The following is a 115,343-nucleotide window of genomic DNA, read 5'->3' as shown; positions in this document are numbered from 1 at the left end:
GCAGACCGCGGCATCGACCCCTGCCTTGAGCGCGCAAAGATAGGATAGGATGCCGCCCATGCAGTAGCCCATCGACGCCACTGGGCCCTGACACTCGGGGCGCTCGCGCAGCGCCTGGGTGGTGCTGGCCAGATCCTGTACGGCGACGTCGAAGTCGATCTGTTTCATCAGACCGAAGGCCTTCTGCATGTCATCGCCCTCATAGCTGAGCTCGACGCCCGGCTCCTGACGCCAGAATACGTCCGGCGCCAGCACCACGTAGCCGTCCAGCGCGTATTGTTCGGCGACGCTGCGAATATGTGCGTTGACGCCGAAGATTTCCTGAATCAGCACGATGCCGGGTCCCTTGCCACCCGGTGGCAGGGCCAAATAGCCCTTGAACGTCTGGTTATCGTGACTGGTGATATCGATCCATTGAGCAGACATGCGAACTCCTTGTGAGGGAAACACGAGCGGGATTGCCTCCACGCTCATCGCGGCAGTGGCCCCATTCTAGGTGGCGATTCCGGGCTCGTGCCAGTGATGATTGCCGGTGCGCCCTGCAAAGCCGGGCATGGCGTGCGGTGCGCTCCTCAGGAAAGGAGGGTGATCTAAACGGGAAAACCCGGGTACGGAATCAGCCTAAGATGATAAACATCGAGAGTGTTCTGGGCCCAGGAAACCGGGCAGCAATGAGGGCGTGGCAGATGTAAGGCATCATTCACAGCGGCAGGCGCCTATCGACGAATTATCGGCGAATGCAACGCAGAGACACGGCAAGCCTGGCTAGCGCAGCTGGCTATCCTTGCTGCCGCGGCGGTTGTAGCCGCTGAACTTCGCTTGCTGCTTGTCGCGCTCGTTCTGGCAGACGATGCACAGGCGAACCCCGGGGATCGCCTCGCGACGTGCCGGAGGGATCGGCTCCCCGCACTCTTCGCAGTGGCTCAGACTCTCACCGCGCGGTAACTGGCTGCGTGAGCGCCGCACGGCATCTTCGACCGTATCGTCGATCTGATCCTGTACGGCGCCGTCTCTCGACCATCCACCTGCCATGATATGCACTCCTTGAGCTCGGTGAGCCGGGATCGGGTCATTCATGAAGTGTAGAGCCCGGCTCAGCCATTGCCAGTATGACATCATTGCACGTGCGATGTGTGATCCAGCATCAACCGATGGCGGCGACACCGGCCTTGGCCACTTGGACGTCCTGCTCGGGCTTGACGCCGGAGATACCCACGCTGGCGATGACCTGGCCGTCGACGATGACCGGTACGCCACCCGACAGCAGCGCCTGCATCGGCGCGGTGACGAAGGCGGTGCGGCCGTTGTTGATCATGTCCTCGAAGGCCTGGGTCTCACGGCGACCGATGGCGGCGTTGCGCGCTTTCTCGCTGGCCACGCCGGCGGAAAACGGCGGCGCGCCATCCATGCGGCGCAGGCCGAGAAGGTGACCGCCATCGTCGGCGACGGCGATGGTCACCGCCCAACTGTTGGCCTCGGCTTCCTTCTGGGCCGCATCGAGGATGGCATTGATCTCGGTGAGGGTGAGGACGGATTTGGTCTGCATGGTGGTTCTCCTTTTGTGTCCTATTAGTTGACTAACAGCGTAACTGTTTGAATGAAAGGCGCTGTAAAGCATCGCGAGCGAACGCAGGTCGCGTGCGGCCGGAGCGGAGGAGCCGGAGCATACTTGATGCTATGTGAGGACTCCGAGCACCGCCCGCGCGCGAGATGCGCAGCGCAGCAGCTTTTCAGTGTTTTTCCAGGGTCTCGTCGACGATCTCGATCCAATGCCTGACCGGTGTGCGCCCGGCGCCGTTGAGATGCGTCTGGCAGCCGATGTTGGCGGTGACGATCAGCTCGGGATCGCCGGCTTCGAGATTGTCGAGCTTGTTATCGCGCAGTTGCTTTGACAGCTCGGGCTGGGTCACCGAGTAGGTGCCGGCGGAACCGCAGCAGAGATGCGCGTCGGCAACCGGCGTCAGGCTGAAGCCGAGGCGCGTGAGCACGCCTTCCACCGCGCCGCCGAGCTTCTGGGCGTGCTGCAGGGTGCAGGGGCAGTGAAACGCCAGCTTGCGATTCTCTTTCACCTTGAGCGCATCGAGCTCTTCCTCGCGCAGGATCTCTACCAGATCCTTGGCCAGAGCACTGACCCGCTTGGCCTTCTCGGCGTACTGCGGATCGTCGGCGAGCATCTCGGCATACTCCTTGACGAAGGCGCCGCAGCCGCTGGCGGTCTGCACGATGGCCTCGGCGCCGTTCTCGATCGCCGGCCACCAGGCGTCGATGTTGGCGCGCATGCGCGCACGGCCATCATCCTGGGCGTTGAGGTGGAAGTCGATGGCGCCGCAACAGCCCGCCTGAGGTGCCGGTGTCAGACCGATACCCAGCCGATCCAGCACTCGGGCGGTGGCGGCGTTGGTGTTGGGCGCCAGCCCCGGCTGCACGCAGCCTTCGAGAATCAGCATCTGCCGGGCGTGACGTTGAGGCGCGGGACGCACGCCGACGTTGACCGCCTTGGGCGGAATCTTGTCCTTGAACATGGCCGGCGCCAGCGGGCGGAAGGTCTGGCCCATGGCCAGCAGCGCCTGAAAACGCTTGGGGTCGACCAGCGCCTTGCGCAGGCCGTAGCGCAGCGCTCGGTCCTTGGCCGGGCGCCCCACGCGGCGTTCCACCTCGGCGCGGCCGATGTCGAGCAGCTTGTGGTACTCGACGCCGGAGGGGCAGGTGGTCTCGCAGTTGCGGCAGGTCAGGCAGCGATCGAGGTGCAGCTGGGTCTCCTGGGTGACCTGGTCGTCACCCTCGGGGCTCTCCAGCAGCTCTTTCATCAGATAGATACGTCCACGCGGCCCGTCGCGTTCATCGCCCAGCAACTGGTAGGTGGGGCAGGTGGCGTTGCAGAAACCGCAATGCACGCAGGTGCGCAGGATGCGGTCGGCCTCGCGGATATGCGGCTGGGCCAGGGCTTCTTGGGAAAAGTTCGTTTGCATGTCAGAGCTCCCCGTAGAGACGGCCGGGGTTGAAGATTCCCTTGGGATCGAGACTGGCCTTGAGATTGCGGTGGTACTTGACCAGTACCGGCGACAGTGGCGTAAACGGTGCCGCCGCGCCAGGGGTGTAGCAGGTAGCATGTCCGCCGGCGCGGGTTGCGGCCTCGCGTATGGTCTCGGCGGTGGCGTCGCTGCGCAACCAGCGCTGGGCGCCGCCCCAGTCGAGCAGCCAATCACCGTCGAGCTGAAGCTGGGGCGTGTTCATGGGCAGTGACAGGCGCCACAAGGGACGGGAATCGTCAGCGGAGAAGAAGGCCAATCGATGCTCGCGCAGCTCTGTCCAGAAACTGTCATCGAGCGTATCGCCCCCCAGCCTGTCTGCGGTGGCGGCTACCGAGCTGTTGCCACCTTCCAGGCGCAGGCACAGGGTGCCGTCGTGGTAGGCGGCGGCGGTCATCGGCAGCGGCTGGCGGCCCCATTCGGCGAGCTTGCCGAGTGCTTCCTCAAGCGGCATCTGCAGCGCCAGGCTGCGACGTGCGGCGGGCTTGGGAAGTACCTTGAGCGAGACCTCGGTAAGCACACCGAGCGTACCCTGGGCACCGGTCATCAGCCGCGAAAGGTCGTAACCGGCAACATTCTTCATGACCTCGCCGCCAAAGCGCAGCTGCTTGCCCTCGTGGTTGATCACGCGGGTGCCGAGCACGAAATCGCGCACGCTGCCGGCCCAGGGGCGGCGTGGCCCGGAGAGGCCGGTGGCGATCATGCCTCCAACAGTGGCCGAATCGCCGAAATGCGGCGGCTCGCAGCCGAGCTGCTGACCTTCGTCGGCCAGCGCCGCCTCGAAATCCCGTAGCGGGGTGCCGGTGCGCACGCTGATCACCAGCTCCACCGGGTCATAGTGCACGATACCGGTATGGCCCGATGTCGATAGCGTCCGGCCCTCCACCGGTCGGCCATAGAAGGCCTTGGTATCGCCGCCGACGATCTTCAACGGGGTGCCTTCGGCCGCGGCCTGGCGGACCTGCTCGCAGAGCGCCGCACTGTCGTCCTGCCCACGGCTGACCGGGATGTCGCGTTCGGCGTGGGCGGCGTAGTTGTCCTGTTCGTGTTGTTCCATCATTGAAACCTCAGAAACGCGGCAGCTCGGGATGCGGCAGCTCGTTGTTATGCACATGCATGGCGCCGAATTCGGCACAGCGGTTCAGCGTGGGAATGTTCTTGCCCGGATTGAGCAGACGCTTGCCGTCGAAGGCGGCCTTGACGGCGTGGAACGTGGTCAGCTCGTCGGACTGGAACTGCGAGCACATCTGGTTGATCTTCTCGCGGCCCACGCCGTGTTCGCCGGTGATGCTGCCGCCGGCTTCCACGCAGAGTTCGAGAATCTTACCGCCGACCTCTTCGGCCAGCTCCAGCTCGCCGGGCTGGTTGGCATCGAACAGGATCAGCGGATGCATGTTGCCATCGCCGGCATGGAATACGTTGGCCACCCGCAAACCGTGCCGCTCGGAGAGCTCGGCGATGCCTTTCAGCACGCGGGGCAGCTCGCGGCGCGGAATGGTGCCGTCCATGCAGTAGTAGTCCGGTGACATGCGTCCCACGGCGGGAAAGGCGTTCTTGCGCCCGGCCCAGAACTTGGCGCGCTCGGCATCGTCACGCGCCTGGGCGATATCGGTGGCGCCGGCCAGTTCGAGCACGCGACGCACCGTCTGGCAATCGTCGTCGACATCGGCTTCCACGCCGTCGAGCTCGCAGAGCAGGATTGCCTCGGCTTCGACCGGGTAGCCGGCACGGATGAAGTCCTCGGCGGCGCGAATGGCCAGTTTGTCCATCATCTCCAGGCCGCCGGGAATGATACCCGCGGCGATGATGTCGCCCACCGCCTTGCCGGCCTTCTCGACGTCATCGAAACTGGCCATCAGCACCTTGGCGCTCTCCGGCTTGGGCAGCAGCTTGACGGTGACCTCGGTGACCACGCCGAGCATGCCCTCGGAGCCGGTGAACAGCGCCAATAGGTCGAAGCCCGGCGCATCGAGGGATTCGGCGCCCAGCGTCATGCGCTCGCCCTCGATGGTGACGATCTCCACCTTGAGCACGTTGTGCACGGTCAGGCCGTACTTGAGACAGTGCACGCCACCGGCATTCTCGGCGACGTTACCACCGATCGAGCAGGCGATCTGCGAGGAGGGATCCGGCGCATAGTACAGCCCGTAAGGAGCCGCGGCCTCGGAGATCGCCAGGTTGCGCACGCCGGGTTGGACCCGGGCGATGCGCGCCTCGGGATCGACCTCGAGGATGCGCTTGAAGCGCGACATCACCAGCAGCACGCCACGCTCCAGCGGCAGGGCGCCGCCGGACAGGCCGGTACCGGCGCCGCGGGTCACCACCGGTACGCCCAGCTCAAAGCATTCGCGCATCAGGGCCTCGACCTGGTCGAGGGTTTCGGGTAGCGCGGCGAGCATTGGCAGTACACGGTAGGCGGCGAGACCGTCACACTCGAAGGGGCGCAGATCCTCCTCGCGGTACAGCAGGGTCAGGTCGGGGATCGCCTGTTCAAGTCGCGCCAGTACCGCGGCCTTGTCGACCGTCGGCAACTCACCATCGAGGCGCTCGTCAAAGAGGATATTCATGGCTGTTCCTCATCGTCACATCGGGGCTCGCGCGGCTTAAGAGATCGTGTAGTGCCGGCGGGCATCGCCCGTTAGTCTGCGTGTCTATTGCACGCTGTCTCGCAGGCCGGCTGGTCATACCAGTTGTTTGGAATGGTCTGGAGTCTAGCCCCGTATTGTCTTGAAACCCGGGGCGGATGCCTATTAGCCGAAAGGTTAAGACGAAAGGCTAAGTAGCGAGAATCTGGTCTGACCAGTAAGCTGGCGGAATTGCCGGCGGCAGTGCGGGGCGCCCGCACGGCGAGATTTCAACGGTTGTGCTGACGAGACAGGAGATGGGCATGTCTTCCCCTCAAGCGTCGCCGCGAATGCCGGATACGGTGGCGACGAAGATCGAAAAACTGATTCTCGACGGCGTGATCAAGCCGGGCCAGGCGTTGCCTTCGGAGCGGCGGTTGTGCGAGAAGCTAGGCGTGTCGCGTGCCTCGTTGCGTGAAGGGCTGCGTGTACTGCGCGGACGCGGCATCATCGATACCCAGCAGGGGCGCGGTTCCTTCGTGGCGCAGTTGCTGCCGTCACGTGACGACAGTCCCATGATGCATATGTTTCGCGACCATCCCCGGACTCTGTACGACCTGCTCGAGGTGCGCGCACTGCTCGAAGGCGAGTCCTCCCGGCTGGCGGCGCTGCGTGGCACGCCGGCAGACTTCGTGCTGATCACCCGGCGCTACGAGGAGCTCCTGGCTCTGATCGAGACCGACGACGAGGTCGATGTGCCCACCCTGGCGCGGCTCGACCACGCCTTTCATCTGGCAATCTGCGAGGCATCGCACAATCCGGTACTGGTGCACACCCTGCAAGGGCTGAGCGATCTGTGGCTGAGCTCGGTCTTCGCCTCGGTCAAGAATCTCTACCACCGGCCCGGGCCGCGCGCCCAGATCAACCATCAGCATGCGCGGTTGTATCGTGCGGTCATCGAGCGCAAGCCGGATCTGGCCTGGCAAGTCGCTCAGGAGCATCTGCATAGCGTGCGCGATAACCTGCGTGACATCGAGGCGGAGGATGAGCGCTTGGAGCGCGCCGCCATGCGCCTCGAGGGCTGGGCCTGACTGAATAGCGTAATGGCTTTCCATCGCTGTTGGCCGATTCGGCTCCCCTTATTGCTCCTCTTCAGCAGGCAACCAAAAAGCTCTCCGTAGACAACGAAAAACCCCGCTCCTGAGACCGGGGTTCGTTCATACCTATAGCGCGGGGCGAATCAGCCGCCCATCAACGGGTCGGTGAGGTCGAGGACATAGAAGGCCAGCAGCGCGATGATCCCGGCAAAGACGAGATAGTACAGCGTCGGCAGGATGGTCTTGCGCAGCGTGGTGCCCTCACGGCCCAGCAATCCCACGGTAGCCGATGCCGCCACCACGTTGTGGATGGCAATCATGTTACCGGCGGCAGCGCCTACCGCCTGCAACGCCACCATCATCGCGGTGGACAGTCCCAGTGCCTGGGCGACATTGAACTGGAAGTCGGCCAGCATCAGGTTGGATACCGTGTTGGAGCCGGCGATGAAGGCTCCCAGCGCACCGACGGCCGGCGCAAAGAAGGGATAAACACCGCCGACGCTGTCGGCCACCAGTCGCGCCATCGCCACCGGCATGGACACCAGATCCGAACCGTTGACGCCGGAATTGATCAGGATGCGCACCATGGGAATGGTGAAGATCAGCACGAAACCGGCGCCCAGGATCGTCTTGGTGGATTCGGAGAACGCCGCGGCCACTTCACCGCCGCGCATGCGGTGCATGAAGATGGTGATCAGGACCACGAACAGGATGATGCCCCCTGGCAGGTACAGCGGCTGAATGCTGCCCGAAACGCCGGCTTCGCCGAGAATGTCGCTCCAGCCGAAGCTCAGCGATGTCAGGAAGTCCTTGATCGGCGCCACGGTGCGTGAAATCACCAGGAATATCGCCAGCAGCACATAGGGTACCCAGCCCATGAAAACCGAGATCGGAGTCTTGCCGGCCACGTCGTCGAGCTTGATCTGGATCTTGCCGATCCATTCGTCGGGCCAGGAGGTGCTTTCCGGGAAGTCCCAAGTGTCCTTGGGCAGCAGGAAGCCCTTGCGTGCCGCGGGCACGACGATGGCCAGGCCCACCAGGGCGCCGATCATCGAGGGAAATTCCGGCCCCAGCAATATGCCGGCCGCCATGTAGGGAACGACGAAACTGATGCCGGTGAAGATGGCGAAGGGCGCGATCGACAGACCTTCGGTCCAGGAGCGGTTCTTGCCGAAGAAGCGCACCATGATGATGACCATGATCAATGGCATCAGAATGCCGATGATGCCGTGAATGATCGCCACTTCAGAAGTGATCAGGCGGAAGAAGGTCTCCCAACTGGAGCCGCTGGCGGCGAGTTGCTCACTGATCTGTGCCTTGTTGATGCCTCCGGTGACGCCCACCACGATGGGGGTTCCTACCGCACCAAACGAGACCGGAGTGGACTGGATCATCATGCCCACCACCACGGCGGCCAGCGCCGGGAAGCCCAGTGCCACCATCAGCGGCGCTGCCACGGCCGCCGGCGTACCGAAACCCGAAGCACCCTCGATGAAACAGCCGAACAGCCAGGCGACGATCAGCGCCTGAACCCGGCGATCGGGGCTGATGCCAGAGAACCCGTTGCGGATGGCGGTGATGCCACCGGAGTGCTTGAGTGTGTTGAGCAGCAGGATGGCGCCGAAGATGATCCATAGAATGGAAACGGTGAGGATCAGGCCCTGCAGCGTGGAAGCGATGACCCGGTTAAACGACATGTCCCAGGCGAAGAGCGCGACCAGCGCCGCCACCAGAAAAACCACCGGCATGGCGGTTCTGGCGGGTATTCGAAACCCGATCAACATCACGCCCGCCAGCACTAGCGGCAGAAAGGCGAGCAGTGAAAGGAGCGTTTGGTTCATGATTAAGAGTCCCTGATTTGTCTTTCTTATCCAGCCTGGGAGACCCAGCCTGGTGAAAAGGGGGCGCTCTCCTGACGAGAGAGGCCCGGCTGCGACCCACGATTTTCGTCATTGTTGCGGGGGAGAGCCCTCTTTGACGGTGTCGAGCGAACGATAAACGCGAATCGGACGTTAGCCAATCCTGGCTAATTGGTATGACCAGTAGGAGTTGCGAGAAATATTGTCGAGTTCATGTGTTTGAAAATAAATGATTTTTTGGGAAAATAGCTAACGTTTAAGGCCAGTTTAAGTGTCACGAATCGTGTCTTTTCTTCGACTAATAGATAAGCTCTTTGAGGTGATCCGGCAGAGGCAAGCGCGCACCATGCAAGGAGTTTCTTCTGTCGATGATTTTTCATGCGGTCGGCGACATCTACGCGACCGTTCACAACAGCATGAGGAGGTTACATGGCGCGTATAATGTATGACCTATGTGGGCGCGACGAGCGTCTACGGTTCTCGCCTTACTGCTGGAGAGTGCGCATGGCCCTGGCGCATAAGGGATTGGAATGTGAGTTCCGCCCGTGGTATTTCACCGACAAGGAGGCCATCGCCTTTTCCGAGCAGGGCAAGGTGCCGGTGTTCATCGACGGCGAACAGCAGGTCACGGACAGTTTCGAGATATTTCGCTATCTCGACCGCACCTACCCCGACAAGCCGCTGCTAGGCGGCGCAGAAGCCCAGGAGCGGGCGCGCTTCTTCAAGTTCTATAGCGAGCGCAGCTTGGCACCCGGCATGCTGCGTACCGTAATTATGGATCTGCTTAACGCCGTGCATCCCAAGGATCAGGATTATTTCCGCAGCTCGCGGGAAAAGGCCCTGGGCCGAACCCTTGAAGAATTCCACGCTCCGAGCAAGGGGCTGACGCTGCTCGATCAGGCACTGGAACCCATGCGCGGTCGTCTTTCCGAGGCCGATTTCATGGATGGCGATGCCCCGGCCGCGGCCGATTATCTGCTGTTCGGGCATTTCATGTGGGCGCGTACGGTTTCGACCGCCGATCTAGTGTCGAATGCCGATCCTGTCTATGCCTGGCTGGAGCGCATGCTGGAACTGCACGGTGGGGTCGGGCGCAATGCGACGCGTATCGTCGACATCGAGGGCGCCTACAGTTAAATCACCTCGTTAACGGCAACTCTGCTCCGGCAGGCTGGCGGGGAACGAGGTGCCTGCCGTATTGTCGGGATCAAGTTCTGTCTGAAGAATTCACGAGCGATATACTCAGGCGAGGCAGAAATCAGTGAGGAGGCGGAATTTACAAGCCGTGAATGAACATTTGGCACTGACGTTTAATGCCGTATGGGTGAACGCAGATATTTTTCAGGCAGAGCGTAGGAGTAAGTGACTTTTATTGGCAACAGGAGGTTGGCATGATCGATCTGTATTATTGGACGACGCCCAATGGTCACAAGATTACGCTGTTTCTCGAAGAGGCCGGGGTGGACTATCGTCTCCATCCAGTCAATATCGGCAAGGGCGAGCAGTTTAGCCCCGAGTTTCTGGAAATCGCTCCTAACAACCGAATACCGGCCATCGTCGATCGTGCGCCTGCGGATGAAGGGCAGCCACTATCGTTGTTCGAATCGGGCGCGATCCTGGAATACCTTGCCGACAAGACTGGCAAGTTCCTGCCCAGGTCCGGGCGCGAGCGCTATGTCGTGCTGCAGTGGTTGCATTGGCAGATGGGTGGGCTCGGGCCGATGGCCGGTCAGAACCATCACTTTCGCAACTATGCACCCAAGAAAATCGAGTACGCCATCGAGCGCTATATCAAGGAAACCGCGCGGCTTTACGGTGTGCTCGACAAGCAGCTGGCGGATCATGAGTACGTGGCGGGCGATGACTATTCGATTGCCGACATGGCGATCTGGCCATGGATCAAGCCCTATGCCAACCAGGGTCAGGATATCGAGGACTTTCCCAGCTTGCAGCGCTGGTTCGAGCAGGTCGGCAAGCGCAAGGCCGTGCAGCGTGCCTATGCCCAGGCCGAAGAGATCAATCCGCAGGGCGGCGTGCAGATGGACGAAGAGGCGCGCAGGCACCTGTTCGGTTAGACGCAAAGCCACCTATCTTACTTCTGCAGCAACCCACGCCCGGCCAACGCCGGGCGTAGTGTTTATATGGACAGCACCGAAGCGATTGGTATGAAGCTTACCGTTAGCGGTGCCTGGCCGAGCAGGCTAGCCTCAGCTTCGCTAACTGTCCTCTTCCGGTAACGCATAGGCGATCACATAGTCGCCAATCGGGGTCTCCATGAAGTGGTGGCCGCCAGGCGCAATCACCATGTATTGGCGACCATTGGCTTCGTAGGTCATGGGGGTCGCCTGACCCCCAGCGGGCAGCGCATCCTCCCAGACGACTTCGCCGGTTTCGATGTCGATGGCGCGAATCAGATCGTCGGTCGCCGCGGCGATGAAGATCAATCCGCCCGCCGTGAGCAGCGGTCCTCCGTTGTTGGGCGTGCCGATCGTCAACGGCAGATAGGTGGGAATGCCGAATGGCCCGTTCTTGCGGGCCTCGCCCAGCGGCCGGTCCCAGAGCGTTTTACCCGTGGCGAGATCGATGGCGCGAATACCACCGTAGCGAGGCGCGGTGCAGGGCATGCCGGTGACCGGCGCCCGCCAGCCGGCATTGACGTCGATGGCATACGGTGCGCCGATCTGCGGATCACCGGCGCCTTCGGCAGGGCCTTGTGAATCGCTTTCATCTTCCCCAGCGTAGATAGGTTGTAGGTTACGCTCCTCGGCTTCCTCGCGTGTCACCAGGCGGTTGAAGTTGGGAATGTCGTTGTAGTTGGCGACGAGAATGCCGCGCTCCGTGTCCACCGCGACGCTGCCCCAGTCGTTGCCCCCGTTATAACCGGGATACTGGATATAGCGTTGATCCACGGTCGGGGGAGTGTAGATACCCGCGTAGGCGGCACGACGGAACTGGATACGGCACCACAGCTGATCAATGGGGGTCATGCCCCACATGTCTTTCTCGGTGAGAACGGGGAAAGCGAGAGTATGGTATCTGGACGTCGGTTGGGTGGGAGAGAGCCGCTCCGGTTCCACTCCGCCGCTGGGCACTTCCACTTCCTCCACGGGAAATAGTGACTCCCCCGTTTCGCGGTTGAGCACGTAGATGTCACCCTGCTTGGTGGGCAGGATAAGCGCGGGAACCGTGCCGTCCCCCTGCGGGAAATCAACCAGTGTCGGTTGCGCACCGAGATCGTAATCCCATACATCGTAGTGGACGGTCTGGAAGTGCCAGACCGGATCGCCAGTATTGATATCGATGGCCACCAACGAGGTGGAATACTCGTTTTCTGCCTCGCTGCGGTTGCCGCCCCAATAATCCACCGAGGAGTTACCCAGCGGCAGGTAGACGTAGCCCAGCTCCTCGTCGGAGGCGGCGGTGGTCCACATATTGGGGGTACCCCGGGTGTAGGTTTCCCCCTCCGGTGGGAGGCCGTCGAGTTCCGGCTTGCCCATGTCCCAGGCCCATTCCAGCTCGCCGGTGACAGCATCGAAGCCACGGATCACGCCCGAGGGAGCGTCCTCCGCCTGGCCATCCTTGACCTGGGCTCCCGTCACCAGTACACCCTGAACGATGACCGGGGGGGCCGTGACCGAATACCAGCCGGGTACCTTCTCGCCGATGCCTTCCCAAAGATCGACCATACCGTTCTCGCCGAAATCGGGACACAGCTCGCCGGTCTTGGCATCGACCGCGATCAGCCGGGCGTCCAGCGTGCCCTCGATGATGCGCGTCGCGCAGAGCTGGTCGTCAGAGGCGTCCGGAACTTCGTAGTAGGTGACACCGCGGCAGCTGGCGCTGTAGGGAACCGCCTCGTCAGACACCTGCGGATCGTAACGCCACTGCTCTTCACCGCTCCGCGCATCGAGAGAGATCATGATGTTCTTGGCCGAACAGACGTAAAGGCTGTCACCGACCTTCAGCGGGGTATTTTCCGGAGCGTACTTGTTTTCCTCCTTTTCCTCTTCGCTATCGGGCATGTCGCCGGTGCGATACTGCCAGGCGACTTCCAGTCGACCGACATTGTCGCGGTTGATCTGATTCAATGGCGAATAGCGTGTGGCTTCGCTGCTTCGGCCCCAGGCCGGCCAGTCCTCGCGTGCCGGTGCATCGCTGGGTTGCGGCCTGGAGGGCAGTGGTGGGCCTTGAGAGGCAGCACTGCTCTCAGAGTCGTTCGATCCTGTGGAGGCGCTTGCCGGGGCATCCTGAGCGGCGGTTTCGCTCTCCTCCTGGGCGATGGCATGCGTGGCCAAGGCAAGGCTGGTGATCAGCGCCAGCGTGCTCAATCGGGTGGGCATGTTTGCACTCCTCATTCATGGACCTGACGATATTTCAGAGTGGGCAACAGCAGCAGCAGGATGATGCCGAGCACGATATAGCCAAATACCCGGGGTAGTAGCCCCCACATGTCGAGGCCGACCTCCCAGAATGCCCACACCAGCGTGCCGAGGAATACCGCGAGGTAGAGCCAGGCGCCCGTCAGCGAATCCCTGGCCAGCATGGCGCCTGAGAATATCAGACCGATACCTGCGATCAGGTAGTACCAGGACCCCTCCAGGGTCACCAGCCACGCCCCCCCGGCGGCCAGAATGAGACCCAGCACGACGAGTACGACAGCGAAAACGAGCAGGATCCACCCGCCTGTACCACGGGTCGGTTTCGTGGAAACCATACCGAGTCCCTCCGATAGGCTGAACAAAGTGAGGCAGCGAGTCTTTCAGGGCAGTAGCCAATACCGATTATCGAAAGCCTTGTGAGGTCCGGCTCGAACGGATCGCACCTCTACAGGAAGCAAAGTTTAATTAAGCCATTCTGTAAAGAAAAACTATGGCTACTATTGCCTAACACTATGAGCGTGGAGAGATCGGCTCGGAAACGTGGCGCTGGTCTGGCTGGGCAGAACCGGTAAAGAAAGGCAATTGCATCGGGAGGTTCGATAAAAGTCGGCGCTTTAGCGGGGCAGAACCGGGAGGACCGGTTTGAGAAGAGGCGGCCGCCGCCCCGTTACAGGGCGAAGCGGCGCTGAACTACTGTCGTAGTGTGGCCGAAATACGCCCGGCGTCGAGGGCTTCTCCGTCATCTGGCATCGCCTGTTGCCCCTCCCGCCACGGATGCGTCGATAGGATGACCTTCCATCCCTCACCATTGCGCTGGGCGTAGCTGATCTCCAGTCCGGTGCGCAGACGTAGTGCTTCTGTATCGAGCGACGCCGGCTCGGCGAACGGGTCGTGCGCGTCCGGCAGGGCGGGGCGAGGCACGATGGACATGGCGTGACCGCCCCACTGCAGCCAGCGTGGCAGGCCGTCGGATCCCAACTGGATGCACTCCTCGCCCTGATACGCCGTTTGCCGTTCCCAGCGCTCGAGATAATGACCTCGGGGATGGCGCTCCTCCAGCGTGCCATCGTCCAGCCAGGTCATCTCGCCGAGGTCTTTCTCCAGCCCCGGACGCAGGTCGAGCAGGCGATGCCAGGTACACAAGCGCTCTTCGACCCGGGTGACTCCGGCAAAGGCGGTCTGACTCGCCAGCCACACGAGTCGATCGCGGTCGCAGTCGTCAAGCGACGTGACGCCGGCGAAATCGGGGCGATCCGCCGGCACGCGCAGATCGGCGTGCCAGCACGCCGTCTGCAGCCAGATCACCCGGGTCGTGCGATCCTCTACAGGACGACCTCCGTCTCCTGCGCCGACATAGAGCGTGCGTTGCCACACGCCGCGGTAAGCGAGAGGCACGCCGGTGGGTAAGCTCATGCCCGCTCCTTGCCGGTGTCCTTGTGACGCGCATGCTGGCCCAGCGTGGCGGTATCTCTCGCCCCTTCGGGTAACTGGATCTCACCGCTGGACAGACGCTTCTGCAGATAGGCGAAGGTGTGGATGGTCTGGGCGTAGAGATGATCGCCGGCCTTGAGCGGGGCGTAGCGTGCCCCGCCGTCGCGCTCGACGAGCTGCGGTAGCGGCGCCACGCTGGTGGCGTAGTCGCAGGCGAAGAACAGCGGGAACGAATAGCGCTCCTCCTTGACCTTGCGCACCCGATGCGAGGTGGCGACGAATTCGCCGTTGGTCCAGATTTCCAGCATGTCGCCGATGTTGATCACCAGGGCGTCGTCGCGGTAGGGCACGTCGATCCACTCGCCCTGACCATTCATGACCTCGAGCCCCGGCGCCGTGGGCAACAGCAGTGTGAAACACTCGTAGTCGGTATGCGCGCCGATGCCCTGCGCGTCCTTGGCCTCGGGGTCGAACGGATAGTGGATCAGGCGCAACTGGCTGGGCGGCCTGGTCACGTCCCTGAGGAAGTGCTCCTCGGGCAGCCCCAGGGCCAGGGCGAAACCGCGCATCAGGGCGCGGCCCACCTCGTAGGTAGCCTGGTAGTAGGCGTAGATCTGTTCGCGGAAACCGGGCAGCTCGGGCCATACGTTGGGCCCCAGCATGGGGGTGCCGGCAGTCACCGCGGGATCGTCGGCAGGCAGCTCGAAGGCCAGATCGAAGGCCTCCTTGAGATCGCGCTTGCCCTTTTCGGGCATCTCTTCGCCTTCGGGAACGTAGCCACGATGGCGTGTGGTGCCGTTGCCCGCGGACAGGCCTATGTAGTGGCGCATCTTGTCTTCGTGCGGTTGTTCGAAGAATCGTTGGGTCTGCTCCAGAAGTTCTTGGCGCAGCTCGTCGCTGATGCCGTGACCGACGATATGGAAGAAGCCGACGTTGCGTGCTGCGTCGCCGAGCCGTTCGGCAACGGCCTGGCGTTGCGCGGCATTGTCGCTTAACAGCCCGCTGATATTGATCACCGGCAATGACTGGAAATTGCCGGGCTGGCGCTGTGTACTGTTCTTCATGAGTTTTCTCCCTGCTGGCTGGAAACCCAGCCTCTCCAACCCCCGAAGTGGGTGACATCCTCGGCCTTGCCGTCGCGCTCGAGCGCGCCAGCCGCGCAGATGAAGCCGCACTTCCATTCGCCGCTTTCCAGCTCGACTTGTCCCAACCCCAGCGGGGCGGGAATGCCGGCGAGGAAACTGCCGACGGTGTCGATGGGCAGGCGCCACACTTCTACTTCGATAGCCGCGCCGTCGGCATCGTCGCGAACCATTGCCGGGCGTGCCGGTGGGCCGCCGGCCAGGGCGTAGAGTCGGTAGTTCGGGCTGCTATGGGTGCTGGCGACACACACGCCACCGCGATGGGTGAGCTGATGATTGAGTGGCAGGCCCGCAAGGTGTGCTCCACACACCACCAGTTCCAGCGTGCCGTCCTTCGCCGGTGGCAGTGCCGATAGTTGAGGACGGGCGACGCCGGTAGCGCCCAGCGGCAGTTGAAGTTGGCGCTCCAACGCCTGGCCGAGGCTCAGCAGCGTCAGATCGGCGAAAGCCGGGCCGAACAGCGTGACGCCGAACGGCAGCCCGGCACCGGTGAAGCCGGTGGGCACGGCCAGGGCGCTGTAGTCGAGCAGGTTCATGAAGTTGGTCCAGATGCCCAGTCGCGAATTGACGGCAATGGGCTCTGCGGCCACCTCGGCCTTGGTGGGGTGGTCAACCGTGGTTGGCGTAAGCATCACGTCGACCTGGGCGAGAAGGGCATCGGCCTGGCGCTTGAACTCGGCCAGCTTGTAGCGTGCATCGAAGGCGCCCACCGCCCGCGGCGTACCGCCGCCCTCGATGACCTGGCGCGTCACCGGGTGCAGCGCATCGGGCTGGCTTTCGAGCAAGTCACGCACGGCGTGGTAGCGCTCGGCGACCCATGGCCCTTCGTAAAGCAGGCGCGCCGCGGCCAGTAGCGGCGTACAATCGAGCTCGACCTTTACCCCGCCCAGCGCCTCGAGATCACTGATGGCTTGGCGCACGCCGGCACTGTAGGCCTCGTCGGTATGCCACTGCGACTCGGGAGGTACGCCGAAGCGAAAGCGCGTTGATATCTCGCCATAGACCTGGCCGGCCACGGCGAAATCGTGACGCCGCGACCAGGCGCAATCGGAATCGTACTGGCCGGCGACGTCGAGCACGGTGGCGGCATCGTCGGTGCTCAGCGCGAAGATACTGATGGTGTCCAGTGTGGCGCAGGCTGGGACCACACCGGCGGTGCTCAGCAGGCCCAGCGTCGGCTTGACGCCGAACAGATTGTTGAAGCACGCCGGCACGCGTCCGGAGCCGGCGGTATCGGTGCCCAGCGCGAAGCTGACCTGGCCCTGGGCGGCGGTTACGGCCGAGCCACTGCTCGAGCCGCCGGGAATGCGCTCGCCGTCGAAGGCGTTGTCGGGCACACCGTAGATGTCCGGGGCGCGCTCGCCGACCAGCCCGGTGGCGAACTGGTCGAGGTTGGTCTTGCCCATGGGAATGGCGCCGGCCTCGATCAACTGGCGCACCACGAAGGCGGACTCATTCGGCGTATAGGCGTAGGCCGGACAACCCGCCGTGGTGGGGACGTGGGCGAGATCGATGTTGTCCTTGATCGCGAACGGGATGCCGTAGAGCGGCAGCGCCTGCGGGTCGGCGCTATCGAGTCGTGCCAAGTAGGGTTCGAGCTGCTCGCGGGACAGCCGCGTGATCCAGGCGGGATCAAAGCCGCGCGCCTCGGCATCGGCCAGCAGCGTGTCGATCAGTTCGCGCGGGGTCAGCTCATTGGCACGATAGCGGGCCAGCAGGGAGGTAATCGTCATGTCGGTGGCGTTCATGCGGACGTCTCCAGATTCGAGGTCTGTTCGAGGATCACGATCGGCTGGCCGGGGGCCACGGCGGCGCCTTCGGCCAGCGGCAGGCGCGTGACCCGGCCCGCCTGCTGGGCAAGGATCTCGACTTCCATCTTCATCGACTCGACCAGCGCCACGACCTGGCCGGCCTCGACGGGCTCGCCCTCGGTCACCGTCAGCTTCCACAGGCTGCCGGTGACCGGGCTGTCGATGCCCAGTTCGTCGCTGGCGAGTTCCGTGGCCTCGATGGCTTCGGGAGTCTGGTCCTCGAAGGTGAACTGGCCGTTGGCGCGCCAGTCGGTCATTTCCTGCTGGAAGGCGGTGTCGCGGCGTTGGCGAAATTCGCGGATCCGTTCGGCACGGGCGTCGATGTCGGCCTGGTAGTCGGCCAGCCGGAAGCGCGTGGTCTCGACCTGGAGCGGATAGCGTCCATGGGGAAAATCGCGACGGATCTGCATCAGCTCGTCGTGGCTGACCTCGAAGAAGCGCAACTGATCGAAGAAGCGCAGCAGCCAGGGATTGTCGAAGTAGTCGGTCCGACGGTAGCGGTTCCACATCTGCAGGGTGCGGCCAACGAACTGGTAGCCGCCGGGGCCCTCCATGCCGTAGACGCAGAGGTAGGCGCCGCCGATGCCCACCGAGTTCTCGGCGGTCCAGGTGCGGGCCGGGTTGTATTTGGTGGTGACCAGCCGCTGGGTCGGGTCGAGCGGCGTGGCCACCGGCGCGCCGAGGTAGACGTCGCCCAGCCCCATCACCAGGTAGCGGGCGTTGAAGACGATATCGCGGACCTGCTCGATGGCGTCGAGCCCGTTGATGCGACGGATGAACTCCAGGTTGCTGGGGCACCAGGGGGCGTCCGGCCGCACCGAGCGCTGATACTTGTCGATGGCTTCCTGGCAGGCCGGATCGTCCCAGGAGAGCGGCAGGTGCACGGTGCGCGCCTCGACTTCCAGCGACTCGACGTCACGCAGTTCGCGCTCGGCGCGCTCCAGGTGGGCGAGCAGCGCGTCGAGGACAAGCTCGTTGGGCTCATAGTGGATCTGCAGCGAACGGATGCCCGGCGTCAGCTCGCGCAGGCCGGGGAGGGTGTTGTTCTGCAGCCATAGCATCCAGGCGTGGGCACGAAAGCGCAGCGCGATATCCAACTCCATGGCACCGAACTCGACGAGCAGAAAGTCGTCGCCGGCGCGGCGGTAGACGATGCGCTCGCCGGCGGTGTCGGCCGACACGTCGCGCAGGATGGGGCTGCCGCGATTCTCCTCGAACGCCATGGCCGGCTGCTCGCTCAGGGAGTCGAGCTGGGTCTGCTGGCGTGCTTCGAGCTGGCGGGCAGTGGCGAGATCCACCGGCACGAAGCGGATGCGGTCGCCGGCGGTAAGCTGGCCCAGTTTCCAGCGCTCGGCGCGCACCACCGTGGCCGGGCACACGAAGCCGCCCAGCGAGGGGCCGTCAGGGCCGAGAATCACCGGCATGTCGCCGGTGAAGTCGATGGTGCCGAAGGCGTAGGCGTTGTCGTGGATGTTCGACGGATGCAGGCCGGCCTCGCCGCCATCGGCGCGGGCCCACTCGGGGCGTGGGCCGATCAGACGCACACCGGTGCGACTGGAGTTGTAGTGCACTTCCCACTCGTGGGCGAAGAAGGTATCGATATCGCGCTCGGTGAAGAAGTCCGGAGCACCATGCGGGCCGTAGAGTACGGCGATCTGCCAGACATGATCATCCTCGCCGCCGAGCTTGGGCCTGAGCGCCTCGGGCAGGACGCGTGATGCGGTGGCGTCGAGTGCGGGCAGGGCGAGCATGTCGCCGGTGCGCAGGGCGCGCCCGCCATGGCCGCCGAACTGGCCCAGCGTGAAGGTGGCCCTGGAGCCAAGATATTGCGGACAGTCGATGCCGCCGCGTACCAGCAGGTAGGCGCGTGCCCCGGCACTGGCCTTGCCCAGCGCCAGCGTGGCGCCGGCGGGAATCTCCAGTACCTGCCAGAAGGCCACCGGCTGACCGTCGAGCTCGGCAGGCAGTTCGCTGCCCGTGAGCACGATCTGAGTGGCGCGATGAAAGCGCAGCGTGGGGCCGGTCAGGGTGATTTCCAGCCCTGCCGCATCGGGCGGGTTGTCGAGCAGACGATTGCCCAGGCGGAACGACCAGTCATCGAACGGGCCGGAAGGCGGCACGCCCACGTCCCAATGCCCCTGACGTCCCGGAAAATCCTGAATGGAGGTCAGCGTGCCGGCACTGAGCACCTCGATGGCCGGCGGTGCCCAGGACAGTTCGGCCAGCCAGCGGGTATGCACATTCGCATCGCGGAAACGGTCGTCGCGCAATACCCGCGACAGCCAGGTGCGGTTGGTCTCGAAGCCATAGATGCTGGACGCCTCGAGCACATCGGCGAGACGCTCGCGGGCGGTGTCGCGGTCGCCGGCGTGGACGATCACCTTGGCCAGCATGGGGTCGAACAGCGCCGAGACTTCCAAACCGGCCTCGATGGCGTGATCGACACGCAAACCGGACGCCTCGGGAAACGCGACCTCGGTGAGCAGGCCGGCGCTGGGGCGGAAATCGTGGCTCGGATCTTCGGCGTAGAGGCGCGCCTGGATGGCGTGACCCTTCGGGGCGAGATCGCGGGTCAGCTCGTCGAGATCGGGCAGTTCATCCGCGCCGAGGCGAATCATCCACTCGACGATATCCACGCCCCAGACCTCCTCGGTGACGCCGTGCTCGACCTGCAGGCGGGTGTTGACCTCGAGGAAGTAGAAGCTTTCGCGCTGGGCGTCGTAGATGAACTCCACGGTGCCGGCGTTGCGATAGCCGACGGCTTCACCGAGGCGCACGGCGGTGGCGAGAAGTTCTTTGCGTACGGCTTCGGGCAGGTTGGGCGCGGGACACTCCTCGAGCACCTTCTGATGGCGGCGCTGGGTGGAGCAGTCGCGCTCGCCGAGCGCCACGACCTTGCCCTGGCCGTCACCGAACAGCTGCACTTCCAGGTGGCGTGCGCGGGCGATGTAGGCCTCGAGGAAGACGCCGGCATCACCGAAGTTACGCTCGCCGAGGCCGCGCACCGAGTCGAAGGCACGTGTCAGTGAGGCTTCATCGTCGCAGACCTGCATGCCGATGCCGCCGCCGCCGGCAGTGGACTTGAGCATCACCGGGTAGCCGATGCGTGCGGCCTCCTTGACGGCTTCCTCGAGGCTATCGAGCAGCCCGGAGCCGGGCACTAGCGGCACGCCGGCACGTTCGGCCAAGGCGCGCGCCTCGTGCTTCAAGCCGAAGTCGCGGATCTGTTCAGGCGTCGGGCCGAGAAAAACCAGTCCGGCATTCTCGCAGGCCTGGATGAACTTGGTGTTCTCGGACAGGAAACCGTAACCGGGATGCACCGCCTCGGCGCCGCTCTGCCGGGCGATAGCGATGAGCTTGTCGATATCCAGGTAGGTATCGGCGGCGGCGCCTTCACCCAGCGAGTAGGCCTCGTCGGCGGCGAATACGTAGGGGGCGTCGCGGTCGGCTTCGGCGTAGACCACCACCGAGCCGATACCCAGGCGCTTGAGCGTGCGCTGGATGCGGGCGGCGATGGCACCGCGATTGGCAATCAGGACCTTGTTGAACATGGAAGGTTGCCTAAAGCTGGTGGCGGGTCGTCCCGCCGACAACGTTGGCATCATGAAGTCGTCTCCATGATAGAAAGCGGTTTTTCTGAGTTCGGCACGAAAACTGAGCGAGCGCAGCCAGTTTCCGCTAGTCCCACACCAGCAGCTCGATCGGCGTCGGGTTATAGCCATTGCAAGGATTGTTGAGCTGCGGGCAGTTGGAGATCAGCACCACCACGTCCATTTCGGCGACCATCTCCACGTACTTGCCCGGGGCCGAGATGCCATCCTCAAAGGTCAGCCCGCCCTCGGCGGTGACCGGTACGTTCATGAAGAAGTTGATATTGTGGGTGATGTCGCGCTTGGTGATGCCGTACTCGGGATGGTTGGCGATGGCCTGCATCCAGTTGTCGCGACATGAGTGCATGTGGCGTTTTTCCAGGTCGTAGCGCACGGTGTTGCTCTCGCTGGCGCAGGCGCCGCCCAGGGTGTCGTGGCGCCCGCAGGTGTCGGCAGTCACGCTCAGCATCACGTTGCCTTCGCTGGAAAGCAGCTTCGAGCCGGCGGTGAGGTAGACCGCACCCTGTTCGCGAATGGTATCCATGGCGCTGTAGCGCTCGGCGGTATCATGAGCGTTGAAGAACAGCGTGTCGGCGGCCTGGTTGCCCTCCAGGTCGAGAAGACGCAGGGTCTGACCGGCCTTGACGATGCCGATGTAGTGATCGCCCGCGTCGACGATGGTTCGACTCACGGCGTTCTCGGGGCGCTTGGTGCTCTCGATGATCATGTTGGCGTTCTCCTTACAGCCCCAGGTGGTAGAGACGATTGTTCTCGAAGGCGCGGGCGTTCTCCGGCCGCGAGCGGTAGCAGACGTCGTCCTCGGTGGGCGCCGGCGCGGTGCCCAGCGCGATGTCGACACCGCGGCGCGGATATTCCCGGCTGAGGTCGAGCGGATGCGGGCAGGTGTGCAGGATCACCAGGGTATCCATCTCGAAGCGCAACTTGATGCTCGCGCCGGGCTGACAGTGGCCGGGGACGTAGCGCAGAAGGCCATCGCTGTCGCTTTCCACCCGCGAGAACAGGTTGAGGTTGGCAGCCATGTCGCGTCGGCCGAGACCGTACTTGGCCAGCTCGACCAGAAAGCTGTCGTAGCCGGTGCGGGTCCACTCGTTGTGCGCCTGCTGATAGCTGACCGGCTGCCAGCCCTTCTTCACCAGATGCCGGGGCATCAGATTGCCGCCCACGCTGTCGTGCCAGCCGAGATCGTCCTCGACGATCGACGCGAAGACGCGGCCCATGTCGGAGTACAGGCAGTGGCCGCGGGTCAGCTTGAAGGTGTGCTGACCCTTGAGGGTATCCGGCAGGTTGAGCCGTTCGAGCAGGTTTTCCGGGTTGTAGCACAGCATCCCGACATTGGTGTCGGCTTCCCGGGCGGTCAGGGTCAGTGTGGTGCCGCGACGCAGGCGCAGCGACCAATGCTGGCCGCCGGGCAGGTAAGTGGTATAGAGCGCATCGCTGCTTTCGTTAGCCGGCGTGCTCATGACAACGTCTCCTGAGTGGTGTGATTGAGGCTGGTGGCGGCGGTGATTCTAGCCGTCAGGTCTTCCGGTACCTGGCGGTCGCCGACCGGCAGGTCGTAGGTGATGGTGGCGCCATAGGCCTGCGGTGCCTGAGGATCGTGGCGGACCTTGTCGAATACCCATAGCCGGGTGCCCAGCGTGAAGGCTTCCTTGACGTCGTGGGTGATCATGAAGATGGTCAGTTGCTGTTCGCGCCATAACCGGGTGATCAGCGCGTGCATGTCCTGACGGATCCCCGGATCCAGCGCGCCGAAGGGTTCGTCGAGCAGCAGGATGCGTGGCTTCATCATCAAGGCCTGCGCGATGGCCAGGCGCTGCTGCATGCCACCGGAAAGCTCGTGAGGATACTTGTTCAGGGCATGTTCGAGACCCACTTCCGTGAGGCGGGCGACAGCGGCGTCACGGGCCTGGCGGCGGGCGGCACCGAACAGCTTGCCCAGCCACTTCGAACGGGACAGTTCCTCGGCCATCATCACGTTGCCGAGCACGGTGAGGTGCGGGAACACCGAGTATTTCTGGAATACCACGCCACGGTCCGGGCCGGGTTCGTCGGGCAGCGGCTTGCCGTCCAGCGTCAGGCTGCCGCGGGTGATGCGCTCGGTGCCCAGCAGCAACTTGAGGAAGGTGGTCTTGCCGCAGCCGGAGGCGCCGACCAGGGTGACGAACTCGCCGGCATCAACGCGAAACGACAGGCGCTCCAGCACCACCTGATTGCCGTAGTCCTTCTCCACGCGACGGGCTTCGAGCAGGCTCCTTGGATGGCTCATTTCTGGTCCCCCTCCTCGGCGTGGTACCAGGGAAAGGCGCGTTGCGAAACCAGTGCCAGCACCCGGTCGATCAGGAAGGCCAGGAAGGTGATCCACGCCACGTAGGGCAGGATCACGTCCATGGCCAGATAGCGTCGCACCAGAAAGATGCGATAGCCCAAGCCCTCCTGGGCGGCGATGGCCTCGGCGGCGATCAGGAATAGCCAGGCGCTGCCCAGCGCCAGGCGGGTCGAGGCGATCAGGCGCGGGGTGAGCTGTGGCAGCAGGACACGCAGCAGCACCTGCCAGGAGCTGCCGCCCAGCGTCTGCGCTTTGATCAACTGCTCGTCGGGCAGGCGCAAGGCATGGTTTTGCAGGTCGCGAATCAGAAACGGCGTTACGCCGATCACGATCAGCGCGATCTTGGCCATCTCGCCGGTACCGAAGGCGATGAACAGGACCGGCAGGATGGCCATCGGCGGAATCAGCGAGATGACCGTCACCAGGGGCGAGAGCTTGGCGCGAACCAGGGGCAGCCCGCCGGTGAACAGGCCCACCACCAGCCCGATCAGGGCGCTGATGAGAATGCCCAGGCCCAGCCGCTCGAGGCTGGCGAAGGTATCGTCCCATAAGGGAATGGTACCGGTGCGTACGCTGGCTTCGGTGGCCAGTTGGCCGAAGGTGTCGGCCATGGTCGCGGGTGAGGGAAGCAGACGGTCGTCGGGATTCTCCGCCAGGCGCGCATTGGACAGGCCAAGATAGACCATCCCCACGAGCACGAACGGCACCAGGCCCAGCAGCCAGCGGCTGCCCCGGGACGGTGTAAGGTTGATGAGTCGCTTCATGAGCATGACTCCCTCGGGTGGATGGCGTGCATGACCGGCACCGCCCTTTCCAGACAGGGCTTGGCTGAAACAGGATGCGGACGGGCCGGCATGGTGTCAGGCCGTTATTGCTGGGACTCGATATAGGCGTCGGTGTAGCTGGGGTCGAAGCGCAGCTTGACGTTGTCCTCGCTACCGAACACGCCCGTGGGCGTCTCGATGCCCACGAAGCCCGGGTTGGGCGCCATGTCGCCGAGCAGGCCGTGCTTGAAGCTGAACTCGGCGACCCGCTGCATGGTGGTGAGTAGATCCTCGCTGCGCATCAGCGACGCGGCTTCGACGGGATTGGTGTAGAGATGAGTGGCGGCAAGCTGCGCCTGGTAGCCCTCCAGGTCCGTTCCGGCGGCCTCGGCCATCTGGGAGAGCGCCTCTTCGTCGCCCGCTTCCATCTTCTCCATGACTTCGTACCAGGCACCCACCAGGGCATGCCCCAGGTCCGGGTTGGCGGCCAGGGTGTCGGTGTTGACCACCATCAAGTCGAGGATCTCGCCGGGGATCTGCTTGGAGGTGTAAACCACGTGACTGTTGGGCAATTCCTCGATGGCACTGAGCTGCGGGTTCCAGGCAGCTACGGCCTCCACGTCGTTGTTGGGATAGATCGCCACGATGTCGGCATCGGAGGTGTTGACCGTCTCGATGTCGCGTTCGGTCAGACCGACGCTCTCCAGTGCTCGGGCCAGGAAATAGTGCGAGACGCTGAACTGCACCAGATTGACCTTGCGGCCCTCGATGTCGGCCAGGTTGTCGCTGTCCTTGATCACGATGCCGTCGTTGCCGTCAGAGTAGTCGTTGACGATCAGCGCGGTGGAGTCGACGCCACTGGCGGCGGGCAGAGTCAGGGCATCCATGTTGGTCATGGCGCAGCCGTCGACGTTGCCGGAGGTGAACTGATTGACAGATTCCACGTAATCGTTGACCTGCACGACATCGATGTCGATGCCGTACTTGTCGGCCCATGTGTCGACAATGCCCTGGGTGTCGGCATAGCTCCAGGGCATCCAGCCGGCATAGATCGACCAGCAGACGCTGAAATGGTCACGCTCCTGAGCCAGGCCGAAGGGCGAGGCCAGCAGGGCGGACAGGGTCGCCGAAGCCAGCAGCAGCTGGCGCGGGCGAGACGCGCGACGAGAAGCGGCGGATGAGACGGCGCGGGAAAGCGCGGAGCGGATGGGCATGGCGGCCTCCAATGTGGGCAGATGGCTCGGGGGCATCGGTAGCAGCGCGCTGCACCTTATCCTCCCGGGTTTTTATCCCGCCGTGTAACCTTGCGCGCGGTAGGTGTCATCCGTGACAGACAACGCTCCATGTTCGCGCCGGGTCGACAGCTCTCGGACCAGTCATCGCATCGGGGGAACTGTAGCGATGCGACCGGAACCCTAGCCATCCATTGGAACCGAATTGTGTGGCAGCCTCGGCTACCGATACCCCGTTAATCCCCCTAGCTCATACAAGATCCTTGCCAGGATATTTCATTTCTCTTTTCCATCAATCGATTACACATGGATAGGCCCCGCTGGGCGACATCGAGAAAAGTTGGCATGCACTAGCAGGAAGCGAGGTGCGGATTAATGCCTGAAAATGGTGCATTGCGACATCGTCGTTCATTCCGGCTGGGCTGCCGTCGGCTGGTGAGGACGAGCACTTGTCGCTTGCGTCATAAGACGGGCCTGGCGCTGAAGTGTCAGATGGACGCGTTCGAGCAGCCCTTCGAGCAATATCCGACGCTCCATCGGGAGGCTCTCGTGCCTGGCGACGACCGCTATCAACGCTCGGCTGGCGTCTTCCACGCCCTGCGGGGGATGGCCGCGGGCGCTGTCGGCATAGGCGCGTGCCAAGGTGGTCAGCGTACGCTGCAGTGCGCTTCTCACCTCGGGGGCATCGGCATCGTCCAGACGCTGGCGCAGGCGCAGGCAGGCGCGGCCGACATCCAGCCCCGTCAGCCCCAGACTGAACAGGTAGCGCTGATCCTCGGGCAGTACCTCGTCGTGGCGCGACAGCTGCAGCATGCGGTCGGCCATGCGACCGCTGAACCAGGCATCGGCCTGGTGGAATCGTCGCCGACGGGTGAGACGGTGCAGGTCACGGACGATGGCCTTGACCAGTCGGTGGCGAAGAAGGCGTGGACCGGGACCGGGAATCAACCGAAACCCGAGCGTGACCATGGTCAGACCGACAATGACCGCCACGGCGCGGTTGAGGAAACTGTCGATGCCGAAATCCATGCCGTTACCGGGCATGGTGAGCAGGATATTGAAGATGGTGAAAGCCAGGCTGTAGCCCATCATGGCGGGATGGCCGGCGCCCAGCAGGCCGAGAAACAGCGGCGTACCGAACAGCATGGCGAGCATGGGGAAGCCGCTGGCCTGGGACAACAGGACATGACCGAAGATGAAGGCGCTGGGAATCGCCGCCAGCATGCCCTTGAAGAAGACCAGGCTGACGCCGGCCGGGTTGTCGCGGCTGGCGAAGAAGGCCGAGAACAGCGTGGCCAGCATCATGGCGACCGGACCGTTGTTCCAGTTGGTCGCCAGCCAGAACAGCGCCGTGGCGAGAAAGACCAGCCCCGCCCGGACGGCATTGATGCTAGCGACCATGTGATCGCGATGCCAGGACAGCGAGGGGCTGCGCAGACGCCGGGAGCCGGGGCGGGCGATGGCCTCGCGAGCGTCGAATAGGATCGTGGCCTGGCCCAGCACCTCGCGCAGCCCCAGCACCATGCGCTGCTGCAATCCGGAGAGCTGGCCGATTTCTCGCTGATGGGCCTGGTGGCGCAAATGCTGGAGTGCTTCGCGCGCCTCGGGAACGCCCCGGGCCTGCTCGGCGCGACGTAGCCCCTCGGCGATCTCGGCAGCGAACAGGGTGAGGTCGCTACCGAGCCGGTTGCGGGAATCGCGCAGCATCTGGTTGAGCGCGGCCAGCGAGGCGAACATCGCCAAGGTGTGGCGGGTCAGGGTATGAGCGGCGCGTACCCGCCCGGGGCCCGCCGGCCCCTCATAGCGCGCCGCCTGGCTATCCGTCTCCAGCATCATCAGCGGGCCGAGGCTCGCGGCAAGCGAGTTCTGCAGGGCCGTGTCGTCATGGCTGCCCTCCAACTGCTGGGCGGCATGCACGAAGGCGAGATTGACCACATTGTCGGCCTGGGTGGCGAGATGTTGCTGCACATGGGTGGGCCAGAGCAGGGCGCTGACAAAGGTGGCACACAACGCCCCGAGGCCGAGCTCGGAGAGCCGCGCCACGGCAACATCGAAGGCGCTGGTGGGATTGCTGCCGGCAAGCACCACGATCAAAAGGGCAGTGACCGCGGCCATGATGCAGCCGTAGGAGAGGTTGTTGCGTGTCATCGTCGCCCAGTAGACGCACAGCATCAGCCACAGCGTCAGCGAGTAGAGTGCCGGGACCCGGGCCTGGGAGAACAGGGCCATGATGATCAGGCCGGCGACGGCACCGACGAAGGTGCCGGCCATCTGACAGATGCCTTTTTCGACCACCATGCCGCTCATGGGGCGGATCTGCAGGAAGGCTGCCGAGATCAACGCCCAGTAAGGACGCTCGAGGTCGGCCCATAGCGCGAAGTACAGCGCCAAGAACATCGCCAGCGTGCCCTTGGTGGCGAACTTCACTGCACTGGACGAGGGCGTCAGATAGGCCTGAGCAATGGGAGGCATGGCGTGGCTCAGCGCTCGGTATCGGAATCGGCATCGTCTAGGATGCGTACCGTGGCGGTCATCCCGGCGCTGAGCAGCACATCGTCGGGTTGCTCATCGAGTTCGATGCGCACCGGAATGCGCTGGGCCAGGCGTACCCAACTGAAAGTCGGCTGCACCTGCGGCAGCAACTGATTGTTGGGTACCGTATTGGCGTCGGCGATGGCGCGACCGATGCTCGCCACGTGGCCTTGCAGTCGGGTATCGCCGCTCATCAGGATCACGGCGGCGCGATCGCCGACATGGATGCGCGGCATCTTGGTTTCCTCGAAGTAGCCGGTGACGTAGTAGGACCCTTCCTCGATCAGTGCCATCACATCCTCGCCGGCGTTGACGTAGTTACCTTCCTCCAGACGCAGATTGAGCACCGTGCCGTCCGCCGGAGCACTCACTTGCGTGCGTTCGAGGTCCAGTCGGGCGCTTTCCAGGTCGGCCTGGGCCTGGGCCAGGTTGGCGGCAGCGACGCGGGTGTCGATGCGCGCGATCTCCTGATCCTCGGCGCTGATCGACTGACGACTCAACCGATTGCGCCGGCTCTCCTCGTGACGGCGCAGCTCCAGCGTCGCCTGGCGGTTCTCGACCACCGCCTGGGCTTCGTCCAGCGCCGCGCGGTAGCGAGCATCGTTGAGGGTGAACAGCACCTCGCCCGCGTCCACGCGCTGGTTATCCGTAACGGCAAGTGTCTCCACCCAGCCCGAGACATCCGGGGCGACGGTGACGACATCGGCACGTACGCGACCGTCGCGCGTCCAGGGAGTATAGAGGTAGTAGTGCCAGAGCCAGACGCCCGCCGCGATGGCCACAGTCACGATGAGCAGGGTAATGAGTATCCGAAGCGATGGGCGCATAGCAGGTCGTCACGTCAGGGTAGAGGATAGAAAGGCGCAGGCGGCCATGGCGATCACGAACAGGGAAACATCGAACCATGCCTCGAACCAGGGGGCATTGTGGCGCAGCAGGCGGTAGAGAAGCGTGCGCAGCACCAGTGCCACGCAAAAACCCAGCAGGGCATAGAGCAGCAGCGGACTGAAATAGACGCCGCCGATGGCGATTTCCTTGAGTTCCACGCATTTTCCTCGTGACACGCTGATCGAGACTGATGTTAGCACGCTAATATCATGAAGATGAAAGCATACTGATCAGCTTGGCTGCGGGGCGGGAGCCGGTCAATCTTCCTTGTCCTGCCGCGTCATGCGGAATGCGAAAGAACCGACAGGAGAATCGACATGTCGCGTGTGGCTTCAGGTCAGGGGCAGGGCGCGGGGAGTGGGTGAGCGGCTCGGCTGCCAGGTTTCCGGCAAGGATTGGCGCAGATGTTCGAGAAGGGCGCTGGTCTTGCGCGGCAGGCGGCCGAAGGGGTAGAGCAGCGTGATGGTCTGAGGCACAGGACGCCAGTTCGTCAGGCAAGATTGCAGCGAGCCCGGATGAGCCGCCAGGCGACGTTCCGCCAGCCAGCTTGGCAGCAGGCCCAGCCCCTGGCCGCAGGCGATGGCGTCGGTATGCAGCACTGTCTGATCGACCCGCAGCCGTGAAGGGGGCGGGGTGAACTGGAACTCCCCCTCGCTGGGATGCCACAGCATCAGCCCGTCACGCGTCTCGTCGAGCAGATCGACCCAGGCATGATCGGACAGCTCGCGAGGATGCTGAGGCACGCTGCGTCGGGCCAGGTAGTGGGGATGTGCATAGATACCGCGTTCGAGTTCCCCGACCACCTCCTGGCGCAGTCCGCATTCCCCCGTCGGACCCAGCCACAGGCACAGCGAGGCATCTTCCGGGGCCCGAGGGGCATGCCACTGCGTACGCAGCTCCAGGCGCATGCCCGGGTAACGCTGCAGGAATTGCTCCATCTGCCGGGTGAACCAGCCCCGGGCGAAGATGCTGTGGATATGCACCACCAACTCGCCGCTCACCTCCTCGCGCAGATCATCGAGCACCTGCTGGCTCTGCTCGGCGAGGCGCAGGATCTGTTGGCAATAGTTCAAGAACAGCATGCCCGCTTCGGTGGGAATCAACCGGTTGGCCTGGCGGCGTAGCAACGGCTGACCCAGACGGGTTTCCAGTTGGCTGATGCGGCGGCTGAGCGTCGATTTCGCCAGCCCCAGCTCCCGTGCGCTGACGGTCAGGCTTCCCGATTGCATCACGGCCGCGAAGGCAGCCAGTTCGTTGAGATCGTGCATGGCGCGTTCGGGCTGACCCGGTCCCGTTTTCCGATATCGCTAGTAAACATTCAGTCTCGCATATTCCTGCGCTTGATTGTAAATAGTTTTCGTTTGCGCCTGTACCTCGTTGCATTAAACGAAACACCGCGTAGCAGGAAATAGGGCAGAAATTATGGAAAAATATAAACAATAATAATTCGTATTTACTTAAAAACTGAGGCAATAGTCCTCGACGATACTCAAGGGAGCAAGTGCAAGTGCAAATGATCCATCTTCCTCGCAAGAGATTGCTGGCTATGGCAATCGCCGGCCTGGCCAGTGCCACAGCCCAGGCACAGAACGAAGTCGACCTCGACGACGTCGTGGTCACGGCGACTGGCTACGAGCAGCAAGCCAAGAACGCTCCTGCCTCGATCAGCGTCATTAACCGCAAGGAACTGGAAAATCGCCACTATCGCGACGTGACCGATGCGCTGCGCAATGTTCCCGGGGTCGTGATTACCGGCGGCGGCTCCTCGCAGGATATCAGCCTGCGCGGCATGGGTGCCAAGTACACGCTGATTCTGGTCGATGGCAAGCGTCAGGGTTCGCGGGAGACGCGTCCCAACAGCGATGGGCCAGGCATCGAGCAGGGCTGGCTGCCGCCGCTGTCGGCCATCGAGCGCATCGAGGTGATTCGTGGGCCGATGTCTTCGCTGTACGGCTCCGATGCGCTGGGGGGCGTGATCAACGTCATCACCCGCAAGGTCGCCAAGGAGTGGGGCGGTAGCGTGACCGCCGATACCACCATTCAGGAAGATAGTGACTCCGGCGATATCAATCAGACCCGCTTCTACGTCGGCGGGCCGCTCAAGGACGACGTGCTGGGCTTGCAGGTGTACGGCCAGTATTCGCAGCGCGACGAGGACGAGATCGAGAGCGGCTACAGCGATCATAACGTGAGAAACGGTACCGCCAAGCTCAGTTGGGCACCGACGGACCGCCATTCATTCGACTTCGAAGCCGGCGTGAACAAGCAGGTACGCACCTCCACCCCCGGCAAGTCGTTATCGGCAATCGGACGCGGTGGCCGCCCCAATACACGCAGCGAGACAGACTACATTCGCCGCCACTATGCCGTGACGCACCAGGGGCGCTGGGGCTTCGGCACTTCGGACAGCTATGTGCAGCGCGAGGAGGTCGAGAATCCCTCGCGGGACATGGAGTATGACTCAACTGTCTTCAACACTCAGACCGTCATGCCGCTGGGCATGCACATTCTCACCCTGGGGGGGCAGTACGAAGATCAGGAGTTGACGGACGCGGGCAACCAGGCAGGTGATCTTAGCGAGTTGACGCGCTGGCAGTGGGCGCTGTTCGCCGAGGACGAGTGGAACCTGACCGAGGACTTCGCGCTGACCGGCGGCGTGCGTCTCAACCAGGACGAGAACTACGGAAGCCACTGGTCGCCGAGACTCTACGGTGTGTGGCAGGCCACGCCGCAGTGGACGGTCAAGGGTGGCGTGACCAGCGGCTATCGCGCTCCGGACCTGCGTCAGGCGTCACCCGGCTGGGGCCAGATCACCGGCGGACGCTCCGCGGTGGTGCCGGCGGTGATTCTCGGCAATCCGGACCTCAAGCCGGAAGAGAGTCTAAACCACGAACTCGGCGTGCTGTGGGACAACCGGCGCGGTATCCAGGCCGGCGTGACGCTGTTCTACACCGAGTTCGACGACAAGATCACCGAAGAACGGGTTTGCAGCACCGCCACGGGCGATGCCAGCTGTACCTTCAACGGCACCGACTACAGCTTCATCAGCCAGCGCTTCAATGTCGACGAGGTCACCATGCAGGGGGTCGAGGCACGACTGACGCTGCCGCTGGGGCTGGACACTTCGTTGACGACCAATTACACCTACACCGATTCCGAGCAGAAGACCGGCCCCTTCGAGGGCGAGCCGCTGAATCGTCTGCCCGAGCATATGGCCAATGCCACGCTGAACTGGGAGCCCGAAGGGCCACTTTCCGGCTGGGCGCAGGTCAACTACCGTGGCCGTACCACCGAAGGCGTGAGTCGAACCAGCATGGTCGAGGAATTGCCATCCTATACTTTCGTGGATGTCGGTTCAGCTTATGCACTGACCGAAAGCGCCACAGTATTCGCCGGTGTCTATAACCTGTTCGACAAGGAGGTCGGCGAGGAGAATTACGAAAAAGTTCTCGACGGGCGTCGTTACAATCTCGGGATCACCGTAGAATTCTAAACCCTCCGGCGGCGGCCTTTGGCCGCCGTACTCTTGGGCAAGGGAGAGAACCGCGCCAACGACACGGGCAAATGGGGTGACCGAAACATTCTCGGTCAATCTGAAAAAGCTGTGTCGCCATTTCGGCCACAAGGTCGAGGCTGCTTTCGACGATGAATGAGGTGAGATCCATTTCCCGTTAGGCACGGCGACGTTGGCTGCCGAGGAAGGGAGACTCGTCATGCAGGGCCGTGCCGACAGCGACGCGGACATTGCCCGCTTCGAACAGGTGATGGAGGACCCTCTGGTGGGACCCCCCCTTCTCTGCATCCCTCGCCTTGCCTGGCGCCATTTGGCGCAGCAACGCGGTTCGCGCTGAAATGTCAACAGACCCTAGGACGCGCGACGCGGACGAAAACGTAGCGTGATCAGGGCGAGGCCGGCCACGACAAGGCAGCCACCGCCGACCTTGTACATGCCCAGGCTGTCGCCGAGCAGCACGACGCCGAGCACCACGGCGACCACCGGCGTCAACAGCGACAGAGGAACGACGCGGTTGACAGGATGCTTGCGCAGCAGGGTGTACCACATGCCGTAGGCGACGATGGACGACATCACTGCGGTATAAAATACAGCGCTCCATGCCGCCCAACTGGCGTCGGCGAGTGCCCGAAATTGATGATCCTCGAACAGCCAGGAGCCTAGGGCCATCTGCGGAATCGCCAGCAGCGCGATCCAGCCGGCCAGGGTCAGCGGTGGAATGCTCGGGCCGGTCTTGATGATCAGATTGGAGATCGCCCAGCCCAGGGCGCTGAGCAGTAGCATACTCAGGGGCAACGGGGCAGGTAGGGTCGGACCACCGGCCAGCACCACCACGCCGGCAAACGACAATGTCAGCCCCGCCAGGCGTTTCGGCCCCAGACGTTCCTTGAAGAAAATAGCGGCGAGCAGAGTGGCGAAGGGTGTGCCAAGCTGGACCAGAATCGCCCCGGTGCCAGCTTCGGCCTGTTCAAGCCCCAGAAACAGCAGGGCGAAATGCATTGAACCGAAGGTGAACGACAGCAGCAATAGGCGGGGCAATTGGGCGAGGGTGATGGGAACGAACGGTACCAGGATCACCGCCACGAGCATGAAGCGTAGCGTCATCAGCAGTAGGGGCGGTATCTCTGCCACGCCGATCTTGATGAAAATGATGTTAAGGCCCCAGAGGAGGATAACTCCCAGGCCGAGAAGCAGATCGCGAAGAGGCACGGGGCTATCCTTGCAGTCGTGAAGAGTGTCGAACATTCTAAAGCCCTGTCCGGCTCGACGAGCTATCGGCCCGTCGGGGCCGAGTATAAGACCTTCGGCCATTCACGGCGAACGACGTCAGGCATGGCGGGGCCGGGAACCGGTGACGAAAACGAGGAAGCGATGCGATGGCAACGCAAGGGAAACGACGCCCGCGCATGGAGTGGCGAACTTTCGTGGGGTTGGCGCTGGCGGGCCTGCCGTTGATGACGATGGCGGCGGGTAGCGGGGAGACGCCGCAGTTCGAGCGGGTACCGCTGGTCATCGAAGGCGATCACGTCTTGCATGTCGAACTGGCACGCACTCCCATGGAACGCCAACATGGTCTGATGGACCGCGACCGCCTCGCCGCGGACACCGGAATGCTGTTCCTGTATCAGACCCAGCAGTCCCCGCAGTCCGGCTTCTGGATGCACCGCACGCGTATCCCGTTGGATATCGCCTTCATCGCAAAGAACGGTGCGATCCGTAGCATCGAACACATGGTGCCCTGCGGTAATGACGTGACCACTCACTGCCCGACCTATCGGGCCGGTGTGCCGTTTCGGGCCGCGCTGGAAGTCAATGCCGGGTATTTCGAGAGCCACGGCATTGAGGTCGGCGATCACGTCGGAATCGAGCGCTATCTCGATTCGCCGTGAACCGAGCATCACGACACGGGTTTCTTTCGGCGACAATCTCTTTACAATGCTCGCTTGCCTACCCGGCAAGGCACCTGTTGACGTGCCATCCCTTCGGCGCCTACCCGCGCCCTGGCCTGCCATAAGTCGGCCGCGTTGAATCGTTTGTCCTTTCGACACCCAGAAAGGCGTGATATGTGTGTTGGCACACATATCATCCGGGTGTGGCGTCATTAAGATGACCCGCCTTTTTGAGTATTGCACTCGTCTTCAGAACCGCTAACGTGCAACACCGGCACAATACGCAGCGCCACTCACAGCGCCGTATTGGCGCCTGTGCGCTCCGCCGCAATGCCTGATCAAGGGACATCCCATGAAAATGACACGCCGCTTTCCCTATATGCTCGCCGCTCTGGCCGGGGCTGCCGTCCTCTGCTCGACGTTTGCCGTTCAGGCGCGTGAACTTTCGGTTTCCACCGTGCTCTCTGCCGACTTCCCCTGGGGACAGGCTGCCGAGAAGTGGGCCGAGCTAGTCGAGGAGCGCTCCGAGGGGAGTTTGACGCTGCGCATCTATCCCAACTCCCAATTGGTCGCTGGCGACCAGACCAAGGAGTTTTCCGCCATGCGTCAGGGGCTGATCGATCTGGCCGTGGGTTCGACCATCAACTGGTCGCCGCAGGTGCCTGAGCTCAATCTGTTCTCGCTGCCGTTTCTGATCCCCGACTATGCGGCCCTTGACGCGGTGACTCAGGGCGAGACGGGCGAGGCGGTATTCGAGGCCATCGAATCGCGCGGCATCGTGCCACTGGCTTGGGGAGAGAACGGCTTTCGTGAGCTCTCCAATTCCAAGCTGGCCATCGATTCGCCCGATGACATGCAGGGCTTAAAGATCCGCGTGGTCGGTTCGCCGCTGTTCCAGGACACCTTCAATGCGCTGGGTGCCAATCCGACCCAGATGAGCTGGGCCGATGCCAAGCCCGCTCTGACCACCGGCGCGGTGGACGGTCAGGAGAACCCGTTGTCGGTGTTCGATGTGGCACGTATCGATCAGGTCGGCCAACAATATCTGACGCTGTGGCACTACATGAATGATCCCTTGGTCTTCGCTGCCAACCAGCGCGTGTGGCAGTCCCTGTCCGAGGCGGATCGTGAGTTGCTGCGCCAGGCGGCGATCGACGCAGGACAATGGGAGATCGAGAAGACCCGCGCCGAGAATGATCAGCGTCTGGCGGATATCCGTTCGCGGGGCGTCGAGGTGATCGAGCTGAGCGACGCCCAGCGTCAGGCGTTTGCCGATGCCACTCAGAGTGTCTACGCCAAGTGGACGTCGCGCATCGGCGAGGCGCTGGTGCAAAGCGCCCAGGATGCTGTACAGGCGCGCTGAAGCCTGACCCGCGGGCTATCCCGCGTTGTTCTGAACGCTCCCGGCGTGCTGCCGGGAGCGGTTTGCCCAGGAAAGAACTTACGCCATGAATCCTCAACCTGACGCACGCCTCGAGCGCTGGCTGGCGACCGGGGCGCTGGTGGTCATTGCCCTGATCAGCCTCGTCAATGTCGTGGTGCGCTATGTCACCAACGCCTCGTTCGCCTTTACCGAAGAGTTCTCGGTGTTCCTGCTGGTAGTGCTGACCTTCGCCGGCGCCTCGGTAGCGTTGCGCCGCAACCGACATATCCGTATCAGCCTGCTCGAGCGTCACTTGCCGGCCCCATTGGCACGCATGTTGATCGTATTCCAGTGGCTGGCGGGGCTCATCGTGTTGGGCTTGATGGTCTGGCATGGCAGTCGTTTCGCGTTGGAGGAGTACCAATGGGAATCGTTGTCGCCGGGCCTGGGCCTGCCCAACTGGTGGTATGTGGTGTGGTTGCCGGCGCTAGCCGTACTGATGGCCTGGCGGCTGACGCAGCAGAGCCTCGACCGGCTGCGCGGGAGGCTTGGCGATGAGTCCTGATGTGTGGATGATCGCGAGCTTCGTGGGCCTACTCATCGCTGGCGTGCCGGTGGCATTTTCGCTGGGGCTGGCCGGTGCGGTGGGCATCGTCATCGGCCTGTCGCCGGACATGCTTGCCACGCTGGGGACCAATACCTACAACAGTGTGGCCAAGTATCCGTTGATCGCGATTCCGCTGTTCATTCTCACCGGACTGATCTTCGAGCGCGCCGGTGTCGCCCTGCGCCTGGTGCATTTCGCCCAGGCGCTGATCGGGCCACGGCATGGCGGCTTGGCGTTGGTGGCGGTGCTGGTGTGCCTGATCATGGGTGGCATGAGCGGTTCGGGCCCGGCGGATGCCGCAGCGGTGGCAATGGTCATGCTGCCGAGCATGACCCGCGCCGGTTATCCCAAGCCCTTCTCCGCGACGCTGATCGCGGCGTCGGCCTCCACGGCAATCCTGATTCCGCCCTCCATCGCGCTGATTCTGTATTCGATCGTGGTGCCCGGTGTCGATCTGCGTGCGTTGTTCGCCGCCGGGCTGATTCCCGGCGTGCTGGCCGGACTGGCGTTGTTGCTGCCCGCCTGGTGGCTGTCGCGGCGTTACCGCTGGGAGTCGCCGAAAGTCCTCGAGCGCCCACCCCTGGGACAGGCCTTCAAACAGGCATTGCCGGCATTGTTCGCCCCGGTACTCATTCTTGGCGGGCTGCGTTCGGGGCTGTTCACACCCACCGAGGCGGCAGTGGCGGCGGTGGCCTATGGCGTGGTGGTGGGACTGTTCTTGACTCGCGAGCTCAACGTGCGTGAGTTATGGCGTCTGTTCGGCGAAGCGGCGGTGATTTCCGGTGTGGTCATGCTGATCATTGCGTTGGCGGGCATTTTCGCCTGGGCGGGGACCATGCTGGGCACGTTCCGGCACTTGGCGGAATGGATGATCGGCCTCTCCGATAACGGCACCGTCCTGCTGCTGTTGGTAATGGTCGCGGTACTGCTGGCGGGCATGTTGCTGGATGCGGTGTCGATCTATCTGATCATGATGCCGATCCTCATTCCAGTGATGCAGCACTTCGACTGGAACCCGGTGTGGTTCGGCATCCTGCTGGCGATGAACATCGCCATCGGCCAGTTTACGCCGCCCGTCGCGGTCAATCTGATGGTGACCACCGAAGTGGCCAGGGTACGACTGGAAGAGACGCTGGGCTGGGCACTGCTGTTTGTCGTCGCCATGGGAATGGCGCTGCTGCTCGTCGCGCTCTTCCCCGCTCTGGCGCTATGGCTACCGCGTACGCTGGGATACGCGGTGTGAGTACTCGCATGGCTGCCGCTGGGTGAGTCGGTGGCCTTACGTGTCGTGGGTCTTGTACTGCGCGGCAGCTTCCCGACGCCGGTCCAGCCAGTTCATCAAGGGCGCTGACGTGATGCCGTGGAAAAGCACCGAGGTCAGAACGATGAAGGCGACGAAGGTCCAAGCCGCGTCGACCTGATCGAAGCTGCCTTGATTGACGGCATAGGCGAGATAGTAGAACGAGCCGACGCCGCGGATGCCGAACAGGCTGACCATGGCCCGTTCGCTACGGCACATTCGCGAGCCTACCAGAGCAATCATGCCAGTGAGCGGGCGGACAATGAACACGATGGCCAGTCCCGCGGCGATCATTCCCCATGTCAGGCCGTCGAGCAGCGGGCCGGCGAGACTTCCGCCGAACAGCACCAGAAGCACCATCATCAGCAAACGTTCGATCTCCTCGGTGAAGTCGTGCAGGCGGATATGGTAATCGTACTGATCTTCCTGGGTGGTCCGCAGCGCTAGCGCACCGACGAAAACGGCGATGAAACCGTAACCATGGATCGCCTCGGCGCCTGCGTAGGTCACGAAGGTCCCCCCCAGGGCGGCGAATCCCTGTCCGGTACTCGCCAGCGACATCCTGCCCGCCCGGAACATGAAAATACCCAGCAGCCAGCCGATCAACCAGCCGGCGGCGGTGCCTGCCGCGACTCGCCAGACCACGTCCATCGCCAGCCAATGCCAAGTCCACTCACCGACCAGCGTTCCGTTGGCCGCAATCCCCAGCGCCAGATAAGTGAAGGGAAAGGCCAGGCCATCGTTGAGTCCGGCTTCCGAGGTCAGGCTGAAGCGGACCTCATCGCCAGGCCCCGAACGAGGCGGCCCGACCTGGACATCGGCTGCCAGCACGGGATCGGTGGGGGCGAGAACCGCGCCGATAAGAACCGCCGTTTCCCAGGGTAGCCCGAGAGAGTACGCGGCGAGCCCCGCAATCGCCGCGATCGACAAGGGCATGGTGATGCCGAGCAGGCGCCCCGTGCTGGCCCATTCCCGCCATGCCAGTTTTCGGTCGATTCTCAATCCTGCCCCGGCCAGCGAGATGATCACCGTCAATTCGGTAAGGATCTCCATCGTTTTAGGGAAATCCCGTGGGTGTAGCCCACCCTCGTTCATCAGTGAGAAGAGTCCAAAGCCGATCAGGATGCAAATAATGGGCAGCGATACGGGGAGGTCCTTGATCAAGGTGGGAACCCACGCCACCAGCAGGATCAGCAGACCAAAACCGCCCATAAAAATGATGTGTGGCTCCATTGGCGCCATTCCTCATGCAGTCCGTTGCAAGTGGCGTCCGTCCATTAGGGACGGCGCTGTCGAATCCAAGCGTGGCCGTGATCACGGAGGCCGCAAATGTGTGCGGTGACGCAGACGCTTTGCCGGCCGACACGCGTTGGGCACCGACCGGCGGAGAGGCGCGAATCGATCCAGGCGCCAAGCGCTCAATGCTGCTGACGGCGACGATACAGATACAGGCCCACGAGTGTGGCAGTCGCCACCGTCGCGGCGATTGCCACCTTGTGGGTTCCGCCATGGCTTCCGTCTCCCTCGGCGGTGCTGCGAAACCCTCCGTCGATGCGCCGTTCTCCGCTGGGGGGCGAGAAGAGGTTGCCGGAGGAGGTCGCATCGGGGTCGGCCCGGCCCAATGCGGAGTCGACGAAACGGGCGTAGCTTGGGCTGAAACCGGGCATCAGGGCGGTCGCTACCCGGGATAGTACGGCGGCACTGCCGACATAGGTGGTATGCCGGGGGCGCTTGGCCAGCCGGACCATGGCACGCGCCGTACGTCGAGCATCGTAGATGGGCGGCAGCGGTTTGACGTCGCGCCCGGTGTAGTTGGCACCGTCGCGGAAACCAGGGGTATCCATGACGGCGGGGTACAGGTTGCAGACATGGATGTTCGGCCAATCGTATAGTTCGCCGCGCAGGCTCTCGGCAAAGCCTTTCAGGCCATACTTGGCGGCGCTATAGGAGACGGCGTAGGGCTGCGGCGTCCAGGCACCCAGCGAGATGTTGTTGATGAGAATGCCCGACTCCTGACGCTTGAAATACGGCAGTATCGCATAGGCGCTGCGCATGTAGCCGAGCAGGTCGGTCTGGATGACCCGCTCGTGCGCCTCGAACGGTACCTCCTCGTAGCGCCCCAGGACGCCGGTGCCGGCATTGTTGACCCACACATCGATACGGCCGGCCATATCCATTGCCGCCTGGGCGAGGCGGTTGACGGCGTCCGTGTCGGTGACATCGGTCACTACCACTCGAGCGTTGATGCCGCAGAGCTGGCACTCGTGTGACACTTCCTCGAGCGCCTCTGCATCGCGAGAAGCGAGGATCAACGAGGCGCCCTTGCGGGCGAATTCCAGTGCACTGGCGCGTCCGATACCGCTGGAGGCGCCGGTAATGACTACCACCGCGCCGTTCAGGTCATGTGTCGTCATGGATGACTCCCTTCGCATGGTTTGACATGAGGCCGGGCGTGTTCGCCCAATGGCCGTCCGTATCCAGCAACATTCTCTTACGGCATCCTATGCCGCAGCGTTCATTCGAGATGAGTCTTCATAACGTAGTCGAAGGACACCAGGTCAGGCCTAACGGGGCGCATCTAACCCATCGGTGATTATTACGGGTGGCTGCGCTTAGTACAGGACATCCATCTACTGTCGGAGATACACTTGGCGAATTTTCGCTGTATCCGCAGCGGTTTGCTAATTAAACGTGCCATCAACGCTGTGGGGGCATTACCATACGGTTTGCAGCACAAAAAGATGCATTAACCAACAAGTCCCGTTACGCTTTGGCCGGCCTCTACCCTCAACCGTTGCCTACCCTCAACCGTTGAGATGAGTGCGCGCGGGGCGGCCAATCCCGGCGATTGCCAACGGAAGCTATCGGTTATGTCGCTGTCTGGCCTAAGCTGAAGGAGACAGAGCGATGCCATGCAGGCTGCGTGATGCCGCGCGGGTGCCGGATGGCATCAGAGCGCCGGTTACTCCCGGTCTGTCATCTCAATGCTCGGTCTGTCACAACAATGTCGAAAAGGAGTCATTCATGAAACGCCACTTTGTCGCAGCTGCACTGTCTGCGGGGGCGCTGCTCGGCGCTACGTCGCTGTCCACGCCGGCTTACGCCCAAGAGCAGTTCATCACCATCGGTACCGGTGGTCAGACGGGCGTCTACTATGTGGTCGGCCAGTCGGTATGTCGTCTGGTAAACCGCAGCGCCGAGAATCTGCGTTGCAACGCACCGTCCACGGGGGGATCCGTGGCCAACGTGAATGGCATCCTGTCGGGCGAATTGGACATGGGCGTCGTCCAGTCCGACGTGCAGTACCGTGCCTACAAGGGCGAGGGCAGTTTCGATGAGCCCCACGAGAACCTGCGTTCCGTCTTTACCCTGCACGGTGAACCGCTGACTCTGGTCGCGCGTGCCGATTCGGGGATCGAGAGCGTCGATGACCTCAAGGGCAAGCGCGTCAATATCGGCAATCCCGGCTCCGGCCAGCGCGCCACCATGGAAGTGCTGATGGACGCCAAGGGCTGGGATACCAGCGTCTACTCGCTGGCTTCCGAGCTGAGCGCCGCCGAGCAGGCTTCCGCGCTGGCGGACAATAACATCGACGCCATGGTCTACGTGGCCGGCCATCCCAACGGTTCCATCCAGGAAGCCACCACCACCGTCGACGCCAGGCTGATTCCGATTAACGGACCGGAAGTCGACCAGCTGGTCGAGGAATATCCGTACTACACCAAGTCGGTAATCCCCGGCGGCCTGTACAAGGGCAACGAGGAAGACGTCGAGACCTTCGGTGTGGCAGCGACCTTCGTCACCGACGAGGATACCGATGAAGAGGTGGTCTATCAGACCGTCAAGGCGGTGTTCGAGAACTTTGATCGCTTCAAGCGTCTGCATCCGGCGTTTTCCACGCTCAACCCCGAAGACATGATCAGCCAGGGCCTGACGGCGCCGCTGCATGAAGGGGCCAAGCGTTATTACAAGGAGCGTGGCTGGCTGTAAGGCGACGCCTACGTCTGACCTCGATGCGCGGTTGCTGAGCAGCGCCGCGCATCGCTGATTCTGGAATACCGTCAAGCGATGCAACGACGCGCCGGGGATCGTTCTCCGGGCCATGCGTCATTACCAGGACATGAGTATGCGTGACGACAAGTCGACAGTGCCTGACAAGCATGCGGATCTGGAAGAGCTGCAGGCCACGGACACGGGAGCGCGAACGCCGAGCGGCTGGCAGGGTAAATTACTGCTTGGCCTGGCGGCGGCCTGGTCGCTGTTCCAGCTGTGGATCGCCTCTCCCTTGCCGTTCGTGCTTGGCTTCGGCGTATTCAGCGCCACCGAGGCACGTTCGATCCATCTGACGTTTGCCCTGTTTCTGGCCTTCATGGCCTGTCCGGCATTCAAGCGTTCACCGCGGGACACCATTCCGCTGCTGGATTGGGCGATGGCGGCCGTGGCCGCATTTGCCGCCGCCTACATCTTCATCTTCTACGAACAACTGGCACAGCGCCCCGGCAATCCGATCCTGCAGGATGTGATCATCGGGGTGATCGGGATCGTACTGCTGCTGGAGGCGACTCGGCGTGCGCTGGGCCCGCCACTCATGATCGTGGCGCTGGTGTTCATCGGCTATTCGCTGGCTGGCCCTTACATGCCGGGGATGCTGGCACATCGTGGCGTCAGCGTCGAAGGCCTGATCAATCATCAATGGTTGACCACGCAAGGGGTGTTCGGCATTGCCCTGGGCGTCTCCACCAGTTTCGTATTCCTGTTCGTTCTCTTCGGCGCCCTGCTGGAAAAAGCCGGAGCGGGCAACTATTTCATCAAGGTGGCCTTCTCCATGCTGGGCCACTACCGGGGCGGCCCCGCCAAGGCGGCAGTGGTCGCCTCGGGGATGACCGGTCTGATTTCAGGCTCTTCGATTGCCAACACCGTCACCACCGGGACCTTTACCATTCCCATGATGAAGCGGGTGGGTTTCCCCGCCGAGAAGGCCGGGGCGGTGGAGGTGGCGGCGTCGGTCAATGGTCAGATCATGCCGCCGGTCATGGGGGCGGCGGCCTTCCTGATGGTCGAATATGTGGGCATTTCCTACGTCGACGTCATCAAGCACGCCTTCCTGCCAGCGGTCATCTCCTATATCGCACTGATCTACATCGTGCATCTCGAAGCGCTCAAGGCGGGCATGCAGGGCTTGCAGAGCAGCAACCCCGTGCGTCCGCTGCTCAACAAGGTGCTGGGCTTCCTGACCGGGTTGATCGGCATCATGGCGCTCGCCTTCGCCGTCTACTATGGCCTGGGTTGGCTCAAGCCGGTCATGGGGGAGGCCGCACCCTGGGTGATCACCGCGGTGCTGGCCATCGTTTACATTGGGCTGCTCAAGGTGGCGTCGCACTACCCCGAGCTGGAAGAGGATGACCCGACGCAAGAGGTCACCACCTTGCCGCAGACCCGGCCCACGGTGATGGTCGGACTCTATTACCTGCTGCCGGTGGTGGTGCTGGTATGGTGTCTGATGGTGGAGCGCCTGTCTCCGGGGCTCTCCGCGTTCTGGGCGACGGTGTTGATGATTGCCATCATCCTTACCCAGCGTCCGCTTAACGCCTTCTTTCGCGGCAGAAGCCGGATCGCCGAGGATATCAAGGAAGGTTTCGTGGACCTGTGGCATGGGTTGATCAACGGTGCGCGCAACATGATCGGCATCGGCATTGCCACGGCGACGGCGGGGATCATCGTCGGCGCCGTCTCGCAGACCGGCGTGGGACTGGTGCTGGCGGATCTGGTCGAGACGCTGTCGATGGGCAATCTGCTGCTGATGCTGCTGCTCACCGCGGTGCTGAGCCTGGTTCTGGGCATGGGCCTGCCGACCACCGCCAACTACATCGTGGTCTCCGCGCTGCTGGCGCCGGTGATCGTCACCCTGGGCCAGCAGAACGGCCTGATCGTGCCGCTGATCGCCGTACATCTGTTCGTGTTCTATTTCGGCATCATGGCCGATGTCACGCCACCGGTCGGGCTGGCCTCCTTTGCCGCCGCGGCGATCTCCGGCGCCGATCCGATCCGCACCGGTTTCCAGGCGTTCTACTACAGCCTGCGTACTGCGGCGCTGCCGTTCCTGTTCATCTTCAATACCGACTTGCTGCTAATCGATGTGAATTTCCTGCAGGGCATCCTGATCTTTGTGATCGCGACCATTGCCATGCTGATCTTCGCCGCGGGTACGCAAGGGTTCATGATCGTCAAGAACCGCTGGTACGAAAGCCTGCTGCTGCTGCTGGTGGCGTTCACCCTGTTTCGGCCGGGCTTCTGGATGGACCTGATCCACGATCCTTACCGGGATGTGCCACCGGCGCAGTTCGAGCAGGCGCTGGGTAACGTGGACGAGGATAGCAACCTGCGTGTGCGTATCGAGGGGTTGAACGCCTATGGCAGTCCGACCAGTTTCGTGATTCTGGTACCGGTCCCCGAGGGCGACACCGGTGAAGAACGCATGGCGAACCTGGGCCTGACGTTGATGGAGGAGGACGGTCGCACGCTCGTCGACATGACCGATTTCGGCAGCCAGGCCGAGGAACTGGGCTTCGAGTTCGATCAGGAAATCGTCGCGGTACGCGCCCCGGTGGATCGTTGGGCCAAGGAGTGGATGTGGATTCCCGGCCTGCTGGTCTTTGCCGGTGTGGTGATGTTGCAGCGACGTCGCAAGGCCTCCGCTCGCCAAGCGGTAGCCTGACGGCGATACACGCGCGTCATGCCACGAAAACGCCCGCCGGGAACAGCATCCCGGCGGGCGTTTTTTCAGCTGTCCAAGCATGGCAACGGGGAGGCGAATCAAGCTCGGCGCGTGTTAGCATCAGAAAGTCACAAATAAGGAGGCTGTCATGTTTAAACGGATTGTTTGTATTGTTTTCGCCATCTTCGTCGCGGCGCCCGCCTGGGCGCAGGAAGAAGGCAAGGATGAGCACGCCATTGAAGAGCATGTTGAGTCGCATGAGGCTGCCGACAAGGCGCTTGAATCGCATCAAGACGCCAAGAATAAAGCCCTGCAAGAGAAACAACGGAAAGAAGCGTCACATGACGGCAAGGATCAGCAGGAACACGACGAATCCGACAGCCATTCCCATTGACACCTGGCCCGGCCATCGCGCCGGGCCATCAAGGGTCGCCTGCTGGAGATAGACGCTTCTGACAGTAGCCGGGCTCTATGATACGCCGCACCGCCAACCCGATTAAATTGCCTTAATCATCAATGAGGTTGGCGACATGGATCGGCGTATTGCGGTGTGCCGCACGCGCATACTGGGCGGGCCAGGGCACCTCGTGGCGCAGTGTCTGGGCGGCATGCAGTGGCCAGTACGGGTCGCGTAGCAGTTCGCGTGCCAGCATGACCACATCGGCCTGGCCGGTATGCAGGATGTGCTCGGCCTGCTCGGCGCTGGTGATCATGCCCACTGCGCTGGTGGCGATATCCGCCTCGCGACGTACCCGCTCGGCGAAGGCGGTCTGGTAACCCGGCCCGACGGGAATGCGCGCGGTGGGCGTGGTGCCGCCGGAGGAAACGTCGATCAGGTCGACACCCAGCGCTTTGAGATGCTGGGCGAGCTGCACGGTCTCTTCGATGTTCCAGCCGCCTTCTTCCCAATCGGTGGCCGACAGACGCACGAACAGCGGCCATTCGTCAGGCCATACGCGGCGCACCGCCTCGGTGACCTCGAGCAGCAGCCGGGCGCGATTGTCGAAGCTACCGCCATAGGCGTCCTCGCGCTGATTGCTTAGCGGCGAGAGAAACTGATGCAGCAGGTAGCCATGCGCGGCATGGATCTCGGCGACCTTGAAGCCGGCCTCGAGCGAGCGTTCGGCGGCGCGCACGAAGGCATCGATGACGCCCTGAATCTCCTCGCGGGAGAGTGTCTTCGGGGGGGTGTGGTCGCTGTCGAAGGCAATCGCCGAGGGCGCCACGGTCGGCCAGCCGCCTTCGCTTTCGGGCACGCTGCCGGTCTTGTCCTCCCAGGGGCGCCAAGTGCTGGCCTTGCGCCCGGCGTGGGCGAGCTGAATCGCCGGCACCGCCCCCTGGCTCTCGATGAAGCGGGTAATTCGCGCCAGGGGTGCGAGGTGATCGTCCGACCAGATGCCCAGATCCTGGGGACTGATGCGGCCCTCGGGCACTACCGCGGTCGCTTCCACCATCACGAGCCCGGCCCCGCCGCTGGCACGGCTGCCGAGATGGACCAGGTGCCAGTCGTTGGCCAGGCCGTCGCGGGCCGAATACTGGCACATGGGGGAGACCACGATGCGGTTGGGCAGGGTCAGTTGACGCAGCGTCAGCGGTTCAAACAGTCGGGCCATGATGTCATCCGGATTGCTGAATGGAGACTGTCTATGTGGGGGGCGAGTCTACCGTTTGCAAGCTAATAATCATCCTGGTGTCACCGAAACGTCGGATTATGTACTACCGAGCCAAGCTAAAGAATCCATGCGAGAATACGCAAGTATCACGCTACGCTTACGCTTCGAACCATTCAGGAGTTCTCCCATGCCCAGCCTGTCGGCCATTCACCTCTATCCCATCAAATCCACCGCGGGCCTTGCGGTCGACGCAGGCCAAGTTCGCGAGGAGGGGCTGGTGGGCGATCGCCGCTACATGCTGGCCAAGCCGGACGGCACCTTCGTCACTGCGCGTACACATCCGCAACTGCAGCGAGTCCGGGCCAGTCTCATGGCAGACGGGCTCCGTCTACGGCACGACACTCTGCCCGACATGGCGGTAATCCCCGCCGAGTTCAGTGCCGAGCCCTTCACCACCGAGGTCTGGGCCGATCGCTTTGCGGCGCTGACCACCACCGCAGAACTGGATGCCTGGTTCTCTGACGCTGCGGGCGAGCCGGTGCGGCTGCTGTGGCTGGGCGAACGCTCCGCCCGCTACCGCGAGGCGATCGACAAGCGGGTGAGTTTCGCCGACGGTTATCCCTTGATGTTGATCTCCGAGGCTTCGCTTGAAGATCTCAACTCTCGCACGGCGGACACGCACGTCATGACGCAGTTTCGTCCCAATCTGGTAGCGAGCGGCACGCAGGCCTTCGAAGAGGATCAATGGCAACGGATTCGCATCGGCGAGGTGGTGTTCCGCGTCGCCGCGCCCTGCTCGCGCTGCGCAATGGTCACCGTCGACCCGGCGACAGGGCGGTTCAAGACCAGTCGCGAACCGTTGAAGACCCTGGCCAAGTATCGCCGCGGCGAGAAGGGCAAGGTCTATTTCGGCCAGAACCTGATCGCGGAGAACGAAGGCCGCCTCGCCCTGAATGATTGCATCGAGATTCTCGAATAGTCGGCATCGGTCGGTATCTCGCTGTCATCGCCCGTAGGGATTTTCTCGTCGCAAGAGATGCGCTTGATCCCGGTCAATGCTCCACCGCGTCGCCGGGCCATTATGCTTGCATGATGGTCTTGGCAACAACGGCGGCCCGCGGGCTGCCAGAGCGGGAGATGCGATATGGACAAGACGATGAGAGCGGCCGTGGTAAGGGCCTTCAAGCAGCCGCTGGCGATAGAAGAGGTGGCGGTGCCGCGTCCCGGGCCGGGTGAAGTGCTGGTCAGGATCGCCGCTTCGGGCGTGTGTCATACCGATTTGCATGCTGCGCACGGCGACTGGCCGGTCAAGCCTGCGCCGCCTTTCATTCCCGGCCATGAAGGTGTAGGCCATGTGGCGGCGGTGGGAGCAGGGGCGACCCACGTCAAGGAAGGGGATCGCGTCGGCATCCCTTGGCTGTACTCGGCCTGCGGCCATTGCGAGCATTGTCTCGGCGGCTGGGAGACGCTGTGCGAAACGCAGCGGAACACCGGCTATTCGGTCAATGGCGGTTTCGCCGACTATACCCTGGCGCAGGCCGACTATGTGGGACGTCTGCCGGACAACATCGGTTTTGTCGATATCGCGCCGGTGCTTTGCGCTGGCGTCACCGTCTACAAGGGGCTGAAGATGACCGATACCCGCCCCGGCCAGTGGGTGGTGATTTCCGGCATCGGCGGGTTGGGGCACATGGCAGTACAATACGCCAAGGCCATGGGGCTGAACGTGGCGGCGGTGGACATCGACGACAGCAAGCTGGCGCTGGCCGAGCGCCTCGGCGCGAGCGTTACCGTCAACGCGCTGCACACCGATCCCGCGGCGTATCTGAAGAAAGCCATCGGTGGGGCACACGGCGTGCTGGTCACCGCAGTCTCGCCCAAGGCCTTCGAGCAGTCGCTGGGGATGGTACGCCGCGGGGGTACCGTCTCGCTCAATGGTCTGCCGCCCGGGGATTTTCCACTGCCGATCTTCGATATGGTGCTCAATGGCATCACGGTGCGGGGCTCCATCGTGGGCACGCGCAGCGATCTGCAGGAAGCACTGGACTTCGCCAGCGAAGGCAAGGTCAAGGCCACGGTTTCCACCGACAGACTGGAAAACATCAATGCCGTACTCGAACGTCTCTATCGCGGTCAGATCGAGGGACGTGTGGTACTCGACATGATGAGCTGACAGCGGGGCCTGGTTTACCGACCAGGCCCCGACTGATACGACTGCTCGACGGGATGGAGGGCGCATTGCGCCATCCTTCGTGCCCGATGCAGGTGAGTGCTTCCCGCGCCCATATCACTTCTGGCCGAGCGACGCCGCGAGACACTCTATGACTTCCTCGTCGCTGGTCTGGTTGAAATCTTCATACCACTGTCCCACGCCGCCGAAGGACTCGGGCGTGGCCAGACACACCAGGGCATCGACTTCGCTTTCCAATTCGGCCGCCGTGTCAGGAGGCGCCACCGGTACCGCGACAATGCATTCGCGAGCGCCCAATTTCTGTAGCGCCTGTACCGCCGCGCGCATGCTGGCGCCGGTGGCGATGCCGTCGTCGACCAGGATGACCTGACGGTCGCGCAGGTCGGGATAGGGACGCTCGCCACGATAGGTTCGCTCGCGGCGCTCCAGCTCACGGGTCTCGCTGAGGGTGATACGCTGTACGTCGTCGGGAGCGATACCCAGACGTGTGATCAGCGGATGATTCATGAACGTGACGCCACCACTGGCGATGGCGCCCATCGCCACCTCTTCCTGACCGGGAACCCCAAGCTTGCGCACGATCATCACGTCAAGCGGGGCATCGAACGCCTTGGCAATCTGGGCGGCCACCGGCACACCGCCTCGCGGCAACCCCAGCACGAGCGGGTTGTCGAGGTCGAGGAAGCTCTGAACTTGCTGTGCCAAAGCCTGTCCGGCTTCGACACGATTGGTAAACGGAAGTTGTGCCATGTTTACCTCCGAAAGCTTGTCGCATTTCCACTCGATTCGTCGCACTCTCAGCGTGGAACACTTTCGACAAACAGCCAAGCGGGGCTTTGAACAATCCCTTCAATACTTGCCAGCCCACCCCCGCAGACATGAAAAAGCCGACGGAATACCGCCGGCTTGTTCGCTCGGGCACGAAAAAATGTTGTTTTACATCTGTTCTTTCTGGGCGCCTGAACCCGGGCGTGCCTTGCCGAGAGTGGGAACTTCACCTTCCGGCTCCGGCTGCTGCTTGACCGAGAATTCGCCGCGGCCATCGAAGGCCGGTCCGCTGGACCAGCGGCCTTCCGGCGCCTGCGAATCCAGATGGGTGTTGAGATAATAGTAAGAGTGGTGCAGGTTCTCGTGATCTTCGGGTACGGAGTTGGGAATCGGCAGTGACGATTCCATACCGCCCATTTCCTCGATCACTGCCAGCCACTGCTGCTGGTGCATGGTGTCGCGGGCGATCAGGAAAGACAGCATATCCTTCATGCCCTTGTCGTCGGTCCAGTTGTAAAGGCGTGCCGCCAAGGTACGGCCGGTGGCCTCGGCGGTAACGTTGGCCAGCATGTCGGCAGCCACATTGCCGCTAGCATAGATGTGGCTCATGTCGAAGGGAACGCCGTTGGCGTTGACCGGCATGGCCGAAAGGCCGGAAGAGAGGAGATGGCGCGGGTTGGCACCGCCGAGAATGGCATTGACGACAGGATCCCGGGCGGACTCTTCCTGAAGGGAAACCGGGGCGCCTTCGAGGTTCAGCGCGACGGCATGACCCAGAATCTCGATGTGCGACAGCTCCTCGGTAGCGGTGGACATCAGCAAATCGCGTATGCGATCGTCCCCACGGGCTCCCATGGCCTGGAAGAAGTACTGCATGGCGACACGGATCTCGCCTTCTATGCCGCCAATGGCCTGCTGCAGAAGCTTGGCGAACTGCGGATCCGGCTTGTCGACCTTGACTCTATACTGGAGCTTTGAGGAGTGATGGAACATGGTTCGTAATCCTTTGGTTTTCGATAAGTGTCGAGATAAAAGTCCTGTTTTACAGCTAAGCGTTCCGTTGCGGTAACTCGTCTCACCGATAGGAACAATCAGCGCTACAAACCGCCATTCTCTCTTGCTACGGTTAAAACACATCGCGACGACGTGCCTTTCAAACCATAGGAAGTCATATCAGGTATTTCAAAAACACTATGATTAATATTTGTTATCAACCGGATAGTTTGTGAAAATTTTTATATTTAACAATGGGTTGAAATAGCCAAGGTCAGGGCTTGTTAACATTTTCAAAGACTGATATACGTCCATGAACCGTCTTGAAGGGAGTGAATATACGAGGAGGAGAGGAGAAAGGGCGGCTTTATGGCCAAAATATAATTATGCTTACGAGGCGGTCATAAAAGCGCCAAGCCTTGACTGAGATGAGTTTTAAAAGTCCACTCCTAAAAGAGGAGAGCGCACCGCTGAGATTGAGTAATGAAATAATGCATCCATGCGATGGGGAAACTCGTCGCCATGGTAGTAACGTGGCATTTTTTCATGAACCTGTCGTACAGGACCACGACGACAATCGGCATGGTCCTGTCCTGCCTCGGCACTATAAGACTGGTGCCATGCTGATCGGTGCTACGCAAAGCGGTGCCGCTCGATTCCGAATGGTGTCGGGCGAGGCGCAAGCGCAATCGGGGCTGCCGGATCGGGGTTGGCAGTGACTTGAGCCGGAGTGTCCAGATGAAAGCTCGCCATGGCCTGCATCAGTTGCTCTGCGTTGCGGCGAAGATTGTTGGCGGCCAAGGCGCTGTCCTCCACCAGGGCCGAGTTCTGCTGGGTGGCGCGGTCCATCTGGATCACCGCATCACCGACCTGCCGTACCCCTTCGCTCTGCTCGGCGCTGGCCTGGCTGATCTCGCCCATGATCTGCGTGACGCGCTGGATGGTCGTGACGATCTCATCGGTCGTCTGGCCGGCTTCGGCCACCAGCCGGGCTCCCTGTTCGACGCGCTCCAGATTGCCGCTGATCAGCGTGTTGATCTGCCTGGCTGCCTCGGCACTGCGTTGGGCGAGCTGGCGCACCTCGCTGGCCACTACCGAGAAGCCGCGGCCATGCTCACCGGCCCTTGCCGCTTCCACGGAGGCATTGAGAGCCAGAATATTGGTCTGAAAGGCGATCTCGTCAATCATCGCGATAATCTCGGCAATCTGCGTGGAGCGCTGATTGAGATCATTCATGGTCTCGACCACCTGGCCCACGACGGCACCGCCTCTGACCGCCACCTGCGAGGCGTTGGTAGCTTCAGCGTTGGCTTGGTGGGCATTGTCGGCGTTCTGCTGCACGGTAGTGCCGAGCTGTTCCATCGAGGAGGCGGTTTCCGCCAGGGCGCTGGCCTGCTGCTCGGTACGTGAGGCAAGTTCGTTGTTGCCTTCGGCGATCTGCTCGCTGTTGCTGGCCACTGCCTCGGCCGACGCCCGCACATGCGAGACGGTGATCTGGAGTTGATGGGCCATGGCGACCAGGGCGGCCATGATGCTTTGTCGGTCGCCGTGACGCAGACGGGCTTTGGCGCTCAGCTCGCCACGCCCGATCTTCTCGGCAAACAGGCGCACTTCACCGGGTTCCGCGCCCAGTTCATGCAGTAACCAGCGCGTCAGCAGAATGGCGACCAGCAGGCCGATGACCACGGCCACGCCGCACAACACCACCATGAAAATTTCGAAGCTGCCGGTCATTGCGCGTGCCGCCGATGTTTCCCGTTCGTTCATCGCTTCCTCGAGATCGATGAAGCGATTGATGTCGACCAACCATTGCCGCATGGCCGGGCCGGCCTCGTCGAGCAACAGTTTGCGCGCGCCTTCGATATCGCCGGCCTGGCGCCGCTCGATAACCGCCTGGATCAGCGGCTGCGCGCGCTGACGGATGCGCTCGATATCCGTCAGGATCCGGCGTTCCTCGGTGTTGGCATCGCTCTGCCTCGTGAAGAGCTGCTGCATCTGCTCGTCGGCACTTCGATAGTGGGCCGCGAGCCGCTCGATCTCGCCAATCAGCGCTTGGAGCCGGACGTCATCTGTCACCAGAGTGACATCGCGCAGGGCGATGGCCCGGTCATGGACGCTGCCGCGGTAATCGATGGCCTGGCGCTGCTTGACGCCATTGATGTCGTTGACAGTGGTCAGGCCGCGGTCGATGGCATTGACCTGGAAAATGCTGATGAGAGTCAGCACGATCATCAACACCATGACGGTGGAAAAACCAGCCATGAGGCGGGTGCGTAAACTCATGTTCTTGAGAAAGGAAACCATCGAGGTCACTTCGGCGTCTTCCGTGTAGGTGTCGTTATGAGCGGATGAAGCATCGCGATAAGTGTTTTATTCAACGGCTTTTTGTATCCGGTTTGTAATTTCTTTGATTGAAGAGATTGATAGCCAAAATTTATACTTGGCATTTTTAATATAGCGCCAAGGAATATAGCTTTTGTTAAAGCAGCCTTCATCGCAAAAAAACGACGCCCGAAGGCGTCGTTTCAGTCAGGCGTATTGCGCTTGGGCACCTTAGTCAGGCGGCGGCTGCTCGTCGGGCATGCGGGTATTGCCGGGCGCCTCGCGGTTCATGTGCAGGAAGTTCAGGTGACGTTCGTACTGGTCGAGGATATCCTCGATCACCTGCTCGCGTGTATAACCCATCAGGTCGTAGCCCTGGCTCCCCTCAAGCAGGTAGACCTCGAGACGGTAATAGTGAGCGTTGGACTGCTGGGCACGAATCGCGAATGAGGGTGTGGCAAAGCGGCGCGGCCAGATCTGATAGGTAAAGTTCTGCTCGTCGGCCAAGGGCACGTTAAGTGCCAGGTGCTCGTCGTCGCCTTCCCCTTCGGCGATGGTGGCCTGCACGTTCTGTTGCTCCAGGCCGCGGCAGACCTCCTGCATGGCCGGCTTGCCCACCTCGTCGAGGAAGCGTCGCGCCTGACGGTGGCTGGGGAAACTCATGGCACGTGCCAGACGCTGACTCCAGCTCTTGGAGCCCCGTTCGACACTGGTCGAGCGGCTCGACAGGCTGCCGGCCAAGCTGGCGCGATGACTATCTTCCTTGATGGCCTCGACCTTCAGCGCCTTGAACAGCCCCGCCATCATGAAGAACAGCACGATGGAGAAGGGCAGACCGGTGATCACCACGGCGCTCTGCAGAGCGACCAGGCCACCGGCCATCAGCAGCGCCAGGGTCAGCACGCCAATCACCGTGGCCCACAGGATGCGCATCCAGATCGGCGCGTCATGATTGACGTCGCTGAGAATCGAGGTGAAGTTCGACAGCACCAGAGCGCCCGAGTCGCCGGAGGTGACGAAGAACACGATCGCCAGAATGGTGACCACCATCGTGGTCAGCCCGGTCCACGGCAGGTTTTCCAGGAACAGATAGATCGAGGATTCGGGCGTGTTCATGGCGATTTCACCAAATTCGGCGGCACCGTTCATGACCATGTCGACGGCGCTGTTCCCCATGATCGACATCCACGCCATCATGAAGGCCAGCGGTAGGATCAGCGTGCCGGCAACGAATTCGCGGATGGTGCGTCCACGCGAGATGCGCGCCAGGAAGAGCCCCACGAACGGGCCCCAGGCGATCCACCAGGCCCAGAAGAACAGCGTCCAGCCGTTGAGCCAGTCGACGGGCGGATCGAAGGCGTAGGTATTCATCGACAGGTCGATGAAGTTCGAGAAGTAGTCTCCAATGTTCATCACCAGCGCATTGAGCAGAAACAGCGTCTTGCCGGTGAATAGCACGAACAGCAACAGCACCAATGCCAGCAGCATGTTGAACTCGGAGAGCCGGCGAATGCCTTTCTCGACGCCGGTCACGGCGGAAATGGTGGCAAAGAACACGATCATGATCACCAGTGCGGCTTGAATCAGGGTGTTCTCCGGCACGCCGAACATGTAGCTCAGGCCGTAATTCAACTGGATGACGCCGATGCCCAGGCTGGTGGCGATGCCGAACACGGTGCCGAGCACCGCGGCGATATCAACGGTGTGGCCGATGGGGCCGTGGATACGCTTGCCGAAGATCGGGTACAGCGCCGAGCGGATGGTCAGCGGCAGGTTGTGGCGATAGCTAAAGAAGGCCAGCGACATGCCCACCAGGGTATAGATGCCCCAGCCGGACAAGCCCCAGTGCAGGAAGGTCAGCTCCATGGCGTGGCGTGCGGCGGCCACCGTGCCCGGCTCGCCCTCGGGCGGTGCCAGGAACTGGGTCACCGGCTCGGCGATGCAGAAGAACAGCAGGTCGATGCCGATCCCCGCCGAGAACAGCATGGCCGCCCAGGAGGCCATGTTGAAATCGGGCGTGGAGTGTTCCGGGCCGAGCTTGATTCTGCCGAAGCGTGACAGGCCGACACCGATCACGAACACCAGATAGACCACTACGGCCAGGAAGTAGTACCAGCCGAAGGTATCGGAAATCCAGCCGAGCACGGCATAGATGATGGTGCTGGCAGATTCGGTGAAAAGCATGGTCCACAATGCGAACACGACAATCCCGATCGCGGATCCGTAGAACACGACCGGATTGAGGCGATCGTTGCGAACCTCCTCGCGGGTTGGTGGATTCATAAGAAGTCCCCGAAGTTGGTGAACACGACAGTGGCATCAACAGACGGTGAAACAACTCTCGACACGGCTGTCCGAGGTAGCGTGTCGAAGCCTGGCCACCACACGCCGATGTCATGCGTTCTGAAACCGGGTGCCGTTAGGCGCCAGACCCCCACCGGACAAAGTGGCTTCGAGAGCCGCCGGATCGATAATGACGTCACCGCCTCAAGCGACTCTGAAGCTACAGCGTAGTCGGGCCCATAAGGCAAGCCCAGCACCATGGAAGCCGCGCGGTGAGTGCGCACCTGTCGTGAAAGGAGTCAATTTTTGTTGATTGACTGTTCAATTAAAATACGTCATTCCCTTGTGCAGTTCAACCCGCATCGTTGGCGAGCACTCACGTGGTTTGCCAGACTCAGCGCATTCATGGTGGTTTGGACACGGATCGAGGAGGATGCATCATGGTCCCGGTATGGAAGCAGGAAAGGCTGCATGTCGTGCAAGGCGACATTACTACCTTCACGGGGGACGCTATCGTCAATGCGGCCAATCGGTCATTGCTGGGCGGCGGCGGGGTGGATGGCGCCATTCATCGTGCCGCGGGACCCGAGTTGCTCGAAGCCTGTCGGCGACTGCGCGAAACCGACTGGCCGGAGGGGTTGCCGGTGGGTGAGGTGGCGTTGACGCCGGGGTTTCGTCTATCGGCGGACTACGTCATTCACACGGTGGGGCCGGTGTATGCCAAGACCCAGGATCGATCCGAGCAACTGGCTGCCTGCTATCGCAACGCCCTGGCCCTGGCGGCGCGCGAAAAGCTTCATCGCTTGGCCTTCCCCGCCATCTCCACCGGCATCTACGGCTATCCGGAGCATGAAGCTGCACGGGTCGTGTGGGACGTGATCGAGGCCGAGCTACCTCGCTACACCGAGCTCGAAGTGACGCTGGTATTCTTCTCTTCCCAGGGCGCGCAGACGTTTCTCGCTACTCGTCCCTGACATGAGCGGTGATGCCGTCCCGACAGCGGCATGACGACGCTGGCGACATGCAAAAAAGCCCGGCGGGTGCCGGGCAAGACTTGTGAGTCGAGGAAGAGAGGGCTTACGCGCCGGGGCGTTGCGAACCGGACGGGCCGTGCTGTTCGGGGGCGCCCGGGGCACCGTCGTGCTTCATGGCATGTCCCGGGCCGCCAGGTGCGTGGCCCCGAGGCGGACGGGGAGCATGGCGCTGCATGATGTCCTCCAGCACGTCGAGCTGCGCGGGAGAGAGGATGTCGGCAAGCCGCTCGCGTTGTGCCTCACGAAACGCCCGCCAGGCACTGCGTTCTTCCTTGCGATCGTTGAAACCCTCGCTCCGCAGGCTCTGGATATCCTCTTTCATTGCCTGGCGGGCATCGGCGAGCGCCGCCTTCTGTTCGTCATCCAGGTTCCAGCTGTCGATGATCGCTTGAACCGCCTCGCGACGCTGGTCGGCGTGCCGGGGACCATGATGCGGTCCCGGCCGGCCCTGCTGACGCATCAGATCGAGGACGCGAATCTGGTCATCGCTCAGGATCTCGGCCAGTCGGGCGTGCATTGCCTCGCGGACATCCTTGAGGGCGGCGTGCCGCTCGTCGCGGTTGTCGAAGTTGCGCGACTTGAGAGCCGCCAGGTCGTCGCGAAGGGTCTCGCGAGCCTGCTCCAGCGCCTGACGGTCATCGTCACTCAACTGCCAGCTGTCGAATAGCGCCTCCATCAACTCCCGGTGGGGGGCGGCATGAGTCGTCTGCGATCCCTTGCCAGGGTGCGGCGTGCCGAGTCGCAGATAGGCATCGAGCGCCTTCAGCTGCTGTTCGTCGAGTACTTCGGCGAGTGCTGCGCGGTGCGCCTGACGCAACTGCTGCCAAGCCTCGTGCCGGGCGTCGCGGGAGTCGAATTGCCGCGTCTTGAGAGTGCTTGCCTTGTCGCGGAAGTCGGTATTGGCCTGGTCGATGGCGTTGCGCTCCTGCTCGGAGAGCTTCCAGCTCTGCAACAGCGTGTCGAGGCGCTGTGTCCTGGGCTCGCCATGGCCGTTTCCAGGGACTTGGGACGAGCCGGTTCCGGGACTGGCGAAGACGGATGACAGGGCCAGCGGCGCGAGCACGACAGACAGCAGTGCGGAGGACAGCAGATTAGCTTTGGCGATACGGATCATGAGCGGGTCTCCCCAGTGAGTACGGCTCCAGTATCGCGAGCCGTGATGCATTCAGCGTGCATGGAACGTGCAAGCATTGCGCAACCGCTGCATCTCATGGCGCCAAGCGAGACGTTTTCAGGCAGATTTGTTAAGACAAAAGGCTAATTGACTTTATCTATCGTACACATTTGATTTTAGCATTGAAAATTTTAGCATGCTAAATATATACTGCGTACATCGCTTTAGAGCGACTTGTTCACTAAAGGAGACGCTACATGAAAGCCAAGCTACTGATTGCTTCTCTCGCCGTTGCCGCTCTGCCCGTTGCTGCGCATGCGAGCATCGCTTCCGAACAGGCCATGCAGGTCAACCACGGGGGCGCTCAGAAGGTTTCGCAGGACCAGAGCCAGGGCCAGAATCTTACGGTCCCGCAGACGCGTCAGGATCTCGAGAACCTCAACGCGCTCGGCAAGAGCGAAGCGATGACCCAGGCGCTGCTGTTCATCGCCAACCGCGAGCGCCACACCGGCTACCAGGCAGACACCCAGAACGATGCACCCAACGTCGGCCATCGCCAGGACTGGTAATACCGTCAGGCGAGCTGCGTGGTAAATGGTAAACAGTGCATCGCCGCCCTCCGGGGCGGCGATTTTTTTATGCCCCGATATTCAGCGGGCGTTGGGGCTCGCGGACTGGGTGACTTCAGCCCCCATGTCCAGGCGATTCCTCGGGCTGATATTTGTAGCCCACGCCATATACCGAGCGAATGATGTCGCGCTCCGGCCAGACGTCGTCGACCTTGCGGCGTAGCTTCTTGACGTGACTGTCGACGGTGCGCTCGGAGACGATGCGGTGGTCGCGGTACATGTGGTCCATTAACTGATCGCGGGAAAAGATTCGCCCCGGCGCCTCCATCATCACCTTGAGCAACTGGAATTCGACGGCGGTCAGTCCCAGGTCCTGTCCTCCGGCGAGCGCGCGCCAGCCGGCGTCGTCCAGGACCAGTTCGTTGTCGGAGGGGGCCGCCTGACGCTCGGTTGGAGCGCTGGCAGCTGCGGCTCGCCGCAGCACCGCTCTGACCCGGGCCACCACCTCGCGTGGGCTGAAGGGCTTGCAGATATAGTCATCCGCGCCGAGTTCCAGCCCCAGCAGCCGATCGATCTCCTCGACCCGTGCGGTGAGCATGATCACCGGCAGGCGCGGATGGCGCTCGCGGATCTGACGGCATAGCGTCAGCCCGTCCGTGCCCGGCAGCATGAGATCCAGCAGTACCAGCCCTGCGGCATGTTCGGTCAGCCAGGGCATGACGTCGTCGCCGTGATCCAGATGGTGGGTGGGATAATTGCTCTGGGCGAGATAGTCGGCCACCAGACGGGCGATCTTGGGCTCGTCCTCGACGATCAGAAGGGTCTCGTGCATCGATCAGGCATCCTGCAGGGGAAAGGTCAGCGTCCAGCGCAGGCCGCCCAGCGGCGAGCGCGAGGGCGTCAGCGTGCCGCCATGGGCCTCGACCAGCGCCTGGCTGATGGCCAGGCCCAGGCCGCTGCCACCGCTGCGCCGGTTGCGCGAGCTTTCGACGCGATAGAGCCGTTCGGTCAGGCGCGGCATGTCCTTCGCCTCGACGCCCGGCGCGCTATCTTCCCAGATTACGCGCGCCTCGCGTCCGCCGGTCTCCAGAGTGACGCGCAGGCGGCCGGGGGCATCGGTGTAGGCCCGCGTGTTGGCGAGAAGATTGTTCCATAACTGGCGTAGGCGCTGTAGATCTCCGCGGATCATCACAGGATCGGCGAGCCGGGTCTCGAGCGTGGTCCCGGCGTCCTCGAGCCAGCCTCTGGCTTCGCTCAGACGTGTGCCCAGCGACTCGGCGAGATTCAGCGGCTCGAGGCGGATGTCGAGGGCGCCGGCGTCGCTCTGGGCCAGCAAGCGCAGATCCTCGACCAGGCGGCCCAGCTGTCCGACCTCTTGGTGCAGTGAGCCAAGATTGCCGACATCCAGCGCCCGCACGCCGTCCTGCATTGCCTCGATTTCTCCGCGCAGCACCGCCAGCGGCGTACGCAGCTCGTGGGCGATATCGGCCACCCACTGCTGGCGTGCGCGGCGATTGGACTCGAGCGTCTCGGCAAGCAGGTTGAAGTCCTGCGACAGCCGGGAAAGCTCGTCCTTGCCCTGTTCCGACAGACGCACGCTGTAGTCGCCCTGGGTCAGTCGCCGGGTCGCCTCGGCCATGCTCCGGGCGCGCCGGCCGAGCCACCAGGCCAGCCCGGCGGCGAGCAGCAGCGAGGCCAGTGATAGCGTGACGACGATAATGGTCAGATTGCGCAACTGGCGCTGCAGGAAGATGCGATCCATGCGCGCCATCAACCGCGCCGGGGGTAGATAGCCCAGCCGGCCCACGACCTGCCCGCCACTCTTGATGGGCAGAAAACGCGGCTCGGGAGGCGGAGGACGGGGCGCATCATTGGCCTCGGGCGGTGGCGGGCCGAGCAACGGTCGGCCAATGACCGGATGGCCCCGGGCATCGAGCAGTACGAAATCCCGAGCGTCACCGAGCTCGCGATCGATCCCCGAGGCGGGAGGCTGATCATCCGGCCACAGCAGGTTGCGTACGAGGTGTCGCCAGGCACGGGGGTCATCGCGCAGCCAGTCCCAGTTGCCATGGCGGGACCAGCGGTCGCCCAGGGCAGTGGCCAGGGTTTGAGCACGGTTTGTCTGGCTACGCTCGAGATAGTCGAGAAAGCCCTGATCGAGACTGCGTGCCACGAACAGGAAAATCAGCCCACCGATCAGCACGTTGGTGAGCAGGATGGCGGCGAACAGCTTGATGCTCAGGCGCGACAGGCGCGGCGGCCTCCCGTGTCCGGCCTGCATCGAGGTCTCTCGGACCGGGCTCATGACGGCTCGGTCTCCGTGTGACGCGTACTGGTGCTCAGGCGCTCGCGCAGGTTCTCCAGTGTGAGGTAGAGGCATGGCACCAGCACCAGGATAATCACCGTGGCGAAGAGGATGCCGAAACCGATCGAGACTGCCATGGGGATCATGAAGCGTGCCTGGCGCGAGGTTTCGAAGATCATCGGCGCCAGCCCCAGGAAGGTGGTCATGGTCGTCATCATGATCGGACGCAGACGCCGCGTCGCCGCAGCGACGATCGCCTCGCGGGCCGCCATGCCCTCGCGCCGGCGGGCGTTGGCGTAGTCGATGAGTACCAGGGCGTCGTTGATGACGATGCCCGACAGCGCCAGCATGCCCAGCAGACTGATGATCGACAGGCCATAGCCCATCAGCATGTGGCCGAAGACGGCGCCGATCACCCCGAAGGGAATCGCCGCCATGATCAGCAGCGGCTGCAGATAGCTGCGAAACGGTATCGCCAGCAGGGCATAAATCGCCGCCAGCGTCAGCCACAGCGAGGTCTTGAGGCTCGCCAGGTTGTCGGCGGTTTCCTGCTGTCGCCCGCCATATCCGACGTTGAGCCCGGCGTACTGATCGCGCAGGGCCGGGAATATCTCGTCCTGTAGACTCCCTGTGAGCTGGTTGACGGCATCGGTCGGCGTGACGTTGGCGGTCACCTCGATGATGCGCCGGCCATTGATGCGGATCAGCGTATTGGAAGCCTGACCCTGATGGATTTCGGCGACCCGGGAGAGCGGCACTTCGACGCCGTCGGGGGTGACGATCGGCAGCTGACGCAAGTCGACCAGGCTGTCACGCTGCTGGCGGGGCAGACGCACCTCGACGCTGACCTCGTTGCGTCCCGCCTGCTGTTCCAATGCCGTGGCGCCTTGCAGCGGGCCGCGCAACTGGGCAGCGAGGCTGGCACCGGTCAGGCCCAGGGTACGGCCTTCCGGCGACAGGCGAATCTCCAGTTGCGGCTTGCCGTTACTGATACCGCTGTCGATGTCCGACAGGCTCGGATAGTCGGCAAGACGCTCGGCAAGCGTCCGCGCCGCTGTCTCCAGGGTGTCGCTGTCGGGATGCGACAGGCGGAGGGTCAAGCCGGCGCCAGCGCCCGGCCCGCCCACGTCGGCCTGGAACATCACCCGCTGGGTGTGGGGCACGTCGCCGGCCTGCTCGCGCCAGGCCCGGGCCACCCGCGATGGCGACCAGGTTTCCAGGCTCTGCGGGGCGAGGTTGAGCAGCACCTCGAGGCTATCGTCCTCGAGCGTGGTACGGGTGCTTTCGTATTCCAGATCGTCGTGCTGCTCGGCGAGCGCGAGCGCCGCTTCGAGCAGATGGTCTCGCACCTCACGGTCCTCGGTGATGGGGCTGCCCACCGGCAGGGTGACCGTGGCCTGCACCTGGTCGGACTCGGCGCGCGGCATCAGTGAGAAACCCAGCCGACCGCTCAGTGCCCAGGCCAGCGCCACGCACAGGATCGCCACGGCAACCGCGAGGGTGATGCTGCGGTGATGAAGCAGCCACTCCAGCGCACCGCGAAAGCGCGTCTGGGTGAACCGCTCCATAGCGCTCAGGACCCGGTGGCGGGCACGCTCCAGAGGGAGCAGCAGGGCCGGTGTCTGACGTGTCGTGCTGTGTGCCAGGTGTGCGGGCAGAATGAACAGCGCCTCGACCCACGACATCAGAAAGATGGTCACCACCACCAGCGGCACCACGGCAAAAATCATGCCCAGGAAGCCGGGCAGATAGAGCAGCGGTAGGAAGGCCACCATGTTGGAGAGCACCGCGAAGGTGATGGGCCCGGCCATCTCCTTCGCGCCTCGCGCTGCCGCCTCGCGTAGCGAATGCCCCTGCTCACGATAGGTGTGGATGTTCTCGCCGATCATGATGGCGTCATCGACGACGATCCCCAGCGCGATGATGAAGGCGAACATCGACATCATGTTGATCGACACGCCCAGCCAGGGCAGAAACAGCATGGCGCCGAGAAATGCCGTGGGAATGCCCAGAGTGACCCAGAAGGCCAGGCGCGGCTCGAGGAAGAGCCCGAGCAGCACCAGCACCAGCGCCAACCCCACCCAGGCGTTCTGGAGCAGCAGTTCGAGTCGGTCGCGGTAGATTTCCGACATGTCCCGGTTCAACGAGAGCGAGACGCCTTCGGGCAGGGCGGTGCGCAGCGTGTCGAGCCGATCATGCACGGCCTCGGACAGCGACAGGGGCGTCTGGTCGCCGACCTGATAGACCTGTACCGTCAGCGAGGGCTCGCCATCGAAGAGCACCTCGCTGTCGCTTTCGGCGAAGCCCTCGCGCACCGTGGCGATGTCGCCCAGCCGGCGCACACCGCCGTCGGCGGTGGCGAGGATCGGCAGCTCGGCGAAGGCGCGAGCGGTGTTGCGGCGCCCCTGGTAGCGGATCAGCCACTCGCCATCCTGGGTTTCGAGGCTACCGCCAGCAAGGTCCAGCGCCTCGTTGGCGATCCTGTCGGCCAGATCGGCGTGACTGATGCCGTAGCGCTGCATCGCCTCGATATCGAGTAGCACCTGGATCTCCCGGTCGCGCGCGCCGGAAAGCTCTACCTTGGTGATGTCGTCGCTGTCCATCAACCGGGCCCGGACATCCTCGGCGGCATCGCGCAATGCCAGGTCGCTGACGTTGCCGTGTACCTGCAGGCTGATTACGCCCCGTGAGCGCCCGGCCAGCGAGAAGCGGGGTGGGTCGGCGGCATCGGGGAAGGTGGTAATGGCATTCACCGCCTGCTGGATGTCCTGATAGACGCGCATGGTCTCGACGCCGTCGAGCAGCTCGGCGGTCACTTGGGCCTGGCCCTCGCTGGCGGTCGCGGTGATCTCGTCGATGCCCTCGATATCGGAGAGCTCGGCCTCGATGGCCAGCAGCACGCTCTGCTCGATCTCCTCGGGGGTGGCGCCGGGATAGCTCACGCTGACCTGCACGGTCTCCAGCTCGAATTCGGGAAAGACCTCCTTCTTGATGGCGAAGCTGGCCATGAGACCGCCTACCACCAGTACCAGCATCAGCAGGTTGGGCGCCACGCCGTGATTGAGCATCCAGGCAATCGGGCCACGACGTATCATGAGGAGGTCTCCGTGGCAGGAGCGGTCAGCTCAGTCTTCGGCCGGCCGTCAGACGACGTCTGCGCCGTCGCCGCGTCGGTCGCGCCCTGCTCGCGCAGGACCATGCCCTGACGTGCGGTGGCCAGTGTGCTGGTGATCACGCGCTCGCCTGCCGAGAGGCCATCCTCGATCAGCACCCGATCCTCGCCCCTGTAGAGCACCTCGACCTGGCGTCGCTGCAGGGTATCGTCGGCGTCGAGCAGCCAGACCTGCTCGTCGTCGCGCAGCGCCCGGGTAGGCAGGCTCACCAGCCCCTCGCGAGGCACGGCCTCGAAGATGGCGTGTACCACGTCGCCCAGACGCAGCGACGGCCCCTGATGCTCCAGCGCCAGCGGATCGCGTACACGCACCATGGCCTGGGACATCAGCCCACTCTCCTCGAGACTTGGCAGCACCGAATAGAGCTCGCCCCGGCGGGACTGTCCCTTCGTCCAGGCATTGCTGGTCAGCGTCACCTCGCTGCCCTGGCCGTCGCGGCTGGCAAGCTTCAGCCAATCGAGCGCTTCGGTGGGCAGCGTGGCCCTGACCCAGAACTGCGTGACATCGACCAGGCTGACGATGTCGGCGTTGGCGGAGAGTTCGCTGCCCGGACCGGCCAGGCGTTCCTGGATCATGGCGCGATAGGGCGCGGTGACTTGAGTGCGGGCAAGGTCGAGTTCGGCGCGTTCCAGTGCCACCTGGGCACTCTCCACCGCCGCCTGGGCCGCCTTGAGCTGGGGCTTGCGCAGTACCAGTGCCTGGCGCTCGGCAGACAGCTGCTGGCCGAAGGACTGGTAGTCGCTGCGTGCACGGATCTGCTCGCCCTGTTCGACGGCCAGGTCCGCCTCGGCCTGGGACAATGCGGCACGAGCACTGCGGACGTCGAGCTGGTAGTCGCTCTCCTCCAGCGTGGCGAGCACTTCCCCCTGTTTCACGATGCGTCCGGGCTCGACATCCTCGGCAAAGCCGATCAGACGTCCGGCAACGCGGCTCGACAGCGTGGTTTCCCGGTCGGCGACGACGCGTCCGTAACCCTCGACGGGAGGCGCCGCTTCTCCCGGTGTGACGTGCTGCGTCTCGACTAGTGGCGGCAGCGCCTGGGCCGGCGCCCGGCGCTCCATGCGCGGCGGGTTTTCCAGCAGCCACATGGCCAGACCGATCCCCACGGCCAACACGACGAGCGATACCAGCGCCAACATCCAGCGGTTGGGATGACGCTTCGGCGCCCTGGGCGCGTCACCGGCCGGGGGGCGGGAGGAGATATCGGGGGGCGTGGCCTCGGGTGTGGTCATCGTCGATCTCGTGACAGGATTACGGGGCGAACTCTGGCGGCGGTCACCAGTGTATCCCGGGACGATCAGTGGCAGCCGTCGCCGGGCAGTAACGTGCATCCAGCGGGACGTGAGCAGCCGCTGGTGACAGAGTATGACAATATCTCATGCAAAAACGGCTCATGAAACGTGCAATAACGGTGCAAATGCAAGAGGATCGCAGCGTTATGGGGTGGCATTTTGCTCTACGCTTTGAGAGAGGGGCGCAGAAAGACCGCTGCGTCGTAACGTGCCTGGGAAAGGAAGCCGGTGGCATGCGAGGTCCACGACACTATATTCGATACCTGCTGATCGTCGTCTCGGGACTGGCCGGTGTCGTTCCGGGGCTGGGCGAGGCGGCGGCTCCCGAGACGGCGGCCTCGGATGACGTACAGCAGGCGCGCATCGAGCGTGGCCGCTATCTGGCCCGGGCAGGTAACTGCAAGAGCTGCCACACCACCGAGCAGGGCCGGGCGTTCGCCGGCGGCGTTGCCTTCGACACGCCGCTGGGCACGCTGTATTCCACCAACATCACCCCCGACGCCACCCACGGCATCGGCGCATGGACGGATGACGAGTTCGTGCGTGCGATGCGCCAAGGCGTAGGGCGCGAGGGTGAGCATCTCTATCCGGCGTTTCCCTATACCGCCTACACCCGTCTGTCGCGCGACGACGTGCTGGCGATCAAGGCCTACCTGATGAGCCAGCCCGCCGCCGTCGACGAGCCGCCGGACAACGACATGACGTTTCCCTTCGGTTATCGGCGTCTGCTGGGACCTTGGAAGTGGCTGAACTTCGACGCTGGGCGCTTCGCACCTGACGAGACGCAGTCCGAGACCTGGAACCGCGGCGCCTATCTGGTCGAGGCGCTGGGCCACTGCGGCGAGTGCCACACGCCACGTAACCTGACCCAGGGGCTCGATGAGGACCGTAAGTTCGCCGGGGCGCTGCAGCAGGGTTGGCGCGCCTACAACATCACTTCTCACCCGAGCGGTATCGGCGGCTGGTCCCGAGATGAACTCGAGATGTATCTCGCCACCGGCCATATTCCCGACAAGATCGCCTCGGCGGGCCCCATGGCGGAAGTGGTTTCGAACAGTCTGCGCTTTCTGCGTCAGGAGGACATTCGCGCCATGGCCGTTTACCTGAAGGATATCCCGGCGCAGCCAGGCTATGTTCCCGAGGTGGAGAAGGCGCGGTCCATCCGGGTCAAGACACCGGAAGGCACGCCACTCGCCGAGACCCTGGCGCAGGGCGAATGGCTGTTCGATACCGCCTGCGCCAGTTGCCATTATCCCGATGGCGGCGGCCCCGGCGGAGCCTCGGCGTTTTTCGTCCACCATAGCGCGGTGCGCGACCCGCAGGGCACCAACCTGATCAATGTGCTGCTGCAGGGGCTTGAGCGCCACGGCAGTGACGGCGTGAAATTCATGCCGGCGTATCGCGACCTGCTGAGCGACGAACAGCTCGCCGCGCTGGCAACCTACGTCGGCCGACGCTTCGGCGGCTACGAGGCCGACTACACTGCCGACGACATTCTCGAGCAGCGTCAGGGAGGCGACCCGTAAATGTTCTTTTTGCGCAGCACGGACAGGGGAGGCGCCGCACCATGGTCCAGATGACGTTACGCATCAATGGCGAGGCCCGGGAGATCGAGGCCGATTCCCAATCGCCGCTGCTTTATGTGCTGCGCAACGACCTGGGTCTGCGTGGGCCGAAATTCGGCTGTGGACTGGGCGAGTGCGGAGCCTGCACGGTGTTGATCGACGGTCAGCCTCTGCGCTCTTGTGTGATTCCGGCGGCGTCGGTACGTGAGCGCGAGATAATCACCCTGGAAGGGCTGGGGACGCCCGAAAGTCCCCATCCGCTGCAGCAGGCCTTCATCGACGAGCAGGCCGCCCAGTGTGCCTACTGTATCAGCGGCATGATCATGACCGCCAAGGCGCTGCTCGAGCACAATGCCGAGCCGAGTGATGCCGAGATCAAGAATGCCCTGGCGGCCAACCTGTGCGGTTGCGGCACCCATCTGCGCATCGTGCGCGCCGTCAAGCGTGCCGCGCAGAGCCTGCGCGAGGCGGAGCATAAGACATGAACGACAAGAGCATGCCCGCCGATCTGTCACGTCGCGCTTTCCTGGCCGGCGTCGGCACGTTGGCTGTCGGCTTCACGCTATTCCCGTCGCTCTCGGCACGTGCGGCCAGTATCGACAACCGCATCGCGGGTATCGACAAGACGTTGCGGGACAAGAATGCCGTCGATGCCTGGCTGGTGCTTACCGCCGAGGGCGAGGCGGTGATATACAGCGGCAAGGTGGAACTGGGCACCGGGGTGGAAACGGCACTATGCCAGATCGTCGCCGAGGAGCTTGCGGTGCCCCTCGCCGCGACACGCTTTGTCCAGGGCGATACCGAACTCACCCCCGACCAGAGTTACACCGCAGGCAGCAAGACGATCCAGAACGGCAGCGACCCGATGCGCCGCGCCGCGGCCACTGCGCGCCGACTGTTGATCGAGCGTGCCGCCGAGGCGTTGCAGGTCGAGCCGCGCCGCCTGGTGGCGGAAAACGGCTGGATTCATGTCGAGGGTGACCCCTCTCGGGCGCTCGGCTACGCGGCGCTGGTCGGCGATGGCACGTTCGAAAGCCGCATCGACGATGAGCCGGCATTCGTCGATCCCGCACACTACGCCCTGGTGGGACACTCCGTGGCAAGGGTGGACATTCCCCCCAAGGTTTTCGGGCAGTTCGTCTACGTGCAGGACATCACCCGCCCCGGCATGTGGCATGCCCGAGTGATTCGTCCGCCGACCACCGGCGCCACCACACTCAACGCCGTCATTGAAAGCGTGGACGAATCCACAGTGCCCAATGGTGTGCAACTGGTGCGGCGCGGCAACTTCCTCGCCGTGGCTGCCGAGTCGGAGTGGCAGGCGATCCGTGCGGCGCAATCCGTGCAGGTTGCCTGGCGCACCGAAAGCATGATGCCGCATCCAGACGCGCTATACGCTACGTTGAAACAGCGCGGCGGGGAGGGCGAGCGGATTGCCGGAAACGGCGATGTTGACGCGGCGCTGGCCGGTGCGCTGCGAACGTTTCAGGCGGAGTACCGATGGCCCTACCAGGTTCATGATTCCATCGGGCCGTCGTGCGCCGTGGCCGAGGTCACGGCAAGCCGCGCCACGGTGTGGTCGGGCACCCAAGGCGTCTACCCGCTGCGCGGCTCATTGGCCGACCTGCTCGATATGGACGAGGCGCGCGTACACGTCATTTACGTCGAAGCGTCGGGGTGTTATGGCCACAACGGTGCCGACGATGTAACCGGCGACGCGGCGTTGATCTCCCAGGCGCTGGGGCGGCCGGTACGTGTGCAATGGTCGCGCGAGGACGAACACGGCTGGGGCCCCAAGGGACCGGCGATGGTCATGGCGCTGCGTGCCGGCCTCGATGCAGACCATCGGATCACCGCCTGGGCCTTCGACAACTGGACGCCCACCCATACCACACGGCCCAGTCGTGACGCGGGCGCCGCCAATCTGCTCGCGGGAAATCTGGCGAGAGGGCTGGTGCCCCAGGGCCCGGCGATCGGCGGCGACCGCAACGCGCCGGTGACCTACGTGTTTGACGACTATCGCGTCACCACGCACTGGATCCCCACTGCGCAATCGCCGCTGCGCCCGTCCGCACTGCGCACGTTAGGCGCGATCCAGAACACCTTCGCTAACGAGTCGTTCATCGACGAGCTGGCCTTCGCCGCCAAGACGGACCCGCTGGCGTTCCGGCTGCGCTATCTGCACGAGCCCCGTGCCGTCGCCGTGGTCGAAGCCGTTACTCAGCGTGCCGGCTGGCCGGGCAGGGCGGCGCCGCAGCGCTACTTGCAGAATGACGACCGTCGGGTCAGTGGCCGCGGCATGGCTTATGCGCAGTATGAAAACGAGAATGCCTACGTCGCCGCGGTTGTCGAACTGGAATTGAGCATTCGCCAGGGCATTCGTGTGCGCAGGGTGACCGTGGCCCATGATTGCGGGCAGATCATCAATCCCGACGGGCTGAGAAACCAGGTCGAGGGTAACGTGCTGCAGGCGACGAGCCGGGCACTCAAGGAAGAGGTGCGGTGCAATCCCCGCGGAATCACCAGCCTCGAGTGGGGAGCCTATCCACTACTGACGTTTCCCGAGATTCCCGAGGTGGATATCGTGCTGGTCGATCGCCCCGGCCAGCCGCCGCTCGGCGCCGGCGAGGCGACCTCGGCGGTGATTCCCGCCGCCATCGCCAACGCAGTGTTCGATGCCTCGGGCATACGGCTGCGCGAGGTACCCTTCACCCGGGCGCGCCTGAAGCAGGCGTTTGCGGCCCTCTAGGCAGCAAACTTTACAGTCGCAGTCCTGGCTGCGTTGTATCTCGGGACTCGCTTGTGCAAAATATCGTGTTACCGGTAACAATCGAGGCCAGTAATGCCACAACAGCAAGCAATGACCGTGGGCGACACGTCTGCCGATACGTCCCGGCGTGTCGTCGTCATGGGTGTCTCGGGGTGTGGAAAGTCAACGGTGGGGGCGGCTCTCGCGGCGCGTATCGGTGGGGTATTCATCGATGGGGATCAGTATCACTCCTCAGAAAACGTGGCCAAGATGGCAAGCGGCGAGCCGCTCAACGATTCGGATCGTGCCGGTTGGCTGACGCGGTTGGCCGAGTTGATCGCCGAACATCGTCACCGCGATGAGACGGTCGTCATCGCCTGTTCCGCGCTCAAGCGCCGCTATCGCGATCTGTTGCGCCAAGGTGACGAGGCGCTGCGCTGCGTGTATTTAGCCGGCAGTCGCGAACTGCTGCTGTCACGTCTGCAGGCCCGCACCGACCACTTCTTTCAGGGCGAGGCGATGCTCGACAATCAACTGGCCACGCTGGAGGCTCCCGGGCATGACGAGGCTGTGGAGGTCAATATCGACGCCTCTCTAGCGTCGGTGGTGACGATCAGTGTGGCAGGGCTTGAACGATAATACTGCCTGGCGTCTTCCTGCGCCTTGGTCAATCATGGCGGCGTATTTGCGGCGCCAATCGCTTATGGCAGCGAATATCGAGGGCCGTCCACTCAGGCTGACGGTCCCGGCCGCTTCTCTCCCTAGCTACTGGCGCGCCGCGCAATCGTGTAACGCAAGTTCAGGCTGCGGTTTTCGGGCGTCTCGCCGCGCAGGCGGGCGAGCATCAGTGCCGCGGCATGCTCGCCGATGTCTCGACGCGGGGTGATCACCGTGCTCAGCGTGGGATGGGTGGCTTCGGTGATGTCGAGACCATTGAAGCCGGCTAGGGCGAGTTGACCGGGAACTGCCAGCCCGCGGCGCTGACATTCGAACAGGGCGCCGGCGGCAAGATCGTCGTTGCAGCAAAACAGTGCATCGAGTGCCGGCCACTGGTCGAGCATCGCCGCCAGCAGTGTACCGCCCAGACGAAACGAGGAAGGCTGCGGGGTGGTCAGGCAGCGCTGGCTCGAAAGCCCGGCATCCTGCATGGCCTGTTTCCAACCGGCCATGCGCTGACGTACGCGCGGGTCGAGGCGCGCGGCGCAGAAGCCGATACGCTGATAGCCCTGCTCGATCAGGCTGCGTGTCAGGTCGGCACCGGCGGCGTGCTGGTCGAGCCCCACCGCCATGTCGATGGGGGAGGCGGTGGCCTCCATGGTTTCCACTACCGGCAACCCGCTGCGCACGAGCAGGTGTCGCGCATGCTCGGTGTGATGCGTGCCGGAAAGAATGAAGCCGTCCACGCCATAGGCCAGATAGGTGTCGATCAGACGTTCCTCCTCGCGTACCGAATAGCCGGTATGCCCAATCAGTACCTGATACCCCGCAGCTTTGAGCCCCTCATCAATACCGCGCTGCACATCGGAAAATACCGCGTTGGAGATCGACGGGACCAGCAGTGCGACGCTGTGGCTGCGCCCGCTGGAAAGCGCTCCGGCCTGGCGATTGGGAATGTAGCCCAAGGCGTCTACGGCGGCGTGGATACGCTGGCGCAGCGCCTCGGATACCCGCTCGGGCTGGCGCAGCGCGCGAGAGACGGTGATCTTGGTGACGCCGACCTGATCGGCGACATGCTGGAGCGTGACACGCCCGGTAGAGCGTCGCGGCATCGAATGTCCTGGATCGTGTGCTTCGCCTGACGAATGTTAGCGGTAACTTTGCGTTAGCCTACCACGCTGCGTCACACGAAGTACCCGGTCGGTGCCGCGCGGTAATTTAAAGCGACAGCAGAAACAGGATCAACGGCGGCGAGATCAGCGAGAGCAGAAAGCCGCTGACGATGGCGATGGGGACGCAGGCCACACCGCCGTGCTGCTGGATCGCCGGCAGGGTGAAGTCCATGGCCGTGGCCCCACCGAAACCGATGGCCAGCGGAGTGGCGCGCTGAATAGTCAGTGGTATCAGCAGGAAGGCACCCAGCTCGCGTGCCAGATCGTTGAAAAAGGCCGCGCCGCCGAGTACCGGGCCGAGCTGATCGCCGATCAGAATGCCCGACAGCGAGTACCAGCCGAAGCCGGCGGCCATGGCCAAGCCCTGGTTCCAGCGCAGCTCGAGTAGCGGAGCGGCGAGCAGGCCGGCGACTAGCGAACTCGCCGCAACGGTCAGGGCGATAAGCAGGCCGTGACGGTTGAGCAGGATCTGGCGAAGCGGCATGCCCGAGTTGCGCAACTGGCAACCGATCAGCGCCAGCAGGGCATAGAGGGTCCATTCGGCAAGCCGCTCGGCGCCAGCATGCAGGGTGTTCTGGCCGAGCATGCCGAGTACGGCGCCGATCAGCACCCCGAGGGCGACGACACCCGCCAGTTGCAACGAACCGAGTAATGCCGTCAGTTTGCGGACTGGAGCGTCTCTGACGATGGGAGAAGCGCCGGCGTGAAGCCGGATGTGGCGTGACAGCAACCACAAGGCCAGCAAGTTGCACGGGGCGATGACGCTGAACAACAGCGCCGCCTGACCGCCCATGCGCGACAGTTCCTGGCCCAGGTTTTCAAGCCCGGCCAGGCTGAATCCCATCAGGAACAGAATCACGTACACCGAAAGGTTGACGCCGCGATTGATCAGCGCCATGGCTTCGGGGCGTGTGACCGGTATCAGATAACCCCCGATCAACGGCAACAGGATCAGCAGCAAGCCGGAAAGCATCGCGACTCCATCAGCAGGGCGGTGCGAACTGACAGGCCGCACCGGGAAGGCCGCCTACTTTAGGAGCTCGTAAAGGAGAAAGGCAACGCTTTTCGCTGATGCCCGATTAGCGTTGCTGCTGAGCGTCGCGAGCGATATCCGCGGCCGGTGCGGCATGCTGTAGCGAGGTCAGCTCCATACGGCTCTGGCGCTCGCCATCACGCCGGTACTCTACGTCCAGCAGCAGGCCGGGCAGTTCGGAGTGAAAGGTGAAAAGCAGTTTGCGCGCCGGTTTTTCCGGGTCCCAGGCTTCCAGCGTAACGCTGGGATAGGTGCCGGCCGGTGTCTTGGTCTCGCCACGGGCGGTCACTTGATAGCGCAGCGACTCCCGGCTCCCTTTAGGGGCGAGATAGGCGATTTCACAGGGGGCGGTCTGCGTTTGCCGGCAGTTGGCCTCGGGCGCCTGCCGGGAGAGCGTGAACAGTGCAGTCTGGCGGTCGGGCAGTGCCGTTAGATCCTCGGCGCTAAGTTGGTACTGCTTGCCATAGCCGAGCAGCGAGTAGCCGCTGGAGAAGCTCACCGGCACCGAGCGGCCGTCAACCAGCCGAAAACGGCTGCTTTCCTCACCGCTGGCGATACGGGCGCTGGCGCGCATGTCGCTTTGCCACATGCCGCCTGTCTGACTCAACCGATGAACGACGTCGACATCGGGCCAGCCATCAATGGCGAGGTGATAGGTGGCGGTAAAAGGCGTTGGGAGGGCGGCCTTGGCGGACTGCACGGCAAGCAGGGGGCTGATCAGCAACACGAGCAGAAACCCTACCCGGGAGACGAAAGACTGGAGGATGCGCATGCCAAGGCTCCAAAACGGAATACGACCATGAGACGCCAAAATCAGCCTTACGTTCCTATGCAGGCAGACGAAGCGCCCGCTACGCTGGTGAAAGCCAATGCGTGCCATTTCTCAGCATCGCCAGACAGGAGCCTTGCCATGGCCAAGATATTATTGATCGCGGGTGACTTCGTCGAAGATTATGAAATCATGGTGCCGTTCCAGGCACTCCAGGCAATGGGCCACAGCGTGGATGCGGTATGCCCTGAAAAGCGCGAGGGCGACAAGATCAGAACCGCCATTCACGACTTCGAGGGCGACCAGACCTATTCCGAGAAACCCGGTCATCAGTTCGTCCTCAATGCCACCTTCGCCGAGATCGACCCGCTGGAGTATGACGCCCTGATAGTCCCCGGCGGACGCGCGCCGGAATACCTGCGTCTCAACGAGCAGGTCCTCGAGATGATCCGCCACTTCATGGAGTACGAAAAGCCGCTGGCCGCGATCTGTCACGGTGCGCAGCTACTCGCCGCGGCGGCCCCGCTGGAAGGGCTGCGTGTCTCGGCCTACCCGGCGTGTGCCCCGGAGGTGCGTCTCGCCGGGGGCGATTTCGTCGACCTCGAGGTGGACCAGGCGCTGACCTGCGGCAAGTTGGTGACTGCGCCCGCCTGGCCGGCGCATCCGGAGTGGCTACGCCAGTTCCACGCGCTGCTCGAGTGAGGTGGCTTAGTGAGTCCATACCGTAAAGCGGCTCATGGCGGGCCGCTTACCTGACGCAAACGGAGCGGTGAATTCACCTCAATCTTGCCAGAACGGTTTACGGCTTTCCCGAACGACATCGTAGCGGCTCAGGCCGATATCCCTGAGCATATGATCGTCGAGGCGGCTCAATTGCCGACGTGTGCGGCGGCGCTGACGATACAGGGCGAGCCGGCGAGAGAGTCGTGCGCTCAGGTGGGACAGTGGCATGGCGTTATCCTCAAGGCCAGGGGCGGCGGTACTAGGCTATGAGGAGGACGCAGTGAGTTACAGATCCAGAAAACGGCTATTTTAGCGGTACAGAGTGTGTTTTTCGGCTTTTGTACCGTGGGCTGACATGGTATGTGTACCGGTAATATCGGCCAATCATGGAACTGTCATGAAGCGCTACGAGCAGGTCGCCCAGACGCTGCATGCCGACATCGAGCAGGGCGTCTATCGTGCCGGGGACCGCCTTCCCTCGATCAGGGCCACCAGCCAGACGCTTGGCGTCAGCATTACCACGGTGCAGGAGGCCTACCGACGTCTGGAGGAGGCGAGGCTGGTCCAGGCGCGGCCCAAGTCGGGATATTACGTGCTTTCACGCCCGGCGCCGATGCTGCTGCCCAAGGTGGCGCGCCCGGCGCAACGTCCTCTGGACGTGTCGCAGTGGGATCAGGTCCTGGAGATGGTGGCGGCCCCGTCCGGCGGCGGCATATTGCAATTGGGCGGTGGCATTCCCGACCTGGGGGCTGCCACCTTGCGTCCACTTCAGCGGCGGCTGATCAAGTCTCAGCCATATGCCGAACGCGTGCTGAACTATGATGACCTGGCCGGCGATCTCGCACTGCGTCGGCAGATTGTCCAGCTGGCGGCGATGGCGGGCAGTCGGTTGGCGGCCGACGATATCGTGGTCACCACGGGCTGCCAGGAAGCGCTGTCGCTGAGCCTGCGCACCTTGACCGCACGGGGCGATGTGGTTGCGGTCGAGTCGCCCAGCTTCTATGGCACCATGCAAATTCTCCAGGCCAATGGCTTGAAGGCGCTCGAGATTCCCAGCGATCCGCGCACCGGCATCAGCCTCGAGGCGTTGGAACTGGCGTTGGAGCAGTGGCCGATTCGCGCCATTCAGGTCACGCCGACCTGCAACAACCCACTGGGATGCAGCATGCCCGAGGCGCGCAAACGGGCGTTGGTAAGGCTTGCCCAGCGCTTCGATGTGGCGATTATCGAAGATGATATTTATGGTGATCTTGCCTTCACCGCTTCCCGCCCGCCCACGCTCAAGTCGTTCGATGAAGAGGGCCGGGTGCTGCTATGCAGCGGCTTTTCCAAGACGTTGGCCCCAGGAATGCGGGTCGGCTGGGTGGCGCCGGGGCGTTATCGCGACCGCGTGCTGCATCAGAAATACGTTTCGACCGGCGCCTCGGCGACCCTGCCGCAGCAGGCGGTGGCGGCGTTCATCGCTGCTGGCCACTATGCACGCCACCTGCGTGAGATGCGCCGCCAATATCAACGCCAGCGGGATATTCTGATCGGCTGGGTCGAGCGTTACTTTCCGGCAGGGACCGCTATCAGCAATCCGCAGGGCAGCTTCCTGCTATGGCTGGAGTTGCCGGAAGAGGTGGATTGTGTCCGGCTCAACGCGCGCCTGACGCACCATCACATTCGCATCGCGCCCGGCTCGCTGTTCTCCGCCTCCGGCAAGTATCGGCATTGTCTGCGCTTGAATTACGCATCGCCCCTGACGGCGGCAGTGGAGGCCGCCGTACGGCGGGTCGGCGAGGAGGCCGGGCGTATGCTGCAGGAATCGTCTCTATGAAGACGCCTCGAAAATCCCGGGTATCATTGCTGGAGGGGCCAATTCTCGGCTCACTACTCAAGCTCTCGATCCCCATCGTGCTGGCCAATGTGCTGCAGTCGGCCTACCAGTTGATCGACGCCTTCTGGGTCGGCCGGTTAGGAGGCCACGCGGTGGCCGCCGTGGCGGTGAGCTTTCCCATCACCTTCCTGTTGATCGCGCTGGGGTCGGGACTGGGCGTGGCGGGCTCAACCTTGGTGGCACAATACATGGGGGCGCGCAATACGTGGATGGTCAATCATGTGGCGGCCCAGACGCTGCTGATGGTGGCCGTGGTCTCGTTGTTGCTCTCGGCTGCGGGCTTGGTTCTGGCGCCGAGCCTGCTCGAATTGTTGCGGGTCGACCCCCAGGTGTATGACGGCGCCCTGACGTTTCTGCGCTTCTCCCTGGCGGGGATGATCTTCACCTTCGGCTTCGCGATGTTCCAGTCGCTGATGCGGGGGGTGGGGGATGTCAAGGTGCCGCTGTACATCGTCACCGGCACCGTAGCGTTGAACGTGGTGCTCGATCCGCTGCTGATCTTCGGCTGGGGTGTGATACCGGCCTTCGGTGTGGGGGGCGCGGCGTTGGCCACCCTGATCACCCAGGGGATCGCTCTGCTGGTCGGGCTCGCCATTCTGCTGCGTGGACGCTGGGGCATCCAGTTGTCGATGGGCAACTTCATGCCGGATTGGTCATTCATGCGCCGCGCCTTCGGACTGGGATTCCCCGCCTCGGTGGAGCTTTCCGCCCGGGCGTTGAGCATGAACGTGATGATCTTTCTGGTCACCGGTTTCGGCACGGTGACCACCGCCGCCTACGGCGTAGGGATCAATGTGCTGGGCTTCATCGTCATTCCCGCGCTGGGGCTGTCGATGGCGACCGCGGCGCTGGTGGGGCAGAACATCGGCGCCGGACAGATCGCACGTGCCAATCGTATCGCCAGGTTGAGCGCGATGATCGCCTTCGTGGTGCTGAGCGGCGTGGGGCTGTTGGTGTTCGTCTTCGCCGCCGACGTGGTGCGTTTTTTCGTGCCCGAGGACGAGGCGGTGGTGACGACCGGGGCGAGCTTTCTACGTACGGTGTCGCTGACTTTCGGTTTCATGGGGTTGCAGATGGCGCTGACCGGCGTGTTCCGCGCCGCAGGCAACACACTCATCGCGATGATTCTGACCTTGGTGTCGCAGTGGGTGCTGCAGTTTCCGCTGGCCTTCGTGCTGTCACGCGAGGGCGTGCTGGGACTGAGCGGGCTGTGGTGGGCGTTTCCGATCACCAACGTGCTGATCGCCGTGGTGACCGGCATCTGGTTCCTGAAAGGGGATTGGATGAAGGGGCGCCTGGCGGAGCACGATGCATTGTCCGAGCGGGTCACCGAAGAGGTACTGATCGAGGAGCGCTCAGCGTAACGCGTCGTTGTTATCCGCCGCGTGTGGAGGTAGCATATCATCGTCTTGGCGACGGCGGGCCAGATATTCCCCGATCAGCACAGTGCCGGCGCCCCAGATCAGGTGCACACCGAGCATCATGCGCCGGCGATGGACCGGTTGCTGTGTGGCTGGCGGCAATACCTTGAAGGCGGGAATCCAGCCCAGGTAACTCGCGCTCCAGACGGCTATGCCGTAGCCGCTACCGTACAGAACGGGGTACTCCACACGCCGGAATGTCAGCGGATAAAGTGCTCCGAATAGCGCGCCGTAAGCGAAATGAGCGCTCAGGCTCACCCCGGCGTGCTGGCCCGGGCTCAGGCGATGGTCCTGGCCGGCTTTTCGCAAAATACCCTGAGTCACCAAACTCGGCGGGAGTGGGTATTGCTGGTCGCGCGGCAAGTGCTGAAACAGTTTCATCATGGCTATGGTCATAGGCACGGTAGCCAGCGTGCCGCCAATGGCGCCAGCCAAGTAGCGATTCATGGTTTCCTCCTTGAAACTCCAATCACATTTTTCCTATGGACGTGTGCGGGCGGTTGTCCTTGCCGCGGCTTATTCCTGCGCGTGACGTGTCGGACGATACCGCGGCATATCGTGACGTTCGAACATGCCATGCTCCATGGTAACCGAGGGGCTGGGGCAGGAAGGGCGTCCAGCGGGACGCGCGGGCACGCCGACCACCGTGGTGTGGGGCGCGACGGCATCGAGCACCACGCTACCGGCGCCGATCTGGGCACCACAGCCGATTTCGATATTGCCCAGCACGATGGCGCCGGCGCCGATCAGTACGCCATGGCGCACCTTGGGGTGACGATCGCCGCTGGTCTTGCCCGTGCCGCCGAGCGTAACGCCCTGCAGAATCGATACGTTATCGCCGATCTCTGCGGTCTCGCCGATGACGATTCCCGTGGCGTGGTCGAACATTACGCCCTGGCCCACCGGACAGGCGGGATGGATATCCACGCCGAACACCTGGGCACTGCGGCTCTGCAGCGTGGTCGCCATCAACTTTCGCCCGTCCTGCCACAGCCGGTGCGAGAGACGGTGGGTCTGCAGTGCCTGGAAGCCCTTCTGATACAGCAGCGTCGTCAGATAGTCCTCCGTTGCTGCATCGCGCTCGAAGACCGCCAGGATATCCAAGGCTGCCTGCCGGGTCAGTTCAGGCGCCTCGACGTGCAGCGCGGCGAATAGCTGCTCAAGTGCCGTTTGCGGTAGGCCGTCATCGGCCAGCTTGTACGCCAGCACGCTGGACAGGCACGCTGCCAGATCTGGATGGGCCACAACTCGTGTCGTTATCAGATTGCCGAGTAGCGGCTCGGCGGCAATGGCGTGTTCGGCCTCATCGTGAAGCGTGTTGAAGACCTCTTCGGCGTGTGGCGTCATCGTCGTCTCCCCTGGCTGACGGCTAATGCAGAGCCGCGTAGAAAATAAGGGTAGCGATAGGCGCAAGGCTTGGCCAGTTCCGCAGGTATCGACAATGCGCTTCGCTTGTGAAACGAGCTGGGGCAATTACATTGCAATAGACAGCTCTTGAGCGAGGAATCGTAGCATGCTGCGTATTACTTCACGGGCCGCAGGCGTCATCGCCTCCACGGTCATCATGTCATCGCCGCTTGCCATGGCGCAGCCGGACGAATCGGTACAAACGCAAGCCGGAGCGGTCAGCGTCGAAGTGCTCGCCGATGGACTCGTACATCCCTGGGGCATGGCCTTTCTCCCTGACGGGCGTCTGCTAGTGACGGAGCGTGAAGGGCGTCTGCGTATTCTCGACACCGACAATACGTTGTCCAAGCCGCTCGAGGGGGTGCCCGAGGTTTTCGATGAAGGCCAGGGCGGCCTGCTGGATGTGGCGCTGGGTCCGGATTTCGCTTCGAGTCGTCTTGTTTATCTCTCCTTTGCCGAGCCGGGCGAGGGTGGGGCATCCACGGCTCTGGGGCGCGGACGTCTCGAGGAGGGTCGACTGACCGGCTTCGAAGTGATCTTCCGTCAGGAGCCCAAGGTGGCGGGGGGCAATCATTTCGGTGGACGTATCGTGTTCACCTCTGAAGATATGCTGTTCCTGACGTTGGGGGAGCGCTTCAAGTTCGATCCGGCTCAGGATCTCTCCAACCATCTGGGCACGATCGTACGCCTCAATCACGACGGCTCGGTACCCGAAGACAATCCTTTCTTCGGCCAGGCGGAGGCCCGAGACGAAATCTGGTCCTACGGTCACCGCAATATCGAAAGCGCCGCTCTCAATCCGCAGACGGGGCAGTTGTGGATCGCCGAAATGGGGCCGCTGGGTGGCGATGAACTCAACCTGCCCGAGGCCGGAAAGAACTATGGCTGGCCGGTGGTTAGCTGGGGGCAGAACTATGACGGAAGCGACATTCCCGATCCCCCCACTCATCCGCGCTTTGCCAATGCCATCAAGCACTGGACACCGGTGATCTCGCCTTCCGGCATGGCTTTCTATACTGGAGACATCTTTTCGCAGTGGCAGGGCAGTGTGTTGATCGGCGGCCTGTCGGCCGAAGGCATCGTACGTGTCAGTATCGATGGGCAGCAAGCCACCGGCGAGGAACGTATTCCGCTGGGGGCGCGAATACGCGATGTCGAACAGAGCCCGGAAGGCTTGGTCTATGTGCTGACCGATCAGGACAACGGCAAAGTGATGCGCCTGAAACCGTTGCAGTGAGGCGCCGCGATCGGCGGCCGGGCTCTGGCAATCCCCTCATTCAGCGTTCTGGGCGGGGTAGGGTGACTGCCCAAGCGATCGGGCGAGATGTACGCAGTTGCGGGCCAGGCCGGCCGTGGCCATATATACCCTCTCGGGCGTCTGCGCCAGGTCCTTGAAATCGGTGCCCTGCATGACCTCGCCGACCCGGTAGGCACTGGCGGGAATGGTGAAGCCGACGTCGTTCAGACCTTGGAAAAGGTCGGCACGATGTGGTGAGCACCGTCCTCGTTGCCCACCACGGCGACAGCGGCGACGCAGCCATAGGAGACCAGGCGTCTGCTACCTGGCCGAAGGCGTGAAGGAAGGTTCTGCAAGCAAAGGCGGACAAACGAAACACGACCGGAATACACCGGTCGTGTTTCGCAGTTCTGCCGTTACGTAAGTTCTTGACCGTTAGCCTGACTGGCCGGATCAGGAACCCCCGCCACTGGTGCCGGTGCCGCCAGTCGTACCAGTACCCGTGCCGCCGGTGGTGCCGGTGGTACCAGTACCCGTGCCGCCCGTCGTGCCAGTACCCATGCCGCCGGTGGTGCCACCCGGCTGGCCGGTGCCGCTCATGGAGCCATCGCCGGTGACGGTACTATCCATGCCATCCGTAGACCCAGCGGTGTTGCCAGAAGTATTGGCCCCCGTGCTGCTACCTTGCTGCTGCGTGTCGCCCTGATGCTGTTCCTCCTGATACTGCTCTTTGCTCTTGTCACCTTCGTTGGCGAATACCAGCGGGCTCGTCATCAGACCGGTGGCGACGCCGAAGATACCTATCGCCTTGGTCAATTCCTTGATCGTCATGAGCTTGTGCCTCTTCCGTTGCGTTGGCGGTGCATCCTGCACTCCTGACCAGACAGCTTGGCGTTGGTTGGTACAGCACCCCATGGGGTGGCCGTTCAATCCGATGCGGTTAAAGGTCAAGAGCGTTTCTTTAACATAATAAGCGGGAGCAGGAATTCAAGCGGTACCCAGCCCGGTATTACGGTTTTGGAGACACGCCATCATCTTTGACAGGCAAGAGCACAAGCCCGCCAGAAACGGACTTGTCGGATACGGCGACAATGAATCAGGCGAGTGGCACTACGGCTCGTTGGCGATCTTTGCCAACGCCTGGCTGATAGTCTGGCTATCTCCCGGGCGGACCAGCCGTTCGATCTCCTGCCCTTGGCGAAGAAAGATCAGCGTCGGCCAAAGCTTGACGCGAAAGGAGCGGCCCAGCGGACGCCCGCGCCCGTCTTCGACCTTGATATGCAAAACATTGGGATACTCTTCGAAGGCGGCAGCGATAAGGGGCTGGGCGGCAAGACAATGGCCACACCAGGGCGTACCGAATTCGATGACGGTGGGGGCTTCCCACGTATCGACTTCCTCGCGCGGAGGTTCTTGGGCTACGAAGACCTTGCTGAATGCCATACAGTTTCTCCCTGGACAGGCTGTCACTGCATGATAGAAGCTGACAGACGACTGCGTCATATGCCGGAGCTAATATCGCTAGGCAGCCGCAGAGGCGATTTCTTGGGAAGAACGAACACCAAACCGGTGCTAGCCCTCGCTGGGCCTTGTCCAGCGAGGACCTAGCGAGGCCGATCAGCTCGGCTGACGGGTGACGCGCAGATACGGCGTCTTGGCTTCCCAGCCTTGGGGGAAACGCTCCTTGGCCTCTTCATCCGAGACGGAAGGCGCGATGATCACGTCCTGGCCGTTCTGCCAGTCGACGGGCGTCGCGACCTTGTGCTTACCGGTCAGCTGCAACGAGTCGATGACGCGCAGAATCTCATCGACGTTGCGCCCGGTGCTCGGCGGGTAGGTCAGGGTCAGACGAATCTTCTTGTCCGGGTCGATGATGAACACGGTGCGCACGGTGACCTTGGGATCCGCCTTGGGGTGGATCATACCGTAGAGGTTGGCCACGACCTGTTCCGGATCGGCGAGCAGCGGGTAGTTGAGCGCGGTGCCTTGGGTCGCCTCGATATCCGCAGCCCAGCCGTTATGGGAGTCGAGCGGGTCGACCGAGACGCCGACCAGCTTGACGCCACGCTGGTCGAACTCCGCCTTGCGCTTGGCGAAGGCCCCGAGTTCGGTGGTGCACACCGGGGTATAGTCGGCCGGATGCGAGAACAGTACTACCCAGCTGTCGCCGAGCCACTCGTGGAAGCTGATGTCTCCTTCGGTGGATCCGACGTTGAAATCAGGAGCAGTATCGCCCAGTTGTAATGCCATTGTTCAATCCTCGTAATGAAGGTCGGAATGAAACTCGCTTATTTCTCGTGGAAATTGCGACCTGCGGTGGTCTCCTTGATCACGCCGGTGCGGATCACGAAATCACCGAAACGTTCTCCACTGTCACGCTCATTGGCGTAGCGGTGAATCAACGGCGTTAGCTCGTCGAGAATCGCCGCTTCGTCGATATTCTCGCGATAGAGCTTGTTCAGGCGTTCCCCGGTGAAGTTGCCGCCGAGGTAGAGATTGTAGCGTCCGATCGCCTTGCCGACGAAACCGATCTCGGCTACATAGGGACGTGCGCAGCCGTTGGGGCAACCGGTCATGCGGACCACGATGGCGTCGTCGCTCAGGCCGGCGTCGCTCATGACCGTATCGAGCTTGTCGAGCAGCGATGGCATGTAGCGCTCGCTCTCCGCCATCGCCAGACCGCAGGTGGGAAAGGCGACGCAGGCCATCGCATGGCGGCGCAGCGACGTCGCGTCACGCTCGATGTGATACTGCTCGATCAGCGCATCGATCGCGGCGCGCTTGTCGGCTGCGACGTTGGCGATGATCAGGTTCTGATTGGTGGTCAGTACGATATCGCCGTCGTGGATCTTGGCGATCTCGCGCATTCCGGTCATCAGCTCGCGGCCGGTGGCGTCGAAATCGGCGATCCGGCCGTTTTCGATATACATGCCGTAGTGCCACTCGCCGTGCTCGCCCTGATACCAGCCGTAGCGATCACCGTTGCTGTCGAAATGGAACTCGCGCGGCGCTTCGAGCACATAGCCCAGACGACGCTCCACTTCCTCGCGGAACCACTCGGCGCCATAGGTATCGACGGTATACTTCAGGCGCGCATGCTTGCGGCTATGGCGGTCGCCGTAATCGCGCTGGACCAGCATGACCTTCTCGGCCACGTCGATCACCTGCTCCACCGTGCAATAACCGATCACGTCGCTGATGCGCGGATAGGTGCCGGGCTCGCCATGGGTCATGCCCATGCCGCCGCCGATGCAGACATTGAAGCCCTGGAGTTCGCCATTCTCCACATGGGCGATGAAACCCAGGTCGTGGGCGAAGACGTCGATGTCGTTCTCCGGCGGGATCGCCAGCGCGACCTTGAACTTGCGTGGCAGGTAGTGCTGGGTATACAGCGGTTCCTGCTGCTCGTCGGGGCCGCCGGCGACACGCTCTTCGCCGAGGAATATCTCGTGATAGGCGCGGGTACGTGGTAGCAGGTGGGCACTGATGTTGCCGGCCAGCTCGTAAACCTGGCGATGAACCGATGAGATATGCGGATTGGCGGTGCAGATGACGTTACGGTTGACGTCGCCGCAGGCGGCGATGGTATCGAGCATCGCCTCGTTGACGGCCTTGAGATGCGCCCGCAGGTTATCCTTGAACACGCCGTGATACTGGAACGTCTGGCGCGTGGTGATGCGCAGCGTGCCATTGGCGTACTTGCGCGCCACGTCATCGAGCTTGAGCCACTGATCGCTGGTCATCACGCCGCCCGGCATGCGCAGGCGGACCATGAAGGAGTAGAGCGGCTCGAGTTTCTGGTGGCGGCGCTCGCTGCGCACGTCACGGTCGTCCTGCATGTAAAAGCCGTGGAACTTGGTCAGCTGGGTATCGTCAGCTTCCACCGAGCCGGTGGCGCGGTCGGCCATGCTCTCCATCAGCTTGCCGCGCAGGTGGTCGGCATCGACCTTCAGGCGTTCGTTGGGATGAAGCTCGTCGAGAAATGAGCTGTCCTCCTGAAGCTTTGCAATAATATTCGTCATTAGTACACGTCCCGCTGGTAGCGCTTGGCTTTCTGCAAGTCGCGGATATAGTCCGCCGCGGCGTCTTCGCTACGGCCACCCTGTTCGCGTACGACATCGATCAGTGCCTGGTGGACATCGGCCGCCATGCGCTCGCCGTCGCCACACACATAGAAATGCGCGCCTTCTTCCAGCCAAGCATAGATGTCGCGAGCGTTTTCGCGCATGCGATCCTGAACATAGACCTTTTCCTGCTGATCGCGAGAGAAGGCCACGTCGAGGCGGTTGAGCAAGCCCTTTTCCCGCCAGCTCAGCCATTCCGTCTGGTACAGGAAGTCGCTTCTGAAATGCCGGTCGCCGAAGAACAGCCAGTTCTTGCCCTCTGCTCCGATCTCCTCGCGCTCCTGCATGAATGCGCGGAAGGGCGCCACGCCCGTGCCTGGACCCACCATGATGATCGGCGCGTTGTTATCGTAGGGCAGCTTGAAGTTCTTGTTGCGGTCGATGTACACCGGAACATGATCGCCGGGCTGGACACGATCGGCCAGATAGGTGCTGGTCACGCCATTGCGCAGCCGTCCATGGGCGTGGTAGCGCACCGCTCCCACCGTCAGATGGACTTCGTCGGGGTTGGCGTTGAGGCTCGAGGCGATCGAGTAGAGCCGTGGCGGCAGCTTGCGCAGCGCACGGATGAATTCCTGTGCATCGATGCCTTCGACGGGGAAATGCTCGAGTACGTCGATGATATGCCGGCCGTAGATCCACTCGCGCAGTTCGTCGCGTGCGTCTTCGCCCAGCAGCCGGCGCAGTTCGGCGGCATCCGAGACTTCCGCCCAGTGGGCCAGAAACGGGCGCGTCAGCGTGGTGACTTCGAACTCGGAAAGCAATGCATCTCGCAATCGCTTGCCTTCGCCGAGGTCGTGCTCTCCCTCCATGCGTAGCGTCTCGAGCAGGCTGTCGACATATTCAGGATCGTTCTGCGGCACGATGCCCAAGGCATCACCCGGCTCGTAGCTGAGCCCCGAGCCTTCCAGCGAGAGTTCGAGGTGACGGGTTTCCTTGGCGGAACCTCGGCCATTGAGTATCAGAGAGTCGAGCACCTCGGCCTGGAAGGGGTTCTTTTTCGAGTACGGCGAGGCTTCTGCCGCGCTTCCTCCGCTTGGCATTGCCATTCCCGCGTTGGCCGCTGCGTTGCTGCCGGCGCCGGAGAGTTCGGCGTAGCGGTCGAGCGCGGCTTCTATCCACGCTTCGGCGGGTTCTTCGTAATCGACGTCGCAATCCTGGCGATCGAAGATACGCTCGCCACCCAGCTCGGCGAAGCGGGCGTCGAGGTTCTTGCCGATTTGACAGAAATGCTCGTAGCTGGAGTCGCCAAGCGCAAGAACGGAAAAGCGTACGCCTTCAAGCTTCGGCGCCTTGCGGCCGTACATCAGCTCATAGAAGCCTTCGGCGGTATCGGGCGGGTCGCCTTCTCCCTGGGTACTCACCACGATCAGGAAGTTGGTGACGTCCTTGAAATGCTTCTTGTCGAAGTCGGCCATATCGGCCAGACGTATATTGAAGCCGCGTGCGCGGGCACGGTCGGCGGCCAGTTCGGCGACGCCTTCGGCGTTGCCCGTCTGGCTACCGTAGAGCACGGTGATTTCCGGCAGTGTTGCCGAAGCATCGGCCGGCTGGGCTGGCAATGACGAGGACGAGAAAGCAGTATTACCTTGAGCGTTTAATCCGGCGATATAACCGCTCAGCCATGTCATCTGTTCGGCGCTCAGCCCGCCGAGCGCCTCATTCAGCCGTCTGGCCTGTTCGGCATTCAGCGGACTGTTGGTGTCGGACAGGAGACCTTGTGACATCAGATAGCCTTATCTCGTTCTGGAATAGGGTGGCATGCTAAGGCTTTTCGCAAAGCATTAAAAATTATATATAGCGATTTTCTTATTCGTAATTGGAATTTAACTGGCGTCGCGGCCAGCGCATGGGTGTGCAATAGAGCGATCGTAGCCGCCACCGCTAGCTTAGCTCGTCGGGGCGGCTGACGGTTGCGACATATGGAAAAAGCCCCCTTCAGCGGGGGCTGAAGGGGGCCGGGAATGCGTATTTGAATCGGGTTCAGGCAGAACGCACCAGGCGTTGCGGGACTTCTTGGGCAGCGTGGTCTTCCTGCGCTTGCGCCTCCTCCTTGGCCAGGCGCGCCTTGCGTGTCTTGCCGGCGCGTGAGGGAGGCTGACAGATGCCGCAGACGAAGCTCGACGTCGGGCTGTGGGCATGGGCGACGAGATGGCCCTTGCAGCTTTTGCAGGCGGACAGCTGCAACAGGTCGCTTTCGAAGAAGCGCACCAGGGTCCAGGCGCGGGTCAGCCCGAGAACCGGCTCGGCGTCGTCCAGCGACACCTGCTCCAGATAGAGCCGGAACGCCTTGACGAAGGCTTCCATGCGCTCGCAGCCGAGCTCTTCGTTGAGGCTGCGGTAGATGTTGTAGAACAGCGAGGAGTGAATGTTCGGCAGCCAGGTCATGTACCAGTCGGTGGAGAATGGCAGCATGCCCTTGGGCGGCGACATGCCGCGCACTTCCTTGTAGAGCTTGATGAGACGGCCACGGCTCAGGTCGGTCTCGGTTTCCAGCACTTGCAGGCGGGCGCCGAGCTCGATCAGCTCGATGGCCAGTTGGACCTGCATCATTTCACTGACAAGGCTCTTCTCGGTCATGACATCAGGCTCCTTTCTTCGCCGCTGTCATCGGTACGACACGGTCGGCCGCCATGAGCAGAGCGGCATGGGTCTGCCCGAGGCCCTGTTCACGGGGATTATTGACCAGTTGCTGCAGCTGGGCGGCATCGTCGAAACACAACCGGCACAACAGCTGGTTGGTGCGTGACAGCTGGCTCAGCTGCTTGACGGAGAGCGAGGACAGCAGGTCGGCCATCGATTCGCCGATTTTCAGGCGGAACATGGCGGTGGCCCGGTCCTCACTCAGCAGCCGTTGCACCAGCAGCAGGTAGGAAAGGTTGATGTCGCGGATGTCATCCAGAAGGCTGTCGATTTGCATTGTCATTCCCGAGAGTATCGTTATAAGGGTCAAGGCCCGATGCTGCCTTGGCCAGACATCACAACGGCTGTGAGGTCGTTATGGGATGCATTCTGAGGCATTTTTGTGAAAAATCTAGTATTTTTTTACACAATAGACACATTAAAGTTACGTTATTCAAACGAAGCGGGGCATGATGTATATGTTTAACGTGCTGTTATTAAAGATTATTTTTTTAAAAAACTGTAAATGGATACATAGATACAAAAATGTGAAATAAAACGGTGGTCGATAACTGCGTTTTTTTGATGCTGCTGTTACATTCGGATGGAGCGGGCCGCCGGGGCAATCCCCCGCCTCTTGGCGACGACTGTTTTTCGGCGCGACCGATTTCGGCGCCCGGGAGTGGCCGCAGTCGATAAGACAGGCTGCGAAATGGCCCAGTGCCTCGGCGGGTGGCCTTGCGCTGCATAAGTGAATAAAGCCTTTGACGGCGGGCTCGGCGGTGGTGCTAGTATCGGTAATCATCCGTAACGCCCCTTGTCCTGTAGCGTTGTTGAATCCACACGACAGGCGGTTGTGGCATGACTGACGAGGCGACCGTCCCGAGTGAGCGGGGCAGGTCGTTTTTTGGCAATTTCCTTCTGGCGAGTGGCTCAATGAATCCGGTTTCCCTGCCTTTCACTCGTGACGAATATGCACAGCGCCTATGGAAAGTGCGCACGGCTATGGCAAGCCGGGGCATCGACGTGTTGATCGTCAGCGATCCTTCCAACATGGCGTGGCTGACCGGTTACGATGGCTGGTCCTTCTATGTGCATCAGTGCGTTCTTCTGGGATTGGAGGGCGAACCGGTATGGTACGGTCGACGCATGGATGCCAATGGTGCGCTGCGCACCTGCTGGATGGCGCCGGACAACATCACCTACTATCCGGACTATTACGTCCAGAACCCCGATATGCATCCGATGGACTACCTGGCGCAGTCGATCCTGCCGGATCGTTGCTGGCACGAAGGTGTCATCGGGGTGGAGATGGACAACTATTACTTTTCCGCCCGGGCGTATCAGAGCTTGGTGAAGGAACTGCCCCACGCGCACATCATCGATAGCAATGCCTTGGTCAACTGGTGCCGGGCCATCAAGTCGCCGCAGGAAGTTGCTTACATGCGCGTGGCGGCGCGAATCGTCGAAGGCATGCATTCGCGTATTCTGGAGGTGATCGAGCCGGGGCTGGCCAAGAGTAAGCTGGTCTCCGAGATCTATCGCGTGGGCATCGAGGGCTGGACCGACGGGCAGGGTCTCGTTCATGGTGGCGACTACCCAGCCATCGTGCCGCTGCTGCCCACCGGCAGCGATGCCGCGGCACCGCACCTGACATGGGACGACACGCCGTTTCGCGAAGGTGAAGGCACCTTCTTCGAGATTGCCGGCTGCTACAAGCGCTACCATGCGCCCATGTCGCGTACCGTCTATCTGGGCAAGCCGCCGCGGGATTTCATTCGTGGCGAGTCGGCACTGCTCGAGGGCATCGAGAATGGCTTGGCCGTCGCCAAGCCGGGCAATCGCTGCAGCGACATCGCCATGGCGCTGGGTGCGGCGATGGACAAGTACGGTTTTGACCGGGGCGGCGCACGGTGTGGCTATCCCATCGGGATCAGTTACCCGCCCGACTGGGGCGAGCGCACCATGAGCTTGCGCCCCTCCGACGATACGCTCCTCGAGCCCGGGATGACCTTCCATTTCATGCCCGGCCTGTGGGTCGATGACTGGGGGCTGGAAATCACCGAGCCGATCCTGATCACCGAAACCGGCGCCGAGCCGCTGTGCAATTTTCCGCGCCAGCTATTCGTTAAATGACGTAGCTGTTGATCGATAGACACACTGGCTGTCACAGGAGCTTTCCCTATGAGCAAACGGCCCAGCCCGATCTCCGCCACCGTCGACTTTGACGCCGAAGGCGTGCAGCACGGCTTTCTCAAGTTGCCGGTGTCACATGACGAGTCCGCCTGGGGCGCGGTGATGATTCCCGTCACCGTCATCAAGAACGGCGAGGGCCCCACGGCGCTGCTGACCGCGGGCAATCATGGCGATGAGTACGAAGGCATCACTGCGCTATTGAAACTCTCGAGCGACCTTGCCGCCGACGAGGTACAGGGTCGGGTGATCATCGTGCCGATGATGAACCTGCCCGCCGCCGAGGTAGGGCGGCGGACCTCGCCGATGGACGGCGGCAATCTCAATCGCAGCTTTCCCGGCGACCCCGACGGTAGCGTGACCCAGCAGATTGCCGACTATTTCACCCGCACGCTGGTGCCGATGTGCGACGTGGCGCTCGATTTGCATTCGGGAGGGCGCACGCTGGATATCGTGCCCTTCGCCGCGGCCCATCGGCTGGAGGATCGCGCCCAGGAAACGGCCAGTCTGGCGGGCGCCTGCGCCTTCGGAGCGCCCTACGCAATGATGATGTTCGAGCTCGACGCCGCCAGGCTCTATGACACGGCGGTGGAAAGCCAAGGCAAGACCTTTGTCACTACCGAACTCGGCGGGGGCGGCTCGACCACGCCGGAGCGCATGGCCATCTCCGAGCGGGGGATCCGTAATTTCCTCATTCATTACGGCCTGGTGGCGGGTGAGGTGGAAATGCCTGCCGAGCCGCAAGTCTATGTGGATATGCCCGATGCCTCCTGTTATGTGCAGAGCGAGCACAACGGCATACTGGAGTTGGCCTTTGCGCTAGGCGATACGGTGAACAAGGGCGATGTCATCGCGCGTATTCATGACATGACCCGCACCGGTACGCCTCCGGTGGAGTACCGGGCCGGACGTGATGGTATTCTCGTTGCCCGGCGCTTTCCGTCGCAGATTCATATGGGCGATACGTTGGCGGTGATCGCCGAGGTGGTCGAGACGCTGGAGCGCGGCTGAACATGGCCCGGAAATGCCGGGTCGGATTTTTGCCGCCGCATCGGAGAACGCAGTGCCATGAAACTCGACCGCTACGATCTAAAGATACTCGAGATTCTCGCCGTGGATGGGCGTATTACCAAGTCACGGCTGGCCGAGGCTATCAATCTCTCCATCAGTCCCTGCTGGGAGCGGGTCAAGCGGCTGGAAAAAGCCGGTATCATTGAAGGTTACGAGGCGCGTATCAATGCGCGCCTGCTGGTCAAGTGCACTCCGGTATGGATGCAGATCGAACTCAAGGCGCACAATGCCGAAAGTTTCTCGCGCTTCGAAAACGCCATGCGCGAGACACCCGAGGTAACCGAGTGCGTTGCAGTAGGGGGCGGTGTCGATTATCTGGTCAAGGTCGAGGCCGACAGCATCGACGCCTATCAGCGGCTTATCGATGCCTGGCTGGTCTCCGATCTGGGGATCGAGCGCTACTTTACCTATATCGTCACCAAGACCGTCAAGCAGCAGGCGCCAGCCTTGAGGCTTGCAGCTGAATAAACCCGCATGCCCAGGAATCAAACGCGACGTGAATTTATCGGCACCCAGTGGGTTGCCGGGAAGATTTGTCGTTGTGGTGGGGGTAGAATGGCGCCTCCTTTCTCTGATGCTCCTGTCTCGTCATGTCTGATGCTCCCGCTCGAATCGCCCCGTGTGTTGCCATCGTCGGTGCCGGTCCCGCCGGGCTGATGGCCGCCGACATCCTCAGTGAGCATGGCGCAAGCGTAGAGATTTTCGAGGCGATGCCCACCGCCGGGCGCAAGTTCCTGATGGCCGGCGTGGGGGGCATGAATATCACCCACAGCGAGCCCAAGCCTGCGTTCGTGGCCCGTTATGGCGAGCGTGCCGATGAGGTGGCGCGCTGGCTCGAGGATTTCGATGCCGCGGCGCTGCGTGAATGGGTTCATGGGCTGGGCATCGAGACCTTCGTCGGCTCCTCGGGGCGGGTGTTTCCCACCGAGATGAAGGCGGCGCCACTGCTGAGGGCCTGGCTCAGGCGGTTGCGCGAGCGTGGCGTGACGCTGCATACCCGCCATCGCTGGCAGGGGTGGCATGCCGACGGCAGTCTGCGCATCGTCCAGAGAGAAAAAGAGCTGAGCGTGCACGCCGATGCCGTGGTATTGGCCTTGGGCGGCGGCAGCTGGCCACGGCTCGGTGCCAATGGCGCTTGGGTGCCCTGGCTGCAGGCCAAGGGCGTGGCGGTCAGCACGCTGCGCCCGGCCAATTGTGGCTTCGAGGTGGCCGGCTGGAGCGCGCTGCTGCGTGAACGCTTCGCCGGCGCGCCGCTCAAGCCGGTGGGCCTGTCGCTGGCGAGCCACGAGCCGGGGCGTAGCGGCGAAATGGTTCTTACCGTCCAGGGCGTCGAGGGCAGCCTGATTTATGCCTTTTCCGCGGCGATTCGCGAGCGCATTGCACGCCAGGAGCAATGTACCGTATTCCTCGATCTTGCACCCGACCGACCTCTCGATGAGTTGACCCGCCGCTTGAACAAGCCGCGAGGACGCAAGTCGCTGTCCAAGCATCTGCGGGCGCGGGCTGGCATCGAGGGCGCCAAGGCAGCTCTTTTACATGAACTGGCGCCGCGGGAATACCTTGACGATCCGGCGATGCTGGCGCGAACCCTCAAGGCGTTGCCGCTGACACTGATCGCGGCGCGACCGCTGGCGGAGGCGATCAGCAGCGCCGGCGGCGTCGCCTTCGATTCGTTAGAGACGCGACTGATGCTGCGCGACCTGCCCGGCGTATTCTGTGCCGGAGAGATGCTCGACTGGGAGGCGCCCACCGGCGGCTATTTGCTTACCGCCTGCTTCGCCAGCGGGACGGTGGCGGCGCGCGGTGTGCTCGAATGGCTTGGCTCGGTTACGCCGCACTAAAGACACTTCCGTCTCTGCAGAAAAAATCTCATCTTCTCCGCTTAACTGCGAAAGAAAGTCTCCCCCGCGCCGTCAGGGACAAAAAGTCTCGTACGTCTTTCTCCCGTAGCCTGTAGGTATTGGGATGAGCCCGCTCATCCGCCATTCGTAAATCCGGTGCGTCTCATCATGACTCACGATTCAACGACTTGTTCGCGTACCGGTGTGGTCAGGAGGTGCAGCATGAAACTCAACGATCCGCGTCTGTTTCGTCAATATGCCTATGTCGACGGCAAGTGGACCCACGGCGACGGCGGCCGCGAAGAGGCGGTCACCGATCCGGCGACCGGTGAAACGCTGGGCCACATTCCCTGGCTGGAAGCGCATCAGATCAATGCTGCGGTGGATGCTGCGGATAGCGCCTTCGTGCAGTGGCGGGCGCTGCGTGCCGATGAACGCGCCGAGCGCTTGATGACCTGGTTCGATCTGCTGCTCGCCAACCGCGAAGACTTGGCGACGATCATGACCTTGGAGCAGGGCAAGCCGCTGCCCGACGCGCGCGGCGAGGTGGAGTACGGCGCCAGCTTCATCAAGTGGTTCGCCGAGGAGGGCAAGCGCACTTTCGGCCAGACCATTCCCAGCCATATTCCCAACGCCGCGCTGGGCACCTTGAAAGAGCCGGTAGGGGTCGCCGTGCTGATCACGCCGTGGAACTTTCCGTTGGCGATGATCACCCGCAAGGCCGCCGCCGCGCTGGCCGCCGGCTGTACGGTAATCGTCAAGCCAGCCGGCGAGACGCCGTTTTCCGCACTGGCGCTGGCTGAACTGGCCGAGCGTGCCGGGATCCCGGCGGGGGTGTTCAACGTGGTATTGGGCGAAGCCTCCGAGGTTTCGAAGATCTTGTGCGCGGAAGAGCGCGTCAAGGCGTTGTCGTTTACCGGCTCCACCCGGGTGGGGCGCCTGCTGCTCGAGCAGAGCGCCAGCACCGTCAAGCGGGTGTCGCTGGAGCTGGGCGGCAATGCGCCGTTCATCGTCGGTCCCGATATGGATCCGCGCGAGGCGGCGGCGGCCGCCGTGGCGGCCAAGTTTCAGACCGCCGGCCAGGACTGTCTGGCGGCCAACCGCATCCTGGTGCACGAGTCGCTGCATGACGAGTTCGTCGCGGAATTCACCGATCTCATGAAAATGCTCAAGGTGGGCAACGGCCTGATCGGCGAAATCGATATCGGCCCGCTGATTCATGGCGCGGCGGTGGACAAGGCGGCGAGCATTGTCGATGACGCACTGTCGCGCGGCGCTACGCTGGTACATGGCAGCCAGGCCATGGCGCCGGGTCCCAACTTCTTCATGCCGACGCTGCTCACCGGCGTCACGCCCGAGATGAAAGTGTGGCGCGAGGAGAACTTCGCCCCGGTGGCGGGGATCACCGCCTACCACGACGATGATGAAGTGATCGCGATGGCCAACGATACCGAATACGGGCTGGCGGCTTATGTCTACACCCACGATATTCGGCGAATCTGGAAACTGCTGCGGGGCCTGGAGTACGGCATGGTCAGTGTCAACTCGGTGAAGATGACCGGCCCGCCGATTCCCTTCGGGGGCGTCAAGCAGTCCGGGCTGGGACGCGAGGGCGGCACTGCCGGCATCGAGGAGTATCTGGATACCAAGTATTACTGTCTGGGGGGGATGGGCTCCGTGTCGGGAAGCTGATCGCCTGGGAAGTTAGCTGCGCTCGGCCATACGGCGTTGGATGTTGATTCGGACATGCTCATTTACAACAGTAAACTCGTGTGCGAGCCCAGTCCGCTGTCTCATCAAAGTCCGCCTTGTCTGGCCTTCGCTCGCAGAGCTTCTCCGTATTTTTCATAAGAATTATCATTTGAAACAGGAGGCTGCCATGAGCGCCCATCAGGACTTGATCGACCGCGACCGCAAGGTGACCTTTCACGCGTCCACGCATCTGCGCGATTTTGCGCATGGCGATGCGCCGGGGCGGGTGATTGCCGGCGGCAAGGGCATCACGGTCGTCGACCAAGATGGCCGCGAGCTGATCGACGGCTTCGCCGGGTTGTATTGCGTCAATATCGGTTACGGACGCACCGAGATGGCCGAGGCGATCTACAAGCAGGCGTTGGAGCTCTCCTATTACCATACCTACGTCGGGCACTCCAACGCGCCGCTGATCGAGCTCTCCGAGAAGATTCTCAAGCTCGCCGGCCCCGGCATGTCCAAGGTCTACTATGGGATGTCGGGCTCCGATGCCAACGAGACGCAGCTCAAGATCGTGCGCTATTACAACAATGTGCTCGGGCGTGCCCAGAAGAAGAAGATCATCTCGCGCCAGCGTGGCTATCACGGCTCGGGTATCGCTTCCGGCTCGCTGACGGGCCTCAAGGCCTTTCACGATCATTTCGATCTGCCCATCGACACCATCCGCCACACCGAGGCGCCGTACTACTATCATCGCGGTGCCGAGCAGGAGGGCATGAGCGAGCGCGAGTTCTCCCAGCACTGTGCGGCCAAGCTCGAGGAGATGATCCTGGCCGAGGGGCCGGACACCGTGGCCGCCTTTATCGGCGAGCCGGTGCTGGGGACCGGGGGGATCGTGCCGCCGCCGGAAGGTTACTGGGAGGCGATTCAGGCCGTGCTGGCCAAGTATGATGTCCTGCTGATTGCCGACGAGGTGGTGTGCGGCTTCGGGCGTATCGGCACCGACTTCGGCTCGCACTACTACAACATCAAGCCGGACCTGATCACCGTGGCCAAGGGCCTGACCAGCGCCTACCAGCCGCTGTCCGGAGTGATCGTGGGTGACAGGGTGTGGCAAGTGCTCGAGCAGGGGACCGGGGAATACGGTCCTATCGGCCATGGCTGGACCTACTCCGGTCATCCGCTGGGGGCGGCCGCAGGGCTGGCCAACCTGGCGATCATCGAGCGTGAGGGGCTGACCCAGAACGCCGCCGAAACCGGCGCCTACCTGCAGAGCCGGATGCAGTCGACCTTCGCCGAACATCCGCTGGTGGGCAACGTGCGTGGTGTGGGCATGCTGGCAGCGCTGGAGTTCTCGCCCGCCAGGGCCAGCCGTGCGCATTTCGATCCGGGGCTCAAGGTGGGACCGCGTGTCAGCGCCGCTGCGCTGGAGGAAAACCTGATCGCCCGCGCCATGCCGCAAGGCGACATCCTCGGTTTCGCGCCGCCGTTGGTGGTCAGCCGAGACGAGGTGGATGAGATCGTGGCCCGGGCCAAGCGCGCGGTGGACAGGGTGACCGATGAACTCACACGCTCAGGCGACTTGGGCTGATCAGGCGCGCGCCGAGCTTGACCATCGTTCATTGATATCCAGGCGCTAGTTATGGATTTCGCCGCAACCCGCTTGCGGCGTTATCGTGTGGGGCTTGGATGACGGGAGGAGGCATGACCCAGCACAGTCACGGCGTGACGCTGGAATCGATTTACCAGGCGCGCAAACGCATCGGCGGACAGGTGACGCGCACGCCGCTGGTCCGCTCGCAGTCGTTGTCCCGCCGCTTCGATGCCGAGATCCTGCTCAAGCTGGAGACCCAGCAGCCCAGCGGGGCATTCAAGTTGCGTGGCGCGACCAACATGATTGCCGCGTTGATGGAGGCGCTTGACCCCGAGCGCCTGCAACGCGGGGTGACCACCGCCTCCACCGGCAATCACGGCCGTGCGGTGGCCTATGCCGCGGCGCGTCTGGGCGTACCGGCGGTGATCTGCCTGTCGCGGTTGGTGCCGCACAACAAGATACGCGCCATCGAGGCGCTGGGCGCCGAGGCGCGTCGTGTCGGTCAGAGCCAGGATCAAGCCTTCCAGGAAGTGACGCGGCTGGTCGACGAGGAGGGCATGCTGTCGATTCCGCCCTTCGACGATCCGCTGATCGCCAGCGGCCAGGGCACCATCGGCGTGGAGCTCATCGAGGATGCCCCCGAGCTCGATCAGGTGATCGTGGGGCTCTCCGGCGGCGGGCTGCTTGGCGGCATCGGCGCGGCGCTCAAGGGATTGAAACCATCGGTGCGTGTCACCGGTGTCAGTCTCTGCCAGGGAGCCGCAATGTGGGAGAGCCTGCGGGCCGGGCATCCGGTGGCCGTCGAAGAGGTCGCGAGCCTGGGCGATTCGCTGGGGGGCGGCATCGGTCTCGACAATCGCTGCACCTTCGCGCTGGTGAAAGAGGTCATGGACGCCCATTGCCAGGTCTCGGAAGTCGCTATCGCCCGGGCCATGGTCGAGATTCTCGAGCACGAAAAACTGCTAGTCGAGGGGGCCGCGGCAGTCGGTCTGGCGGCGCTCGAGGAGCAGGGGCTCGACGTGCGCGGCCAGACGGTGGCGCTGATTCTGTCCGGCAATGGCGTGTCGCTGGCCACCTTCGACCAGGCAAGACAGTTGGCCAATGGCTAGGCTTGCACGTATGGGATTAACGCTTCAATTCGAGAGGACGACATGCAGCTCTATCAACGCGATGCCATCGAAGCGGCAGTGAAAATCGATCATGACGCGCTGGCCACGGTAGAGGGGGGCTTTGCCGCGCTGGGTCGCGGCGAGGTGGTGCAGCCACCGATCCTGTCGATGGTCATCGAGGAATCCAACGGCGAGGTGGACGTCAAGACGGCGCATATTCGCGGTTTCGAGCGTTTCGCCATCAAGGTCAGTCCGGGATTCTTCGACAATCCCAAGCTGGGCCTGCCGAGTCTTAACGGATTGATGATGGTGTTCTCCGCCAAGACCGGGCTGGTCGACGCGGTACTCTTCGATGAAGGCTACTTGACTGCGGTGCGCACCGCACTGGCGGGGGCCCTCGCCGCCAAGCATCTGTCGCGTGACAATAGCCGCCGCGTGGCGGTGCTCGGCGCCGGCGAGCAAGCCGAGTTGCAGGTCGAGGCGCTTAAGTTGGTACGCGATATCGACACGCTGGAGGTCTGGACACGCCGGCGCGAGGCCGGCGAGACCTATGCCGAGAAGATGCGTGAGCGCGGCTTCACGGTGAACGTGCATGACCGGGCCAAGGTCGCCTGCGAGCAGGCCGACATCGTGATCACCACCACACCGGCGCGCGATCCCATCCTCGAAGCCTCGGATCTTCCCGAGGGCGTTCATGTCACCGCCATGGGCTCCGACAGCCCCGAAAAGCGCGAGCTGGGCGAGTCCGTGCTCACCCGCGCCGACGCCTTCGTCTGTGACACCCGCCCCCAGAGCGAAACCAGTGGCGAGCTCAAGGCATTCCGCGGTGTGGGCGATCTTAAGGGGCCGGTGCAAGTGCCATTCGCCGTCTATGAGCTGGGCAAGGTAATTGCCGAGCGTCAGAGACTGCGTGTGTCGGACAACAGCATCACCGTCTGCGATCTCACCGGGACCGGGGTGCAGGATACGGCCATCGCCAACTTCGCCCTCGCGCGGCTGGCCAGCTCCTAGCGTGCAAGCCGGCTACAGCCCGGTCGCTTCGTCGAGGCCGAGATGGATATTCATCGACTGGACTGCTGCGCCGGCTGCGCCCTTGCCGAGGTTGTCGAGCCGAGCGACCAGTGCCAGGTGCGCTTCGCCACCGAACACGAAAATGTCGACACGGTTGGTATCGTTGGCCCCCTGGACATCGAAGAAGCCGTTATCCAGATTATCGGCGTCATCCAGGGGCATGATGTTTACAAAACGTTCCCCGTCGTAGTGCCGCAGGTAGGCGTCACGAATCGCCTCAGCGCTGGCGCGCGGGGCGAGATGGGAAACGTGCAGCGGCACGGTGACGCTCAGGCCCTTAAGGAAGGGGCCGACCACCGGGTTGAATACCGGTGGCGTGGTTAGCCCACCATGCAGACGCATCTCCGGCAAGTGCTTGTGCGCCAGCGGCAGGGCGTAGGGGCGCGGCGCGGCCAGACGCCCTTGGGTATCGGCCTCATATTCGGCTATCAGCTTCTTGCCGCCGCCACTGTAGCCGGTCAGCGAGAAGGCCGATAGCGGATAGTCGGCGGGCAGCAGTCCGGCATCGACCAGCGGGCGTACCAGCATCACGAAGGCGCTGGCGTGGCAGCCGGGATTGGCGATGCGTTTGCCATGACGAATGTGCTCACGCTGTCTGGGGGCCAGCTCCGGCAGGCCGTAGACCCAGTCATCTGCGGTGCGAAAGGCGGTGCTCGCATCGATGAGGCAGGTATCGGGATTGTCCACCAGCGATGCCGCCTCGCGTGAGGCATCGTCGGGCAGACACAAAAAGGCGACATCGGCGGCATTGAGCAGGCGGGCACGCTCGGCGGTGTCCTTGCGCTTGTCGCTGTCGATACGCAGCAGCTCGATATCGTCACGCTGCTCGAGATAGTCGAGCAGCCGCAGCCCGGTGGTCCCTTCCTGTCCGTCCACGTAAATCTTGAATGCCATGGGAATCTCTCTGCGCCAAGCTGGCGCGCGTATGCATTGATGGCTTGAGGGATATTGTGCGGAGATTTGCATCATTTGTCATATGCGTACCCGCTGCCAGTACTGCAATCGGGGGTAACGCGTCGGGTGGGCCGAGACGGCCTAGCGTTTTCTAGGCAATCGCCACCAGGGTCAACAGTCGCTGCTCGTCGATCGCGTACTGGCCATCGACCACGGTGCCCGCCGGCCACTGTGGGCTGAGTGCTTTCAACAGGCGCAACCTGACCTGGGGGGCATCGAGACGATCCAGATCACTCTCGGCGTCCTGAAAGTAGAAGCGCACCTTTACCAGTGGATACAGCGCCTTGAACAGGCTCTCCTTGAGCGAAAAGACCTGCGTGACGAAATGGCCATGACGAGTGGCGGGCAGGCGCTGCAGGTATTCGTGCTCGCGGGGGGTGAGGATCTGTGGCGCTAGCTTTCGCGCACGTTCGCCGGACAGCAGCTGTTCCGCATCGACCCCCAGCCCACGGTAGCTGGTGGCATCGCCGACAATGGCGGCCGCGAAATCCCCGCTATGGGTAATCGAGCCGACCACACCTTCGGGCCACTGTGGCGCGCGATCCGCGCCGATTTCTGGCACCTGCCGTCCTCCGGTCAGCCGCTGGATGGCCTCGCGAGCACACAGCCGGCCGGCCAGGAACTCGGCCTGTCGTTTGGCCACCGCCGTAAGCAAGCCCTGCGGCGGATTGATGTGATGCTCCGCAAAGGCTTGCGATGTCATCTGCGCTGTATCGAAACGGGTGCTCATCCAGCGCGTGCCCTCGAGAACGATGGGCAGGGGCCAAGCATCCTCAAACGAATGACAAACGGGGGAAGAATAGGACGTTACGCTCATCTGCCTATTATGACGCGCCGACAGCGAGACATAAACGGTATGTTGCGCTCTCGCGAGCTGGCCCGATCCCGGGTCCGCTGCCAAGCTGTAAACAAGGGCCGGGCAACGCAAACGCTGGACAGTTTTAGGGGCAACGAATGGCAACGGACCGGCATGAGTCTTCCCGGCGTGCCGGTAACGCTTACGCTCAACGCGCTACAGCTCGACGTCAAGGGGTACGACAACGCAGGGACAGGCGGACTGGAATGGAGGAGCGCTGTCCGGGGAGGGTGAGATGGGCTTCTCGCGCTGGACCTTGGATCTCGATCTGCATGTCGAGCAGTTGCCGCTGTCGATTTCGGCAGCATCGTCGGCCAAGCGATTCGCGAGGCATTGGAAAATCTTCTCTCTTCGCCGCTCGAGACGCTATCGGCAATGACGGGCGACGACAGCCATAACGCCGATGAAAATAACGCCGAGAACGCTGAAGAAGCTTCCGGCGATACGGGCAATGCGGCAGACCAGCCACAAGAAGGTGCGGGAGAAGGTGCGACGGAGCGCGGCTCGGGAATTTATGACCGGGCCAGGGCACGCCATTGATTCCATCGACTTCGATTGGCGAGGGCGGCCGAGCCTGAAAATGAACTAGAGTCACACTACTGACGCACGATATGCCGAGGTCGCCATGCGCGCTATTCATCCCGCCAAGGGGAACCGTCGCTGCCTGGTATGGCTGGCTTGCCTGCTGGGGGGTGTGTTGCTGGCGTGGCTGGCCAGTGCCCAGGAGACACGTCACAGCGCACTGGTGCTAACCGTTGACGGCAGTATCAGCCCCGCTGCCAGCGACTATTTTCAACGTGGATTGCGTATGGCCGAAGCGCAGGACGCCGAGCTGCTGATCCTGCGGCTCGATACGCCCGGCGGGCTGGATGCGTCGATGCGCGACATGATCGGCGCGATGCTGGCCTCGAAAGTGCCGGTGGCGGTATATGTCGCGCCAAGTGGCGCGCGCGCCGCGAGTGCCGGTACCTATCTGCTTTATGCCAGCCATGTGGCGGCCATGGCTCCGGCGACGCGCCTCGGTTCGGCGACACCGGTGCAGATTGGCGGTGGCGGTGGGTTGCCGGGGGACGGTGAGGAACCCAATACGCCGGCGCCGAACGATGCCGAAAATGGCAAACGACGTGGCGAGACGGCTATGGAGCGCAAGGTGCTCGAGGACGCCGTGGCCTATATTCGTAGCCTGGCCGAGCGTCACGAACGCAATGCCGACTGGGCCGAGAGCGCGGTGCGTGACGCCATGAATCTTAACGCCCGCGAGGCGCTCGAGCGCAATGTAATCGACGTGGTCGCGGCGGATATTGACGATCTGCTGCAGCAGATCGATGGCCGGCAGGTGGTCATGAGCGACGGCGAGCGTGAGCTGGACACCGCCAATCTGACTCTTGAGCGCTTCGATCCCGACTGGCGTACCGAACTGCTGTCGATCATCGCCGATCCCAATATCGCGTATTTTCTGATGATCGTGGGGTTCTACGGTCTTATCTTCGAGTTGCTCAGCCCCGGTGCGTTGTTCCCCGGAGTGATCGGCGCCATCTGCCTGCTGCTAGCGCTGTTCGCGTTCCAGGTGCTGCCGGTCAACTATGCCGGGCTGGCGCTGGTGCTGCTGGGGCTGGGGCTGATCGTCGGCGAGGCCTTGATGCCCAGCTTCGGCATTCTCGGCATCGGCGGTATCGTCGCTTTCGTTACCGGTTCGGTGATTCTCATGGATGACCAATATATGGCCGTTTCGCTGCCTTTGATCGGCGGCGTGGCGCTGGTCGCTTCGGGCCTGATGCTGTGGGTGGCGGTGCGCTTCATGCAACTGCGCAAGCGCCGGCCCCACTCGGGGCAGGAGGACATGATCGGAGCGATCGCGGTGGCGCTCGACGATTTCACCAGCAAAGACGTTTCCACGCGCGGCTTTTCCGCACGGGGCCACGTACGCCTGAATGGCGAGCGCTGGAACGCTACCAGCCGCGAGTCGATACAGAAGAATCAACGCCTGCGAGTGGTCGCCATCGATGGCCTGACCGTCGAGGTGATGCCGGCAGAGCCCCCACCACCTTCGTCGTGATGACGGGCCCAGTTGCGTGATGTCGCATGTTCAAGGAGGTTAGCCATGATCATTTCCTATCTCGTCCCAGTGGTGCTGGTGCTGTTATTGCTGGCCGCATCGATCCGTATCCTGCCGGAGTACAAGCGTGGCGTAGTGTTCTTCCTGGGGCGCTTTCAAGGAGTCAAGGGGCCGGGGCTGTTTTTCCTGATTCCCATCGTACAGAAGATGGAAGTGGTGGACCTGCGCGTGATTACACTCGACGTTCCCGAGCAGGACGTGATCTCCCGCGACAACGTCACCGTGCGCGTCAATGCAGTATTGTACTTTCGTGTCGTCGATCCGGAGAGGGCGATCATCAAGGTCGAACATTTCGTCATCGCCACCAGCCAGTTGGCGCAGACCACACTGCGCTCGGTGCTCGGTAAACACGATCTCGACGAGATGCTCTCCGAACGCGACAGGCTCAACAACGACATTCAGGAGATTCTCGACGTGCAGACCGAGGAGTGGGGCATCAAGGTCGCCAATGTCGAGATCAAGCACGTCGATCTCGACGAGACCATGATTCGCGCCATCGCTCGCCAGGCCGAGGCTGAACGGGAGCGGCGTGCCAAGGTCATTCACGCCGAGGGCGAGTTGCAGGCGTCACAGAAGTTGGTCGAGGCTGCCAACGTGATGTCGGCGAACTCGGCGGCACTGCAGCTGCGCTACCTGCAGACCTTAAGCGACATGAGCAACAAGAACGCCTCGACCATCGTGTTTCCATTGCCTATGGACATCATGGAGGCCTTCAAGCATATGAATGTCGCAAAGCGCGGCGCAAACGACAGCGAGACGTCGCACGATACCTGAGCGAGGCCACGCCGACTCCCGCCACATGCAGACGGCTGGTAGACTGTGCGCTTTTCCTGCCACGAGAGGGAATCTCATGCCTATCAGCCGTCCGGCCAGCCAGCATCTGGCCATCTTCGATCTCGACGACACGCTGCTGGACGGCGACTGCACCGGCTTGTGGATGCACTGGCTGGTCAAGTGCGGCTGGGTGGCGGACGGCGAACGTTTTCTTGCCGAGGTAGCGCGCCAGGACACACATTACCGCAGCGGTGAGCTCGACATGGATGCACACCTGCGTTTTGTCCTGGCGCCGCTGGTCGGACGCCATCGCGACGAGGTCAACGTCGAGGTCGAGCGCTTCGTGGCCAGCGAGATCTGTCCACGCCTGATGCAGCCGGGGCTTGAAAGACTCGCCGAACATCGCCGCGATGGCCATGTCACGTTGATCATCTCTGCTTCGATGCGCCATCTGGTCGAGCCCATTGCGCGTTTCACCGGCGCCGACGATGCGCTGGCGACGCGTCCGGCCTTCGATGCCGAGGGCCTTTTCACCGGCGCCCCTACGGGCACCGTGACCTACCGCGATGGCAAATTGCAGGCGCTTGAAGAGTGGCTGGCGGCGCGTGACGCCGAACATGCCCGGCCCACGATATTATGGGGCTACAGCGACTCGCACAACGACCTGCCGCTGCTTGAGCATGTCGACCATCCCCATGCCACCCAGGCGGACGAGCCATTACGTGAAATCGCCACGGCACGCGGCTGGCCGCTGCTGCAGTGGCGATGAGGCCCTGCCAAGTGCCTGCGCTCATCGATACGGCGTAAAGATCGGCTCAATGAGCTTCAGTTCAGAGCGCCCGGAAGTCGAGCGAAGCCTTCATTTCTCCACGCGAGGTCCGTCTTGCATTTTTCGTCTCTGAGCATACGCCAGCGGGGGCTGTTGTTGACCGCGCTCGGTCCGCTGATCATTTCTCCCGATGCATTGCTGGTCAAGCTGGTGGGCATGCCCGACAGCCAGGCGCTACTGTGGCGAGGCTTGATGACGGCGTTGGGTTTTCTGATCATCCTGACTCTGCGCCGGGGCGGGGAAATCTGGCAGGCCTTTGCCCGCTGCGGCTGGACCGGTGTCGGCGTGGCGGCGCTGTTCGGGCTGTCCAATGTTGGCTTCGTGCTCGGCAACCACTATACCAAGGGCGGCAATGTACTGATGATTCTTGCCGGCACACCGCTGATCGCTGCGCTGCTGTCCCGGGTATTTCTGCATGAGCGCCAGCCGCGCAGGACCTGGCTGGCCATCGGGCTGTGCTTGTTGGGTACCTCGCTGATCGTTTTCGATGACGCCGGGCCCGGTTCTTGGCAGGGCAACGCCTTTGCGGTGATGTCTGCGCTATGCATGGCCGCGAATTTCACTCTGTGCCGCACCCGCCCGGGCGTCGACATGAGCCCGGCGCTGGTACTCGCGGGACTGTTGGTGGCAGCGGGATCACTGTTGGCAACGGTCATGAGCGAAGCCGAACTGTTGGTGCCCTCTCGCGAGCAGACGGCTTATCTCGTACTGCTGTGTCTGCTTTTATTGCCGCTGGGCTTTACCTTGATCCAGCGTGGACCGCTGTATTTGCCGGCCGCTGACGTCAGCCTGTTGATGCTGTTGGAAACCGTTTTCGGCACGCTATGGGTGTGGTGGGTCCTTAATGAACAGCCTTCGTCGCTGGCCCTGATCGGAGGTGGCCTGGTTCTCGTCACGCTGATCGTCAAAGGCCTCGTGGATCGCCATTGCGAGCGGCGTGCCGTGCGCGGGAAGAGGCGCGAGAGTGCAGCGCTGGGTGATTGCTGATAGAATCCCGCGCTTGTCGAGAATGCATGAATGAGCGGCGCACCCAGACAAGTCTGGATCCGCTCCCCGGAATGTGCCACGGAACATAGCCATCGTGATGAACCGTATGATCTCCAGCCCAATGCGCTGCACTCCACCCTAGCGCAATCCCTCCTCGCGGCGATCCGCGTGGCTTCGCGCCACCTGCGGTCACTGCTTACGCTTGAGGTCTGCCTGAAGCGTGCCTGCGCCATGCGCAGCCCCCTGTAACACACAAGCCCAATGGCCTTGAGAGGCCGCCATAAGTACCACCGCCGTCACGTGGCGAAGGACCTTCGATGCGCCGTATGCGTAATAAGGTCTTTGCGCCCGTTGTGTCGGGTCATGACTGGCGTCGTGAGGGTGGCCGGCTCGGGCGGCTAAACATAACATCCTGACTGGAAATGATAATGACCCGATCGATACGCCAAGAGTGGTTTTCCAACATCAAGGCCGACGTGCTGTCCGGCATCGTCGTCGCCCTGGCGCTGATTCCGGAGGCCATCGCCTTCTCGATCATCGCCGGTGTCGACCCCAAGGTCGGTCTCTACGCCTCGTTCTGCATCGCGGTAGTGATTGCCTTTGCCGGCGGCCGGCCGGGAATGATCTCCGCGGCCACCGGCGCCATGGCGTTGCTGATGGTGACGCTGGTGCGCGAGCACGGTCTCGAGTACCTGCTTGCGGCCACGCTGTTGACCGGGGTGCTGCAGATCGTCGCCGGTTATCTCAAGCTTGGCGAGTTGATGCGCTTCGTATCGCGCTCGGTGGTCACCGGTTTCGTCAATGCCCTGGCGATCCTGATCTTCATGGCGCAACTGCCCGAGCTGACCGATGTGACCTGGCACGTCTATGCCATGACCGCCGCGGGCCTGGGCATCATCTACCTGTTTCCCTACCTTCCGTGGATCGGTAAGAGCGTGCCGTCGCCGCTGGTGTGTATCGTGGTATTGACGATCGTCTATATGGTGTCGGGCATGGATATCCGTACCGTAGGGGATATGGGTGAGCTGCCCGACACGCTGCCGGTGTTCCTGTGGCCGGAGGTGCCGCTGAACCTCGAAACGCTGATGATCATTCTGCCCTACTCGATAATGCTGACCGTAGTGGGGCTGCTGGAGTCGATGATGACCGCAACCATCGTCGATGAGTTGACCGACACTCCCAGCGACAAGAACCGTGAATGCAAGGGGCAGGGCATCGCCAACATTGGTGCAGGATTGTTCGGCGGCATGGCCGGCTGCGCGATGATCGGCCAGTCGGTCATCAACATCAAATCCGGAGGTCGCACCCGGCTTTCGACCTTTACCGCCGGCGTGGTGTTGTTGCTGATGGTGGTGTTCTTAAGCGACTGGGTGTCGCAGATTCCCATGGCCGCGCTGGTGGCGGTAATGATCATGGTCTCCATCGGCACCTTCAGTTGGGAGTCGCTGCGCGATCTCAAGAAACATCCCATGAGTACCAATATCGTCATGCTGGCCACCGTCGCGGTGGTGGTGGCGACCCACAACCTGGCGATCGGCGTGTTCGTCGGCGTGCTGCTGGCATCGCTGTTCTTCGCCAACAAGGTGGGACGAGTGTTGTACATCGGCAGCGCCATGCTCGAGGACGGCAAGACGCGAGAGTACCGAGTGGTCGGGCAGGTGTTTTTCACCTCGGCGGATCGCTTTACCGACGCCTTCGACTTCAAGGAGACTGTCGAGCGGGTACGCATCGACCTATCGCGTGCGCACTTCTGGGATATCACCGCGGTAGGTGCGCTGGACAAGGTGGTCATCAAGTTCCGCCGCGAGGGGTCCGAAGTCGAGGTGATCGGCCTTAACGAGGCGAGCGCGACCATCGTCGACCGCTTTGCCGTTCATGACAAGCCGGAAGCCGTCGACAAGCTGATGGGCGGCCACTGAGATGCATCATCTGTTAGGAGCGTGAACATGACACAATACATCATGGCCTGTATCGACGGTTCCGGCTTCTCCCCGGCGGTGTGCGACGCTGCCGCCTGGGCCAGTCTGCGTCTCGAGGCGCCGCTGACCTTCGTCCATGTCCTGGACAAATCGCAGAACCCCCGCGAGGTGAACACCAGCGGCAATATCGGCTTGGGCAGTCGAGAACACCTGCTTGAGGAACTGGCGACCCTCGATGAGCAACGCGGCAGGATTGCTCAGGAGCATGGCCGGCTAATGCTCGAGGCGGCGTATCAGCGCGCCTTGGAAGATGGCGTCGCCAAGCCGGCGACCCGGCAGCGCAATGGCGAGCTGGTCGAAGCATTGACCGAGCTCGAAGACGAAACGCGCCTGTGGGTCCTCGGCAAGCGCGGTGAGTCCGCAAGTGCAGCGAGCGAGCATCTGGGGTCCAACCTTGAGCGTGTCATCCGCGCCATGCATCGGCCGATTCTGGTCACGCTGGAAACCTTCACGGCGCCCAAGCGTGTGATGTTCGCCTTCGACGGCAGCCAGACGACGTGCAAGGGGATAAAAACAGTGGCCGAGAGTCCTCTGTTCGCGGGGCTGGAGTGCCATGTGGTGATGGTGGGAGGCGATACCGCCGAGCACCGTGAACAGCTGGCATGGGCCAAGCGCACGTTGGAAGCGGCTACCGGGGGCGAGGTGCATTGCGAGATGCGTGCCGGTGAGGTGGAATCCGCCCTAGGCATCTACGAGCAGGAGCACGACATCGATTTGCTGGTGATGGGCGCCTACGGGCATTCACGGATTCGCCAGCTGCTGGTCGGTAGCACCACGACGGCGATGATTCGCAATGCACGCTTACCTATCCTGCTGTTGCGTTAGGTTGACTGCTTGGCGCAGCAGCTGCCTGAACGTGATATCACCGCAGGATAGCCGCCTCCCGGCGGTTATCCTGCGGTGTGGCGAGGCCGTACATATTCGCTACTAACGAATATAAACATGTTACTCGCCATTTCTCGCCACTTTTGCGACCCAAGCCTAACATCATGTTATGCCTTGCGTTCTAGGCTCAGGTCAGCTTGCACTACTGGATTGCCCGGCCGGGCCACCGGTTTCGTTGACGCTTTTTAGGCGTAGCGAAGCGAAAAATTGTCTCTATTGGCACAATCGAGAAAAGTTGCTTGTCATGCAATGTGGATATATTTAAGTTATTTTGAATATCGTATGGAGTGGCATAACAAGACGCATGGCTGACCTCTGAATCGGTTGTCAGGGGGCGGTTGTCAGGGAAACGGGATGGAAGGAGATATTTGCCTTGAGTCACCTAGTCAGTGAACAGGACACGTACTTTTCAGAAGAGTCGAGCCTGCACCGTCTGGCCGCCGAGCTACTTGCCAAGGCCGATATCCGTATCGATGGCGATCGCCCTTGGGATATGCAACTCAAGGCGCCTGGGGTCATAGAGCGCGCTCTTTCCGAAGGCAACTTGGGACTGGGCGAGGCCTATATGGATGGACACTGGGATGCCGGGCGCCTGGATGACTTCTTCTTCCATCTGTTGCGTGCCCGTCTGCCGAGCGAGATCAAGCCCGGCAAACTGATCTTCCATGCGCTGCGTGCCAAGCTGACCAACCTGCAGAGCGTCAAGCGCGCTTGGCAGGTCGGCGAAGCGCATTACGATCTGGGTAACGATTTCTACGCCGCGATGCTCGATAAGCGCATGACCTATACCTGCGGTTACTGGAAGAATGCCACGACGCTCGACGAGGCGCAGGAAGCCAAGCTGGATCTGATCTGTCGCAAGCTGGATCTCAAGCCCGGTATGCGTATCCTCGATATCGGCTGCGGCTGGGGTAGCTTCATGGCCTATGCCGCCGAACACTACGGCGTGGAATGTGTGGGTGTCACTATATCGCGCGAGCAGGCCGATTATGGCAAGCAACTCATGAAGAAAGGGCTGCCGGTCGAGTTCCGTCTACAGGACTATCGCGAGGTTAACGAGACCTTCGATGCCATCATCAGTATCGGCATGTTCGAGCATGTCGGACGCAAGAACCATCGCGAGTACATGGAGGTTGCCCACCGTTGTCTGAAGGACGACGGCTTGTTCCTGTTGCACACCATTGGCAAGAATCTTCGTGAAAGCACGCCCGACCCATGGGTCGACAAGTATATTTTCCCAAACGGCGACCTGCCTTCCATCGGGCAGATCGGCGATGCCGCGGGCGGCCTGTTCGTGACGGAGGATCTGCACAACTTCGGTGCCGACTACGACAAGACGCTGATGGCCTGGCATGCCAACTTTGAGCGCCATTGGCCACAATTCCAGGAACGCTTCGGCGAGCGCTTCTATCGCATGTGGCGCTACTATCTGCTGTCGTGTGCTGCAGCGTTTCGCGCACGCGATATCCAGCTGTGGCAATGGGTGCTATCGAAGCACGGCGTACTCGGCGGTTATCAGCGCATCAGCTGATCGCGTTTTCCTGAAGAACTCCCGTGCGGGTCAGAGCAGCGCTCTGATCCGCACGGGAATTCGTTACCGTGGGCTAGCGTCGGCGGCGTTACTCGACCAGCGCCTGATAAACCAGCGAGCGTAGATCGCGGCGCAAGGGCAACAGCGAAGACGGCATGAGCTGAGCCATCTGGATGACGCTGAGATCCTCCTGTGGATCGATCCAGAACTGGGTATTCGCCATGCCGGTCCAGAAGTATTCGCCTGCGGAGCCCTGAGTTTGTGCCAAGGCGGGGTCGAGCACCACGGCGAACCCCAGGCCGAAGCCTAGGCCGGCGCCCATATGCCCATTGTTGAAACGGGGCTGGCCCATATCGGCCATGCTGCCGGGCAGGTGGTTACGGGTCATGAACTCCACGGTCTTGCGTCCCAATACCTGTTTGCCGTTCAGTGCGCCTTTATGTTGCAGCATGTCGCAAAAGCGCAGATAGTCGGCGGTCGTCGAGGTCAGGCCGCCGCCGCCTGACAGCACCTTGACGGGCTTGGCGAAACGGCCCCCGGCCGCCGGATCGGCGAGCTTCAGTCCGCTTGGCGGCTCGGGGATTATGTGCGTGATGTCGTGACCCAGCGGAGGTGCCGGAGGGGCATCGCTGGCTGAGGTGTACATGGTCGTGAACCGGTCCCACTTATCTTCGCTAACCGAAAAGGCGGTATCGACCATGCCCAGCGGCTTGAAGATCCGTTCCTGAAGGAACTGATCCAGCGGCTGTCCGGAAATGACTTCGAGCACGCGTCCCAGCACATCGGTGGAAACGCTGTAGTTCCATTCGCTGCCCGGGTGACACAACAACGGCTGTTCCGCCAATCGGGTGACCACTTCCGCCAGCGAGGTATCCCCCCCCATGAAGGTGATCTTGTTGCGATAGTAGAGCTCATCGACCGGCGAACTCTTCAGAAAGTCGTAGGTGAACCCCGAGGTATGCGTGAACAGATGACGCAGGGTGATAAGGCTTCTGGCGGGTTCGAGGCGTGGATTGTCCGCATCGCCGCCTACCAGCACCTGCATTTCCTCGAATTCGGGCAAAAAGCGCGCCAATGGATCATCCAACTGAAAACGGCCCTCTTCATAGAGAGTCATGGCCGCGACACTGACGATGGGTTTGGTCATCGAGTAGATGCGAAAGATGCTATCCATTCCGATAGGCTTGTCGGCATGCATTGCCAAGCCGCCGGCACTATCGAAGAAGGCATTCTGCCCATGGCGACGTACCAGAACGCTGATTCCCGCGAGCCGCTCCTGCTCGACATGTTCCTGCATCCAGCGCTGGATGCGTCGCAGCCGCTCATGTGACATGCCTAGGGTTTCGGGCGCTACCAGATCAACCATGTCGTGAAATCCTTTCGTTCAGCATGGGAAAACTCAGCGTTGGGGCATCGCCCAGGCGACGCTGGCCACTATAGCAGTGTAGCCGGATTGCACAGGATTCAACTCTGCGCGGGCAGGCTCAGCAGCTCGCGGCCCACGTCGCGAAAGCAGGGGCTACCGGCCAGCGCCATGCTGAGGTCGAGGTCGGCGAGCAGGCGCTGGACGACTTCCGCGACCCCTTGGCTGCCGGCCAGCGCCAGCCCCCAGATATATGGCCTTCCCAGCAGCACGGCGTCGGCGCCCAGCGCCTTGGCCTTGAGGATATCGGAGCCGCTGCGGATACCGCTGTCGAAGAGCACCGGCAGATCGTCACCCACCGCGTCGCGCACCATGGGTAGTGCGTCCAGGGCGGCCAGCGCACCGTCAACCTGGCGTCCGCCGTGGTTGGAGACGACGATACCGTCGGCACCGTGGGCCACGGCCTGGCGCGCGTCCTCGGGGTGCATGATCCCCTTGAGCAGAATCGGCAGGTCGGTGGCGTTGCGTAGAATCTCCAAATCCTTCCAGGTCTTGCTCGGGTCGGTGAATTCCTGGCTCCAGCGCCGGATCGAGGGAAACATATCGTCTTCCGGAGCGGCTTCCAGGCCGTCGCGGAACACCGGGTCGGTGATGTAGTTGGCCAAGCCCTGGCCCTTCAGGAACGGCAGAAAGGCACTGGTCAGGTCACGCTCGCGCCAGGCCATCATCTTGGTGTCGAGGGTCACCACGATGGCCTGATAACCGGCGGCTTCGGCACGCTGAATCATGCTGATGGCCAGTGAATCGCTGCGGGGCCAGTAGAGCTGAAACCAGCGTGGTGTATCCCCCAGCACCTCGGCGATCTTCTCCAGCGGATGCGAGGAGACGGTGGAAAGAATCTGCGGCACGTCGAGCTGTCTGGCGGCCTGAGCCACTGCCAGTTCCGCCTCGGGGCAGATGATGCTCTGCACGCCGATCGGGGCGAGCAGCAGCGGAGTGCGGTAATGATGGCCGAACAGCTCGACACTCAGGTCTCGCTGAGAAACGTCGGTAAGCATGCGTGGCAGGATCGGGTAGCGCTCGAAGGCTTCCCGGTTGGCACGCATGGTGGCCTCGCCGGCACCGCCTGCCACGTACCAGTAGGATTCCGGTGGGAGAATCGCCCGTGCAGCGGCTTCCAGCTCCTCCATGCGCATCGGTAAGCGCGGCCGCTCGCCTCTGAGACCGTTACGATAGATTTGCAACTGGTAGTCGCCATAATGACGAAGTGTACTCATTGTCCTGCTCCCGGGATCGGTTTGTTATTGGCGGAGCGTCAGCGTATATGACGCTGCATTAGAATCAGCGGTTACGGATAAATCAGGACAGCAGATAGAGCGTGAGCGATTCCGCTACGCAAGCGGGCCGCTCGCTGCCCTCGAGTTCAATGGTCACCTCGCTGCAGACCATGCAGCGGTTGTCGCCGTTGGGCTCGACCGATTTCAGCCTGAGCCGTGAGCGAATGCGTGAACCCGCCGGAACCGGGGTGGGAAAGCGGACCTTGTTGAGGCCGTAATTGATACGTGCGGCGACACCTTGCACATCGAAGAGTCCCTGACTCAGCTTCGGCAACATCGATAGCGTGAGGAAGCCGTGAGCGATGGGGCCGCCCATGGGTGACTCGCGCCTGGCACGCTCGACATCGATATGGATCCATTGATGATCGTCGGTGGCGTCGGCGAAGCGCTGGATGCGTTCCTGGGGGATTTCGATCCAGTCGCTGACGCCCATTTCACTGCCGACCAAGCCTTTGAGTTCTTCTATGTCCTTGAGGATTCGCACGCGGCGTCACTCCCAATCGCTTCGTTTTAATTGGAATTGCATTTCGCTTATGTGCTTGGTTGTACCTTACGCAGGTGCGCAGAGGCAAGCGGGAGGGGGCCCGTTGTCACCCCACCATAGTAGGGGGCTTCTACGGGATGCACCGCAAAGGGGCGGAAAACGACGGGGAGGACTGGCGAAAGATCTAGGGTCTGTTGACATTTCAGCGCGAACCGCGTTGCTGCGTCAATGGCGCCAGGCAAGGCGCGGAATGCAGAGAAGGGGGGGGCCCTTGTCAAATCCCGCAACGCGGCATGGCGCCATTTGCCGCGTAACCTCGGCGGCCCCACCCGAAGGGCCGGGCCTGTTTTCGCACGGTGCGGCGTTATTCGTCGTTCATTTGAAACAATCAAACCACTCTCCTCATGCCTTGCCCCGCCCAAAAACTGGCTCCGGCGCGGCCGTGCATGAAACGTCAACAGACCCTAGGGCGTGTCGGTCGCGTCGTGGACCGTGAGGTGGCGTGGCTGATGACGCAGGAAGGGGGCCATGCGCTCGGCAGTGCTTTCGCCGACGTGGCAGAGCTGATCGGCAATCTCGGCATACTGTCGCAACACGGGGTCGGCGATGCGCAGGCGCGCCGAGTCGTCCTGAGCCTCGTCGGCTTCCTCGGCCAGCCATTCGAATAACCGCGCCAGGCGCGTGTAGTTGGGGTCGCCACGGCCGGTGTTGCCGCGTAGGGCGTCAATGGCCAGACAGCGCAGCACGCTGCGCTTGTTGGGGTCGAGGCTGTCCTTGTCGAGCAGGGCTTCCGCTTGATGAACGAAGCGCTCCATCAGCTGCGCCATTTCCGTGGTCCGTTGTTGGCGCATCTGATTTTCCAGGCTGACATGCAAGGCTCGTTGCTGTGCGGTCAATCCTTGGGTCAATACAATCAATAGAATTAGCAACGCCATGACAACGCCCAGTGCCACGGCATACAGCCCCAGCGAGGGCAGCACCGAGACGGGCAGCGGCCAGCTCAACTCGCTGGCGGCGAGTCCCAGGCCGCCGAGCATCAGCGTGGCGAACACGATCGCGGTAATTGATTTTTTCGAGGCCATCGGCATCCTGGAGAATCGGTGCAACGTCTTCTAAATGAAGAGCGTTCATACGCTATCGGCGATGCCCGGAAAAGCTTGAGCCCATTGTTGCCACTAGAGGTTCTCCCTGCCCGCTTCAGCGAAGAAACCAGCCTTTCATGATCGCAGCGACATGACGCAGCTCTTCGGGGGAGGTGACATAGGCCGGCATGGTATATAGCCAGCGCCCGAAGGGACGCAGCCATACGCCACGCTCGCGGGCGTACTCCTGTACGCCGTGCAGTGCATCGGCATCGTGCGTTTCGATGACGGCGGCGGCGCCCAGCACCCGGACAGCCTCGACCTCAGGATGGGCACGCAGGGCGGCATCCTCACTAAGTGTTTCGCGCAGCACGGTATTGAGCCGCGAGATCTTGTCCAGGTAATTCTCCTCCTCGAACACCGCCAGACTCTCCAGCGCGACCCGGCAGGCAAGCGGATTGCCCATGAAGGTGGGGCCGTGCATGAAGGCGTGGCCGGAGTCATCGCTCAGGAAGGCGTCGAATACCCGCGAGGTTGCCAATGTGGCGGCGTGCCCGAGATAGCCGCCTGTCAGGCCCTTGGAGAGCACCATGATGTCCGGCGTCACGCCGGCATGTTCGGCGGCGAAGAGTTTGCCGGTACGCCCGAAGCCGGTGGCCACCTCATCGAAGATCAGCAGTACGCCGAATTCGTCGCACAGTTCGCGCGCAGCGCGTAGATAGTGGGGCGAGTACATGTTGAGCCCGCCGGCGGCTTGCAGTAGCGGTTCGACCAGCAGGGCCGCGAGTTCGCGATGATGACGCTCGAACATGTCACGCAGCGCGGCGATATCGGCCGCGACTGCCTCGGCAGGGGCATCGAAGACGGCGGTGGGTGCCGGGGCGAAATGGTGCCGCGGCAGGAAACCCGAGAATAGCGAGTGCATGCCCTCCTCGGGGTCGCATACCGCCATGCAGCCCGTGGTGTCGCCATGATAGGCGCGCATCAGCGATAGCATGCGATGCCGGTCGCGGTGTCCGGTCTGCACCTGGTACTGCACCGCCATCTTCATGGCCACCTCCATACCCACCGAGCCGCTATCGGAATAGAACACATGATTGAGCCCCGGCGGGGTGACACGGACCAGAGCCTCGGCCAACTGCTGGGCCGGGGTGTGGGTCATCCCGCCGAGCATCACATGGCACAGCGTGTCGGCTTGGGACTTCAGGGCTTCGATCAGGCGCGGATGGCCGTAGCCGTGGATCATGCACCACCAAGAGCAGGTCGCGTCGAGCAGTCGCTCGCCCCCGGCCAGTTCCAGCCAGGGGCCGTGACCACCGACGATCTCCAGCGGCGGTGGCTGGGTCTGCATCTGGGCGTAGGGATGCCAAAGCGTGTGGGACATAAGGGTCACTCAAGTGGAATCAGCGGATATGAGACGGTAGCTGCAGATGCTTTGCGGCATGTTCGGCGGCCTGCGTCGTGCCGAGTGTCTCGCTGTCGTGCTGCCAGGGCAGCATCCCCAGGCAGGGTGCGGGAAGCCGCAGGTTCAGGGTGTCGAGGGTGTCCTGCGCCGAGTACATGGCAGGGTCGACGCGGTTGGCGATCCACCCGGCAATATGCAGTCCGTCACGTTCGATGGCCTCGCAGGTCAGAACGGCATGGTTGATGCAGCCCAGTTTCACGCCCACCACAACGATGACGGGAAAGCCCAGCGCACGGGCCAGAGCGCTCAAATCCTCGTCATCGTTCAGCGGCACGCGCCAGCCACCGGCGCCCTCGACCAGTACCAGGTCGCGGATGAGCGCCAGTCCCGGGGCGAGGCTCGCCAGGAGTCGCTGGACATCCAGCCTTTCCCCGGCCTGGCGGGCGGCGACGTGCGGGGCGATGGCTGGGGCAAAACGCAGCGGATTGATCAGCGCGTAGTCAGGCATGGGGTTGCTCAATGCCTGCAGGGCGAGAGCATCGCCATTACGCAGACCCTCGGATGTCATTCGGCAATCCGAGGCGAGCGGCTTGAGGCCCAGGGTGGACAGCCTTTGCTGCTGTGCCTTGGCCAGCAGCGCGCAGGCGCTGTAGGTCTTGCCAATTTCGGTATCGGTGCCGGTAATAAAGTAGCGATTCATTTCCTCAGCTCCAGGGTCAGACGACGGTAAGTGACCGGCAAGCCTTGAGCGGTGCGTAGTGCCTCATAGCGCTGGGCGGCGCGAGCGATATCGCCTCGGGTCAGATGGGCGCCGGGGCGTGCAAGCTGAGCCCCGATGCCCTTGATGGAGGCAGTGACGGCGCGCAGGTGGGGATAGTGATAGCACTCAACGACTCGCTCGAGGACGACCCCTTCAAAGCCCGCATGATGGACGGCACGTTCCAGACTTGCGGCGCTGGCGAAGGCTGACGTCGTCCCGCCATCATGTCCCCATGCGTGGCGCACCTCATGCAGCGAGCCGGGTTCGAGCGTATTGATCAGCGCCGTGGCGCGCGGTGCCATGACGCGCCACAGTTCGGCCATTAGACGCGCGGGGTGGCGGCACCACTGGATTGCCAGGTTGGAAAACACCAGATCGACACTGGCATCCCGCAGCGGCAATGCCTCGGCATCGGCGCACAGCCAATCGCAACTGTCTCCATGGCGGCGGCGTGCCTCGGCGAGCATCCCGGGCGCGATATCCAGGCCTAGCGTGCGGGCCGCGGCGGATGGATCCGCCTGGCGGTAATGCCCCGCAAGCCGGGCACTCCAGTGGCCGGGGCCGCAGCCGAGATCGACGATTCGCGAGGCACTCGCGGGCAGCCGCCGCCAAAGGGCTTCACCCATGGTGTGCTGGGCATGGGCACGGCTGACATAGTGCGGTGCAGCGCGTCCGAAGGCATGCGCCACGCGACGCTGCCACTCGTCATGTTCGGATGCGGCAACGCACGGGGGCGGAACTGATGATTCAACGTCCTCAGCCATGTGCGACCTGCTGACGAGAGCCGGGCATCGCCGCGGCCAGCGCATGAATTTCCCTGGCCAACTGCTGCGGGGCGGAAATGTGTGGGCAATGGCCGCACCCCTCGAGCGTCAGCGGCGCCTGGGCTGTATCGCGCATCGGAGTGCCCGCGGTCAGAAATGGATCTTGCGTGCCGTATAGCCAGCGCACCGGACAGGGGGAATGTTTCAGAACAGGGGCAACGTCGAGCATCGCCAGTTGCTCAAGGCCGGCCCCGAGCGTGACATCATCGGCGGGAGGAGTGTCGCCGATAATCGCAAGCAGTTGCGCCAGTGCGCTGCGGGGCGAAGGTTCACCCCGCAGTTGCCAGGTGAGGAAGTGGTGCCAGGCTTTTGCCGGTGTGCGCTGAAAGGCTTGATGAAAGCGTTCCAGCTCCTGGGGCGGAATACCACCATGGGAGACAGTGTCAGTGGTAAAACGTGTGGCCATGCCGAGCATGATCAGCCCACGCGGCGCGGGAAGATAAGCGAGCAACGACGCAGCCAGTAGGGCCCCCAGCGACCAGCCGACCCACACGCTTGAGGCGGGCAAGTCATGTTGCATGGCTTCGGCCAGCGTGGCCAGGTCAGCGGGATGTCCCAGTGCGTCACGTCCGCCGTAACCCGGCCAGTTGGGGGTGCTGATACGGGTGTTCGCAGGCCAGTGAGGCTTGAGTGTCTGCCAGAGACGTGCGTCGATGCCCCAGCCCGACAACAAAACCAGGTGGGTCATGGAGAGGCGGTCTCGGCGAGATTCATCGCAGTCTCATTAGCGGCAATCTCGCCCAGCGCTCCCAGCAGCGCATCGATAGCGCACGGCTCATGTGGGGCTCCCAAGGTAATGCGCAGCCGGGCGGCGCCTCGCGGTACGGTCGGCTCGCGAATGGCGGTGACCAGAAAACCGCGTCTCTCCAGCTCACCGCTCCATGCCAGGGCGCGCTCGGCGCTGCCCAGCAGTAGCGGTTGTATCGGCGTGCCGCTTTCCAGCAGCGGTAGGCCGAGCCGGGCCGCGCCATCCCGAAAACGGGCGATATGGGTCGTTAGACGTTCACGACGTTGCGGCTCCTGTTCCATGATATCCAGCGCGGCCAGGGTGGCACTGGCCACTGCGGGCGACTGGGCGGTGGTATAGAGATAGGGTCGGGCCCGCTGAATCAAGGTGTCGATGAGAAGTTCGTCGCCGGCGACGAAGGCGCCCGAGGTACCCAACGCCTTGCCCAGTGTGCCGACCAGGACCGGAACGTCATTGGTCGAAAAGCGCGTTCCCACGCAGCCGTCACCTTGACTGCCGAGCACGCCAAGGCCGTGGGCATCGTCGATCATCAGCCAGGCATCGAAGCGTCGACAGAGCGCGGCAAGACCGGCGATATCGGCGACATCGCCATCCATGCTGAATACGCCATCGCTGACCACCAACGCCTCATGGCCGCGGCGGCGTTCGAGCAGACGCGCCAGGTCATGCAGGTCGTGGTGATGGAAACGGCGCTGGCGCGCGCCGGACAGCCGAGCACCATCGAACAGTGAGGCATGGTTGAGCCGGTCCTGGAATACATCGTCATGCGAGCCTAGCAAGGCCTGCAGGG

Annotated in this window: 100 protein-coding genes and 1 riboswitch (2 of these 101 cut by a window edge); of the genes, 39 read left to right on the top strand and 61 right to left on the bottom strand. The window is 62.7% G+C overall.

The genetic code is table 11. The annotated features are described in order from the left end of the window. The 6 genes from ACW4DH_RS09540 to glcD all read right to left on the bottom strand — a co-directional run. Positions 1-426, bottom strand: the 5' portion of a protein-coding gene (locus tag ACW4DH_RS09540; protein ID WP_459636159.1) for a dienelactone hydrolase family protein. It extends 273 nt beyond the left edge of the window; 426 of the gene's 699 nt are visible here — the first part of the coding sequence; its start codon is at positions 424-426; the stop codon falls past the left edge of the window. 339 nt (positions 427-765) lie between these two features. After that, complete coding sequence (locus ACW4DH_RS09535) at positions 766-1,032, bottom strand: DksA/TraR family C4-type zinc finger protein (RefSeq protein WP_459636158.1); 267 nt, start codon at positions 1,030-1,032, stop codon at positions 766-768. 112 nt (positions 1,033-1,144) lie between these two features. Further along, the gene (locus ACW4DH_RS09530; protein ID WP_459636157.1) at positions 1,145-1,546 is read right to left on the bottom strand and encodes a heme-binding protein; all 402 of its coding nucleotides are present in this window, start codon (positions 1,544-1,546) and stop codon (positions 1,145-1,147) included. 184 nt (positions 1,547-1,730) lie between these two features. Beyond that, positions 1,731-2,969, bottom strand: a complete 1,239-nt coding sequence (gene glcF / locus ACW4DH_RS09525; RefSeq protein ID WP_459636156.1) for a glycolate oxidase subunit GlcF — start codon at positions 2,967-2,969, stop codon at positions 1,731-1,733. 1 nt (position 2,970) lies between these two features. Beyond that, positions 2,971-4,086, bottom strand: a complete 1,116-nt coding sequence (glcE, locus tag ACW4DH_RS09520) for a glycolate oxidase subunit GlcE (RefSeq protein ID WP_459636334.1) — start codon at positions 4,084-4,086, stop codon at positions 2,971-2,973. Between the two features lie 10 nt (positions 4,087-4,096). Further along, the gene (gene glcD / locus ACW4DH_RS09515) at positions 4,097-5,596 is read right to left on the bottom strand and encodes a glycolate oxidase subunit GlcD (RefSeq protein ID WP_459636155.1); all 1,500 of its coding nucleotides are present in this window, start codon (positions 5,594-5,596) and stop codon (positions 4,097-4,099) included. 314 nt (positions 5,597-5,910) lie between these two features. On the opposite strand from glcD, the gene glcC reads away from it, so the two are divergent. Next, positions 5,911-6,684 carry a transcriptional regulator GlcC gene (gene glcC / locus ACW4DH_RS09510; RefSeq protein WP_459636154.1) on the top strand — a complete coding sequence of 258 codons (774 nt, stop codon included), beginning with the start codon at positions 5,911-5,913 and terminating at the stop codon, positions 6,682-6,684. A gap of 149 nt (positions 6,685-6,833) precedes the next feature. Here glcC and ACW4DH_RS09505 read toward each other — a convergent pair whose 3' ends face one another. Then, a complete protein-coding gene (locus ACW4DH_RS09505) occupies positions 6,834-8,531 on the bottom strand; it encodes an L-lactate permease (protein ID WP_459636153.1) in 1,698 nt (565 codons plus the stop codon). 447 nt (positions 8,532-8,978) lie between these two features. On the opposite strand from ACW4DH_RS09505, the gene ACW4DH_RS09500 reads away from it, so the two are divergent. Further along, positions 8,979-9,686 carry a glutathione S-transferase N-terminal domain-containing protein gene (locus ACW4DH_RS09500; RefSeq protein WP_459636152.1) on the top strand — a complete coding sequence of 236 codons (708 nt, stop codon included), beginning with the start codon at positions 8,979-8,981 and terminating at the stop codon, positions 9,684-9,686. A gap of 254 nt (positions 9,687-9,940) precedes the next feature. After that, entirely contained in the window at positions 9,941-10,624 is a 684-nt protein-coding gene (locus ACW4DH_RS09495; RefSeq protein WP_459636151.1) for a glutathione binding-like protein, read from the top strand. Positions 10,625-10,765: 141 nt separating this feature from the next. Here ACW4DH_RS09495 and ACW4DH_RS09490 read toward each other — a convergent pair whose 3' ends face one another. The 15 genes from ACW4DH_RS09490 to ACW4DH_RS09420 all read right to left on the bottom strand — a co-directional run bounded on the left by ACW4DH_RS09490 (position 10,766) and on the right by ACW4DH_RS09420 (position 29,933). After that, positions 10,766-12,889, bottom strand: coding sequence for a pyrroloquinoline quinone-dependent dehydrogenase (locus ACW4DH_RS09490; protein WP_459636150.1), 2,124 nt, complete (start codon positions 12,887-12,889; stop codon positions 10,766-10,768). A gap of 11 nt (positions 12,890-12,900) precedes the next feature. Further along, positions 12,901-13,263 (bottom strand): glucose dehydrogenase, encoded by a 363-nt coding sequence (locus ACW4DH_RS09485; protein ID WP_459636149.1) that lies wholly within the window; start codon positions 13,261-13,263, stop codon positions 12,901-12,903. 355 nt (positions 13,264-13,618) lie between these two features. Further along, positions 13,619-14,341, bottom strand: a complete 723-nt coding sequence (locus ACW4DH_RS09480) for a hypothetical protein (protein ID WP_459636148.1) — start codon at positions 14,339-14,341, stop codon at positions 13,619-13,621. Next, positions 14,338-15,423, bottom strand: a complete 1,086-nt coding sequence (locus ACW4DH_RS09475) for an isopenicillin N synthase family dioxygenase (RefSeq protein ID WP_459636147.1) — start codon at positions 15,421-15,423, stop codon at positions 14,338-14,340. Before ACW4DH_RS09475 ends, ACW4DH_RS09480 begins: the two co-directional genes overlap by 4 nt. Then, positions 15,420-17,249, bottom strand: a complete 1,830-nt coding sequence (gene atzF, locus ACW4DH_RS09470) for an allophanate hydrolase (protein ID WP_459636146.1) — start codon at positions 17,247-17,249, stop codon at positions 15,420-15,422. Before atzF ends, ACW4DH_RS09475 begins: the two co-directional genes overlap by 4 nt. After that, complete coding sequence (gene uca / locus ACW4DH_RS09465; RefSeq protein WP_459636145.1) at positions 17,246-20,863, bottom strand: urea carboxylase; 3,618 nt, start codon at positions 20,861-20,863, stop codon at positions 17,246-17,248. The genes atzF and uca overlap by 4 nt, the downstream gene beginning before the upstream one ends. A 127-nt stretch (positions 20,864-20,990) precedes the next feature. Further along, on the bottom strand, positions 20,991-21,629 hold the full coding sequence (locus tag ACW4DH_RS09460) for an urea amidolyase associated protein UAAP2 (protein ID WP_459636144.1): 639 nt from the start codon (positions 21,627-21,629) through the stop codon (positions 20,991-20,993). Between the two features lie 13 nt (positions 21,630-21,642). Next, positions 21,643-22,383 carry an urea amidolyase associated protein UAAP1 gene (locus ACW4DH_RS09455; protein ID WP_459636143.1) on the bottom strand — a complete coding sequence of 247 codons (741 nt, stop codon included), beginning with the start codon at positions 22,381-22,383 and terminating at the stop codon, positions 21,643-21,645. Further along, on the bottom strand, positions 22,380-23,189 hold the full coding sequence (locus tag ACW4DH_RS09450) for an ABC transporter ATP-binding protein (RefSeq protein WP_459636142.1): 810 nt from the start codon (positions 23,187-23,189) through the stop codon (positions 22,380-22,382). The genes ACW4DH_RS09455 and ACW4DH_RS09450 overlap by 4 nt, the downstream gene beginning before the upstream one ends. Further along, positions 23,186-24,013 (bottom strand): ABC transporter permease, encoded by an 828-nt coding sequence (locus tag ACW4DH_RS09445; RefSeq protein ID WP_459636141.1) that lies wholly within the window; start codon positions 24,011-24,013, stop codon positions 23,186-23,188. The genes ACW4DH_RS09450 and ACW4DH_RS09445 overlap by 4 nt, the downstream gene beginning before the upstream one ends. 104 nt (positions 24,014-24,117) lie before the next feature. After that, complete coding sequence (locus ACW4DH_RS09440; protein ID WP_459636140.1) at positions 24,118-25,227, bottom strand: putative urea ABC transporter substrate-binding protein; 1,110 nt, start codon at positions 25,225-25,227, stop codon at positions 24,118-24,120. 59 nt (positions 25,228-25,286) lie between these two features. Beyond that, positions 25,287-25,443: riboswitch (guanidine-I (ykkC/yxkD leader) on the bottom strand. 210 nt (positions 25,444-25,653) lie between these two features. Next, positions 25,654-27,717, bottom strand: a complete 2,064-nt coding sequence (locus tag ACW4DH_RS09435; protein ID WP_459636139.1) for an FUSC family protein — start codon at positions 27,715-27,717, stop codon at positions 25,654-25,656. An 8-nt stretch (positions 27,718-27,725) separates the two neighbouring features. Beyond that, positions 27,726-28,604, bottom strand: coding sequence for an efflux RND transporter periplasmic adaptor subunit (locus ACW4DH_RS09430; protein WP_459636138.1), 879 nt, complete (start codon positions 28,602-28,604; stop codon positions 27,726-27,728). A 9-nt stretch (positions 28,605-28,613) separates the two neighbouring features. After that, positions 28,614-28,823: a DUF1656 domain-containing protein gene (locus ACW4DH_RS09425; protein ID WP_459636137.1), complete on the bottom strand. Its 210-nt coding sequence runs from the start codon at positions 28,821-28,823 to the stop codon at positions 28,614-28,616. A gap of 174 nt (positions 28,824-28,997) precedes the next feature. Beyond that, complete coding sequence (locus ACW4DH_RS09420; RefSeq protein ID WP_459636136.1) at positions 28,998-29,933, bottom strand: LysR family transcriptional regulator; 936 nt, start codon at positions 29,931-29,933, stop codon at positions 28,998-29,000. A gap of 278 nt (positions 29,934-30,211) precedes the next feature. Here ACW4DH_RS09420 and ACW4DH_RS09415 point away from each other — a divergent pair, with 278 nt between their 5' ends. Next, positions 30,212-32,158, top strand: coding sequence for a ligand-gated channel protein (locus ACW4DH_RS09415; protein ID WP_459636135.1), 1,947 nt, complete (start codon positions 30,212-30,214; stop codon positions 32,156-32,158). A gap of 372 nt (positions 32,159-32,530) precedes the next feature. Here the strand turns inward: ACW4DH_RS09415 and ACW4DH_RS09410 are convergent, their stop codons facing one another. Then, the gene (locus tag ACW4DH_RS09410) at positions 32,531-33,388 is read right to left on the bottom strand and encodes a DMT family transporter (protein ID WP_459636134.1); all 858 of its coding nucleotides are present in this window, start codon (positions 33,386-33,388) and stop codon (positions 32,531-32,533) included. Between the two features lie 167 nt (positions 33,389-33,555). Here ACW4DH_RS09410 and ACW4DH_RS09405 point away from each other — a divergent pair, with 167 nt between their 5' ends. The 4 genes from ACW4DH_RS09405 (at position 33,556) to ACW4DH_RS09390 (ending at position 37,281) form a co-directional block, all read left to right on the top strand. Continuing rightward, positions 33,556-34,068: a DUF192 domain-containing protein gene (locus tag ACW4DH_RS09405; protein ID WP_459636133.1), complete on the top strand. Its 513-nt coding sequence runs from the start codon at positions 33,556-33,558 to the stop codon at positions 34,066-34,068. 352 nt (positions 34,069-34,420) lie between these two features. Then, positions 34,421-35,431 carry a DctP family TRAP transporter solute-binding subunit gene (locus ACW4DH_RS09400; protein WP_459636132.1) on the top strand — a complete coding sequence of 337 codons (1,011 nt, stop codon included), beginning with the start codon at positions 34,421-34,423 and terminating at the stop codon, positions 35,429-35,431. Positions 35,432-35,516: 85 nt separating this feature from the next. Beyond that, a complete protein-coding gene (locus ACW4DH_RS09395; protein ID WP_459636131.1) occupies positions 35,517-35,996 on the top strand; it encodes a TRAP transporter small permease in 480 nt (159 codons plus the stop codon). Then, the gene (locus ACW4DH_RS09390) at positions 35,986-37,281 is read left to right on the top strand and encodes a TRAP transporter large permease (RefSeq protein WP_459636130.1); all 1,296 of its coding nucleotides are present in this window, start codon (positions 35,986-35,988) and stop codon (positions 37,279-37,281) included. Before ACW4DH_RS09395 ends, ACW4DH_RS09390 begins: the two co-directional genes overlap by 11 nt. Positions 37,282-37,317: 36 nt before the next feature. Here ACW4DH_RS09390 and ACW4DH_RS09385 read toward each other — a convergent pair whose 3' ends face one another. After that, positions 37,318-38,571 (bottom strand): cation:proton antiporter, encoded by a 1,254-nt coding sequence (locus ACW4DH_RS09385; protein WP_459636129.1) that lies wholly within the window; start codon positions 38,569-38,571, stop codon positions 37,318-37,320. Between the two features lie 185 nt (positions 38,572-38,756). Then, on the bottom strand, positions 38,757-39,752 hold the full coding sequence (locus ACW4DH_RS09380) for an SDR family oxidoreductase (RefSeq protein WP_459636128.1): 996 nt from the start codon (positions 39,750-39,752) through the stop codon (positions 38,757-38,759). A gap of 610 nt (positions 39,753-40,362) precedes the next feature. Between ACW4DH_RS09380 and ACW4DH_RS09375 the strand changes: the two genes are divergently transcribed. From ACW4DH_RS09375 to ACW4DH_RS09365, 3 genes are all read left to right on the top strand, one after another. Continuing rightward, positions 40,363-41,328 (top strand): TAXI family TRAP transporter solute-binding subunit, encoded by a 966-nt coding sequence (locus ACW4DH_RS09375; protein ID WP_459636127.1) that lies wholly within the window; start codon positions 40,363-40,365, stop codon positions 41,326-41,328. Positions 41,329-41,464: 136 nt separating this feature from the next. Further along, positions 41,465-44,053 carry a TRAP transporter permease gene (locus tag ACW4DH_RS09370; RefSeq protein ID WP_459636126.1) on the top strand — a complete coding sequence of 863 codons (2,589 nt, stop codon included), beginning with the start codon at positions 41,465-41,467 and terminating at the stop codon, positions 44,051-44,053. A gap of 148 nt (positions 44,054-44,201) precedes the next feature. Beyond that, entirely contained in the window at positions 44,202-44,447 is a 246-nt protein-coding gene (locus ACW4DH_RS09365) for a hypothetical protein (RefSeq protein ID WP_459636125.1), read from the top strand. A 112-nt stretch (positions 44,448-44,559) separates the two neighbouring features. Here ACW4DH_RS09365 and ACW4DH_RS09360 read toward each other — a convergent pair whose 3' ends face one another. Next, positions 44,560-45,666 (bottom strand): NADH:flavin oxidoreductase/NADH oxidase, encoded by a 1,107-nt coding sequence (locus tag ACW4DH_RS09360; RefSeq protein ID WP_459636124.1) that lies wholly within the window; start codon positions 45,664-45,666, stop codon positions 44,560-44,562. Between the two features lie 187 nt (positions 45,667-45,853). Here ACW4DH_RS09360 and ACW4DH_RS09355 point away from each other — a divergent pair, with 187 nt between their 5' ends. Then, positions 45,854-46,645, top strand: coding sequence for an MOSC domain-containing protein (locus tag ACW4DH_RS09355; protein ID WP_459636123.1), 792 nt, complete (start codon positions 45,854-45,856; stop codon positions 46,643-46,645). A gap of 165 nt (positions 46,646-46,810) precedes the next feature. After that, positions 46,811-47,839, top strand: a complete 1,029-nt coding sequence (gene adhP, locus ACW4DH_RS09350; RefSeq protein WP_459636122.1) for an alcohol dehydrogenase AdhP — start codon at positions 46,811-46,813, stop codon at positions 47,837-47,839. 114 nt (positions 47,840-47,953) lie between these two features. Here the strand turns inward: adhP and ACW4DH_RS09345 are convergent, their stop codons facing one another. From ACW4DH_RS09345 to ACW4DH_RS09330, 4 genes are all read right to left on the bottom strand, one after another. After that, on the bottom strand, positions 47,954-48,607 hold the full coding sequence (locus ACW4DH_RS09345) for a phosphoribosyltransferase (protein ID WP_459636121.1): 654 nt from the start codon (positions 48,605-48,607) through the stop codon (positions 47,954-47,956). Between the two features lie 186 nt (positions 48,608-48,793). Further along, positions 48,794-49,618 (bottom strand): manganese catalase family protein, encoded by an 825-nt coding sequence (locus tag ACW4DH_RS09340; RefSeq protein WP_459636120.1) that lies wholly within the window; start codon positions 49,616-49,618, stop codon positions 48,794-48,796. Between the two features lie 633 nt (positions 49,619-50,251). Next, complete coding sequence (locus ACW4DH_RS09335; protein WP_459636333.1) at positions 50,252-51,922, bottom strand: methyl-accepting chemotaxis protein; 1,671 nt, start codon at positions 51,920-51,922, stop codon at positions 50,252-50,254. A 249-nt stretch (positions 51,923-52,171) separates the two neighbouring features. Then, positions 52,172-54,223 (bottom strand): choline transporter, encoded by a 2,052-nt coding sequence (locus tag ACW4DH_RS09330; RefSeq protein ID WP_459636119.1) that lies wholly within the window; start codon positions 54,221-54,223, stop codon positions 52,172-52,174. A gap of 440 nt (positions 54,224-54,663) precedes the next feature. Here ACW4DH_RS09330 and ACW4DH_RS09325 point away from each other — a divergent pair, with 440 nt between their 5' ends. Then, positions 54,664-55,197: an O-acetyl-ADP-ribose deacetylase gene (locus ACW4DH_RS09325; protein WP_459636118.1), complete on the top strand. Its 534-nt coding sequence runs from the start codon at positions 54,664-54,666 to the stop codon at positions 55,195-55,197. 103 nt (positions 55,198-55,300) lie between these two features. Here the strand turns inward: ACW4DH_RS09325 and ACW4DH_RS09320 are convergent, their stop codons facing one another. Beyond that, a complete protein-coding gene (locus ACW4DH_RS09320; protein ID WP_459636117.1) occupies positions 55,301-56,371 on the bottom strand; it encodes a hypothetical protein in 1,071 nt (356 codons plus the stop codon). A gap of 257 nt (positions 56,372-56,628) precedes the next feature. Between ACW4DH_RS09320 and ACW4DH_RS09315 the strand changes: the two genes are divergently transcribed. Then, positions 56,629-56,940, top strand: a complete 312-nt coding sequence (locus ACW4DH_RS09315) for a hypothetical protein (RefSeq protein ID WP_459636116.1) — start codon at positions 56,629-56,631, stop codon at positions 56,938-56,940. A 115-nt stretch (positions 56,941-57,055) separates the two neighbouring features. Here ACW4DH_RS09315 and ACW4DH_RS09310 read toward each other — a convergent pair whose 3' ends face one another. From ACW4DH_RS09310 to ACW4DH_RS09295, 4 genes are read right to left on the bottom strand one after another with little or no spacing between them, the layout of a single operon-like run. Then, positions 57,056-57,772, bottom strand: coding sequence for a response regulator (locus tag ACW4DH_RS09310; protein WP_459636115.1), 717 nt, complete (start codon positions 57,770-57,772; stop codon positions 57,056-57,058). Positions 57,773-57,775: 3 nt separating this feature from the next. Then, entirely contained in the window at positions 57,776-59,245 is a 1,470-nt protein-coding gene (locus ACW4DH_RS09305; protein WP_459636114.1) for an ATP-binding protein, read from the bottom strand. Beyond that, a complete protein-coding gene (locus ACW4DH_RS09300; protein ID WP_459636113.1) occupies positions 59,242-62,340 on the bottom strand; it encodes an efflux RND transporter permease subunit in 3,099 nt (1,032 codons plus the stop codon). The genes ACW4DH_RS09305 and ACW4DH_RS09300 overlap by 4 nt, the downstream gene beginning before the upstream one ends. After that, positions 62,337-63,650: an efflux RND transporter periplasmic adaptor subunit gene (locus tag ACW4DH_RS09295; protein ID WP_459636112.1), complete on the bottom strand. Its 1,314-nt coding sequence runs from the start codon at positions 63,648-63,650 to the stop codon at positions 62,337-62,339. The genes ACW4DH_RS09300 and ACW4DH_RS09295 overlap by 4 nt, the downstream gene beginning before the upstream one ends. Positions 63,651-63,943: 293 nt before the next feature. On the opposite strand from ACW4DH_RS09295, the gene ACW4DH_RS09290 reads away from it, so the two are divergent. The 4 genes from ACW4DH_RS09290 to ACW4DH_RS09275 all read left to right on the top strand — a co-directional run bounded on the left by ACW4DH_RS09290 (position 63,944) and on the right by ACW4DH_RS09275 (position 68,663). Next, the gene (locus tag ACW4DH_RS09290; RefSeq protein WP_459636111.1) at positions 63,944-65,236 is read left to right on the top strand and encodes a cytochrome c; all 1,293 of its coding nucleotides are present in this window, start codon (positions 63,944-63,946) and stop codon (positions 65,234-65,236) included. Positions 65,237-65,277: 41 nt separating this feature from the next. Beyond that, positions 65,278-65,760: a (2Fe-2S)-binding protein gene (locus tag ACW4DH_RS09285; protein WP_459636110.1), complete on the top strand. Its 483-nt coding sequence runs from the start codon at positions 65,278-65,280 to the stop codon at positions 65,758-65,760. Beyond that, positions 65,757-68,024 carry a xanthine dehydrogenase family protein molybdopterin-binding subunit gene (locus ACW4DH_RS09280; RefSeq protein ID WP_459636109.1) on the top strand — a complete coding sequence of 756 codons (2,268 nt, stop codon included), beginning with the start codon at positions 65,757-65,759 and terminating at the stop codon, positions 68,022-68,024. Before ACW4DH_RS09285 ends, ACW4DH_RS09280 begins: the two co-directional genes overlap by 4 nt. A 93-nt stretch (positions 68,025-68,117) precedes the next feature. After that, positions 68,118-68,663: a gluconokinase gene (locus ACW4DH_RS09275; protein ID WP_459636108.1), complete on the top strand. Its 546-nt coding sequence runs from the start codon at positions 68,118-68,120 to the stop codon at positions 68,661-68,663. Positions 68,664-68,785: 122 nt separating this feature from the next. On the opposite strand, the gene gntR is transcribed toward ACW4DH_RS09275, so the two are convergent. The 3 genes from gntR to ACW4DH_RS09260 all read right to left on the bottom strand — a co-directional run bounded on the left by gntR (position 68,786) and on the right by ACW4DH_RS09260 (position 71,658). Then, positions 68,786-69,793 carry an HTH-type transcriptional regulator GntR gene (gntR, locus tag ACW4DH_RS09270; protein ID WP_459636107.1) on the bottom strand — a complete coding sequence of 336 codons (1,008 nt, stop codon included), beginning with the start codon at positions 69,791-69,793 and terminating at the stop codon, positions 68,786-68,788. A 106-nt stretch (positions 69,794-69,899) separates the two neighbouring features. Further along, positions 69,900-70,826: a LysO family transporter gene (locus ACW4DH_RS09265; RefSeq protein ID WP_459636106.1), complete on the bottom strand. Its 927-nt coding sequence runs from the start codon at positions 70,824-70,826 to the stop codon at positions 69,900-69,902. 106 nt (positions 70,827-70,932) lie between these two features. Continuing rightward, on the bottom strand, positions 70,933-71,658 hold the full coding sequence (locus tag ACW4DH_RS09260; protein WP_459636105.1) for a hypothetical protein: 726 nt from the start codon (positions 71,656-71,658) through the stop codon (positions 70,933-70,935). 138 nt (positions 71,659-71,796) lie between these two features. On the opposite strand from ACW4DH_RS09260, the gene ACW4DH_RS09255 reads away from it, so the two are divergent. Then, positions 71,797-72,357 (top strand): DJ-1/PfpI family protein, encoded by a 561-nt coding sequence (locus ACW4DH_RS09255; RefSeq protein ID WP_459636104.1) that lies wholly within the window; start codon positions 71,797-71,799, stop codon positions 72,355-72,357. A 78-nt stretch (positions 72,358-72,435) separates the two neighbouring features. Here the strand turns inward: ACW4DH_RS09255 and ACW4DH_RS09250 are convergent, their stop codons facing one another. Next, positions 72,436-72,606 carry a DUF1127 domain-containing protein gene (locus ACW4DH_RS09250; protein WP_459636103.1) on the bottom strand — a complete coding sequence of 57 codons (171 nt, stop codon included), beginning with the start codon at positions 72,604-72,606 and terminating at the stop codon, positions 72,436-72,438. Between the two features lie 169 nt (positions 72,607-72,775). Here ACW4DH_RS09250 and ACW4DH_RS09245 point away from each other — a divergent pair, with 169 nt between their 5' ends. Both ACW4DH_RS09245 and ACW4DH_RS09240 read left to right on the top strand, forming a co-directional pair. Beyond that, positions 72,776-74,197, top strand: coding sequence for an aminotransferase-like domain-containing protein (locus tag ACW4DH_RS09245; RefSeq protein ID WP_459636102.1), 1,422 nt, complete (start codon positions 72,776-72,778; stop codon positions 74,195-74,197). Beyond that, positions 74,194-75,621 (top strand): MATE family efflux transporter, encoded by a 1,428-nt coding sequence (locus ACW4DH_RS09240; RefSeq protein ID WP_459636101.1) that lies wholly within the window; start codon positions 74,194-74,196, stop codon positions 75,619-75,621. Before ACW4DH_RS09245 ends, ACW4DH_RS09240 begins: the two co-directional genes overlap by 4 nt. Here the strand turns inward: ACW4DH_RS09240 and ACW4DH_RS09235 are convergent. Continuing rightward, positions 75,613-76,125 (bottom strand): hypothetical protein, encoded by a 513-nt coding sequence (locus ACW4DH_RS09235; RefSeq protein WP_459636100.1) that lies wholly within the window; start codon positions 76,123-76,125, stop codon positions 75,613-75,615. The two genes, ACW4DH_RS09240 and ACW4DH_RS09235, sit on opposite strands and share 9 nt — an antisense overlap. Positions 76,126-76,194: 69 nt before the next feature. Continuing rightward, positions 76,195-77,025, bottom strand: coding sequence for a serine O-acetyltransferase (gene cysE / locus ACW4DH_RS09230; protein ID WP_459636099.1), 831 nt, complete (start codon positions 77,023-77,025; stop codon positions 76,195-76,197). 166 nt (positions 77,026-77,191) lie between these two features. On the opposite strand from cysE, the gene ACW4DH_RS09225 reads away from it, so the two are divergent. Next, on the top strand, positions 77,192-78,322 hold the full coding sequence (locus ACW4DH_RS09225) for a PQQ-dependent sugar dehydrogenase (protein ID WP_459636098.1): 1,131 nt from the start codon (positions 77,192-77,194) through the stop codon (positions 78,320-78,322). Between the two features lie 36 nt (positions 78,323-78,358). Here ACW4DH_RS09225 and ACW4DH_RS09220 read toward each other — a convergent pair whose 3' ends face one another. From ACW4DH_RS09220 to ACW4DH_RS09180, 9 genes are all read right to left on the bottom strand, one after another. Continuing rightward, positions 78,359-78,496: a hypothetical protein gene (locus tag ACW4DH_RS09220; protein WP_459636097.1), complete on the bottom strand. Its 138-nt coding sequence runs from the start codon at positions 78,494-78,496 to the stop codon at positions 78,359-78,361. A 279-nt stretch (positions 78,497-78,775) separates the two neighbouring features. Continuing rightward, positions 78,776-79,153, bottom strand: coding sequence for a hypothetical protein (locus ACW4DH_RS09215; RefSeq protein ID WP_459636096.1), 378 nt, complete (start codon positions 79,151-79,153; stop codon positions 78,776-78,778). A 279-nt stretch (positions 79,154-79,432) separates the two neighbouring features. Further along, positions 79,433-79,765 (bottom strand): thioredoxin family protein, encoded by a 333-nt coding sequence (locus ACW4DH_RS09210; RefSeq protein ID WP_459636095.1) that lies wholly within the window; start codon positions 79,763-79,765, stop codon positions 79,433-79,435. Positions 79,766-79,939: 174 nt separating this feature from the next. Continuing rightward, positions 79,940-80,572, bottom strand: a complete 633-nt coding sequence (locus ACW4DH_RS09205; RefSeq protein ID WP_459636094.1) for a peroxiredoxin — start codon at positions 80,570-80,572, stop codon at positions 79,940-79,942. A gap of 38 nt (positions 80,573-80,610) precedes the next feature. After that, on the bottom strand, positions 80,611-82,344 hold the full coding sequence (gene cysI / locus ACW4DH_RS09200; protein ID WP_459636093.1) for an assimilatory sulfite reductase (NADPH) hemoprotein subunit: 1,734 nt from the start codon (positions 82,342-82,344) through the stop codon (positions 80,611-80,613). Continuing rightward, the gene (locus ACW4DH_RS09195; protein ID WP_459636092.1) at positions 82,344-84,173 is read right to left on the bottom strand and encodes an assimilatory sulfite reductase (NADPH) flavoprotein subunit; all 1,830 of its coding nucleotides are present in this window, start codon (positions 84,171-84,173) and stop codon (positions 82,344-82,346) included. Before ACW4DH_RS09195 ends, cysI begins: the two co-directional genes overlap by 1 nt. 256 nt (positions 84,174-84,429) lie before the next feature. Next, positions 84,430-85,026 (bottom strand): flagellar transcriptional regulator FlhC, encoded by a 597-nt coding sequence (flhC, locus tag ACW4DH_RS09190; protein ID WP_459636091.1) that lies wholly within the window; start codon positions 85,024-85,026, stop codon positions 84,430-84,432. A 4-nt stretch (positions 85,027-85,030) separates the two neighbouring features. After that, entirely contained in the window at positions 85,031-85,366 is a 336-nt protein-coding gene (gene flhD / locus ACW4DH_RS09185) for a flagellar transcriptional regulator FlhD (protein WP_459636090.1), read from the bottom strand. A gap of 156 nt (positions 85,367-85,522) precedes the next feature. Beyond that, entirely contained in the window at positions 85,523-85,873 is a 351-nt protein-coding gene (locus ACW4DH_RS09180; RefSeq protein WP_459636089.1) for a hypothetical protein, read from the bottom strand. Between the two features lie 131 nt (positions 85,874-86,004). Here ACW4DH_RS09180 and doeA point away from each other — a divergent pair, with 131 nt between their 5' ends. From doeA to ACW4DH_RS09140, 8 genes are all read left to right on the top strand, one after another. Then, complete coding sequence (gene doeA / locus ACW4DH_RS09175) at positions 86,005-87,204, top strand: ectoine hydrolase DoeA (RefSeq protein WP_459636088.1); 1,200 nt, start codon at positions 86,005-86,007, stop codon at positions 87,202-87,204. Positions 87,205-87,252: 48 nt separating this feature from the next. Then, positions 87,253-88,272, top strand: a complete 1,020-nt coding sequence (gene doeB / locus ACW4DH_RS09170; RefSeq protein WP_459636087.1) for a N(2)-acetyl-L-2,4-diaminobutanoate deacetylase DoeB — start codon at positions 87,253-87,255, stop codon at positions 88,270-88,272. 57 nt (positions 88,273-88,329) lie between these two features. Continuing rightward, entirely contained in the window at positions 88,330-88,800 is a 471-nt protein-coding gene (locus ACW4DH_RS09165; protein WP_459636086.1) for an Lrp/AsnC family transcriptional regulator, read from the top strand. A 122-nt stretch (positions 88,801-88,922) separates the two neighbouring features. After that, a complete protein-coding gene (locus tag ACW4DH_RS09160; protein WP_459636085.1) occupies positions 88,923-90,173 on the top strand; it encodes a TIGR03862 family flavoprotein in 1,251 nt (416 codons plus the stop codon). Between the two features lie 222 nt (positions 90,174-90,395). Further along, the gene (locus ACW4DH_RS09155; protein ID WP_459636084.1) at positions 90,396-91,865 is read left to right on the top strand and encodes an NAD-dependent succinate-semialdehyde dehydrogenase; all 1,470 of its coding nucleotides are present in this window, start codon (positions 90,396-90,398) and stop codon (positions 91,863-91,865) included. Between the two features lie 187 nt (positions 91,866-92,052). Beyond that, positions 92,053-93,456, top strand: a complete 1,404-nt coding sequence (locus ACW4DH_RS09150; protein ID WP_459636083.1) for an aminotransferase — start codon at positions 92,053-92,055, stop codon at positions 93,454-93,456. A gap of 113 nt (positions 93,457-93,569) precedes the next feature. Continuing rightward, positions 93,570-94,568 (top strand): hydroxyectoine utilization dehydratase EutB, encoded by a 999-nt coding sequence (gene eutB / locus ACW4DH_RS09145; protein ID WP_459636082.1) that lies wholly within the window; start codon positions 93,570-93,572, stop codon positions 94,566-94,568. A 42-nt stretch (positions 94,569-94,610) separates the two neighbouring features. After that, positions 94,611-95,579: a cyclodeaminase gene (locus tag ACW4DH_RS09140; protein WP_459636081.1), complete on the top strand. Its 969-nt coding sequence runs from the start codon at positions 94,611-94,613 to the stop codon at positions 95,577-95,579. 12 nt (positions 95,580-95,591) lie between these two features. Here the strand turns inward: ACW4DH_RS09140 and argC are convergent, their stop codons facing one another. Then, a complete protein-coding gene (gene argC / locus ACW4DH_RS09135; RefSeq protein ID WP_459636080.1) occupies positions 95,592-96,533 on the bottom strand; it encodes an N-acetyl-gamma-glutamyl-phosphate reductase in 942 nt (313 codons plus the stop codon). A gap of 151 nt (positions 96,534-96,684) precedes the next feature. Beyond that, the gene (locus tag ACW4DH_RS09130; RefSeq protein ID WP_459636079.1) at positions 96,685-97,323 is read right to left on the bottom strand and encodes a 4'-phosphopantetheinyl transferase family protein; all 639 of its coding nucleotides are present in this window, start codon (positions 97,321-97,323) and stop codon (positions 96,685-96,687) included. A 459-nt stretch (positions 97,324-97,782) separates the two neighbouring features. On the opposite strand from ACW4DH_RS09130, the gene ACW4DH_RS09125 reads away from it, so the two are divergent. From ACW4DH_RS09125 to cfa, 8 genes are all read left to right on the top strand, one after another. Next, positions 97,783-97,989: a hypothetical protein gene (locus tag ACW4DH_RS09125; RefSeq protein WP_459636078.1), complete on the top strand. Its 207-nt coding sequence runs from the start codon at positions 97,783-97,785 to the stop codon at positions 97,987-97,989. 85 nt (positions 97,990-98,074) lie between these two features. Next, entirely contained in the window at positions 98,075-99,505 is a 1,431-nt protein-coding gene (locus tag ACW4DH_RS09120) for an NfeD family protein (protein WP_459636077.1), read from the top strand. A gap of 45 nt (positions 99,506-99,550) precedes the next feature. Continuing rightward, entirely contained in the window at positions 99,551-100,339 is a 789-nt protein-coding gene (locus ACW4DH_RS09115) for a slipin family protein (RefSeq protein ID WP_459636076.1), read from the top strand. Between the two features lie 76 nt (positions 100,340-100,415). Continuing rightward, the gene (locus ACW4DH_RS09110; RefSeq protein WP_459636075.1) at positions 100,416-101,108 is read left to right on the top strand and encodes an HAD family hydrolase; all 693 of its coding nucleotides are present in this window, start codon (positions 100,416-100,418) and stop codon (positions 101,106-101,108) included. Between the two features lie 114 nt (positions 101,109-101,222). Further along, a complete protein-coding gene (locus ACW4DH_RS09105; protein WP_459636074.1) occupies positions 101,223-102,155 on the top strand; it encodes a DMT family transporter in 933 nt (310 codons plus the stop codon). A gap of 428 nt (positions 102,156-102,583) precedes the next feature. After that, a complete protein-coding gene (locus tag ACW4DH_RS09100; RefSeq protein ID WP_459636073.1) occupies positions 102,584-104,074 on the top strand; it encodes a SulP family inorganic anion transporter in 1,491 nt (496 codons plus the stop codon). Positions 104,075-104,101: 27 nt separating this feature from the next. After that, positions 104,102-104,959: a universal stress protein gene (locus ACW4DH_RS09095; RefSeq protein WP_459636072.1), complete on the top strand. Its 858-nt coding sequence runs from the start codon at positions 104,102-104,104 to the stop codon at positions 104,957-104,959. Between the two features lie 433 nt (positions 104,960-105,392). After that, positions 105,393-106,550, top strand: coding sequence for a cyclopropane fatty acyl phospholipid synthase (gene cfa, locus ACW4DH_RS09090; RefSeq protein ID WP_459636071.1), 1,158 nt, complete (start codon positions 105,393-105,395; stop codon positions 106,548-106,550). A gap of 88 nt (positions 106,551-106,638) precedes the next feature. On the opposite strand, the gene ACW4DH_RS09085 is transcribed toward cfa, so the two are convergent. The 9 genes from ACW4DH_RS09085 to bioF form a co-directional block, all read right to left on the bottom strand. Then, a complete protein-coding gene (locus tag ACW4DH_RS09085) occupies positions 106,639-107,916 on the bottom strand; it encodes a serine hydrolase domain-containing protein (RefSeq protein WP_459636070.1) in 1,278 nt (425 codons plus the stop codon). Between the two features lie 98 nt (positions 107,917-108,014). Then, the gene (locus ACW4DH_RS09080; protein ID WP_459636069.1) at positions 108,015-109,190 is read right to left on the bottom strand and encodes a lactate 2-monooxygenase; all 1,176 of its coding nucleotides are present in this window, start codon (positions 109,188-109,190) and stop codon (positions 108,015-108,017) included. An 82-nt stretch (positions 109,191-109,272) separates the two neighbouring features. Beyond that, positions 109,273-109,734 carry a MaoC family dehydratase gene (locus ACW4DH_RS09075; protein ID WP_459636068.1) on the bottom strand — a complete coding sequence of 154 codons (462 nt, stop codon included), beginning with the start codon at positions 109,732-109,734 and terminating at the stop codon, positions 109,273-109,275. Positions 109,735-110,198: 464 nt separating this feature from the next. Beyond that, complete coding sequence (locus ACW4DH_RS09070) at positions 110,199-110,816, bottom strand: hypothetical protein (protein ID WP_459636067.1); 618 nt, start codon at positions 110,814-110,816, stop codon at positions 110,199-110,201. Positions 110,817-110,931: 115 nt separating this feature from the next. Next, positions 110,932-112,200: an adenosylmethionine--8-amino-7-oxononanoate transaminase gene (bioA, locus tag ACW4DH_RS09065; protein WP_459636066.1), complete on the bottom strand. Its 1,269-nt coding sequence runs from the start codon at positions 112,198-112,200 to the stop codon at positions 110,932-110,934. A gap of 19 nt (positions 112,201-112,219) precedes the next feature. Continuing rightward, positions 112,220-112,921: a dethiobiotin synthase gene (bioD, locus tag ACW4DH_RS09060; RefSeq protein WP_459636065.1), complete on the bottom strand. Its 702-nt coding sequence runs from the start codon at positions 112,919-112,921 to the stop codon at positions 112,220-112,222. Next, positions 112,918-113,745 carry a methyltransferase domain-containing protein gene (locus ACW4DH_RS09055; RefSeq protein ID WP_459636064.1) on the bottom strand — a complete coding sequence of 276 codons (828 nt, stop codon included), beginning with the start codon at positions 113,743-113,745 and terminating at the stop codon, positions 112,918-112,920. The genes bioD and ACW4DH_RS09055 overlap by 4 nt, the downstream gene beginning before the upstream one ends. After that, positions 113,738-114,493, bottom strand: coding sequence for an alpha/beta fold hydrolase (locus tag ACW4DH_RS09050; protein WP_459636063.1), 756 nt, complete (start codon positions 114,491-114,493; stop codon positions 113,738-113,740). Before ACW4DH_RS09050 ends, ACW4DH_RS09055 begins: the two co-directional genes overlap by 8 nt. Then, positions 114,490-115,343: the 3' portion of an 8-amino-7-oxononanoate synthase gene (bioF, locus tag ACW4DH_RS09045; RefSeq protein WP_459636062.1), read on the bottom strand. It continues 340 nt past the right edge of the window; the window shows 854 of its 1,194 coding nt (coding positions 341-1,194); its start codon lies off the right edge, out of view; it ends in the stop codon at positions 114,490-114,492. Before bioF ends, ACW4DH_RS09050 begins: the two co-directional genes overlap by 4 nt.

This window comes from Halomonas sp. WWR20 (assembly GCF_054602495.1).
The sequence above is the reverse complement of the archived record's forward strand: the minus strand, read 5'-3'. Positions and strand labels throughout refer to the sequence as shown.

Coding starts and splice junctions, on each gene's coding strand:
- adhP (WP_459636122.1), top strand. CDS start 46,811: ATGGACAAGACGATGAGAGCGGCCGTGGTAAGGGCCTTCAAGCAGCCG.
- ACW4DH_RS09340 (WP_459636120.1), bottom strand. CDS start 49,618: ATGTTCCATCACTCCTCAAAGCTCCAGTATAGAGTCAAGGTCGACAAG.
- ACW4DH_RS09530 (WP_459636157.1), bottom strand. CDS start 1,546: ATGCAGACCAAATCCGTCCTCACCCTCACCGAGATCAATGCCATCCTC.
- ACW4DH_RS09480 (WP_459636148.1), bottom strand. CDS start 14,341: ATGAGCTTACCCACCGGCGTGCCTCTCGCTTACCGCGGCGTGTGGCAA.
- ACW4DH_RS09355 (WP_459636123.1), top strand. CDS start 45,854: ATGCCCAGCCTGTCGGCCATTCACCTCTATCCCATCAAATCCACCGCG.
- ACW4DH_RS09535 (WP_459636158.1), bottom strand. CDS start 1,032: ATGGCAGGTGGATGGTCGAGAGACGGCGCCGTACAGGATCAGATCGAC.
- ACW4DH_RS09345 (WP_459636121.1), bottom strand. CDS start 48,607: ATGGCACAACTTCCGTTTACCAATCGTGTCGAAGCCGGACAGGCTTTG.
- ACW4DH_RS09250 (WP_459636103.1), bottom strand. CDS start 72,606: ATGCCACTGTCCCACCTGAGCGCACGACTCTCTCGCCGGCTCGCCCTG.
- ACW4DH_RS09150 (WP_459636083.1), top strand. CDS start 92,053: ATGAGCGCCCATCAGGACTTGATCGACCGCGACCGCAAGGTGACCTTT.
- ACW4DH_RS09050 (WP_459636063.1), bottom strand. CDS start 114,493: ATGACCCACCTGGTTTTGTTGTCGGGCTGGGGCATCGACGCACGTCTC.
- ACW4DH_RS09220 (WP_459636097.1), bottom strand. CDS start 78,496: ATGCAGGGCACCGATTTCAAGGACCTGGCGCAGACGCCCGAGAGGGTA.
- ACW4DH_RS09320 (WP_459636117.1), bottom strand. CDS start 56,371: ATGATCCGTATCGCCAAAGCTAATCTGCTGTCCTCCGCACTGCTGTCT.
- flhD (WP_459636090.1), bottom strand. CDS start 85,366: ATGCAAATCGACAGCCTTCTGGATGACATCCGCGACATCAACCTTTCC.
- ACW4DH_RS09155 (WP_459636084.1), top strand. CDS start 90,396: ATGAAACTCAACGATCCGCGTCTGTTTCGTCAATATGCCTATGTCGAC.
- ACW4DH_RS09265 (WP_459636106.1), bottom strand. CDS start 70,826: ATGCTTTCCGGCTTGCTGCTGATCCTGTTGCCGTTGATCGGGGGTTAT.
- ACW4DH_RS09290 (WP_459636111.1), top strand. CDS start 63,944: ATGCGAGGTCCACGACACTATATTCGATACCTGCTGATCGTCGTCTCG.
- ACW4DH_RS09390 (WP_459636130.1), top strand. CDS start 35,986: ATGAGTCCTGATGTGTGGATGATCGCGAGCTTCGTGGGCCTACTCATC.
- ACW4DH_RS09395 (WP_459636131.1), top strand. CDS start 35,517: ATGAATCCTCAACCTGACGCACGCCTCGAGCGCTGGCTGGCGACCGGG.
- ACW4DH_RS09110 (WP_459636075.1), top strand. CDS start 100,416: ATGCCTATCAGCCGTCCGGCCAGCCAGCATCTGGCCATCTTCGATCTC.
- ACW4DH_RS09300 (WP_459636113.1), bottom strand. CDS start 62,340: ATGATACGTCGTGGCCCGATTGCCTGGATGCTCAATCACGGCGTGGCG.
- ACW4DH_RS09485 (WP_459636149.1), bottom strand. CDS start 13,263: ATGGTTTCCACGAAACCGACCCGTGGTACAGGCGGGTGGATCCTGCTC.
- ACW4DH_RS09500 (WP_459636152.1), top strand. CDS start 8,979: ATGGCGCGTATAATGTATGACCTATGTGGGCGCGACGAGCGTCTACGG.
- glcF (WP_459636156.1), bottom strand. CDS start 2,969: ATGCAAACGAACTTTTCCCAAGAAGCCCTGGCCCAGCCGCATATCCGC.
- ACW4DH_RS09495 (WP_459636151.1), top strand. CDS start 9,941: ATGATCGATCTGTATTATTGGACGACGCCCAATGGTCACAAGATTACG.
- ACW4DH_RS09140 (WP_459636081.1), top strand. CDS start 94,611: ATGCAGCTCTATCAACGCGATGCCATCGAAGCGGCAGTGAAAATCGAT.
- ACW4DH_RS09180 (WP_459636089.1), bottom strand. CDS start 85,873: ATGATTACCGATACTAGCACCACCGCCGAGCCCGCCGTCAAAGGCTTT.
- ACW4DH_RS09085 (WP_459636070.1), bottom strand. CDS start 107,916: ATGGTTGATCTGGTAGCGCCCGAAACCCTAGGCATGTCACATGAGCGG.
- ACW4DH_RS09120 (WP_459636077.1), top strand. CDS start 98,075: ATGCGCGCTATTCATCCCGCCAAGGGGAACCGTCGCTGCCTGGTATGG.
- atzF (WP_459636146.1), bottom strand. CDS start 17,249: ATGAACGCCACCGACATGACGATTACCTCCCTGCTGGCCCGCTATCGT.
- ACW4DH_RS09130 (WP_459636079.1), bottom strand. CDS start 97,323: ATGAGCACCCGTTTCGATACAGCGCAGATGACATCGCAAGCCTTTGCG.
- ACW4DH_RS09505 (WP_459636153.1), bottom strand. CDS start 8,531: ATGAACCAAACGCTCCTTTCACTGCTCGCCTTTCTGCCGCTAGTGCTG.
- ACW4DH_RS09225 (WP_459636098.1), top strand. CDS start 77,192: ATGCTGCGTATTACTTCACGGGCCGCAGGCGTCATCGCCTCCACGGTC.
- glcC (WP_459636154.1), top strand. CDS start 5,911: ATGGGCATGTCTTCCCCTCAAGCGTCGCCGCGAATGCCGGATACGGTG.
- ACW4DH_RS09435 (WP_459636139.1), bottom strand. CDS start 27,717: ATGCCTCCCATTGCTCAGGCCTATCTGACGCCCTCGTCCAGTGCAGTG.
- doeA (WP_459636088.1), top strand. CDS start 86,005: ATGAATCCGGTTTCCCTGCCTTTCACTCGTGACGAATATGCACAGCGC.
- eutB (WP_459636082.1), top strand. CDS start 93,570: ATGACCCAGCACAGTCACGGCGTGACGCTGGAATCGATTTACCAGGCG.
- glcE (WP_459636334.1), bottom strand. CDS start 4,086: ATGGAACAACACGAACAGGACAACTACGCCGCCCACGCCGAACGCGAC.
- ACW4DH_RS09325 (WP_459636118.1), top strand. CDS start 54,664: ATGGTCCCGGTATGGAAGCAGGAAAGGCTGCATGTCGTGCAAGGCGAC.
- ACW4DH_RS09335 (WP_459636333.1), bottom strand. CDS start 51,922: ATGGTTTCCTTTCTCAAGAACATGAGTTTACGCACCCGCCTCATGGCT.
- ACW4DH_RS09450 (WP_459636142.1), bottom strand. CDS start 23,189: ATGAGCCATCCAAGGAGCCTGCTCGAAGCCCGTCGCGTGGAGAAGGAC.
- ACW4DH_RS09165 (WP_459636086.1), top strand. CDS start 88,330: ATGAAACTCGACCGCTACGATCTAAAGATACTCGAGATTCTCGCCGTG.
- ACW4DH_RS09210 (WP_459636095.1), bottom strand. CDS start 79,765: ATGGCATTCAGCAAGGTCTTCGTAGCCCAAGAACCTCCGCGCGAGGAA.
- ACW4DH_RS09295 (WP_459636112.1), bottom strand. CDS start 63,650: ATGACCACACCCGAGGCCACGCCCCCCGATATCTCCTCCCGCCCCCCG.
- ACW4DH_RS09415 (WP_459636135.1), top strand. CDS start 30,212: ATGGCAATCGCCGGCCTGGCCAGTGCCACAGCCCAGGCACAGAACGAA.
- ACW4DH_RS09160 (WP_459636085.1), top strand. CDS start 88,923: ATGTCTGATGCTCCCGCTCGAATCGCCCCGTGTGTTGCCATCGTCGGT.
- cysE (WP_459636099.1), bottom strand. CDS start 77,025: ATGACGCCACACGCCGAAGAGGTCTTCAACACGCTTCACGATGAGGCC.
- flhC (WP_459636091.1), bottom strand. CDS start 85,026: ATGACCGAGAAGAGCCTTGTCAGTGAAATGATGCAGGTCCAACTGGCC.
- gntR (WP_459636107.1), bottom strand. CDS start 69,793: ATGCCGCGACGCTCTACCGGGCGTGTCACGCTCCAGCATGTCGCCGAT.
- ACW4DH_RS09420 (WP_459636136.1), bottom strand. CDS start 29,933: ATGCACGATCTCAACGAACTGGCTGCCTTCGCGGCCGTGATGCAATCG.
- ACW4DH_RS09095 (WP_459636072.1), top strand. CDS start 104,102: ATGACACAATACATCATGGCCTGTATCGACGGTTCCGGCTTCTCCCCG.
- ACW4DH_RS09280 (WP_459636109.1), top strand. CDS start 65,757: ATGAACGACAAGAGCATGCCCGCCGATCTGTCACGTCGCGCTTTCCTG.
- ACW4DH_RS09310 (WP_459636115.1), bottom strand. CDS start 57,772: ATGCACGAGACCCTTCTGATCGTCGAGGACGAGCCCAAGATCGCCCGT.
- ACW4DH_RS09315 (WP_459636116.1), top strand. CDS start 56,629: ATGAAAGCCAAGCTACTGATTGCTTCTCTCGCCGTTGCCGCTCTGCCC.
- ACW4DH_RS09375 (WP_459636127.1), top strand. CDS start 40,363: ATGAAACGCCACTTTGTCGCAGCTGCACTGTCTGCGGGGGCGCTGCTC.
- ACW4DH_RS09055 (WP_459636064.1), bottom strand. CDS start 113,745: ATGGCTGAGGACGTTGAATCATCAGTTCCGCCCCCGTGCGTTGCCGCA.
- ACW4DH_RS09405 (WP_459636133.1), top strand. CDS start 33,556: ATGGCAACGCAAGGGAAACGACGCCCGCGCATGGAGTGGCGAACTTTC.
- bioD (WP_459636065.1), bottom strand. CDS start 112,921: ATGAATCGCTACTTTATTACCGGCACCGATACCGAAATTGGCAAGACC.
- ACW4DH_RS09475 (WP_459636147.1), bottom strand. CDS start 15,423: ATGAAGAACAGTACACAGCGCCAGCCCGGCAATTTCCAGTCATTGCCG.
- ACW4DH_RS09360 (WP_459636124.1), bottom strand. CDS start 45,666: ATGGCCCGACTGTTTGAACCGCTGACGCTGCGTCAACTGACCCTGCCC.
- ACW4DH_RS09380 (WP_459636128.1), bottom strand. CDS start 39,752: ATGACGACACATGACCTGAACGGCGCGGTGGTAGTCATTACCGGCGCC.
- ACW4DH_RS09195 (WP_459636092.1), bottom strand. CDS start 84,173: ATGTCACAAGGTCTCCTGTCCGACACCAACAGTCCGCTGAATGCCGAA.
- ACW4DH_RS09115 (WP_459636076.1), top strand. CDS start 99,551: ATGATCATTTCCTATCTCGTCCCAGTGGTGCTGGTGCTGTTATTGCTG.
- ACW4DH_RS09260 (WP_459636105.1), bottom strand. CDS start 71,658: ATGCGCATCCTCCAGTCTTTCGTCTCCCGGGTAGGGTTTCTGCTCGTG.
- ACW4DH_RS09330 (WP_459636119.1), bottom strand. CDS start 54,223: ATGAATCCACCAACCCGCGAGGAGGTTCGCAACGATCGCCTCAATCCG.
- ACW4DH_RS09205 (WP_459636094.1), bottom strand. CDS start 80,572: ATGGCATTACAACTGGGCGATACTGCTCCTGATTTCAACGTCGGATCC.
- cysI (WP_459636093.1), bottom strand. CDS start 82,344: ATGACGAATATTATTGCAAAGCTTCAGGAGGACAGCTCATTTCTCGAC.
- ACW4DH_RS09440 (WP_459636140.1), bottom strand. CDS start 25,227: ATGCCCATCCGCTCCGCGCTTTCCCGCGCCGTCTCATCCGCCGCTTCT.
- ACW4DH_RS09245 (WP_459636102.1), top strand. CDS start 72,776: ATGAAGCGCTACGAGCAGGTCGCCCAGACGCTGCATGCCGACATCGAG.
- ACW4DH_RS09285 (WP_459636110.1), top strand. CDS start 65,278: ATGGTCCAGATGACGTTACGCATCAATGGCGAGGCCCGGGAGATCGAG.
- ACW4DH_RS09460 (WP_459636144.1), bottom strand. CDS start 21,629: ATGATCATCGAGAGCACCAAGCGCCCCGAGAACGCCGTGAGTCGAACC.
- ACW4DH_RS09235 (WP_459636100.1), bottom strand. CDS start 76,125: ATGAATCGCTACTTGGCTGGCGCCATTGGCGGCACGCTGGCTACCGTG.
- argC (WP_459636080.1), bottom strand. CDS start 96,533: ATGGCATTCAAGATTTACGTGGACGGACAGGAAGGGACCACCGGGCTG.
- ACW4DH_RS09430 (WP_459636138.1), bottom strand. CDS start 28,604: ATGCGCCCATCGCTTCGGATACTCATTACCCTGCTCATCGTGACTGTG.
- glcD (WP_459636155.1), bottom strand. CDS start 5,596: ATGAATATCCTCTTTGACGAGCGCCTCGATGGTGAGTTGCCGACGGTC.
- ACW4DH_RS09400 (WP_459636132.1), top strand. CDS start 34,421: ATGAAAATGACACGCCGCTTTCCCTATATGCTCGCCGCTCTGGCCGGG.
- ACW4DH_RS09275 (WP_459636108.1), top strand. CDS start 68,118: ATGCCACAACAGCAAGCAATGACCGTGGGCGACACGTCTGCCGATACG.
- ACW4DH_RS09100 (WP_459636073.1), top strand. CDS start 102,584: ATGACCCGATCGATACGCCAAGAGTGGTTTTCCAACATCAAGGCCGAC.
- ACW4DH_RS09385 (WP_459636129.1), bottom strand. CDS start 38,571: ATGGAGCCACACATCATTTTTATGGGCGGTTTTGGTCTGCTGATCCTG.
- ACW4DH_RS09070 (WP_459636067.1), bottom strand. CDS start 110,816: ATGGCCTCGAAAAAATCAATTACCGCGATCGTGTTCGCCACGCTGATG.
- ACW4DH_RS09240 (WP_459636101.1), top strand. CDS start 74,194: ATGAAGACGCCTCGAAAATCCCGGGTATCATTGCTGGAGGGGCCAATT.
- doeB (WP_459636087.1), top strand. CDS start 87,253: ATGAGCAAACGGCCCAGCCCGATCTCCGCCACCGTCGACTTTGACGCC.
- ACW4DH_RS09215 (WP_459636096.1), bottom strand. CDS start 79,153: ATGACGATCAAGGAATTGACCAAGGCGATAGGTATCTTCGGCGTCGCC.
- ACW4DH_RS09490 (WP_459636150.1), bottom strand. CDS start 12,889: ATGCCCACCCGATTGAGCACGCTGGCGCTGATCACCAGCCTTGCCTTG.
- ACW4DH_RS09370 (WP_459636126.1), top strand. CDS start 41,465: ATGCGTGACGACAAGTCGACAGTGCCTGACAAGCATGCGGATCTGGAA.
- ACW4DH_RS09305 (WP_459636114.1), bottom strand. CDS start 59,245: ATGAGCCCGGTCCGAGAGACCTCGATGCAGGCCGGACACGGGAGGCCG.
- uca (WP_459636145.1), bottom strand. CDS start 20,863: ATGTTCAACAAGGTCCTGATTGCCAATCGCGGTGCCATCGCCGCCCGC.
- ACW4DH_RS09080 (WP_459636069.1), bottom strand. CDS start 109,190: ATGAGTACACTTCGTCATTATGGCGACTACCAGTTGCAAATCTATCGT.
- ACW4DH_RS09365 (WP_459636125.1), top strand. CDS start 44,202: ATGTTTAAACGGATTGTTTGTATTGTTTTCGCCATCTTCGTCGCGGCG.
- ACW4DH_RS09455 (WP_459636143.1), bottom strand. CDS start 22,383: ATGAGCACGCCGGCTAACGAAAGCAGCGATGCGCTCTATACCACTTAC.
- ACW4DH_RS09255 (WP_459636104.1), top strand. CDS start 71,797: ATGGCCAAGATATTATTGATCGCGGGTGACTTCGTCGAAGATTATGAA.
- ACW4DH_RS09445 (WP_459636141.1), bottom strand. CDS start 24,013: ATGAAGCGACTCATCAACCTTACACCGTCCCGGGGCAGCCGCTGGCTG.
- bioA (WP_459636066.1), bottom strand. CDS start 112,200: ATGTCCCACACGCTTTGGCATCCCTACGCCCAGATGCAGACCCAGCCA.